The sequence below is a fragment of the Ectopseudomonas toyotomiensis genome, assembly GCF_017167985.1.
Lineage (GTDB): Bacteria > Pseudomonadota > Gammaproteobacteria > Pseudomonadales > Pseudomonadaceae > Aquipseudomonas > Aquipseudomonas toyotomiensis.
Genome location: NZ_CP070505.1, coordinates 2,148,018 through 2,263,360 on the forward strand (window position 1 = coordinate 2,148,018; position 115,343 = coordinate 2,263,360).

Annotated in this window: 100 protein-coding genes and 2 pseudogenes (2 of these 102 cut by a window edge); 36 read left to right on the forward strand and 66 right to left on the reverse strand. The window is 60.1% G+C overall.

The window, feature by feature from the left end:
- Positions 1 to 361, forward strand: partial view of a precorrin-4 C(11)-methyltransferase gene (gene cobM, locus JWV26_RS09880; protein ID WP_206418945.1) — the final stretch only. The gene continues 395 nt to the left of window position 1, outside the view; only the last 361 of its 756 coding nucleotides appear in the window; the start codon falls outside the window, past its left edge; the stop codon is at positions 359 to 361.
- Positions 362 to 582: 221 nt separating this feature from the next.
- Here cobM and JWV26_RS09885 read toward each other — a convergent pair whose 3' ends face one another.
- Positions 583 to 813, reverse strand: a complete 231-nt coding sequence (locus tag JWV26_RS09885) for a hypothetical protein (protein WP_206418946.1) — start codon at positions 811 to 813, stop codon at positions 583 to 585.
- A gap of 169 nt (positions 814 to 982) precedes the next feature.
- Between JWV26_RS09885 and JWV26_RS09890 the strand changes: the two genes are divergently transcribed.
- Complete coding sequence (locus JWV26_RS09890) at positions 983 to 1,195, forward strand: ParD-like family protein (RefSeq protein WP_206418947.1); 213 nt, start codon at positions 983 to 985, stop codon at positions 1,193 to 1,195.
- Positions 1,192 to 1,971, forward strand: a complete 780-nt coding sequence (gene map, locus JWV26_RS09895; protein ID WP_074915588.1) for a type I methionyl aminopeptidase — start codon at positions 1,192 to 1,194, stop codon at positions 1,969 to 1,971. Before JWV26_RS09890 ends, map begins: the two co-directional genes overlap by 4 nt.
- Before the next feature lie 1,287 nt (positions 1,972 to 3,258).
- Here map and JWV26_RS09900 read toward each other — a convergent pair.
- The 5 genes and pseudogenes from JWV26_RS09900 to JWV26_RS09920 all read right to left on the reverse strand — a co-directional run bounded on the left by JWV26_RS09900 (position 3,259) and on the right by JWV26_RS09920 (position 11,088).
- Positions 3,259 to 4,463: pseudogene (locus JWV26_RS09900) on the reverse strand (ISL3 family transposase).
- Between the two features lie 263 nt (positions 4,464 to 4,726).
- Positions 4,727 to 4,957, reverse strand: a complete 231-nt coding sequence (locus JWV26_RS09905; protein ID WP_003464900.1) for a BPSL0761 family protein — start codon at positions 4,955 to 4,957, stop codon at positions 4,727 to 4,729.
- 394 nt (positions 4,958 to 5,351) lie between these two features.
- Positions 5,352 to 8,492 (reverse strand): efflux RND transporter permease subunit, encoded by a 3,141-nt coding sequence (locus JWV26_RS09910; protein ID WP_206418948.1) that lies wholly within the window; start codon positions 8,490 to 8,492, stop codon positions 5,352 to 5,354.
- Between the two features lie 22 nt (positions 8,493 to 8,514).
- Positions 8,515 to 9,780: an efflux RND transporter periplasmic adaptor subunit gene (locus tag JWV26_RS09915; protein WP_003464904.1), complete on the reverse strand. Its 1,266-nt coding sequence runs from the start codon at positions 9,778 to 9,780 to the stop codon at positions 8,515 to 8,517.
- Between the two features lie 57 nt (positions 9,781 to 9,837).
- Complete coding sequence (locus JWV26_RS09920; RefSeq protein ID WP_003464906.1) at positions 9,838 to 11,088, reverse strand: TolC family protein; 1,251 nt, start codon at positions 11,086 to 11,088, stop codon at positions 9,838 to 9,840.
- A 399-nt stretch (positions 11,089 to 11,487) separates the two neighbouring features.
- On the opposite strand from JWV26_RS09920, the gene JWV26_RS09925 reads away from it, so the two are divergent.
- On the forward strand, positions 11,488 to 12,162 hold the full coding sequence (locus JWV26_RS09925) for a heavy metal response regulator transcription factor (RefSeq protein WP_003464910.1): 675 nt from the start codon (positions 11,488 to 11,490) through the stop codon (positions 12,160 to 12,162).
- Positions 12,159 to 13,592: a heavy metal sensor histidine kinase gene (locus JWV26_RS09930; RefSeq protein ID WP_012017834.1), complete on the forward strand. Its 1,434-nt coding sequence runs from the start codon at positions 12,159 to 12,161 to the stop codon at positions 13,590 to 13,592. The genes JWV26_RS09925 and JWV26_RS09930 overlap by 4 nt, the downstream gene beginning before the upstream one ends.
- A 779-nt stretch (positions 13,593 to 14,371) precedes the next feature.
- Here JWV26_RS09930 and JWV26_RS09935 read toward each other — a convergent pair.
- A complete protein-coding gene (locus JWV26_RS09935; RefSeq protein ID WP_021488260.1) occupies positions 14,372 to 14,563 on the reverse strand; it encodes a hypothetical protein in 192 nt (63 codons plus the stop codon).
- A gap of 141 nt (positions 14,564 to 14,704) precedes the next feature.
- On the reverse strand, positions 14,705 to 16,045 hold the full coding sequence (locus JWV26_RS09940) for an OprD family porin (RefSeq protein ID WP_031306429.1): 1,341 nt from the start codon (positions 16,043 to 16,045) through the stop codon (positions 14,705 to 14,707).
- A gap of 240 nt (positions 16,046 to 16,285) precedes the next feature.
- On the opposite strand from JWV26_RS09940, the gene cadR reads away from it, so the two are divergent.
- Entirely contained in the window at positions 16,286 to 16,726 is a 441-nt protein-coding gene (cadR, locus tag JWV26_RS09945; RefSeq protein WP_021488258.1) for a Cd(II)/Pb(II)-responsive transcriptional regulator, read from the forward strand.
- A gap of 48 nt (positions 16,727 to 16,774) precedes the next feature.
- Here the strand turns inward: cadR and JWV26_RS09950 are convergent, their stop codons facing one another.
- Together JWV26_RS09950 and JWV26_RS09955 are read right to left on the reverse strand one after the other, a co-directional pair.
- Positions 16,775 to 18,103 (reverse strand): OprD family porin, encoded by a 1,329-nt coding sequence (locus JWV26_RS09950; protein ID WP_012017832.1) that lies wholly within the window; start codon positions 18,101 to 18,103, stop codon positions 16,775 to 16,777.
- Positions 18,104 to 18,176: 73 nt separating this feature from the next.
- Positions 18,177 to 19,082, reverse strand: coding sequence for a LysR family transcriptional regulator (locus tag JWV26_RS09955; protein WP_037020081.1), 906 nt, complete (start codon positions 19,080 to 19,082; stop codon positions 18,177 to 18,179).
- 502 nt (positions 19,083 to 19,584) lie between these two features.
- On the opposite strand from JWV26_RS09955, the gene JWV26_RS09960 reads away from it, so the two are divergent.
- The 5 genes and pseudogenes from JWV26_RS09960 (at position 19,585) to istB (ending at position 24,119) form a co-directional block, all read left to right on the forward strand.
- On the forward strand, positions 19,585 to 20,826 hold the full coding sequence (locus JWV26_RS09960) for an OprO/OprP family phosphate-selective porin (RefSeq protein WP_232531624.1): 1,242 nt from the start codon (positions 19,585 to 19,587) through the stop codon (positions 20,824 to 20,826).
- Between the two features lie 119 nt (positions 20,827 to 20,945).
- Positions 20,946 to 21,275, forward strand: coding sequence for a DUF2790 domain-containing protein (locus tag JWV26_RS09965; RefSeq protein WP_096825049.1), 330 nt, complete (start codon positions 20,946 to 20,948; stop codon positions 21,273 to 21,275).
- An 85-nt stretch (positions 21,276 to 21,360) separates the two neighbouring features.
- Positions 21,361 to 21,708, forward strand: a pseudogene (locus JWV26_RS09970) (DDE-type integrase/transposase/recombinase); the annotation flags it as partial.
- A gap of 115 nt (positions 21,709 to 21,823) precedes the next feature.
- Positions 21,824 to 23,323, forward strand: coding sequence for an IS21-like element ISPst3 family transposase (gene istA, locus JWV26_RS09975; protein ID WP_125836939.1), 1,500 nt, complete (start codon positions 21,824 to 21,826; stop codon positions 23,321 to 23,323).
- Entirely contained in the window at positions 23,316 to 24,119 is an 804-nt protein-coding gene (gene istB, locus JWV26_RS09980) for an IS21-like element ISPst3 family helper ATPase IstB (protein WP_013983804.1), read from the forward strand. Before istA ends, istB begins: the two co-directional genes overlap by 8 nt.
- 171 nt (positions 24,120 to 24,290) lie before the next feature.
- Here istB and JWV26_RS09985 read toward each other — a convergent pair whose 3' ends face one another.
- On the reverse strand, positions 24,291 to 25,310 hold the full coding sequence (locus JWV26_RS09985) for an ATP-dependent nuclease (RefSeq protein ID WP_206418949.1): 1,020 nt from the start codon (positions 25,308 to 25,310) through the stop codon (positions 24,291 to 24,293).
- Positions 25,311 to 25,532: 222 nt separating this feature from the next.
- On the opposite strand from JWV26_RS09985, the gene JWV26_RS09990 reads away from it, so the two are divergent.
- The 3 genes from JWV26_RS09990 to JWV26_RS10000 all read left to right on the forward strand — a co-directional run bounded on the left by JWV26_RS09990 (position 25,533) and on the right by JWV26_RS10000 (position 27,798).
- A complete protein-coding gene (locus tag JWV26_RS09990) occupies positions 25,533 to 26,036 on the forward strand; it encodes a hypothetical protein (RefSeq protein WP_206418950.1) in 504 nt (167 codons plus the stop codon).
- A 302-nt stretch (positions 26,037 to 26,338) separates the two neighbouring features.
- A complete protein-coding gene (locus tag JWV26_RS09995; RefSeq protein ID WP_241201307.1) occupies positions 26,339 to 26,965 on the forward strand; it encodes a DNA adenine methylase in 627 nt (208 codons plus the stop codon).
- On the forward strand, positions 26,965 to 27,798 hold the full coding sequence (locus JWV26_RS10000) for an 8-oxoguanine DNA glycosylase (RefSeq protein WP_206418952.1): 834 nt from the start codon (positions 26,965 to 26,967) through the stop codon (positions 27,796 to 27,798). The genes JWV26_RS09995 and JWV26_RS10000 overlap by 1 nt, the downstream gene beginning before the upstream one ends.
- Here JWV26_RS10000 and JWV26_RS10005 read toward each other — a convergent pair.
- The 6 genes from JWV26_RS10005 to JWV26_RS10030 all read right to left on the reverse strand — a co-directional run bounded on the left by JWV26_RS10005 (position 27,733) and on the right by JWV26_RS10030 (position 33,410).
- Complete coding sequence (locus tag JWV26_RS10005) at positions 27,733 to 28,413, reverse strand: nitroreductase family protein (protein WP_206418953.1); 681 nt, start codon at positions 28,411 to 28,413, stop codon at positions 27,733 to 27,735. The genes JWV26_RS10000 and JWV26_RS10005 overlap by 66 nt on opposite strands.
- Complete coding sequence (locus JWV26_RS10010; RefSeq protein WP_206418954.1) at positions 28,391 to 28,996, reverse strand: 7-cyano-7-deazaguanine synthase; 606 nt, start codon at positions 28,994 to 28,996, stop codon at positions 28,391 to 28,393. Before JWV26_RS10010 ends, JWV26_RS10005 begins: the two co-directional genes overlap by 23 nt.
- A complete protein-coding gene (locus JWV26_RS10015; protein WP_206418955.1) occupies positions 28,993 to 30,204 on the reverse strand; it encodes a PfkB family carbohydrate kinase in 1,212 nt (403 codons plus the stop codon). The genes JWV26_RS10010 and JWV26_RS10015 overlap by 4 nt, the downstream gene beginning before the upstream one ends.
- Before the next feature lie 20 nt (positions 30,205 to 30,224).
- Entirely contained in the window at positions 30,225 to 30,542 is a 318-nt protein-coding gene (locus JWV26_RS10020; protein WP_206418956.1) for a hypothetical protein, read from the reverse strand.
- A 329-nt stretch (positions 30,543 to 30,871) separates the two neighbouring features.
- On the reverse strand, positions 30,872 to 32,263 hold the full coding sequence (locus JWV26_RS10025) for an IS1182 family transposase (protein ID WP_241201308.1): 1,392 nt from the start codon (positions 32,261 to 32,263) through the stop codon (positions 30,872 to 30,874).
- Between the two features lie 235 nt (positions 32,264 to 32,498).
- Positions 32,499 to 33,410 (reverse strand): LysR substrate-binding domain-containing protein, encoded by a 912-nt coding sequence (locus tag JWV26_RS10030; protein WP_206418957.1) that lies wholly within the window; start codon positions 33,408 to 33,410, stop codon positions 32,499 to 32,501.
- Positions 33,411 to 33,713: 303 nt separating this feature from the next.
- On the opposite strand from JWV26_RS10030, the gene JWV26_RS10035 reads away from it, so the two are divergent.
- Positions 33,714 to 34,976, forward strand: a complete 1,263-nt coding sequence (locus JWV26_RS10035; protein ID WP_206419196.1) for a dicarboxylate/amino acid:cation symporter — start codon at positions 33,714 to 33,716, stop codon at positions 34,974 to 34,976.
- Positions 34,977 to 35,043: 67 nt separating this feature from the next.
- Positions 35,044 to 36,522, forward strand: coding sequence for a cysteate racemase (gene cuyB / locus JWV26_RS10040; RefSeq protein WP_206418958.1), 1,479 nt, complete (start codon positions 35,044 to 35,046; stop codon positions 36,520 to 36,522).
- Positions 36,523 to 36,900: 378 nt separating this feature from the next.
- On the opposite strand, the gene JWV26_RS10045 is transcribed toward cuyB, so the two are convergent.
- Complete coding sequence (locus JWV26_RS10045; protein ID WP_206418959.1) at positions 36,901 to 37,644, reverse strand: SDR family NAD(P)-dependent oxidoreductase; 744 nt, start codon at positions 37,642 to 37,644, stop codon at positions 36,901 to 36,903.
- A gap of 17 nt (positions 37,645 to 37,661) precedes the next feature.
- A complete protein-coding gene (locus JWV26_RS10050; protein ID WP_206418960.1) occupies positions 37,662 to 38,066 on the reverse strand; it encodes a DoxX family protein in 405 nt (134 codons plus the stop codon).
- Positions 38,067 to 38,211: 145 nt separating this feature from the next.
- Here JWV26_RS10050 and JWV26_RS10055 point away from each other — a divergent pair, with 145 nt between their 5' ends.
- Positions 38,212 to 38,544, forward strand: a complete 333-nt coding sequence (locus JWV26_RS10055) for a winged helix-turn-helix transcriptional regulator (protein WP_206419197.1) — start codon at positions 38,212 to 38,214, stop codon at positions 38,542 to 38,544.
- Positions 38,545 to 38,699: 155 nt separating this feature from the next.
- Here the strand turns inward: JWV26_RS10055 and JWV26_RS10060 are convergent, their stop codons facing one another.
- The 6 genes from JWV26_RS10060 to JWV26_RS10085 form a co-directional block, all read right to left on the reverse strand.
- A complete protein-coding gene (locus JWV26_RS10060; protein WP_206418961.1) occupies positions 38,700 to 40,988 on the reverse strand; it encodes a xanthine dehydrogenase family protein molybdopterin-binding subunit in 2,289 nt (762 codons plus the stop codon).
- Positions 40,985 to 41,458 carry a (2Fe-2S)-binding protein gene (locus JWV26_RS10065; protein WP_206418962.1) on the reverse strand — a complete coding sequence of 158 codons (474 nt, stop codon included), beginning with the start codon at positions 41,456 to 41,458 and terminating at the stop codon, positions 40,985 to 40,987. The genes JWV26_RS10060 and JWV26_RS10065 overlap by 4 nt, the downstream gene beginning before the upstream one ends.
- A gap of 252 nt (positions 41,459 to 41,710) precedes the next feature.
- Positions 41,711 to 42,304, reverse strand: coding sequence for a nucleotidyltransferase family protein (locus JWV26_RS10070; protein ID WP_206418963.1), 594 nt, complete (start codon positions 42,302 to 42,304; stop codon positions 41,711 to 41,713).
- Between the two features lie 5 nt (positions 42,305 to 42,309).
- Positions 42,310 to 43,317, reverse strand: coding sequence for a GTP 3',8-cyclase MoaA (locus JWV26_RS10075; RefSeq protein WP_206419198.1), 1,008 nt, complete (start codon positions 43,315 to 43,317; stop codon positions 42,310 to 42,312).
- Positions 43,307 to 44,287 (reverse strand): XdhC family protein, encoded by a 981-nt coding sequence (locus tag JWV26_RS10080; protein WP_206419199.1) that lies wholly within the window; start codon positions 44,285 to 44,287, stop codon positions 43,307 to 43,309. Before JWV26_RS10080 ends, JWV26_RS10075 begins: the two co-directional genes overlap by 11 nt.
- Before the next feature lie 127 nt (positions 44,288 to 44,414).
- Positions 44,415 to 45,311: a LysR family transcriptional regulator gene (locus tag JWV26_RS10085; RefSeq protein WP_206418964.1), complete on the reverse strand. Its 897-nt coding sequence runs from the start codon at positions 45,309 to 45,311 to the stop codon at positions 44,415 to 44,417.
- A gap of 223 nt (positions 45,312 to 45,534) precedes the next feature.
- Between JWV26_RS10085 and JWV26_RS10090 the strand changes: the two genes are divergently transcribed.
- From JWV26_RS10090 to JWV26_RS10100, 3 genes are all read left to right on the forward strand, one after another.
- A complete protein-coding gene (locus JWV26_RS10090) occupies positions 45,535 to 46,734 on the forward strand; it encodes an MFS transporter (RefSeq protein ID WP_206418965.1) in 1,200 nt (399 codons plus the stop codon).
- Positions 46,735 to 46,859: 125 nt separating this feature from the next.
- Entirely contained in the window at positions 46,860 to 47,966 is a 1,107-nt protein-coding gene (locus JWV26_RS10095; RefSeq protein ID WP_206419200.1) for an alpha/beta hydrolase, read from the forward strand.
- A gap of 57 nt (positions 47,967 to 48,023) precedes the next feature.
- On the forward strand, positions 48,024 to 48,494 hold the full coding sequence (locus tag JWV26_RS10100; RefSeq protein WP_241201289.1) for a cyclophilin-like fold protein: 471 nt from the start codon (positions 48,024 to 48,026) through the stop codon (positions 48,492 to 48,494).
- A 372-nt stretch (positions 48,495 to 48,866) separates the two neighbouring features.
- On the opposite strand, the gene JWV26_RS10105 is transcribed toward JWV26_RS10100, so the two are convergent.
- From JWV26_RS10105 to rpmH, 27 genes are all read right to left on the reverse strand, one after another.
- Complete coding sequence (locus tag JWV26_RS10105; protein WP_206418966.1) at positions 48,867 to 50,870, reverse strand: DUF3732 domain-containing protein; 2,004 nt, start codon at positions 50,868 to 50,870, stop codon at positions 48,867 to 48,869.
- Positions 50,867 to 51,328 carry a three component ABC system middle component gene (locus JWV26_RS10110; RefSeq protein ID WP_206418967.1) on the reverse strand — a complete coding sequence of 154 codons (462 nt, stop codon included), beginning with the start codon at positions 51,326 to 51,328 and terminating at the stop codon, positions 50,867 to 50,869. Before JWV26_RS10110 ends, JWV26_RS10105 begins: the two co-directional genes overlap by 4 nt.
- Positions 51,328 to 52,548, reverse strand: coding sequence for a hypothetical protein (locus JWV26_RS10115; RefSeq protein ID WP_241201290.1), 1,221 nt, complete (start codon positions 52,546 to 52,548; stop codon positions 51,328 to 51,330). Before JWV26_RS10115 ends, JWV26_RS10110 begins: the two co-directional genes overlap by 1 nt.
- Positions 52,549 to 52,816: 268 nt before the next feature.
- Positions 52,817 to 53,395, reverse strand: coding sequence for a DUF6037 family protein (locus tag JWV26_RS10120; RefSeq protein WP_206418968.1), 579 nt, complete (start codon positions 53,393 to 53,395; stop codon positions 52,817 to 52,819).
- A gap of 930 nt (positions 53,396 to 54,325) precedes the next feature.
- Positions 54,326 to 55,441, reverse strand: coding sequence for a TniQ family protein (locus JWV26_RS24635; protein WP_206418969.1), 1,116 nt, complete (start codon positions 55,439 to 55,441; stop codon positions 54,326 to 54,328).
- A gap of 153 nt (positions 55,442 to 55,594) precedes the next feature.
- Positions 55,595 to 57,457 (reverse strand): glutamine--fructose-6-phosphate transaminase (isomerizing), encoded by a 1,863-nt coding sequence (glmS, locus tag JWV26_RS10130; RefSeq protein ID WP_206418970.1) that lies wholly within the window; start codon positions 57,455 to 57,457, stop codon positions 55,595 to 55,597.
- A gap of 10 nt (positions 57,458 to 57,467) precedes the next feature.
- Positions 57,468 to 58,238, reverse strand: a complete 771-nt coding sequence (locus tag JWV26_RS10135) for a DeoR/GlpR family DNA-binding transcription regulator (RefSeq protein ID WP_079785099.1) — start codon at positions 58,236 to 58,238, stop codon at positions 57,468 to 57,470.
- 73 nt (positions 58,239 to 58,311) lie between these two features.
- Positions 58,312 to 58,923: a LysE family transporter gene (locus JWV26_RS10140; protein ID WP_074915583.1), complete on the reverse strand. Its 612-nt coding sequence runs from the start codon at positions 58,921 to 58,923 to the stop codon at positions 58,312 to 58,314.
- A 56-nt stretch (positions 58,924 to 58,979) separates the two neighbouring features.
- Positions 58,980 to 60,338, reverse strand: coding sequence for a bifunctional UDP-N-acetylglucosamine diphosphorylase/glucosamine-1-phosphate N-acetyltransferase GlmU (glmU, locus tag JWV26_RS10145; RefSeq protein ID WP_206418971.1), 1,359 nt, complete (start codon positions 60,336 to 60,338; stop codon positions 58,980 to 58,982).
- Between the two features lie 123 nt (positions 60,339 to 60,461).
- On the reverse strand, positions 60,462 to 60,896 hold the full coding sequence (locus tag JWV26_RS10150; RefSeq protein WP_017676260.1) for a F0F1 ATP synthase subunit epsilon: 435 nt from the start codon (positions 60,894 to 60,896) through the stop codon (positions 60,462 to 60,464).
- Positions 60,897 to 60,975: 79 nt separating this feature from the next.
- Positions 60,976 to 62,352, reverse strand: a complete 1,377-nt coding sequence (atpD, locus tag JWV26_RS10155) for a F0F1 ATP synthase subunit beta (protein ID WP_064493638.1) — start codon at positions 62,350 to 62,352, stop codon at positions 60,976 to 60,978.
- A 30-nt stretch (positions 62,353 to 62,382) separates the two neighbouring features.
- The gene (atpG, locus tag JWV26_RS10160) at positions 62,383 to 63,246 is read right to left on the reverse strand and encodes a F0F1 ATP synthase subunit gamma (RefSeq protein WP_072425164.1); all 864 of its coding nucleotides are present in this window, start codon (positions 63,244 to 63,246) and stop codon (positions 62,383 to 62,385) included.
- Positions 63,247 to 63,294: 48 nt separating this feature from the next.
- Positions 63,295 to 64,839 carry a F0F1 ATP synthase subunit alpha gene (atpA, locus tag JWV26_RS10165; protein ID WP_072425163.1) on the reverse strand — a complete coding sequence of 515 codons (1,545 nt, stop codon included), beginning with the start codon at positions 64,837 to 64,839 and terminating at the stop codon, positions 63,295 to 63,297.
- Positions 64,840 to 64,854: 15 nt separating this feature from the next.
- Entirely contained in the window at positions 64,855 to 65,391 is a 537-nt protein-coding gene (locus JWV26_RS10170; RefSeq protein WP_074677173.1) for a F0F1 ATP synthase subunit delta, read from the reverse strand.
- A 12-nt stretch (positions 65,392 to 65,403) separates the two neighbouring features.
- Positions 65,404 to 65,874: a F0F1 ATP synthase subunit B gene (locus JWV26_RS10175; protein ID WP_072425161.1), complete on the reverse strand. Its 471-nt coding sequence runs from the start codon at positions 65,872 to 65,874 to the stop codon at positions 65,404 to 65,406.
- Positions 65,875 to 65,960: 86 nt separating this feature from the next.
- Complete coding sequence (gene atpE / locus JWV26_RS10180) at positions 65,961 to 66,188, reverse strand: F0F1 ATP synthase subunit C (RefSeq protein WP_003241387.1); 228 nt, start codon at positions 66,186 to 66,188, stop codon at positions 65,961 to 65,963.
- 66 nt (positions 66,189 to 66,254) lie between these two features.
- Positions 66,255 to 67,073, reverse strand: coding sequence for a F0F1 ATP synthase subunit A (gene atpB / locus JWV26_RS10185; protein ID WP_021487440.1), 819 nt, complete (start codon positions 67,071 to 67,073; stop codon positions 66,255 to 66,257).
- A 24-nt stretch (positions 67,074 to 67,097) separates the two neighbouring features.
- Positions 67,098 to 67,487, reverse strand: coding sequence for a F0F1 ATP synthase subunit I (locus JWV26_RS10190; protein WP_045733559.1), 390 nt, complete (start codon positions 67,485 to 67,487; stop codon positions 67,098 to 67,100).
- A 130-nt stretch (positions 67,488 to 67,617) separates the two neighbouring features.
- Positions 67,618 to 68,487, reverse strand: a complete 870-nt coding sequence (locus JWV26_RS10195) for a ParB/RepB/Spo0J family partition protein (protein WP_072425160.1) — start codon at positions 68,485 to 68,487, stop codon at positions 67,618 to 67,620.
- A gap of 11 nt (positions 68,488 to 68,498) precedes the next feature.
- Positions 68,499 to 69,287 (reverse strand): ParA family protein, encoded by a 789-nt coding sequence (locus tag JWV26_RS10200; protein WP_072425159.1) that lies wholly within the window; start codon positions 69,285 to 69,287, stop codon positions 68,499 to 68,501.
- Between the two features lie 11 nt (positions 69,288 to 69,298).
- Entirely contained in the window at positions 69,299 to 69,946 is a 648-nt protein-coding gene (gene rsmG / locus JWV26_RS10205) for a 16S rRNA (guanine(527)-N(7))-methyltransferase RsmG (protein ID WP_175488625.1), read from the reverse strand.
- Complete coding sequence (gene mnmG, locus JWV26_RS10210) at positions 69,943 to 71,835, reverse strand: tRNA uridine-5-carboxymethylaminomethyl(34) synthesis enzyme MnmG (protein ID WP_206418972.1); 1,893 nt, start codon at positions 71,833 to 71,835, stop codon at positions 69,943 to 69,945. Before mnmG ends, rsmG begins: the two co-directional genes overlap by 4 nt.
- 735 nt (positions 71,836 to 72,570) lie before the next feature.
- Positions 72,571 to 73,938 carry a tRNA uridine-5-carboxymethylaminomethyl(34) synthesis GTPase MnmE gene (mnmE, locus tag JWV26_RS10215; RefSeq protein WP_206418973.1) on the reverse strand — a complete coding sequence of 456 codons (1,368 nt, stop codon included), beginning with the start codon at positions 73,936 to 73,938 and terminating at the stop codon, positions 72,571 to 72,573.
- Positions 73,939 to 74,093: 155 nt separating this feature from the next.
- Complete coding sequence (gene yidC, locus JWV26_RS10220) at positions 74,094 to 75,839, reverse strand: membrane protein insertase YidC (RefSeq protein WP_206418974.1); 1,746 nt, start codon at positions 75,837 to 75,839, stop codon at positions 74,094 to 74,096.
- A gap of 2 nt (positions 75,840 to 75,841) precedes the next feature.
- Positions 75,842 to 76,087 (reverse strand): membrane protein insertion efficiency factor YidD, encoded by a 246-nt coding sequence (gene yidD, locus JWV26_RS10225; protein WP_072425154.1) that lies wholly within the window; start codon positions 76,085 to 76,087, stop codon positions 75,842 to 75,844.
- Complete coding sequence (gene rnpA, locus JWV26_RS10230) at positions 76,080 to 76,484, reverse strand: ribonuclease P protein component (RefSeq protein ID WP_036994791.1); 405 nt, start codon at positions 76,482 to 76,484, stop codon at positions 76,080 to 76,082. The genes yidD and rnpA overlap by 8 nt, the downstream gene beginning before the upstream one ends.
- A 13-nt stretch (positions 76,485 to 76,497) precedes the next feature.
- A complete protein-coding gene (rpmH, locus tag JWV26_RS10235; RefSeq protein ID WP_003246698.1) occupies positions 76,498 to 76,632 on the reverse strand; it encodes a 50S ribosomal protein L34 in 135 nt (44 codons plus the stop codon).
- A 520-nt stretch (positions 76,633 to 77,152) separates the two neighbouring features.
- Between rpmH and dnaA the strand changes: the two genes are divergently transcribed.
- From dnaA to gyrB, 4 genes are all read left to right on the forward strand, one after another.
- Positions 77,153 to 78,643 (forward strand): chromosomal replication initiator protein DnaA, encoded by a 1,491-nt coding sequence (dnaA, locus tag JWV26_RS10240; RefSeq protein WP_074915572.1) that lies wholly within the window; start codon positions 77,153 to 77,155, stop codon positions 78,641 to 78,643.
- A gap of 171 nt (positions 78,644 to 78,814) precedes the next feature.
- Positions 78,815 to 79,918 carry a DNA polymerase III subunit beta gene (gene dnaN, locus JWV26_RS10245; RefSeq protein WP_206418975.1) on the forward strand — a complete coding sequence of 368 codons (1,104 nt, stop codon included), beginning with the start codon at positions 78,815 to 78,817 and terminating at the stop codon, positions 79,916 to 79,918.
- Positions 79,918 to 81,021: a DNA replication/repair protein RecF gene (recF, locus tag JWV26_RS10250; protein WP_206418976.1), complete on the forward strand. Its 1,104-nt coding sequence runs from the start codon at positions 79,918 to 79,920 to the stop codon at positions 81,019 to 81,021. The genes dnaN and recF overlap by 1 nt, the downstream gene beginning before the upstream one ends.
- Before the next feature lie 4 nt (positions 81,022 to 81,025).
- Positions 81,026 to 83,446, forward strand: coding sequence for a DNA topoisomerase (ATP-hydrolyzing) subunit B (gene gyrB, locus JWV26_RS10255; protein WP_206418977.1), 2,421 nt, complete (start codon positions 81,026 to 81,028; stop codon positions 83,444 to 83,446).
- A gap of 108 nt (positions 83,447 to 83,554) precedes the next feature.
- Here gyrB and JWV26_RS10260 read toward each other — a convergent pair whose 3' ends face one another.
- The 14 genes from JWV26_RS10260 to tagH form a co-directional block, all read right to left on the reverse strand.
- Positions 83,555 to 83,992 carry a hypothetical protein gene (locus JWV26_RS10260; RefSeq protein ID WP_206418978.1) on the reverse strand — a complete coding sequence of 146 codons (438 nt, stop codon included), beginning with the start codon at positions 83,990 to 83,992 and terminating at the stop codon, positions 83,555 to 83,557.
- Entirely contained in the window at positions 83,989 to 84,891 is a 903-nt protein-coding gene (locus JWV26_RS10265) for an Ssp4 family T6SS effector (RefSeq protein ID WP_079785093.1), read from the reverse strand. The genes JWV26_RS10260 and JWV26_RS10265 overlap by 4 nt, the downstream gene beginning before the upstream one ends.
- Before the next feature lie 91 nt (positions 84,892 to 84,982).
- A complete protein-coding gene (gene tagQ / locus JWV26_RS10270; RefSeq protein WP_206418979.1) occupies positions 84,983 to 85,882 on the reverse strand; it encodes a type VI secretion system-associated lipoprotein TagQ in 900 nt (299 codons plus the stop codon).
- Between the two features lie 67 nt (positions 85,883 to 85,949).
- A complete protein-coding gene (locus JWV26_RS10275) occupies positions 85,950 to 87,752 on the reverse strand; it encodes a formylglycine-generating enzyme family protein (protein WP_206418980.1) in 1,803 nt (600 codons plus the stop codon).
- A complete protein-coding gene (locus JWV26_RS10280; RefSeq protein ID WP_206418981.1) occupies positions 87,745 to 88,944 on the reverse strand; it encodes an FtsX-like permease family protein in 1,200 nt (399 codons plus the stop codon). The genes JWV26_RS10275 and JWV26_RS10280 overlap by 8 nt, the downstream gene beginning before the upstream one ends.
- On the reverse strand, positions 88,944 to 89,660 hold the full coding sequence (locus JWV26_RS10285) for an ABC transporter ATP-binding protein (RefSeq protein WP_277426032.1): 717 nt from the start codon (positions 89,658 to 89,660) through the stop codon (positions 88,944 to 88,946). Before JWV26_RS10285 ends, JWV26_RS10280 begins: the two co-directional genes overlap by 1 nt.
- Entirely contained in the window at positions 89,660 to 92,674 is a 3,015-nt protein-coding gene (locus JWV26_RS10290; RefSeq protein WP_206418983.1) for a serine/threonine-protein kinase, read from the reverse strand. The genes JWV26_RS10285 and JWV26_RS10290 overlap by 1 nt, the downstream gene beginning before the upstream one ends.
- A complete protein-coding gene (locus tag JWV26_RS10295) occupies positions 92,665 to 93,402 on the reverse strand; it encodes a PP2C family protein-serine/threonine phosphatase (RefSeq protein ID WP_206418984.1) in 738 nt (245 codons plus the stop codon). Before JWV26_RS10295 ends, JWV26_RS10290 begins: the two co-directional genes overlap by 10 nt.
- The gene (gene tagF, locus JWV26_RS10300) at positions 93,399 to 94,052 is read right to left on the reverse strand and encodes a type VI secretion system-associated protein TagF (protein ID WP_206418985.1); all 654 of its coding nucleotides are present in this window, start codon (positions 94,050 to 94,052) and stop codon (positions 93,399 to 93,401) included. Before tagF ends, JWV26_RS10295 begins: the two co-directional genes overlap by 4 nt.
- Entirely contained in the window at positions 94,049 to 97,549 is a 3,501-nt protein-coding gene (gene tssM, locus JWV26_RS10305) for a type VI secretion system membrane subunit TssM (RefSeq protein ID WP_206418986.1), read from the reverse strand. Before tssM ends, tagF begins: the two co-directional genes overlap by 4 nt.
- Positions 97,546 to 98,877, reverse strand: a complete 1,332-nt coding sequence (locus tag JWV26_RS10310) for a DotU family type VI secretion system protein (protein WP_206418987.1) — start codon at positions 98,875 to 98,877, stop codon at positions 97,546 to 97,548. Before JWV26_RS10310 ends, tssM begins: the two co-directional genes overlap by 4 nt.
- Positions 98,878 to 98,880: 3 nt before the next feature.
- Positions 98,881 to 100,215, reverse strand: a complete 1,335-nt coding sequence (gene tssK / locus JWV26_RS10315) for a type VI secretion system baseplate subunit TssK (RefSeq protein ID WP_206418988.1) — start codon at positions 100,213 to 100,215, stop codon at positions 98,881 to 98,883.
- An 11-nt stretch (positions 100,216 to 100,226) separates the two neighbouring features.
- Entirely contained in the window at positions 100,227 to 100,742 is a 516-nt protein-coding gene (tssJ, locus tag JWV26_RS10320) for a type VI secretion system lipoprotein TssJ (RefSeq protein WP_241201291.1), read from the reverse strand.
- 23 nt (positions 100,743 to 100,765) lie between these two features.
- Positions 100,766 to 102,169: a type VI secretion system-associated FHA domain protein TagH gene (gene tagH / locus JWV26_RS10325; protein ID WP_206418990.1), complete on the reverse strand. Its 1,404-nt coding sequence runs from the start codon at positions 102,167 to 102,169 to the stop codon at positions 100,766 to 100,768.
- Positions 102,170 to 102,550: 381 nt separating this feature from the next.
- On the opposite strand from tagH, the gene tssA reads away from it, so the two are divergent.
- From tssA to JWV26_RS10385, 12 genes are all read left to right on the forward strand, one after another.
- A complete protein-coding gene (gene tssA / locus JWV26_RS10330) occupies positions 102,551 to 103,570 on the forward strand; it encodes a type VI secretion system protein TssA (RefSeq protein WP_206418991.1) in 1,020 nt (339 codons plus the stop codon).
- Positions 103,571 to 103,661: 91 nt separating this feature from the next.
- A complete protein-coding gene (gene tssB, locus JWV26_RS10335) occupies positions 103,662 to 104,177 on the forward strand; it encodes a type VI secretion system contractile sheath small subunit (protein WP_079785085.1) in 516 nt (171 codons plus the stop codon).
- Positions 104,178 to 104,191: 14 nt separating this feature from the next.
- Entirely contained in the window at positions 104,192 to 105,685 is a 1,494-nt protein-coding gene (gene tssC / locus JWV26_RS10340) for a type VI secretion system contractile sheath large subunit (RefSeq protein ID WP_079785084.1), read from the forward strand.
- A 123-nt stretch (positions 105,686 to 105,808) separates the two neighbouring features.
- Positions 105,809 to 106,297 carry an Hcp family type VI secretion system effector gene (locus JWV26_RS10345; RefSeq protein ID WP_013713179.1) on the forward strand — a complete coding sequence of 163 codons (489 nt, stop codon included), beginning with the start codon at positions 105,809 to 105,811 and terminating at the stop codon, positions 106,295 to 106,297.
- An 86-nt stretch (positions 106,298 to 106,383) separates the two neighbouring features.
- Positions 106,384 to 106,839 (forward strand): type VI secretion system amidase effector protein Tae4, encoded by a 456-nt coding sequence (locus JWV26_RS10350; RefSeq protein WP_206418992.1) that lies wholly within the window; start codon positions 106,384 to 106,386, stop codon positions 106,837 to 106,839.
- A complete protein-coding gene (locus JWV26_RS10355) occupies positions 106,839 to 107,276 on the forward strand; it encodes a hypothetical protein (protein WP_079785082.1) in 438 nt (145 codons plus the stop codon). Before JWV26_RS10350 ends, JWV26_RS10355 begins: the two co-directional genes overlap by 1 nt.
- Before the next feature lie 2 nt (positions 107,277 to 107,278).
- The gene (gene tssE, locus JWV26_RS10360; protein ID WP_079785081.1) at positions 107,279 to 107,782 is read left to right on the forward strand and encodes a type VI secretion system baseplate subunit TssE; all 504 of its coding nucleotides are present in this window, start codon (positions 107,279 to 107,281) and stop codon (positions 107,780 to 107,782) included.
- A complete protein-coding gene (gene tssF, locus JWV26_RS10365) occupies positions 107,779 to 109,638 on the forward strand; it encodes a type VI secretion system baseplate subunit TssF (protein ID WP_206418993.1) in 1,860 nt (619 codons plus the stop codon). The genes tssE and tssF overlap by 4 nt, the downstream gene beginning before the upstream one ends.
- Complete coding sequence (gene tssG, locus JWV26_RS10370) at positions 109,602 to 110,654, forward strand: type VI secretion system baseplate subunit TssG (protein WP_206418994.1); 1,053 nt, start codon at positions 109,602 to 109,604, stop codon at positions 110,652 to 110,654. The genes tssF and tssG overlap by 37 nt, the downstream gene beginning before the upstream one ends.
- Complete coding sequence (tssH, locus tag JWV26_RS10375) at positions 110,647 to 113,319, forward strand: type VI secretion system ATPase TssH (protein ID WP_206418995.1); 2,673 nt, start codon at positions 110,647 to 110,649, stop codon at positions 113,317 to 113,319. The genes tssG and tssH overlap by 8 nt, the downstream gene beginning before the upstream one ends.
- A 58-nt stretch (positions 113,320 to 113,377) precedes the next feature.
- Entirely contained in the window at positions 113,378 to 115,318 is a 1,941-nt protein-coding gene (locus JWV26_RS10380; RefSeq protein ID WP_206418996.1) for a type VI secretion system Vgr family protein, read from the forward strand.
- Positions 115,318 to 115,343, forward strand: the beginning of a protein-coding gene (locus JWV26_RS10385) for a DcrB-related protein (protein ID WP_206418997.1). Its footprint extends 403 nt past the window's final position; 26 of the gene's 429 nt are visible here — the first part of the coding sequence; its start codon is at positions 115,318 to 115,320; its stop codon lies beyond the right edge, outside the window. The genes JWV26_RS10380 and JWV26_RS10385 overlap by 1 nt, the downstream gene beginning before the upstream one ends.

Sequence of the window (115,343 nt, forward strand, 5' to 3'; positions counted from 1 at the left end):
GATCCTTACCCGCTATGGCACCACCTCGCCGATGCCCGAGGGTGAGCAGTTGCATGACCTGGCACGGCACCACGCAACCATGGCCATCCACCTCGGCGTACGCCATCTGCCGACCATAGTCGCAGAACTGCTGCCGCACTACGGAGCCGATTGCCCCATAGCGGTTATCCACCGAGCGAGCTGGCCGGATCAGGACTGGGTACTGGGCACCCTGGCAGATATCGAAGAGAAGGTGACCGCCAAGGACTTTCGCCGTACGGCATTGATCCTCGTTGGGCGGGTGCTCGATCCCGGTGCGTTTGTAGAGTCGGCGCTATATGACGCCACTCATAGCCATCTCTACCGCCTTGGTAACGATTGAGCCTGGCGAGAAACCGTACAGTTTGCTGAGGGCCCCGCCAAATAAGGCCTTCATATACTTATCAACAAGATAGCCAGCCTGTTATCCAAGCGCTCTGTGGATAGCAGGCATGTAAGCGAACAGTTTCTGTACAAGTCGCTGAAAGCCCCTATTTAAAAGGCCTATAGCAGGGTGTCACGAGGATATCCACAAGTTGATCCACGCCAATTGTGAGCAACTGTTCAGAGCTGTACCTCGACGCGCTTGATACTCAGAAGTCGCAGCTCCGGTATCACTTCATCCAGACTGGCAAAGGTTTCTACCTGCTCGGTTTCATCCACCAGAAAGAAGCTGCGGCCGGCCTCTTTCTTGAAAAACACGATCCACTCGGCGGTGTTGGCCGGATTAGCCATGATCTGGGTATCGAATAGAACGCCCTCGGCCGTTCTGCGTTTTACATCTGCGCGCTTCATCCGCTCTCCTGTTCCAGCCTTGCTCGGGCCCGCTTGCGCACTCCTGGCAGACGGGCAGCTCTAGTGTAAAGGATGAGAGAGTCGCATTTGTCCTGCTACTGATGCTGGTGGATCAAATCCGTCCGTGTTTATATATGCTTCATATACGAAACGTATAAAGGAAATCAGTATGGGCATCGTCAATATCGATGAAGAGTTGCATGACCAGATTCGCCGGGCGAGTAGCGTCTCGGGCCGCTCCATCAATGCCCAGGCAGGCTTCTGGATTCGCATCGGCATGCTCTGCGAGATGAACCCGACGCTGAGCTTCAATGAGGTGATGGCCGCCGAGATGCGTGCCGCCGGCGTGGCGGTTCCGCCAAGAATGGCGGACGCCTCATGAGCAAGACGCCGCAACAGATCGCCCTGATGGCGGAATCCGGCAGGTTGCTCGCGTCCGTGTTCGGCTACCTGGATCGCCTGGATCTACTCGGCATGTCGACTCTGCAGGTCAATGACCTTGTGGATAACTACATCGTGGGTGAACTCAAGGCGCGTCCGGCGAGCAAGGGGCAGTATGGTTTCGCCTACGCCATGAACACGTCGCGCAACGAAGTGGTGTGCCATGGCGTACCCAGCGCCAACGATATTCTGCGCGATGGCGATCTGGTGAATTTCGACATCACCCTGGAGAAGAACGGCTACATCGCCGATTCGAGCAAGACCTACCTGATCGGCGAGGTGTCGGACCAGGCTCGTCAGCTCGCCCAAGTGACCTATGAAGCGATGTGCAAGGGCATCGAAGCCGTCAAACCCGGCGCCCGCCTCGGCGATATCGGCCATGCCATCGAACGGCACGCTCGCGCCCATCGCTACTCGGTGGTCAAAGAGTACTGCGGCCACGGCATCGGCCGGGAAATGCACGAACCACCCGAAGTGCTGCACTGGGGCAAAGCCGGCACCGGCCTGACGCTGCGCGAAGGCATGACCTTCACCATCGAACCCATGCTCAACCGGGGAACGGAGGATGTACGCACCCTGCGCGACGGCTGGACGGTGGTGACCCGCGATGGTCAGCTCTCGGCGCAATTCGAACATACCGTGGCGGTCACCCGCGACGGCGTTCGCGTGCTTACACTGCGCCCCGAAGAGCTGCACCTGAGCAGGATTTCGGCGTGATGGAAACGCAAAAGCCCGTCCAGATGGACGGTGGTCGGCAACAACATAGATTGACACAAGCCCCCTTGAAAACACTGAGAAAAACCAAGGGCTTAGTCGCCAACTTCGGTAACATAGTTTGACACAAGGCTATGGCCGCATCGAATAAATTACCGACCTTGGAACAACATAGATTGACAATATCAGCCTACCCTCATCCCTGAGTTCCGCCTATAAATGGTGAGAGGCAACTACCGGAGCGGGGTAGCAGAACCGCAGCTCTTAACTACCAGTCCACCAGTTTCAGGACAAATCGGACGTCCAAAATAGGATTTTATAATCGCTCTATAATTAACTATAAACCCCTATAAAGCTCGTGCTAGAGCAGTCAATCCACCTAGCCCGCTAGGCTGGCAAAAGCCGTACTGAAGCGCGACTGCATTCGAGAAGGCGCTCTTGCGATCGCCCTCATGCGAAGAGCTGGGAACAAACGTCTGTAATGATATCAGGCAGCACCTTCCGCAATTCCAAGCGCCCAACAACTTCGCGGCATTCAGCAGCAACTGCATGGCCTTCAAAGGGGAAGTCTGGCCCTTTGCTCACGGAGCTCCGGTAAAAATTATCGACGACTACGTTTGCATCGACATGTGGGCCGCCTCTATGGGCTTCCTGGCTTGGCTCCAGTTCCCAAGGATTCAAGGATTCAAGGCCAGGTAGCGAACGCGCGAGCGATTAAGTTCGAGGGCCTATTTCAGGACGTCATTGACCAAACCCGCTGGGGCGGCCAGCCCACCCGAGCTCTCCGCCAGAAAACACTGGATGTTTGTGGCCGAGCTTTGACCGACATCGACGCTATCGGCGCATTCAATAGCACCCTTCTTCCGGTTTCTCCTACAAGAGCATCCCATACGCGCGCGAGTATGACCAAGGCGCCCACAACGCTATTCGTAATGCTGCTTCAACGGTGGATAGAGGCGTTGATTACTGGTCAGGCATCATCGATCAGCTTAACGCGCAGAGGGCAGGAGACAATTTCGACTTTTCGAGCTTCCCACAGATTATAGGTGTGGTCTTTACGCCTACTGTGATCTACACGAGCCATTCTAGGTTACTTGAGAAGTCTGTCGGCAGATTGCGCTGGTCGAGCTCTCTGGATGAGCCACTCGAATTCCTAACAACGTCGCCCGTACCGGATACAGACGAGTAGGTTTGCGAGTTGCAAAAGATGGCTAGCAAAATCTAGGAGCTGGTGCTAACAAGCTAGAACGGCCCATGACATAGATCTGTGGGCGAAATAATAAAGATTCTTCACGGATTACCGGGGAAGTCATTCTTGATCTTCATAAAGAAGAATTCGCTGTCCCGGTAGCCGTAAGCCATCCGTTTGATGACCTTTATCCGGTTGTTAATCCCTTCTAGCTGACCCGTGTGCATGGGCCAGCGCACTCGGCTCAGGATGCCGCGCCAGTAGCCCCTCAGTCGTTTTGCAAATTGCTTCAGTGCCGGTATCTCGCTTTCTCCAGCCAAGCGCAGCCATTGCTTCCAGGCTGATCGCCAGCTCCAGGCAGTGGTGGGCGACCAGAGCGTTTTAAGTTCGGCTTTCATCAGGTAAACCGTCATCAGCGACTGGTTAGCGGCCAGTAGGTCCTGCAGGCGTACTTGCTGCTCTTCGCGTTTGAGGTTCTCTGGATTGCGCAGCAACAGCCACCGCGCTTGCTTGATGACCTTACGTGCAGGCTTGTCATGACGCAGACGGTTGGCTTCATCCACTCGCACTCGATCAATCACTTCCCGACCGTACTTGGCGACCACATGAAACAGGTCATAGACCACCCGCGCCTGCGGGCAATGTTGGCGCACCTCTAGGTCAAACGCGGTGTTCATGTCCATCGCCACTGCTTCTATCCGAGCGCAGCCTTCCGGCCCCAGCTCTTCAAAGAACGGCCTGATGGCAGCTCGACTGCGTCCTTCGCCAATCCACAGTACCCGTCGGGTATCGGCATCCAGCACAACGCTGGCGTAGCGATGCCCTTTGAACAAGGCGAACTCATCCATCACCAAGCGCTTCGGCTGAGCTTTCGGTAGCTTCTCCAAGGCGGCTTGTAATGCTCGTCGCTCCAGCAAACGCACGCTATCCAGTGCAAGCCGAACAGCTCAGCGACGTGCAGTGTGGGCAACCGCCGGCAAGCCTGAGTCACCGCTTCGGCCAGCCGTCTGGTCATCCGCGAATAGCGGTCAAGCCAGCTAACTGACTCCATTCGCTTACCGCATGCGCCACATTCGACGCGTCGCAGCTCCACATTCAATCGTACCGAGCGGCCAAGAATGGGCAAGTCACGGATCGAGCGCTGACAGTATTCATGGATGGTGGTGCTGGGCTGATGGCAGCCGCTGCAGGTAGGAAATCTGCGGGGATTGGGGATCAGATCGATCAACAGCGCTTCGCCGTCAGGTCTGATGCCAATGACAGAAAAGCCCTCCCAAAAGGGCAGGAACGTATTAACATCGTGCACAAGAACGCCGGTTTGTAGATGTGTTTGCTCGCACGAACATCATCCATCAAACCGGCGTTCTTGTTTCTATCTTTCCCGGGATTCCGTGAAGAACCATAATAAAGGCGGCCATGAGCCGCCTTCGAAAACCAAGTTTCGTCACCGGTAATAGGGCCGGGAGAGGAAGCTCTTGGGCTGCAGACGTAGGATATCAGCCCTCAGCTTCAGTCGCCCCAAACCCGCTCAACGGCGATCCCGATGACCGGCGTGAAGTGTCCGCTGCGCTACCCAGTGAAAACTGAGCTGAATACAGGTCCCATCACGCCGATCGGCAGAGTCTCCGACTGTTCCTCTATCCTCCCAGCCAACACCACATCATCCTTCTTGGGAAAGTGGCGCAATAGAAATCGCGCTTGGTCGCGCACGCTTTCGGGCAGTTCTTTGTTCCGGCTCAGTTCGACGAGAAACTCGCGAGTCTGTACCACTGAGCGAGATCGCTCGCTGGGCATCGTCATCGCTACCTCCTGAACCTAGGAATACCCTGTCGAGCATAGACAGGGATGTTTAACCGTCGATTGCTCTGACGGCTTCCGGACAAAACTACCGATGCCAGGCGTCTCCTACTCCTCGCCTGTTTTCGGCAATACGCCTGCGCGACTGCGCCAGCCAAAGGCGCAGGGGCAAGGCTGCAGATCGGAGGCTCTCGCCTCGCAGGAAAACGTCGTCTGGTCACGGGTCATGAACACTCCTTGTGGTGGACATTATCCACCTTAAGTCAGTGTCCACTAACTCCGGGACAGACCATGTTCCATGGACTGCTCAGATGAATAGCCGCTCCAGAAGCATCCTAGAACTCTGATTTGGCTCCAGCGGAGACGTGATATGGCCACGGGACTCTGTGCGTCTACACTACATTTCTTCCTTTTCCTCTTTCCGATACGCCCAGCGATAGAGCGCAGGTAACACTAGCAAGGTCAACGCAGTAGACGAAAGAATGCCGCCGATGACAACAGTCGCTAAAGGACGTTGTACTTCAGCGCCGGTTCCGGTGGCTAAGGCCATTGGCACGAAGCCAAGCGAAGCTACCAAGGCCGTCATCAATACCGGACGTAGGCGCTGCAGGGCCCCTTCGGTAACCGCTTGCTGCAATCCCATTCCCTCTTCGCGTAGGTTACGAATGAACGAAATCATCACCAGGCCATTAAGTACCGCTACCCCCGACAGGGCAATGAAACCAACCCCAGCGGAAATTGATAGAGGAATATCGCGCAACCAAAGCGCCATCACGCCTCCTGTTAGAGCAAAAGGAATACCGGTAAACACCAGCAAGCCATCACGTACGTTGTTGAACATCATGAACAGCAGCATGAACACCAGCAGCAGGGCGACCGGCACCACCACTTGCAGCCGTTTGGCCGCCGATTGCAGCTGCTCGAATTGTCCGCCCCAGGTCGTCCAATAACCGGCAGGGAGCTTCACATCGCTGCGGATCCTCTCCTCCGCTTCTTGCACAAAGGAGCCGATGTCGCGCCCCCGCACGTTGGCACTCACCACAACCAGGCGCTTACCATTCTCACGACTGACCTGGTTTGGCCCTGGCGCCAGTTGCAGACTGGCCACTTCAGAGAGCGCGATAAAGCCGACGCTAGTGGCTGCACCCGTTGCTGGAACGGGTATCAGCAGTCGTGATAGCCCCTCAATATCGGTGCGCAGGTTCTCCGGTAGACGTACTACCAGATCGAAACGACGATCCCCCTCAAACAGCGTACCGGCCCGGCGCCCACCTACAGCCACAGCGACGGTTTCCTGGATGTCTCCGACATTCAGACCATAGCGAGCCGCCTTGTCTCGGTCGATGGCCACAGTCAGCACCGGGAGGCCCGTTGTCTGCTCGGCCTTTACCTCGGACGCCCCTTCAATACCGCTCAGGGTTCCGGCCACTTCGGCTGCTGTGCTATTGAGGACATCCATATCGTCGCCGAATATCTTCACCGCGACATCGCTGCGCACACCCGATATCAATTCGTTGAAACGCAACTGAATAGGCTGCGACAGCTCGTAGTTACTGCCCGGAACCAACTCGGCAGCGGCCTGCAGCTCGGCGATCAGAGCATCACGCGACTTTTTCGGATCGGGCCATTGATCGCGCGGTTTGAGCATCACGTAGCTGTCAGAAATGTTCGGCGGCATCGGGTCGGAGGCGATTTCCGCCGTACCGGTACGCGCGAATACTCGCTCCACTTCCGGCACCTTGGCCAGAATGGTCTCCTCCAGGCGCATCTGCATCTCCACCGACTGCGTCAGGCTGGTACCCGGTACACGCAGCGCCTGCAGCGCGAAGTCCCCCTCACTGAGGCTAGGCACGAACTCGCTGCCCATACGTGATGCCAGCAGACCGGAGAACAGAACCAGCGCCACGGCCGCACTGAAGGCCAACGTACGCCGTCGCATGACCCAGGCCAGCACTGGCTCGTAGGTGCGCCGGGCAACACGCATCAGCGCGTTTTCCTCTTCTTTCACCTTACCAGTGACGAATAGCGCGATAGCCGCCGGGACGAAGGTCACCGAAAGGATCATGGCCCCGAACAGGGCGGTCACCACGGTGAAGGCCATTGGGTGGAACATTTTGCCCTCGACCCCGGTCAGGGCGAAGATCGGCAGGTACACCACCATGATGATCAACTGACCGAAAATCAGCGCACGACGCGCTTCCTTGGATGCCGCGAAGACCTCATGCAGACGCTCACTACGGGTCAGCTCGCGGCCAAGCTTGTGCTGCGCATGAGCCAGACGGCGAATAGCGTTCTCGACGATGACCACGGCACCATCGACGATGATGCCGAAGTCGAGTGCCCCCAGACTCATCAAGTTGGCGCTGACCTTGTTGCTGAACATGCCGGTGAAGGTGAACAGCATCGACAGCGGAATGACCATGGCTGTGATCAGCGCCGCACGGATGTTACCGAGGAACAGGAAGAGGATGACGATGACCAGGATAGCCCCTTCGATCAGGTTCTTCTTGACCGTGGCGATGGCCTTGTCCACCAGATTGGTGCGGTCATAGACGGTCACCGCAACCACCCCTTCAGGCAGCGAACGGTTGATCTCCTCCAGACGTGCGGCCACGGCCTGCGACACACTGCGGCTGTTCTCGCCGATCAGCATAAACACTGTTCCCAGCACGACCTCGCGACCATTCTCGGTCGCAGCACCAGAACGTAGTTCACGGCCCAACATCACCTGCGCCACATGACTAACCCGAATGGGCGTGCCGTCCACATTGGCCACGACGATATTGGCGATATCGTCCAGCGTGCTCAGTTGCCCAGGTGCCCGAATCAGTAGTTGCTCGCCATTGCGCTCGATATAGCCAGCACCGACGTTGGCATTGTTGCGCTCCAGCGCCAGCAGCAGGTCACCCAGCGTCAGCTTGTAGGCAGCCAGGCGTTTGGGATCTGGAGCGACCTGGAACTCCTTGGCGAAGCCACCAATGGTGTTGATTTCGGCAACGCCAGGCACCGTGCGCAACTGCGGTTTGATGATCCAGTCCTGGATCACCCGCAGATCGGTTGGTGTGTAAGGCGTACCGTCCTCCTTGAGTGCCCCCTCCTCGGCCTCGACCGTCCATAGAAAGATTTCACCCAGGCCGGTGGAAATCGGCCCCATGGAGGCCTCGACACCCTCGGGCAATTGCTCCTTGGCGCTTTGCAGTCGCTCGTTGACCAACTGGCGGGCGAAATACAGATCCGTGCCATCCTCAAAAATCACGGTAACCTGCGATAGCCCCGAGCGTGACAGCGAGCGGGTCTGTTTCAAATGCGGCAGGCCGGCCATGGCCGTTTCGATCGGGAAAGTGATGCGCTGCTCGGTTTCCAGCGGCGAAAAGCCCTCGGCAGCGGTACTGATCTGTACCTGGACGTTGGTGATGTCGGGAACGGCGTCGATCGGCAGCTTCTGATAGCTGGCCACGCCCACACCGGCCATCGCCAAAACGGCCAACAGCACCAGAAAACGCTGTTCTATGGCGAATTGAATGATGCGCTCAAACATGAAAAGTACTCGTCGGTGAGGATCAGTGCGCGTGTTCGGCGCTGCCTTTGCCCAGTTCGGACTTGAGGATGAAACTGCCTGTGGCAGCTACACGTTCGCCTGACTTCAGGCCTTCGCGTACCTCGACGAAGCCATCGCTGCGGGTGCCCAATGTCACCGGACGCACTTCGAAGCCTTCAGCGGTACGCACGAAGACACTGGTCTTGTCCTCGACATCCTGAATCGATGAAGCCGGCACCACGGCCGCGGCCTCATGGCTTTCAGTCGCCAAGGCAACCGAGACGAACAGGCCGGGACGCCAAATGCCGTCGGCGTTATCCAGGTCGATGCGGCCTGTCGCCGTCCGCGTCTGCTCACCCAGCAGGCGGCTGATGTAAGCCACCTTACCCGTAGCTTCGCGCCCCAACTCTGGCGCACTGACACGTACTGACTGCCCGACTTTCACCTGTTCCAGATCACGCGGGGAAACGCTGAAGGTGACCCAGACGCGACTCAGATCAGCCACCGTGAAGGCATTACTGGTCTCACTGACGACTTCGCCAGGTACCAGGTGCTTCTCCACCACCACACCGGAAAAAGGTGCACGCAGGTTGTAACGGCTGCCATCGCCAGCCTCGCCCTGAGGGCTGATCGTCTTGCCCTTCTGTCGGGCATTGGCCAGAGCGATCTCGGCCTCCTGCAGCGTTTGCCGGGCCTGGAGATAATCCTGCTCGGCCGAAATACCGTCCTTCCACAATTGGCGTTCACGCTCGAAGGTCGTGCGGGCCAGCTCAACGCGTCGAGCGGCAGCCGCCATTTCACTACGCAACTCGGAAACCTGCTGACTGACGATAGTCGCCAGGCCATCCCCAGCAGCCACCTTCTGCCCCAGCCCGACCAGCACGCGCTCGACAACGCCAGCGCTGGGCGGCACGACATGAGCCGTGCGCTCCTCGTCGAAATTCACCTCGCCAGGTAGAGAGATGTATGTGCTCATGGCGCGCGCTTGTACGTCGACGAGTTCAATGCCCGCAGCGGCTATTTGCGCCTCACTCAGCACCAGCCCCCCCTCTTCGGCATGCCCACCCGCGGACTCACCGTGATCATCGCCAGCCTCGCCATGATCATCATCGGCATGATCGTCCCCGGCCTCACTGACCTGCCCAGCCCTGACTGCAACAACGCTGTCGCTACTGGCAAGCATGTGCCCGATTTCTGCGGCAAAGCGCCCGCTGTTATAAAACAACGCACCACCGACGAACCCCAAGGTCAGGGCCGCCGCGATGGCAACACCAAGTTTCTTCTGCATGAACAACCCCAAAAGATGATCAGTAACCGGCATCGCGCCGATCGTCGTGACAGGAAATCAGTAGTTATCGGCTTGGGCAGATAGGTCGCCGTAGATGCGCTCAAGGCGAACCCAGGCATCGAGCGCTTCGCCGAGTGCCTGCAGGTAACGGGAGCGAACGTCGATCAAGGTGCGCTGGGCATCGAGAACATCGATAAAGCCGAACTTGCCCATCTGAAATCCACGCGTCGTGCTTTCCAAAGCTGTGTCCGCGGACGCAAGCAGGCCCCCCTCGAAACCGCTAATCGCTCCCTGCGCCGTTCGCCATTGCTGATAGGCCTGCTGCACCTCACTGCGCAGGCGCAACTCGGCAGCATTTCGCAAGTCGCGCGCCTGATCAGCCCGCCGCGAGGCGGCCAGAACATTTCCCTGGTTGCGATCGAACAGAGGCAGAGGCATGGACAAACCAACAAGGTTGACGCGCTCACGATCCTCACTGCTGTATTGGCTGCCGAGGCTGACCGTCAGATCGGGAATCCGCCGGCTTTTCTCAACGGCGATTCCGGCCTCCTGCCGGTCGATCTCGACCCTGGCAAGACGCATCTGCGGAACTTTGTCCAGACGGCTCAGAAGTGCGACTTCAGAGGGTATTGCGGGCATATCGGTAACATCGCCACTGAGGCTAGGCTCACCACTGGCGGATGCCCCCCCAATCAAGGCCAGCAACTGATTCATGGCGTTGATGTACTGATCTCGAGCCCGCGCGGCCTCCAGTCGAACCTCTTCGTACTGCAGCCGGGCGCGCGATGCCTCCAGGGCAGAGGCCTTGCCAGCCTTGACGCGCGCATCAACGACCGCCACGCCGCGTTCGCTCAGGCGTTGTGACTGCTCAGCCAACTCTTGGCGCATCTTCGCCAACAAGGCTCCTTGAAAAGCCCCGACCACCTCGGCACGCAGCTCATTGCGCAGCTGCTCCTGACCGACCGCAGCACTGTCGATACCGCGTTCGGCCATTTCTATCCGGGCGCCGCGCTTGCCGCCCAGCTCGATAGGTTGGCTGATCTGTACCGTCGTGGTCCTCGTAGCACTGCGGGTGTCCTCAACCTCCCAAGACAGCTCCGGATTGGGAATCACACCGGCTTGGCGACGCTCACCTTCTGCGATGCCGACATTACGATCACCTGCCATCAGCGACGGGTTGGTCTGCAGTGCCTGCCCCCATGCGTCGCCCAGGGTGATCGGCGTTGATGCCACGGCATGATTCACTACAACTGAGCAGGCAACAGCCAGGCAAAGTGCCTCAGCAACTCTCGAATAACGCCTCGACAAGGGCCTTTCCTCCACACCTGTATAAATTCGGAGACATGTATGAAATCTCCGAGACCTTCATTCGGTGCAGAATTTAGGGAGCCTCACCTATCGTCGAGGTGACTGCAAAATTACAAATACGTAATGCCCAACTAAGCCATTTAACGCTGTATTACCATGACGCCAACGCAACGATTATTCGAGTCATGAAGTTACAACTGGACATATAAAAAACATCAGAAGAGCAACAAACGGCTTACAAAGACAGAGGCTACAGCCCCCTAAATTAGGGGCTCTGACGCTTGACCCTGTAGTTACTACAGGGATCATCATCTGCCATGAAAATGCCGATCGCTCCCAAGTCCAACAATCATCGCGACTCGATAAAAATTTCTCTCCCCCACCAAGGTCAACTACTACATGCGAATCCTGATTGTTGAGGACGAGCTTAAAACTGCCGAATATCTCCACCAGGGACTTACCGAGAGCGGCTATGTCGTCGATATTGCCACCAATGGTGTCGACGGCTTGCACATGGCGGCCCAAGCGTCCTACGAATTGATCATCCTTGATGTCGACTTACCAGAGATCGATGGCTGGGGCGTACTGGCCAGCATTCGCCGTAATAGTCGCACCCCTGTGATGATGCTGACGGCACGCGGGCGCCTGGCCGACAAGCTCAAAGGTTTCGACTCCGGTGCCGACGACTATCTGGTGAAGCCATTCGAGTTCCCCGAGCTTCTGGCCAGAGTTCGCTCGCTGCTACGAAGAGGTGAACAGGTCAGCGCGCCAGACGTGCTCAAGGTCGACGACCTTGAGCTGGATCCAGCCCGCCACCGCGCCTATCGCAATGGTCAACGAATCGATCTGACCACCAAGGAGTTCGCTCTGCTGCACCTGCTGATGCGACGCAGCGGCGAAGTACTCTCGCGCACCCAGATCATCTCGCTGGTCTGGGACATGAACTTCGACTGTGATACCAACGTCGTCGAAGTTTCCATCCGGCGCTTGCGCGCCAAGATCGACGACCCTTTCGAGAACAAACTGATCCACACCTTGCGCGGCGTCGGCTATGTACTGGAGGCTCGTCAATGAGGCCTGCCAGACTCTCAAGCCAACTCAGCCTGTCGGTCGCAATACTGGGCCTGATACTGGTTGCACTGCTGAGTGCGCTGGCTTATTTCTCGTTAAGCCGGCAGCTCAACTACATTGCAGAGCAAAGCCTCGAGGACAAGCTTCAGCAAATCCGCCATGGCATGAGAGAAATCAACACTCGCCCGGAAGTCGGTGACCAGGCCCACAACATCAGAGATTTGATCAAAGGCCACGACAGCCTCTCGCTCGCTCTTTATGACGACAGCTCGTCTCCCAAGGAAATCATGAGCGTGGGCCAGACACAGGAGGCCCTACCTTCCTTTATAGAAAACGCCAGCGAGACCATCGCCTTCGAACATTGGCGAGATGCGCAGGACAAGCAGCTCTTGACCGCCTCGCAGCTTATTCTGCGTAAGGACGGATCACGAATACGCGCCGTCCTTACACTGGAGCGCTCCGCTGACCAAGCACTGCTACACGCCTATGTCGAATCCACCTTGATTGCCCTGCCCTTCGTACTGGCTCTGATCGCGGCCGGAGCCTGGTGGATCGCTCATCGCGGCCTGAGCTCCCTGAATCAGTTCCGCAAGGTTGCAGAACTCGTCTCGACCCAGGATCTGAGCCATCGCCTGCCACTGGATAACCTACCGCAGGAGCTTCGCGAATTGGCTAACAGCATCAACTTCATGCTTCATCGCCTGGACGGTGGCGTACAACAGCTTTCGCAATTCTCTGACGACCTGGCACATGAATTACGCTCCCCCATCACCAATCTGATCGGCAAAGCGCAGGTGACGCTCTCACGGGAACGCCCGCCAGAAGAATACAAACTGGTGCTGGAGAACTGCACTGAGGAGCTCGGCCGGGTCACGCGGATCGTATCGGACATGCTGTTTCTCGCCCACGTCAGCCATCCGGCAGCACTTATCCCCTTCGAGGCAATTGCACTGCACGAAGAGGCAGAGAAAGTAGTGGAGCTTTTCAGCCTCACGGCCGAAGAAAAGGACATCAAACTCAACGTATCAGGGTACGCAACAATTAATGGCGATCGCTTGATGGTACAGAGAGCTATCTCTAACCTGCTATCCAACGCCATCCGCCATAGCCCGGAAGGCTCGAAAATCGATATTGACCTCATCACTAACGCGACGAACGCCACCCTGGCAGTGAGCAACCCAGGTGCAGGCATTCCTCCCGAGCACCTACCCAAACTGTTCGAGCGTTTCTATCGCGTGGATCGTGGGCGGTCACGTGCTGATGGCGGCACCGGGCTGGGCCTGGCCATCGTGCGTTCGATCATGAGCCTGCACCATGGCCACGTGGGCGTGAGCAGCATCGCAGATCAGACCACAGTTTTTACGCTGTACTTCCCTTTACCAAAGCCCTTGATCGAGCAGGCCCGCCAAAGCTCAACGGAAAAGACTGCTTAATCGAATTGCGCCAGGGATGGCGCCCCCTTTTTGCCCCATCTACGTCGAATACAAGCCCCTCACCAGACGACACATTTTCTCAGTTTCAGCCGCCCACTTCGTCCCCTACAGACATTCATCTCATGGTAGATGGTGTGGTTCTCCTTGCTCAGACGCCGACTCGCCATCTTTCACACCGAGGGCGACCGCTGCTGCCAGGCATAGAAACCGTTGCTTAATACCCACAGCAGCCGGCACATCAGTGCTACGGGATAGAGACCGACCAATGCCTCGACAGCGCTAAACTTGACTCCGTGGGCTGTGAGGAGATGGCGAGCGTCTTTAGAGCATCGCATTACTGTTGACCTGAGCCAGCCGCTGGCGCAGCTTCACACTTTCACAACTCACACTGCTGTTCGTTCTAGCACTTCCACTTGCCCAACAGACTTTCAGCGATACCAAGCGTCTCTCGAACATATGACGAAGCGTCGTGCCAGTAAGCACTGCTCTACCGTCTCTCTTTTGAATTATTCGGAAAACGTCGCCTGGTATGGATCATGGACACTTATTACGGCAGACACTATCCACTATCAATCAGTGCCCACTCAACTTGGGATAGAGCAAACTCAAGTGGATAGATATCGCGCCCACAAGACTAAGCAGTTCCAACCCAATTCTTTGACGAACAAAAAAAAGCGCCCCCAAAGGGGCGCCAAGGAACCATCTCTCACCAAAGGAGCGGGAGCTACCAAGAGATGGACTGGAGAGAGCGAGCAGGACGGCTGCGTTAGTTCATGCGCTCAATCGTCTTGCTCACTCTGAGCACTTTGGGACTTCTGCTGCTCAACGGCGTTGTCACCATGGATACGCTGTTGATTCTCACGGAATTGCTTGACGGCATTGAGAGAGCGCTCAGAGCCATCTTCTGCAGAGGCAACCATGCTGGCTGCCCCCAGAAACACGATAAACAGAAACTGGGAAAAAACTTTCATATGCACCTCGGACTGACTGAGCAAATATGGAAACGAATGCTTCGAAGACAGTCCCATGTTACGGATCGGCACCTAACATGAGCATGAGGTTCAAATTACAATCTTGTCAGAGAGGGGCGGCTATGCCGCCCCTGAATGTCGTTACAGCACCTGAAGCGGATACTCGACGATTACACGCACTTCATCGAGGTCGCTTTCGTAAGCAGTAGCGCGAGTGGTCATCTGACGTACACGCACGGACAGATCCTTCAGAGAACCCTCGAGGAACACGTATTTGACCTCAAGGTTGCGCTCCCAGCGCTTCTGATCGGTCAGCGGGTTACCGGCACCATCCGTGCGCATGTAAATGCTGTTGGCATTGGAGTAATCCGCATCACGTCCCAGCGCGTAACGCGCCATGAAGCTCAGCCCTGGCACACCAAAGTCAGCCATGTCCAGATCGTAGCGCACCATCCAGGAGCGTTCCTTGGGCGAGTTGAAGTCGCTGTACTGAAGGGAGTTGTCGAGGAAGATCGAGTCGGACTGACGCAGGTAGTCAAAGTCGTCATCGCCGTTGTTACGCTGGTGAGAGAGCGCTACACGGTGAGCGCCGTACTTGACACCGATGCTACCGCTATAGATGTTGTTACTGAAATCACCCAGCTGCTTCTTACCTTCGTCGGTGGCGTTGTAGTAATTCAGACCACCAAACAACGACAGATCCTCGGAAAGTGGGTAAGTCCACCACATGCCAGCGTAGTACTGATCCCAGGCATCCTTCAAACGGCTGCTGTAAAGGCTGAAGCCCAGGTTGTCGTTGAGCTCGTAGTCACCACCAAAGTAGCCGACCCAGGGAGAGTCCACCTGCCCAGCATAGAAGGTCGCGAAATCACCGCGTGAAGTGCTCTCCTGCGGTTGGCTCATGGCATGTAGACGACCGCCTTGCAGGGTCAGGCCCTCTATGCTTTCGTTGACGACCGTCACACCTTTGAAGCTCTGCGGCAGCAGACGAGAGTCCCCGTAGTGCACGACGGGCGTGGTTGGGAATACGTCACCGGCCTTGACGACCGTATCAGCGAAGCGCGCCTTTACCGCGGCCCCCACTTTCGAATACGAGTCCTCGGCACGATCATCGCTGTCGACCGGGAACATGTTGACACTACCACCGGGACCATAACGTCCATCACCGGTATCAAGCTTCAGGCCCAGTCCGGCATAGGCGTCAATGCCGAAACCAACGGTTCCCTGAGTGAAACCGGACTCGAAGTTAGCCATGATGCCGTGCCCCCAAGCCTCGGTGTAGCTGCTGCGCTCACCGCTGGGTAGTACCCTGGCCTCCCCTTTGCGAAAGTCCCGGTTGAAATACATGTTTCGGTTAAGAATATTCAGGCTACTTCCTTCGATGAAGCCTTCGGCAACCTGAGACTCGGATGCCTGAGCCATCGCGCTTGCACCGAATGCCAACGCGGAGATGATCGCCATGGTTAGAGGACTTTTTTTCATGCATTGCTCCTGATGCTTACCGGCAGTTCTGGGATTGTCATAGGCCGATTTCTTCTTGTGGATTTGGCCCCTCTATCCTTGCAACCTCCAGATAACTCGAAGATGAGCGCTGCATTACAATTTCGTAATCAAAGAACCTCTTCATTTCCAGGCTGTCACGAAGCCATCAATCTAGATGATGGCAAGCCGCTCTAACGGCTTTATCAGCCCCTCATGCTGGCGGACTCTGGAAGCATCATTATGAAAATTGGTGAACTTGCTAAGCGAACTGGCTGCCCAGTGGAGACCATTCGTTACTACGAGCATCAGGGATTACTACCCAGCCCCTCACGCAACAACAGTAACTATCGTTTATATAGTCAGCTGCACTTCGAGCGCCTGACATTCATCCGCAATTGTCGTGTACTCGATATGACATTGGAAGAAATAGGTCGCTTATTGGCAATGCATGATCGGCCGCATGCGAGTTGCGCACTCATTAGTACATTGGTGAAAGAACACATCGCTCATGTCGAGGCACGCATTCAGAATTTGCAGGCACTGCATGCGCAGTTGCGCGAATTGCTCGGGCGCTGCAAGGGAGGAAGTGAAAAAATGGCATACTGTGGCATCGTACTCCAGTTGAGCAGCCACGGTAGCGGTTCGTCTTTATCAACCGCTGAAAAAAACGAATTGAAGTGAATCATGTTGCCCCTTCTGCACAGAACAGAAGAGGCAACTTTCCATGGTTTAAAGCAGTGGCAAGCTGTACGTCACATAAAGCCGATTCTCATCGACGTCTGCCCCAACATTGCCACGCAGACTGGCATTGCGCAGAGAGAAGCCGAGTCCCTTCAGTGATCCTTCCTGCAGAACGTAATCGAGGCGCAGGTCACGCTCCCATTCGTTACGCTCACCCTGTGCGCTGTCGACGTTATCACCCGACAAATACATCACCGAGGCTTTTAGCCCCGAGATACCCAGCTTGCCAAAATCATAGGCATAGCCGGCCAACCAAGTGCGCTCGCCAGCACTGAGGAATTTACCACCACGACCGATCTGCCGATCGGTGATCAGGTAACTGGTTGCCCCGTCGCCAGCATTCAGGTACGGGAAGGCGCTATCGCCGGACACCTGCTGATAACCCGCGCTCAGCTCATGACCGCTATGGCTGTAGGTGAACAAGGCACTCCAGGTACGGTTATCTACCTCACCACGCTTGCTGTCACCGACCGTCCAGTAACCGTTGCTGCGATAGCCCTCAGCCCGGCCGCTCTCACTGCTGTTCTTGCCATCGGAGGTGCTGTAGAAGTAACGCAGGTCGGTCTTGAGATTGCCACCGCCCAGTGCGTAGTTGTGGATCAATCCCAGGAAATGTTGCTTGTAGAAATCTTCCAGATTGCCGAAGTAATACTGAGCGGTGAGATCCTTGGTGACCTTGTAGTCGCCACCCGCGAAATAGAACGTATTGACGAACTGTCCAGTGGTTGCATTGTTGGATCCGGCGATGGACAAGCCACGTGAGTCAGTCGAGCTCCGACCTTTTGCGTGCTCCAACTGACCGGCTGTCAAGGTCAGCCCTTCGATCTCGTTGGAGACGATCTGACCACCTTCGAACAACTGCGGCAACAGGCGACCATCGTTGAAAGTCACCACCGGCAACTTCGGCTGCAGAGTGCCTAGGCGCAACTCGGTCTTGGAAAGACGTGCCTTGGCCGTTACACCGGCCTTGCTATAGTCACTGACCGCAGAACCATCGCTATCCAGCGGGAACAGGGCGCCAGGGTTACGATCAATACCTGCCTTGCCCGACCGGCCACCGCCATCGAGGCGTACCCCCAGCAGGCCAATGGCATCAATCCCCAGGCCGACCGTCCCTTCGGTGAAGCCAGACTGATAGTTGAGGATGAATCCCTGCCCCCACTCCTGAGTAGATGGAATGTCGCGATCACGCACATCCTCATTGAAGTAGAGGTTGCGCATATCGAGCGTCGCCTTGCTGTCTCCGAGAAAATCGGCGGAAGCAGCCTGACTGAGTGCCGCCGCCGTGATGGCCAGTGCCAGGGTGGATCGTTTCATGCTTTATTCTCTAATTGTCATGGGTGAGGCATCGTTGTTCTTGTAACCATGTTGTCGAGTTCGCCATGTAGCTTCACTGACCGTCATCAGGCAGAAACCACTGCCACCGCTCCTCGAACGCAGCCTGGATCAACGCCACCAGCCCAACGACGTCCTCGCGCTGCGCGGACAATGGTGCGCAGGACAGCCAGATCGATTGCCTCATGGGCTGCGTGAAGAGGGTGGGTAGCGATTGCAGGTTCGCATCGAGATGAGTGATGTAGTTCGGCATCAGACCAACGCAGGCGGCATGCTTGACCAGTTCCATCGCCCACTGCTGAGAATGCACTCGCGTCACTGCGCTGCGCCTTGAGTCCACCAGAGCATTCCACGGTGAGAACAGGGCCGATGTCGGGATATCGGCCTGCTGAACCAGCATGTAGTCATTCAGATCTTCGAGGCTGGCGGGGAGGCGCCGCTCACGCGCATAGCGCTTGGCTATGCACGCCTGAAAGTCGATGCAGGCCAGACGCTGCGGTCGCGTCATGGCGAAACCTGGGTCGGGTCGAGTCTGATTCGGATCGGCCAACCAGATCATGACCTCACTCTGCATTAACGGGCCACGTTCCTGGCGGATCAGTTCCAGGTGCACACCAGCATCCCTACGCAGAAAGGCCACCAGATGCCGTCCCAGAATATCGTTGAGCACCCTGTCGGGTAACGCCAAACGAAGCTTGGGTTTTTCAAGCAACGCGGCCTCTGGCCGCAAATCTTGATACTGGGCAGCCAGCTCTGCCTGCAAAGAACGACCGCGTACCGTTAGAGCAAGGGCGCGCTCCTGATACACGAAGAGCGCCTCTCCAACAGTTTTCTCGAGCCGCTGCAACTGCCTGCGTAGCACCATGGGAGGCAGGTTCAGACTGCGAGCAGCCTGCTTAAAACTGGCACAGCGCGCAGTCGTCAGGAAGCTTCTGGCCACCTGCCGTTCGACCTCAGCCACGGCAGCCCCCATAAGCGCCGTCCGGTATTCGATTCGATGTGTGACCCAGAAGCATCATGTAAGGCAGATGAGAAGTGATTGCGTGCAAGCAAGCCTACTCACCACCACCTATCACCAGCCTTGCTGGAAAATTACTTATCTGTAATGCGGGAACGTGACCCTCACCGAGCACTCAAACTTCGGCTGGTCTAGCTGGATCGCCCTTACCTTCGGCGTAGGGGTCATCACAGCCTGCGGTTTCACCAAACGGTAATTGAAGTGAAACCACCCACGGACGATTACCGAAAAGCCCCAACACCCGCCAACTCTGGGCTGGCAGAACCAGCCTACACCCCGCAATCAAAACGTCACAAAACAGACCAATAACCGTCACCCGAACTGCAAAGCATCGCGTCGCCAACACCCAGCACTCGGCGATAAGGAGCCATGCATGTTGATCAAAAGCACCCAACTCTCCCCACTAGCACTCGGCATTCTGCTAAGCCTGCCGGCCTTCTCGGTAATGGCCGGCACGGTCACCACCGATGGTGCTGACATCGTTATCAAGACCAAAGGTGGCCTGGAGGTCGCGACGACCGACAAGGCATTCAGCTTCAAGATCGGTGGGCGTCTACAGGCCGACTATGCGATGTTCGACGACTACTACACCCGTAATGGCAACGCTGCCGATGCGGCATACTTCCGTCGCGCCTATCTGGAATTGGGTGGCACTGCTTACAAAGACTGGAAGTACCAGGTCAACTATGACCTGTCACGAAACACCGGTAACGACAGCGCAGGTTATTTCGATGAAGCCAGCGTGACCTACACTGGTTTCAGCCCCCTGAACATCAAGCTCGGGCGTTTCTACACCGACTTCGGCTTGGAAAAGGCTACCAGTTCCAAATGGACGACAGCCCTGGAACGCAACCTTTCATACGACCTGGCCGAATGGACAAATGACAACTCGGGCATGGGCGTACAGGCCAGCAGCGTACTCGCTGACAGCGTGTTCCTGTCAGGCAGCGTTTTCAGCGAGAACAATAACGATACCGACGGCGACAGCGTCAAACGCTACAACGCTCGCGGCGTTTTTGCGCCGTTGAACCAACCGGGTAACGTTCTGCATGTAGGCCTGCAGTACGCCTATCGCGACCTCAGTGGCAGTGCAGTGGATACTCGCATTCGCTCGCGTATGGGGATGCGCGGCGTCGATACCAACGGTGGCAACAGTGCCGGCGCCAACGGCAACCGTGCGCTGTTCGGTGGTAGCGCGGCCACTGCCGACCTCTGGGAAGACGATGCCGTTTGGGGCGTAGAAGGTGCATGGGCACTGAATGCCTTTTCGATTCAGGGCGAATACCTTAGCCGCACACTCAAGGCCGATCAGGCTAGCAGCGATATAGACGCCAAGGGCTACTATGTGCAGATGGCCTATACGCTCACAGGTGAGCCGCGCCTCTATAAACTCGATGGAGCCAAGTTCGACACCATCAAACCTGCCAACAAACAGTTAGGCGCATGGGAGTTATTCTACCGATTCGACTCGATCAACATAGAAGATGACAACGTGACCAGTAGTAGCGCGACGCGGCAAGTCGGCGATGCAAGCGGCAAGGCTCACACCTTGGGTGTCAACTGGTACGCCAACGACGCGGTAAAGATCAGTGCCAACTACATCAAGGCCAGTACCGACAGGGTCAGTAACTCGGTCGGTGATGATAGCGGCGACGGCGTCGTCATGCGCTTGCAGTACGCATTCTGAGTCAGTCGCTGGCAGGTGCCCTCACCTGCCAGCCCCTTTCGCGATTGTAATGTTGGCGCAATGCCTGGGTAAGGGACGAATCGCTAATGTTTGCTAAACACTAGCCAACGGGCCTACTCATGAAACTGCTCAAACGCCTCCTTCCGATCGCTCTTCTGCTGGCTGCTGGCAGCACTTACGCACAGTCCTTTCCAGAGGACAAGGTCAGGCAGATCGAACAGAAGAGTATCGCGATTGCTGAGAAGTACGCCGACAGTACCGGTAAACCAGTGCCGGAAATCCAAGACTATCGTTATGGCATGAAGCTGAACGTAGCCAAGGTCATCTACCAAAGCCCGAAAATTGAGTACTGCGGTGTGATACCTCAGATCATGGTTTTTGAAGACACAAGCGAAGAATTGCGAAGTATTCGCTACCGGGGTCTCGGCGAGTGCCGTAATCAGCGCTAACGATATTGGTCTGTCTCGGAACTGGTGGACAGGTAGTTAAGAGCTACTGCTCGCATTTCGCCGCTCAAACTCCATCGGACTGAGATACCTGGCCGCGGTGCTGGATCTGCATACACGGCGGGTGATCGGCTGGGCGTTCTCGGCCAAGCCAGATGCTGACCTTGTGATCAAGGCGCTGGACATGGCCTACGAGCAGCGCGGCAAGCCACAGCAGGTGCTGTTTCATTCGGATCAGGGCAGCCAGTACGCCAGTCGCCTGTTCCGGCAACGACTCTGGCGCTACCGGATGCAGCAGAGCATGAGCCGCCGGGGGAATTGTTGGGACAATTCGCCAATGGAGCGCCTGTTCCGCAGCCTGAAGTCGAAGTGGATCCCGTCGACGGGCTACCTGGCGGCGCAGGAGGCGCAACGGGACATCAGTCATTACCTTATGTGTTGCCGCTGACCGAAAACTGACCCAGTAGAGGCTGTTCTGCCGACTGAAAACTGACCCAGGTGTTCAACTGCTTCTGCTCAATTTTTGAGCAGGAGAACACAGGGTGATCAGTATGGAAATGATGGGCAAAATCCGCCGGATGTATTTCCGCGACAAGCTGTCGCTGCATGAGATAGCCAAGCGCACCGGGCTGGCGCGCAACACGATTCGCAAGTGGGTCAGAGCACCTGAGGCCAAGCAGCCGGTGTACCAACGCCGCGCGATCTTTAACAAACTCAGCCCTTTTCACGTCACGCTAGAGCAGGCGCTAAAAGCCGATTCGCTGCGCCCCAAGCAACAGCGGCGCAGTGCCAAGGCGCTGTTGGCGCAAATCAAAGCCGATGGTTATGACGGTGGCTACAGCCAGCTCACCGCGTTTATCCGTGCCTGGCGAGGGGGACAGGGCAAGGCGTCGCAGGCCTTTGTGCCGCTGACCTTTGCTCTTGGCGAGGCGTTTCAGTTTGACTGGAGCGAGGAAGGCTTGCTGGTCGGCGGCATTTACCGGCGTATGCAGGTGGCACATCTGAAGCTGTGTGCCAGCCGTGCGTTCTGGCTTGTGGCGTATCCGAGCCAGGGCCATGAGATGTTATTTGACGCCCATACACGCTCGTTCGGCGCCTTGGGCGGCGTGCCGCGCCGGGGCATCTACGACAACATGAAGACCGCCGTCGACAAGGTCAATAAGGGCAAAGGCCGGGCGGTGAATGCACGCTTTGCGGTGATGTGCGCGCATTACCTGTTCGATCCGGACTTCTGCAACGTCGCCGCTGGTTGGGAAAAGGGCATCGTTGAAAAGAACGTGCAAGACAGCCGCAGGCGTATCTGGCTAGACGCCCAGGACTGCCAGTTTCACTCCTTCGAGGAACTCAATGCCTGGCTGGGCCAGCGCTGCCGCGCGCTTTGGAACGAGCTGACGCACCCTCAATACAGCGGTCTGAGTGTGGCCGAAGTGCTGGAGTTGGAGCGCGCTGAACTGATGCCTGTGCCAGCGCCATTCGACGGTTACGTCGAGCGGCCTGCGCGGGTCTCCAGCACCTGCTTGGTCAGCGTCGGGCGCAACCGCTACTCGGTGCCGTGTGAGTACGCGGGTAAGTGGGTCAGCAGCCGTTTGTATCCGACGCGAATCGAGGTGGTGGCTGACGACGCGCTGATCGCCAGCCATGTCCGCTTGCTGGATCGCGACCAGGTCAGCTATGACTGGCAGCACTACCTCCCGCTGATCGAACGCAAGCCCGGTGCGCTGCGCAACGGCGCGCCCTTTGCTGATCTGCCGGCGCCGCTGCGTCAGCTTAAGCACGGTCTGGGGCGTCATGCCGGCGGTGACCGGATCATGGCGCAAGTTCTGGCTGCCGTACCGGTCGCCGGGCTCGATGCGGTGCTGGTGGCTGTTGAGCTGGTACTGGAAAGCGGCAGCCTGAGCGCCGAACACATCCTCAATGTCGTGGCGCGCCTGGCCGCGACCGAACCACCACCCAGCGTCGAAAGCCACTTGTCGCTCAAGGAAGCCCCCGTCGCTAACACGGCGCGCTACGACCGCCTGCGTGGCCAGGCCGAGGAGGTCGGTCATGCGTGATTTGATGGCGGAACTCAAGGAGCTGCGCCTGCACGGCATGGCCACGGCCTGGGCGGAGTTAACTGCACAGGGTGAGTCGAACACAGCCTCGTCCAAGTGGCTGCTCGAACACCTGCTGGAACAAGAGCACACAGATCGCGCCATGCGCTCGGTGAGCCACCAGATGAACATGGCCAAGCTGCCGATGCACCGCGATCTGGCCAGCTTCGATTTCAACGCCTCTAGCGCCGACGCACGCCTGATCAGCGAGCTGGCCAGCCTGGCCTTTACCGACACCGCGCAGAACGTGGTGCTGATCGGTGGGCCAGGCACCGGTAAAACCCACCTAGCCACCGCGCTGGCCGTGTCCGGCATCACCCGGCATGGCAAGCGCGTGCGCTTCTACTCCACGGTCGATCTAGTCAATCTGCTGGAGCGCGAAAAACACGACGGCAAAGCCGGGCGGATCGCCCAGGCACTGCTGCGCATGGATCTGGTCATCCTCGACGAACTGGGTTATCTGCCGTTCAGCCAGGCTGGCGGTGCGTTGCTGTTTCACCTGCTGTCCAAGCTGTACGAACACACCAGCGTGGTGATCACCACCAACCTGAGCTTCGCCGAATGGTCGAGCGTGTTCGGCGACGCCAAGATGACCACCGCCCTGCTGGATCGGCTGACCCACCACTGCCACATCGTCGAAACCGGTAACGAGTCCTATCGCCTGCAACACAGTAGCTTGGCGGCCCAGGCCAAGATCAAATCACGGGAGCGAAAGCGTAAGGGCGGCCAGGAACCGGAGGACGATGAGTCGTTCTGATTTCATGGTGACGACGGCCTGCTGCATGGCTGCATGTGGCAGGTCTTCAACAGCTGAACTGGGACAGCGAGGGAGTGGGTTCAAAAGCAGCTGCGCTGGTAGACTTATCCACAGTTGCTGGTAACAAAATCAGCAATCCGCCCTGGGTCAAATTTCAATCGGCAGGGTGGGTCAATTTTCCATCAGCGCCAACAGGTACTTCGCAATACGGCGCTGCGTATGCGGTGGCAGTGCTATCTCGGGCTCCTCCATCGCGAAAATGACATTGTCTTTCTTCACCTCAGCGATGAAGGACAGCAGGGCCAGCACTAGGGTATTCAGTGTGCCCGTTCCGACATGCTGGAAGGGAACTGGCTTTTGGTCCTCTGTGATAGAGAGAAAGAACGACATCGTCTTGCGCAGGTGCTCTCTAGTGAGCTGCGAAACGAATAGCTGAGTCACTTTGCCAGCCCCACCTACGGAAATGTACTGGGCAAGCCTCTCTTCAATGGAATCCAATACTGGCCGAAGGTCCGCAGCATCCGAATCAATTGGAGGATCCAGCTCTCTTAGCCTCTTAATAGACTTTTCCCACAGCCCAGTTCGAACCCCTTGCAACCGCAGGATGAGATCTAGCAGTGAGCCTCGTTCAAGACTGAGGGCACGTGAGCCTGTACGCAGGGTTCGAAGGTATAGAAACCCAAACAGCCGCTTCACAGTTTTCTTTACACGCTGAAGCTCGCCGCCCTCAAGGCTGGGGCTATATGAGAAGAACGTATCTGCCTCGAACTCATCCTCATCCGGGCTGTAGAAAGCTTGGGTTTCAATGCGTAGGCATCTAACAACATCGGGAGGGAGTGCGGCGTCAGCCTCACCAGCTGCTAGCAAACGTCGCTCTTTGACGTGCCACAACTCAGTGTGAGCAGCGCAGGTGCGCTCAACCTCGCCACTGAGATCTATCAGCATGACTTCGATTTTGATCTTTACGGGGGTGATCCCATCCTCATCAAGATACGAGGCATTGTAAAAATCAAACTCCTGAACCGGTGGGAATCGAGACAACCTATCCGGGCTGAGAACAAGGTCCAAAGCCTCGCAAATCGTGCTCTTCCCTACGTTATTTCCCCCTACCAGTAGGGTATGTCCGTCAAACGTAAGATCAGCTGATTTTACACCCCGAAAATTCTCAATCCTCAGATTGATAACGCGCATCTTCGCAAATCCCTATGCCGGTTCGACACTTCAGCTTGACTCAAACAACCTTGCCTGCCTAGTCACTCCGAACCTTAAAGCCCATTAGCCACCGCCTGCAATAGGCCAACTCCTTGCCTCGAACATTGATGACGGGAGACAGGATGAGCCCCCGCAGATAGCAGGTATCTAGGGCACAATGGCTTGATACGGCATAACCCTATGCGGCATAACGAGGTCAGCTTGAAAGTACAGATTCCACTCACTGATAAAGGCAGCTATAAGCACATGGTCGGCGAGCGGCGATCACTCGACGAAGCGGATGGGCTGGATCCGGATAGCAAAATGTCGCAACCAGTCATTGTCTTCTTTCATGGAGAGGCCGCGTATGAGTTCGTCTCTAGTCAGGGCGCGGGGTTTGGCCGGCATGAGAAATACGAGCACTACTATCGGAAATTGGTGCAGAAGACGCCGATTGAAATCACGCAAATCGGCACCCTCAGCTTAGAAGAGAGCAGGTTTCAAATCTCTGATGGCCGGCACCGCGCAGTAGTGCTTGCGCTGCGAAGCGAGATGCTTTCGCGCGAGAGCGCCAGCCCTGCAGTTGAGCCAGAGGAATATGAGAAAGCGCCCGTACCTTTCCTGACGTTTAGAGACGCTGCAGAAGTGATGAAAGCAAAAGGCTGGCTCGTCGCTCCGCCATCGGATTTCGACCTTCGAGCCTGCAGCAGTGAGGTCTATAGCTAGAAGCCTCTTATACGCCTTGAAAGTTTCTTTAGCCTGCACCGGCATATCTCCCTGCCAGGCTAATCGGCAGTATGCCGCCTGATCTATTTGACTGGGCGGCCCAACGCCCGTCGACACTGGGCCCATCAGCACTTAGCTGCCTCTATTTCGCATCTTTCCCACTCAATCAGAACGCCACTTCCATGCGCTCCTAGCCGCCCGTTCGGCCGTTCGGCGTTGACATCATCGTCACTTCTGACGATGCTGGGGGCATGAGATACCCAGGCGGAAAAGGCAAGTGCTACCAGCGCTTGATCAACCTGATGCCACCGCATCAGACATACATTGAGTCCCACCTTGGTGGTGGCGCCGTCATGCGCAACAAGAAAGCTGCGCAGCGGAACATCGGCTTAGATCTCGACGCCCAGGTCATTGAGCTTTGGCAGTCGAAGCTGTCTGGGACTTGCGAGCTCCATCAGGTCGACGCGGTGTCCTTCCTCGAAGGCTATGCATTCGAAGGTGAGGAGCTAGTGTATGTGGATCCGCCCTACGTCCCCGAAACTCGCCGGCGTGAGAAGGTCTACCGCTGCGACTACACCGAAGCTGACCACATCCGCCTACTGCGTTGCTTGGTCGAACTACCTTGCAATGTGATGCTGTCGGGCTATGACTGTGATCTCTACAACCAAGAGTTGGTCGGGTGGCGGAAAGTGAGTTTTCCAGCAAAAACCCACGTAGAGATGCGCGAGGAAGTGGTGTGGATGAACTTCTCACCCCCTAGTCGACTGCACGACACCCGATACCTGGGCGAGACCTTCCGGGATCGCCAGACCATTCAGCGCCGCCAAACCAGACTTCGCACTCGTATCGAGAACTTGGATCCCATCGAGCGGCACGAATTACTGAAGTGGATGCAAGAGCTCTACGGCAACGACGAGGAGGCCGCCTAATGCAACTTGGCGCTATTTTCATGGACCAGGTGGTCTTCAATGTCGAGCTCCCCCAAGCAGAGGCAGAGGTTCTTCCAGGCGTCCCTTGGGGTGCTATGGAAGCATTCCCGACGCCGGCCTATTGGGCGTATCAGGTTTATGCCCGCCGGCTCACCGGCAACCGAATCAACTACAAGCTCGGCGCCACGCTGAAAGAGGAAGTCGGTGCCTGTCTGCTGGGTGGCCATGGCATTCCTGCCAACGTCGGCATCGCTGCCTTCCATCACCTAAGAGAGCGTGGTGCTTTCGGCGAGAAGCCCCCAGCAGAAGAAGTCCTGCTTGAGTGGCTGCAGGAGCCCATCGCAGTTGACGGGCGCCAAGTCCGCTACCGGTTCGCCAAGCAGAAGGCGCGCTATCTCAGCGCCGCGCTTCAGAAGCTTTCTGCTGAACGGCCGCCTCTTTCCTCGGGAAAGGAACTTCGTGACTGGCTGCTGGATATCCCCGGCATCGGTTACAAGACCGCGTCATGGGTTGCCCGTAACTGGCTGGACGCCGACGACGTGGCCATCTTGGATATCCATATCCTGCGGGCAGGCCTCTTGGGTAAGTTCTTCGAGGACAACCTAACGGTCGAGCGCAACTACCTGGAGCTCGAGGAGCAGTTCATCCGATTCAGCAAAGGGCTCGGCGTGAGAGCCTCCGAGCTTGATGCGCTGATGTGGTTGGAAATGATGTCGTCCCCCTCCACGGTGCATAGCATCATGGGGATGGGTCACCATAATCCCGACTCAGCTGTTCGCGGCCGAACCAAGAAGCGCAAGACCAACCCCGACCAGCTTGCCCTGATCGGCTAAACCACTAGCCCAAGGCTCTCCCGTGATACCTAGCGGGCAGAACTTGAGCCCCTGAGCTGTAGCCGCCAGAGCCATCACTCCAACCAGTGCACCTGCATCCCGCCAGATCAGGCTGCACCCATTCTGGTACTTGCCCAGGGTCTTACCAGGCTCGGCCAGGAATAGGAAACGGATTGCCTGATCACCTGCCAGAACCTGCAGGCTGAGATCGAACAGGCCTGCGAGCTTGGCAGGCGCGTGCTTGATCTCTGCGAGCCGGTGACTCCTGGGCACGTACAACCACCAACGATCATCGCCAGGTCGCTTTACGACAACATGGATCGGGTGAATCGCACCTGCGGACGGTGCAGCTCGATGCTCCAGATCGAAACCAAGTTCCGAAGCACCCACGCCTCGCGTTCTGCAAGCCAGCCATAAAAAAGCACCGAGCTGCTGATCATCGACAAAACCGAACTCGCGATGCGACGCGCGCGCGTCTATGACCTCGTTGAACGATCGATCAGGCACACCCGAGGTGGATGGGAGCGAGCGGGTCTCGCCCAGCTCCCACTCGATCGGAGTGTAAGGCTCAGGAGCACTCCTGGGCAGAGGATCAGCCAAGTCGATCCAGGTCATAGCCGACCTCTAGGAAGACCTCCATGTACTTGTTGCAGCCGCGGCAGTTTCCGCATGCCAAGTGGGATTTGTGGCAGCTGTGGGCCCAGGCCAAAAGCCCAGCTGGAATGCCCGATTGACGCACGAGCTCAGCGGTTGAAAGCTCAATTGCAGGAGCCTCCACCACCATACCTCCTTCCTGCAGGGAGAGCAGATGGCTGATCGCAGCCATGAACTCCGGCGAACCATCTTTGTGAAAGCCATCCGACCTCACAGTCCCGAGCCATAGGTGTGTCACGCCAAACGAAATCGCCTTCATCGCCCCCAGCGTGACCAGCATCTGGTTTCGGTATGGCCACCAGTCCGAGGCTGGAGCCAGAGTGTCGGCTTGCGTTCCGGCCATGTCCCCCGATCCCAGTTGTCGGCAGTCGATCTCTATCACATGGTGAGGAATATTCAACTCGTGGCAGATCGTGCGTGAAGCCTCGATCTCAGCCTGAGCCGCCAACTGGCCATAGTTGAGGGTGAATGCAATGTCTGGCCGTTTCCACCAGGCAAGCGTCAAGGAGTCCATGCCTCCGGACAACAACAACCCTGTCTTCATAGCTCCACAGCCTCCCAGGTCATCTGATAGATAGCGCTGACGTAGTCATCAGTGATGACGCAGTCGGAGCCCTCCATCATTTTCTTATCCTGGGCGGACTCATTTTCCGCATAGAAAACGACAGGCTTGTTCAACGCTCGAGCGTAACCAATCTCGAAAATAGTGCCCGAGTCGAGGCCGTCACCAATCGCGAAAAGCACATCACAGTCGCGGACCCCTTCAAGGTCTTTCTCAACCACATCTTCAGCGGAACCCAAGCCGACATCGTGATAAGGAGAGAAGACACTTAGCCCCATAGCCTTTAGATCCCGGCGAGCCTGCCCGACCATCCACAGCTCTGCGAGCGTGAAGAACGGGCCAGCAAGATAGACCTTCGGTACGTAGCCATCGCGGTAACGCTGAGAGGGCTGCAATGCCTTCGGATTGAATGCAGCCAGCAAAGCCTTGTCGGGGAAGCCCTGGGTCTCGCAGTAGAAGGCGGTAGCGATGGACGCAATCGAGGCGGCATCCTGAGCCGACAGGCCGTTATCCAACCACCCCAGTGCAAAGTGAGCAGCGAAGGTGTCACCGGAGCCGATCTTCCATACGCGCTCGGTACGGTAGGCCGGCACCGTGGAGATCTTACCGTTGTCGTACACAAGAGCACCCAGCGGGCCCATTTTGATGACGACTACTTCTGCGCCTTCCTGCTGGGCCAATGCCGCTGCGATCTGTTGGATAGTCAGTCCACTGGAGTCAGAGAGAAGCAGGTTTGCTTCATGGCGATTCAGGACGAGCGCCAGGTGTTTGGCTGAGGACCCATTAGCACGGAAGGATTCAGGCTCATCGGCGTTCTGAGGATCGAACACCGCGAAATCGGCGTTCACTACCGCAGTTCCATCGATCATGCCGAACCGAAGCACCTTCTCTCCGCTGACCTTCAATGTCGATCTGGCATGAGTACCGCGTCGAATATCTGGGTTGGCCAGGCCATGAATGTACTCGAAGGTCACCCCAGCCTGAGCAGGTACGGCATTGAACTTGAAGCCCTCCGCAGCTGCGCGTGCATCCATAACAAGCTGGGTCGAGCTATCCGCGCTAGAATGCAATTCGACGTGCCCACCAAACCGAGCTATCGCCGCTGCTGCGCGTCCTGCTGAGCCATAGATGTCGTCCCAACCCGGGCGCATACAACGCTCACGGTAGACGCCTCCTACGATAGTGATCATGGAGCTCTCCTTGCTCGCAATTAGACGTGGTGAACCCGAACGCGTACCTGCCCACCAGTAATGCTCAGAACACGAGCCTGAAACTGTTCGCCCTGGTTCATGCAGTTACGCAGTTGGTTCAGGTGCGGATCGACTATCCCACCTGCCTCAACGCCATTCCACAGCGCAACCACGACCTGGTTGCCACCTTGCCCAAAGGCAATGTCGAGAACATCACCGACCTGCAGCCCCGCAATCACCTGAGCTTTCGGCGATGCAAGCTGAGTGTCGAACCGAAGGGTTGCACAAGAATCGCTGGGTGTATCTGGACCCAGATAGCTACCGCCTGAACCGGACATATTGCATTTCCTTCTGCTAGTCGATCGGAATTGCAGAGATATCACAGTAAGCAGGCAAAGTGCCACTGACCAAAATCAATGCCGACTCGACTAACTACCCGCGTAGGAGATAGGAGTGTCGTATGGACAATACCCATACGTCAGGGGACAGCTCACGGCCCAGACCGTGTAAAAACGCAGCAAGCGATGGCAATCAACTGCCGGGTGATTTTCTCAGCGTCCAGGAGGCCGCCGGAGACCCAATCAGGTGCATTCGGTGATTCTGGTTGCTATGGCACTTTAGGCTTCGGTGCGCCTGCTGGAGGGCGGCAGGACTCGTAAAACAGGCCTCAGGCCTTCATCGCTGCCATCAGGGCACCGCTGCCCAGCACGTTCAACACGCGTTTGAGATTGTAGGCGAGCACATGCAGGCTCATCTCGGTGCTCACCCGGTCGAGCGTTCTGGTGAGGAAATGGGTGGCACCCATCCAGATCTTCAGCGTGCCGAACGGGTGCTCGACCGTCTGACGGCGGATTCGCATCATCTCGGGCGCTTGATCCAGACGACTCTGCATCGCTTCGAGCACTGCTTCATGCTCCCAGCGGCTCACTCGGCGTGGCTGTGGACTCGGTGTGCACTGCTCTTTCAGCGCACAACCCTGGCAATGCGAACTCCAGTAACGGTGCAGCTTCAGCCCTTTCTCGACACTAGAGAAACGCCAGGTCAGGCTTTGCCCAGCCGGGCATAGGTACTCGTTCTTTACTGGGTCATAGATGAAATCACCTTTGCCGAAGCGACCAGCCGCTGTCGCTCCTGAGGTCAGCGTCTTGGGCACGAAAACGGTGATTCCGGCCTCATGGCACGCCAGGATTTCTTCGCCTTTGAAATACCCTCTGTCTGCGACCGCCGAGAGCTTCTCGACACCCATGGCCTCTCGTACTTGCTTGGCCATGGCGCTCAGTTGATCGCGATCGACCCCGTCGTTCGTGACCTCGTGCGTCACGATCAGGTGGTGCTTCGCGTCGACCGCCGCCTGCACGTTGTAGCCGACCATGCCGCTGCCCCGCGTCTTCATTGAGCGGGCATCGGGATCGGTCAGGGAGATCTGCTTATCTGGGGTTTCGTTGAGCTGAACCTCGATTTCCTTGAGCTCCTGCATCTTGGCTTTCAGCGTTGCGATCTTGTGGTGGAGGCGTTCGGCCTTGACCTGCGCCACGGCAGGTTCCTGGCGATCAGCGGTATCCAGTGCGGTCAGGTAACGGTTGATGCTGGACTCGATCTCCTCCATTCGCCGCTGAAGCTTGGCGCTGGTGAAATTGCGGTCGCGGTTGTTGACCGCCTTGAACTTGCTGCCATCGATGGCTACCAGCGCCTCAGAGAACAGGCCAAGCTGCTGGCACAGCACCACGAACTGCCGACATACGCCGCGGATTGCCTTGCCGTTGTCCTTGCGGAAGTTGGCGATGGTCTTGTAGTCCGGCATCAAGCGCCCGGTCAGCCACATCAGCTCGACGTTGCGCTGGGTCTCTCGCTCAAGGCGGCGACTGGATTGGATGCGATTGAGGTAGCCGTAGATGTAGATCTTCAGCAGGTCGGCAGGATGGTATGCGGGTCTGCCGGTTTCCGCCGGGACGACACCCTCGAAACCCAGTTGGCCAAGGTCGAGTTCATCGACGAACACATCGACCACCCGCACCGGGTTAGTGTCCGCCACGTAGTCATCCAGACTCTCGGGAAGCAGCGCGCTTTAGCCTCGATGCTCTCCCTGGATAAAACGCTTCATTGGCGCCCCCGCTGATTTCGAATCCATCAAATCACAGCAAGGTCGATGCCAACGTTTTTACACAGCCTGGGCCAGAAGCGGACACTGCTATTTACTCTGAATGCAGTGGTCTATCCCGAGCTGGCTGTAGTGGTCAACCCACTGTCCGGGATGGGTTGACCACTACAGGCTGACAAGCCAATGATAAAGGGAGCTACCCTTCGCAAAATGCAGACTGCTCCAAGGCCCGCGTCCAAATCTTCTCTACTTGCGGGCTGGAAATCTCTGCTTTGCGATATAGGGTAATCCCTAACGAGATGGTGTGCTGGTCGTCTCCAGCCAGCACCAGGGCGCCGGATGCAAGCTCATCCCTCACCACTCGTTCAGGAACCCACGCGACCCCAACGCCAGCGATGACCCCACGCTTGAGCACATCAGCCATGGAACACTCGAATCGATATTCCAAGCTATTAGCCAGGCTTTCACGCTCCACTACCGAGCGGGTCATGCGGCCCAAAAAGCTGTTGCTCGGGTAGCACAGGTAGGGAATCCGCTGCTTACCAGAAAACGAGTACAGGGCGTCTCCTGTGGGACCAGGCCCACTTACCGGGACTAAACGGTCGCTTGCCAGCAAAACTGAAGGATAGCGATCCAGTCCGATAATGTTCGCAACGCCAGAGTCGCTGTAAGCCAGCATCAGATCGCAGGTGCCCGCGATCAAGGCTTCAGCGCAGGCGGCCACATTGTCAGCCAGAACCCGAGCATTGACTCTGCCAACGCTCTGTTGCAACTCCGCATGCCAATCGGCGAAGAAGCTCACCGCAAGCGTGTGCGACGCCGAGATGGTGATCACCTCGCCACCCGCAGGCACCAGCCCCTGCATCTCCTCACGGCCATGGCGCAGTGTCTCCAGTATTTCTTGGGCTGTCCGCCTGAACGCCTCACCTGCTGGAGTCAAGGTAATGGGAAACATACTGCGATCAATGAGTGAAGCGCCTGCCCAAGCCTCTAGTATCTGGATGCGCCGGCTAAAGGCCGGTTGCGTCACATTACGCATCTCCGCAGCACGCGAGAAATTTCGCGTTACGGCGAGCGTCAAGAAATCCTCAAGCCAGTTAACTTCCATCGCCCTTACCTGCCACGTGTGTGTCCGCTCAGTTGCTCATCCCTACTCATTACTCTACGGGATCGCGACGCGCCTGAGGGCGGCATGCAAAAAAAGCATTGCTCATCGAAAAGAAGAATTGGGCGTGTCTTTGGCTCCAGCGTATAAAAATCACCTAGACGCTTTCTCCTGCCAATAAGACCGAAAGTAGCACTAAGCAGTACTTCCTAAAAAAACAATTACCGTACGCTCACAAGCCGGGAGCCAACCTTGAAAAATTCATCCAGCAAACAAGTTCGAGGCATTTTTTCACTCTGGAAAAATATGCCTCTTTGGAAACAGATATTTATTGCGCTCACTCTTGGGCTGCTTTTGGGCATCAGTCTTAATCAGAGCGGCCACGGCGAGTATGCCGCCAGCCTCAAACCTATCGGCGATCTCTTTCTCAACGGCATAAAAATGCTCATCGTGCCGCTGATCTTCATCTCACTGGTCAGCGGCGTTACCTCCTTGCGCGACATGGCCACAATGGGGCGCCTCAGTATCAAGACCTTGGCGCTCTATCTCGGTACGACTGCCGTGGCGATCACGATCGGGCTCGCACTGGCTGCGGTCTTCCAGCCGGGTGTAGGTATCGAACTGGGCTCGGCCGCAACAGTCGCGGCAACGGAATCGCCAAGCCTGGTGGCCACATTGGTGGGGTTGGTTCCAGCCAATCCGGTTGCCGCTTTTGCACAGGGTAATGTCCTGCAGATCATCGTTTTTGCCATTCTATTCGGCTTGGCAATTACCCTGGCCGGTGAAGCTGCAAGACCGGTTAAAGTCTTCATGGATTCGCTAACAGAAGTATTCTACAAGTTCACTGGAATTATTATTTCTTTCGCACCTTATGGAGTGTTCGCTCTCATTACCTGGGTTGCTGGCACTTATGGCCTGGAAATGCTCGCGCCGCTAGCGAAGGTTATTGGCGTAGTATATATGGGCTGCGTAATTCATGCGGTGATTGTTTATGCTGGGCTAGTCAAGTTTGTCGCTCGCCTTAATCCAGTACGCTACGTTCAGGGCGTCATTGAGCCCGCTATAGTTGCTTTCAGCAGCACCTCTAGTGCTGGCACGCTCCCAATCACCATGATGTCGGCGGAGCGTAATCTCGGCGTCTCTCGCGGAGTATCCAGCTTCGTGCTGCCCCTCGGCACCACTATCAATATGGATGGCACTGCACTCTACCAGGGGGTATGTGCCTTGTTCATCGCCCAGGCATACGGCATCGACCTGAGCTTCGCCCAGTACGCGACTATCGTGCTGACGGCTACCTTGGCGTCGATCGGCACGGCAGGTGTACCCGGGGCAGGTCTGATCATGTTGTCGCTGGTACTCACTTCGGTCGGCCTGCCGCTGGAAGGCGTTGCGATCATCGCCGGCATCGACCGGGTGCTCGATATGGCCCGCACCTCACTGAATGTCGTCGGCGACTGCGCTGTCGCCGTGCTGGTCGCCAAGAGCGAAGGGCAACTGAATCAGGATCTTTACGACACTGCTCACGTACTGAAGTCAACCGACCTTTCGACCCAGGCGCATCCTTCTTAATCAACACCCTTTTCCGGGCTGCTCGCGTGGCCCGGCTTTTTTCTGTTCACAAGCGGGTAAATTTTTCATGGCTGAACATTGGGTGAACCTCACTGCGATGAGGAAGTACGGAGTCGTCGGCGGGTTGGGCGCTGTGGCTGGCGTGGACACGCTACTCAAAATGATAAAGACCACACCGCAGCAGCAGTTCGACATCGCATTTGAGCAGCATCCCTTCGCCGATAAAGGGCTGGCGGCAGACGAGACCTATGATCCGACGCGGCGGAAGTTCTATGTATACGACGTGCTGAAGAACATGGAACGTAGCGGAGTAGATGTTGCCTTGGTACCTTGTTTTGTATCCCACAGTTTTCTAGCGGAACTCGCGCCCGAACTCGGCTTGTCCGTAGTGAGCCTGCCAGATGCATTACGTGCGCGCATCATGAGGGATCACCCCAACGCGCGTTCAATCGGCGTGCTCACGTCAACCTTCGTGAAGAATTCTGGGTTGTTCGAACGTATGTTCAGTGACCGTTGGGATGTCATCTACCCCGATCCCGACGTACAGACGCAAGAGCTCATGGCGGCCGTCTATGGCCCGCGCGGTATCCGCAATGGCCATCATGACCTGCTGTGTCTCGATAGCCTCGCCAAGGCCTGTGAGAATCTTGTTCAGCGCGGTGCCGAGGTGATAGTTCCCGGTCTGACGGAAATACCCGTATTCATCGAGGCATTGCGCGAGCGGGTCGCGGTGCCCGTCATCGACTCCAATCAAGCCTATGCCGAGCACGCCTTGCTCGTTGGTGCAGCGCAACCAACGCATACGTTCAAGGTCGGCGTGGTCGGTGGTGTGGGGCCGGCCGCAACTGTTGATTTCATGCGCAAGGTCGTCCAACTGACCGATGCTGCACGCGATCAGGATCATATAAAGATGCTGGTCGAGCAGAACCCTCAGATTCCCGATCGAACCGCACACCTCTTAGCGGACGGGGATGACCCAACCATTCCCTTGCTGGCAACGTGTAAAAGGCTAGAAGCGGGCGGTGCTGACGTAATCGTTATCCCCTGTAATACCGCACATGCCTTTGTCGAAAGGATCGAGCCGCACCTGACAGTACCAATCTTGAATATGCTGTCGGAGGTAAGAAAACACATCCAGAACGATCACCCTGGCATCACGCGGGTCGGCTTGCTCGCTACCTCGGGTACCGTCGCCAGCGGCGTTTACCACGAGGCTTTTGCAGACTCCGGCATCGCACTCCTGGTGCCCGATGAACCGCTGCAGAAACAGGTCATGGCAGCCATTTATGGCGATACCGGCGTCAAGGCCGGATATACCTCAGGCCGTTGCAGCGAAGATCTTGCTGCAGCCATCGCGCACATGCTGGATAAGGGCGCGCAAGCAGTGATCCTCGGTTGCACCGAATTGCCACTGATTGAACTGACTGAAGAGGCGCAGACCGGCCTACCACTGGTAGACCCTACCAGGGTGCTAGCGGCATCCTGCGTTGCTCTTGCACGGGGTGGTAAATTGGCGGCGAACAGTACGATTGCTCGACCGAGCTGAATGCCGTGGCAGTATGCAGTCCCGTCGCAGCAGATGCTGCTGGTCGTAACTGAACTGGTAAACAGCGCGGAGTGGCAGAGTCATAGTGGCGGTTTCCCCCGCTAAAAACTTCTTTTCATATCCGCGCTGCCTTTGGTTCCATCCGGCCTGTGCTTTAGCTACTTACCCAAAAACTATCTGGTGCATTTGGCACGTCAATATGCCTGCACGCTTCGAGACCGTCCCCATCTACAGTAGGTCCGTTACGCGGCCCTACCGTCAGATGGAGCAGAACGGCCCAGCAGCAGGCATCACGCCCAGCAATGCTGCGATCCCACCGTGTTGATCGAAGAGAGCCGCTTATGAGCCCCTGATCAGGGGCTCAGCCAATGATGGTTCTCAACGTGCACTGTCAATGATCTGGCCACCATCGGGTGTCAGGCTGTAGCCCGTTATGAATTGCGCATCCTTGCTGGCAAGGAACAGCACAACCGGCGCAATGTCCTCTTCTGGTGAGCCATAGCGCGCTAGGGCATTGGTTGGCGGCGGAACATCGACCCCAGCCCCCCAGGTATCCGCCACAGGCAAAACATTGTTCACCGTGATCCCCTCTGCACCCCACTCGCGTGCGGCCGAGCGAGTCAATGCACGCACAGCTTCTTTGGCCATGTTGTAGGGCGCATACCCCTGCATGCCGACGACACCGGCCAGGGAAGCGAAATTGATAACCCGTCCGTTTCCGCAAGCTTTGAGGTATGGATAGCAAGCTTGCATCGTTCGCAGATAGGACATTGGCCCCATCTCAAGGTTGCGCTGCAGTTGCTCGACCGATAGATCAAGAACCGATGAAAAGACGGCGGAGGGATCGAATGCGTTGTTCACCAGGATATCGAGTCGACCGTATGCGGCAACCACCTTGGCTACCGCTGAGCTGACTTGATCTGCATCGGCAATATCGCAGGTCACGCCGAGAGCGATGCCCCCCTCAGCCTCGATGTCGGCGACAACGCGATGCACGTTTTCAGCTGTGCGTGAAACCACTGCCACTTTCGCGCCTTCTGCCGCGAACAACTTTGCGGTCGCGCGGCCAATTCCACGGCCGGCGCCAGTGATAAATGCAACCTTTCCGTTGAGTCGGGACATGTTTGATCTCCTAACAGTTATGGGGTGCTGAGATAGGCTGCGGCGACTGGAGCGTCAGGTGAAGGCTCGTCCCGCGCGGCGTTCTGGGTTAGGAAGGAGGCGCCGAGCAGTACCAGGCCTATCACCGCAGGCACCGCATCTTTGGGCTTGTGGACCCCAATGTGTGCCAGTGCGGATAGCAGCAGGTGGTAGAAAGCGCCGGCGTAGGCGAGATCGCTGAGCACCACGTTGACACGCGAAAGAATCGCGGCCACTGCTAGCAGCTTTACTGCTATGAGAAACGGCACGAGATAGGCCGGGTAACCGAGGTCGGTGAGGGCCTGGCGCACCCAAGCGCGCTTAACGATATACAGCGTTGCGGAGGCCAGATAGAGCAGCGACAGGAGTGCCGTGCTGATCCAGTATGCGTAACTTTCGATCATGGAGGTTCTTTCCTAAACGGGCTTGTTTGCATCGGTTTCGGTAAAGATGTCGTCTAAGATAAAAAGCCACAAGTAGGATGAAAAAGAGACGCCTAGTATGGAAAATAAGACTAATGCCGTGGAACAGATCAACATGCATGAGGAAATGCGCCGCGCATTCGCGCTGCTCTCAGGCAAATGGAAACTGGAAATCATGTGGCTGCTGAATCAGCGGATCTACCGCTTCGGCGAGCTGCGCAAGGCGATCAGTGGCATCACCCAGCACATGTTGACAGCGCAACTTCGCGAGCTCGAGAAAGATGGTTTGGTGTCGCGTACCGTGTTCGCGGAAGTGCCTCCGCGCGTCGAATACGAGATCACGGAAAAAGCGCGGGCACTCGGGCCGACAATGGAGGCACTCACGACCTGGTGGAATGAGTACGGCAAAACTGTGCCAGTAAAATCGAGCCCCCGTGGGCGAAAAGCGAGAAACACTTAGGCCGGGAAGAGATACTTGTCGATCGCACCATACGGGGTAGTGTCACGCTCCTTGACGGGACCTCCAACTCAGTCACCGCACCACCAGAGGTGAAGTCAAATCCGCGGCCTGCAGCCAAGAAAACTTCACCTCTGGTGAAAAGCGAACAACGTTGGCTATGCCACTGTACGCACCGGCAGGCTGCGCACGCGCTTGCCAGTAGCGGCAAAGATGGCGTTGCACAGCGCGGGCGCTACCGGCGGTACCGGCGGCTCGCCCACCCCTCCAGGCGGCAGGTTGTGGTCGTCGTTCACCAGATGGGTACGGATCGTGCGCGGCGAAGCGTTATGGCGCAGCACTTCGTAGTCGTGGAAGTTGCTTTGGGTTACCCGCCCCTTCGCGAAAGTGATTTCGCTGCTCAGCGCCAGACTCAGGCCCATGATGGCGCCACCTTCGAGCTGCGCGCGGATCCGCTCCGGATTGATCTGCGGGCCGCAGTCCATCGCCATGTCCACGCTCACTACGCGCACCTCGCCCTTCTCGCCCACCGCCACCTCGACCACGGCGGCGGTGTAGCTCAGGAAGCTGTAGCAGAACGCCAGCCCTAGACCATGGCCTTCCGGCAACTCGCGCCCCCACCCTGCGCCCTCGCACGCAGCTTCGATCACGCCACGCAGGCGGCCGGTGTCATAGGGGTAACGCTCGGGCGACTCAGTGTAGTTCCAGGTGTCGGCCATCGTACTCGGGTCGATCCGACGTGCGGGACCGATCAGGTCGAGGGCGAACTGCCGATGGTCCTTGCCCGCTCGATGGGCCAACTCAGCGATAAAGCACTGTGCAGCAAAGGCATGTGGAATGTTGGCTACCGAACGGAACCAACCGATGCGAGCGTGTGCTGGAACCTCGGCAGTTTCCACTCGTACGTTCGGAATGCGGTAGGGCATGTTGATCGCCGACATCCCCGACTCGAACGGTTTTTGCCCCATAGCGCCCTCGGTGAACAGCGAAGCGATGGTGGGTGCCGCGCTGCGGTGCAACCAAGAGCTGACCTGCCCCTGACTATCGATCACAGCCTCCAGACGCTCGACCGAGACTGTGTGCAGGTAACCGTGCTGGATATCATCTTCCCGTGTCCATACCAGTTTGACCGGGGTGCCCTCGGGCATAGCCTGCGCGACGATCGCGGCCTCGTCGACGAAGTCGGGTTTGGACTTACGACCGAATCCGCCGCCCAACAAAAGCACATTGACCCTGACGTTCTCGGGCTTGAGCTTAAGCCGCGCCGCCACGGCCGCTCGTGCAGCCGTCGGGTTTTGGACCGAAGTCCATACCTCAGCTCCATCCTTCGTGATGCGCACGGTGGCCACCGGTGGCTCCATGGAGGCATGAGCCAGGTGCGGCACGTAATACTCCGCAATTAGACGCTCGGCGTCAGATGCGCTGTTCCACGCCTGTGCTACATCGCCCTGGTTTCGTACCACGTTGCCAACCTGGCGCGCTGCCATCTCCAGGGTCTTGCGATAAGCGCTGGAGTCATAGTCAGCATTGGCGCCATCGTCCCATTCGATCTGCAGCGCGGTACGTCCCTGGCGAGCGGCCCAAGTATTGCGCGCGACGACTGCCACGCCGCCCAGCGGCTGGAAGGCCGGAGCGCCGCTCATGGCGGGTATTTCCACCACCTTGATGACGCCAGGCACGGCAAGCGCCTTGCTGGCATCGAAGCGGCGAGCCCTGCCGCCCACTACCGGCGGGCGCGCCACTACGGCGTAGACCATGCCGGGTAGGCGCATGTCCATGCCGTAGGTGGCCTGGCCCTTGCCAATGGCCTCCAGGTCAACCAGACGTACGCGATCCTTGCCGATATAGCGAAAATCCTCCCGCGCCTTGAGCTTGAGTGCATCGGCGTTGGGAACCGGTTGTTTGGCCGCATCCGCTGCCAGCTCGCCGTAACCCAGACGCCGCCCGGTACGCTCATGTACGACCTCGTGTTGTACAGCCTTGACCTCGGAGACAGGCACGGACCAACGCACCGCAGCCGCTGCTTCGAGCATCTGCCGCGCCGCCGCGCCTACACGCCGCATGGGCATCAGGAAGTGACGCACGCTGCGCGAGCCATCCACGTTCTGATTGCCATAACGGTCTTCGTTGGCCTCGGCCTGCACGACCTTCACCTGCTCCCAGCGCGCCTCCATCTCATCGGCCACCACCATCGGTAGGCTGGTGCGTACACCGGTACCCATCTCGGCGCGATGGGCGATGATGGTGACGGTGCCGTCTTCGGCGATGGAGACGAAGATCAGTGGGTCGTCCACTGTGCCGCCGGGCATACCGTCGGCGCCATACTTCTTGCTGCCGTCGTCAGCCCAGGCGGCAGTGACCAGCCCCTTGGCCGTCACGGCCAGCGTCAGCGCAGCAATGCTGCCTTGCAGAAAGCCGCGGCGGGAGAGTCCAGATGTAATGGTCATTGCGCACCCCCTTGCGCCAGTTGGCCTGCGGCTTGCTGAATGGCGGCACGGATGCGCGGATAGGTGCCGCAGCGGCAGATATTTCCGCTCATGGCTTGGTCGATTTGCTGCTCACTGGGGTTCGGGGTGCTCTTGAGCAGGCTCACCGCGGTCATGATCTGCCCCGCCTGGCAGTAACCGCACTGGGCGACGTTGTTCTCAACCCAGGCCTGCTGGACAACCTGCCCCACACGATCAGCCTCCATGCCCTCGATGGTCGAGATTGCCCGCCCAGCGACAGCCGAGATCGGAGTGACGCATGAACGAATAGCCGCGCCATCCATGTGTACTGTGCAAGCGCCGCACATGGCCATGCCGCAGCCGAACTTGGTGCCGGTCATGCCGAGCTCATCGCGTAACGCCCACAGCAAGGGCATCTCGGCGGGGACTTCAACGTCCTTGGTTTGGCCGTTGATTTGAAGACGTGTCATGGGCGAACTCCTGTCAGTGGTAACCGCGGTTGCAAAGCCAGCAGTCGCGGAAAATGGCTACCGGAATGAGCCTAGAAACTCTACAGAAGAGTGCCGCCCATGATTCATTAGCAGCGCTTATAGAGGCATTCAGCCGAGGGCGGGAAAGCATAAGAAATACAATCAGGTAACCCATACTTCCCATGTCCCAAATTGCTCTCCCGGGGAACACGCCGCAGGCACTACAGCCCGGCTGAGACTGAGGCCCGGCCATCATTCAAGTAATTGCGGAACGTCGATATCACGCAAGATGCCTGGGTCATCCAAGGTTAAGTAGCGCACCGCCTGAGAATTTGCGCTGATCAAGGACTTGGCACCCGTATCCCCGCTCAGGCCCTGCAAAGCCGGCCAGAATCTGCGCCCAAACAATACCGGGTGTCCCGGCCGCTCCCGGTAGGTTGGCACGACGATATGCTCGGGCGAGGCCAGGGTCATCAGATGCTTCAGGCTATCGGCAGCGATCCATGGCATATCCCCAAGGAAGACAGCGATAGCGCTCGCTTTTGTCACCTGGCTAACACGCTCCATGCCGCTGGCCAGGCTGTGCCCCATGCCCAGCTCTGCGTCAGGGTTGCGTACCACCTGCACTGGTGCCAGAACGCCGAGCGCGCCGCAGTCATCTTCCGGTCGCAACACCACCCAAACCTGCTCCAAGAAAGCACAGGGCAACTCCAGGCTCGCAGCGAGCAGGGTCTGTCCATTGCTGAGGCGAGCGCAGCGCTTATCGCTACCGAAACGGCGTGAAAAACCGGCAGCGAGCACAAGCCCAGCGACTGTCGAGTCCTTGCGTTCACTGTTGGTCGGCATAACCCTCAACCACCAATCATCTTCATGATCATCACATCACCGGTAAATCGCTCGGTCTGTTTGTCCGCCAGCGCTCGCTGCGACAGCTCGCGGATTCGGGTTAGCGCCTGCTCCCTGGGCAGCTCAAGTACGTCACCTAAATAGTGACTACGGCTGGAAGACAGGCAGCCATGCAGCCAGCCAGTGGAACTCAGGCGCGCGCGTGTGCAGTTCGTGCAGAAGGGGGCGCTCTCGTTGGCGATAATGCCGAAGCTGCCGCGCCCTGGGATGGTGAAACGCTGGGCGGTGGCATCTGCAGCATTGGCCGCAGGCGTGAACGGGTAGTGCTCGGCAATGCTCGCGAGAATCTCGCGCATGCCGATGAACTGCCTGTCGAAGGCTTGACGGTCAAGCGCCAAGTGCCCCATGCGCATCAACTCGATAAAGCGCAGTTCCATACCGCGAGCTAGGCAGTAGTCGAGCATCGGCAGGATCTGCTCGTGGTTGCAGCCACGCATGGGCACCATGTTGATCTTCACCTGCAGGCCAACTGCAAGCGCCCGCTCAATCCCCTTGAGCACCTCTACCAGTTCGCCGCCACGAGCGATGCGTTGAAACGCCTGGGCATCTAGCGAATCCAGAGAAATGTTGATGCGCCTGACCCTGGCCGCCAGCAGCGCCGGCAGCTTGCGTGACAGCAGCTGGCCATTGCTGGTCAGCGACACGTCCTCGAAGTCGAATCGTTCCAGCGCCGCCATGAAGTCGTCGAACAGCGGGCTGATCAGCGGCTCACCACCGGTGATGCGCAGGGTGCGCAGATCGTTGACCTGTTTGAGGTATTCCACCGCCAGCAGCAGCTTGGTCAGCGGCAGAGCACTCTTCTCCGGATGCAGGCGCTTACCGTCGGGTACACAGTAGATGCAGGCATAGTTGCAGGCACTGGTCAGGCTCACGCGCAAGTTACGCAGGCGTCGGTCCTGAGCATCGACGATCTCACTGGACTGCAGGCTCGGTTTAGCGGCCTCAAAGTGCATCACGTGACCGACCTCGGTAGACGCGAACGATATCGGCGATTGCCGCCAGGGCGATCTCAGCCGGCGTCTTGCTCCCCAGTGCCAAGCCTACGGGCATGTGCAGGCGTGCGATATCGGCTTCGCTCAGGCCGCCGATGCGGCGTAGACGCTCGGCACGCACCGCCGAGGTACGCTGCGAACCCATGACGCCGATGTAGAAGGCCGGCGTACGCACGGCCTCGATCATGGCCAGGTCATCGATGCGCGGGTCATGGGTCAGCGCTACCACTGCGGTGGCGCGGTGACAGCCATCGGCGGCAATGAATTGTGAGGGCAACTCCTTGCGCAGCTCGACCCCTGGTACGTCGAACCCCGCATAGGCCTCCTCGCGCGGATCGCAGACGATGACCTCGAAACCCAGGGTGCGGGCGAACTCTGCACAGATCACCGAAACCGGCGAAATACCCGCGACGATCAAGCGTGCTGCTGGGCCGACGCGAATCTGTAGCGAGAGCCCGTCAGCAGCCTCAACCACCCGCGCCCCCAGGCCATCGTCTTCATGCAAATGCGTACGGCCATCGCGCAGGTCGACGCTGCGCAGCAGATGCTGCTGGCCCCGCAAGGTCGCAAGCAGACATTCCAGTTGCTCCCAGGTGGCCGCATCGGCCGGCAGGCGTTCTATCAAGACTTTGAGGATGCCGCCGCAAGGCAACGTTATCCGAGTTCCCTGCGGCCCGTCTGGGTCGCCATAGCGCAGGACGCTGGCCGCACGCTCGAATTCGCCAAGCTGCAGGCGTTCTAGAAAATCTTCCTCTACGCAGCCGCCCGATAGCGAGCCAACATGGCCGCCATCACTGCGCGCCGCCAGCAACGAACCGGGTTCGCGCGGTGAGGAGCCAAAGGTGGCGAGCACCGTGCACAGCCACACCGTTTCCCCCGTCCGCGACCAGGACAGTGCTTGCTCGATAACCTGTAGATCCAGATGCTGCATAGTCAAACGACCCATTCCTGCCCTGCGGGCATCTTCACTGGAAACGCCCGATATACCGGGCGCGCCACAAAGCGGAGGCGCGGCCATTGGCCATGCTGCCGAATCTCATCATTACTGCCGCCAACACCTATGGCCTGGTGTAGCGCAGAGCATCCACGACCAAGGTAAAGGCCCGGGATGGCTGCCTGCGGCTCGGGTAGTACAGGTAGTAGCCCGGGAACGGCGGGCACCAATCCTCCAGCACACGAATCAAGCGTCCCTCCTCGATATGCGGGGCGAACTCCTCTTCGGGTTGCCAGGCGATGCCTAGGCCTGCCAGCGCGGCATCCACGATATTGGGCGAGGTATTGAAAATGAGTTGTCCATCCACGCGGACGTTTACCTGCTTATCTTTGCGCTGGAAATCCCAGACATAGAGCCCTCCACCGGACTGCATGCGCATGTTGATGCAGTTGTGGTTCACCAAGTCGCGCGGGTTCTTGGGTTTAGGGTGCGCGGCAAAGTAGGCGGGGGCCGCCACGACGGCCATGCGCAATTGCGGTCCTATGGGCACTGCGATCATGTCCTTGTCTATGGTGTCGCCCAGACGTACGCCGGCATCGAAGCGGTCGGCCACGATGTCGCGAAAACCGTAGTTGATGTCGAACTCAACCTTGATATCTGGATACTCCAGCAGCAGCGGCGTGAGCTTGGGCAGCAACAGGGTTCGCTGGATGTGATCGCCGCAGGTAATGCGAACCGTGCCGGTTGGCTTGTCGCGCAGGGCCGACAGCTCGTCCAGTTCCGCCTCGATCTCGTCGAAGCGGTTGCCAATTGCATTCAACAGTCGCTCCCCCGCTGCGGTGGGCGAGACGCTGCGCGTGGTGCGGGTAAGCAAGCGGATCTGCAGCCGCGCCTCCAGGCCGCTTATCGCTTGACTCAGGGCAGATTGAGTCACGCCCAGCTGGGCGGCGGCACGGGTAAAGGTACCCTCGCGCGCGACGGTGACGAAGGACAGAAGATCGTTGAGATTACGTTTGATCATGGCCCAGTCTCCCACGAATCATTGATTAGTGAGGCTTATAGCCTTTTTAAGAATTGATTAGCTAGTAACAGCTTGTGGCCTGTCCGAAAATTCACCGGAATAACCGCGCCCACTCATTCTGGAAAGCGCCATCGGCGCTCACGCCCGTCATGTCGATGCATGCGCCCATCGCCACGGGCGGCACTTACGCATCATTTCCATCCGTAGATAAACCAGGCTCTTCATGACAGTCAGCACGCTCGATATCCCCAACGAAATTCCGGATCGATCGGGGTCCTGGGGTGGCGTATTGGCCATCTCGGTCTGCGCTTTCGCGCTCGTCGCCTCCGAGTTCCTGCCGGTCAGCCTGCTGACGCCCATTGCAAATGACCTGAGCATCACCGAGGGCATGGCAGGCCAGGGCATTGCCATCTCCGGCGCTTTTGCCGTTCTCACCAGCCTGCTTATTTCGTCTCTTGCCGGCAACCTGAACCGCAAGACGCTGTTGCTGGGGCTGACGGCGGCAATGGGCGTTTCTGGAGCCGTCGTCGCGCTGGCGCCAAATTACTTCGCCTACATGCTGGGCCGGGCGCTGATCGGTGTGGTGATTGGCGGCTTCTGGTCGATGTCGGCAGCTACGGCCATGCGCCTCGTACCAAGCCGCGATGTACCGCGGGCACTGGCCATCATCAATGGCGGCAACGCGTTGGCCACTGTCGTAGCCGCCCCACTGGGGGCCTGGCTCGGAACCTTCATCGGTTGGCGCGGCGCCTTTCTCTGTCTAGTGCCGATTGCCCTGATAGCGCTGGCCTGGCAATGGAAAGCGCTGCCGTCCATGGAGGCCACGGCACACCCTCCTGGCTTGGGTAATGTGTTCACCCTGCTCAAGCGCCCCGGCGTTTGCGTCGGCATGCTGGCCAGCAGCCTGTTCTTCATGGGCCAGTTCTCCCTGTTCACCTATGTGCGGCCGTTCCTGGAAACAGTCACAGGGGTGCACGCCCCCCATATTTCCCTCGTGCTACTGGTGATGGGGGCCGCCGGTTTCATCGGCACCCTGCTGATCGGTCGGGCTCTGCAGCGGCGCTTTTACCAGACACTGGTGGTCATCCCGCTGCTGATGACCCTGACCGCCCTGACCCTGGTCGCCTTCGGCGACTGGCTCGCGGTAGTCGTTGCACTGCTCGGGCTATGGGGGGTGGCGGGAACATCGGCCCCCGTAGGCTGGTGGGCCTGGGTCGCCCTGGTTTTCCCCAAGGATGCCGAGGCCGGTGGCGGCCTGTTCGTCGCTGTGGTTCAGCTGTCCATCGCGTTGGGCTCCACGCTGGGTGGCCTGCTATTCGACCACAGCGGTTATCAGGCCACCTTCTTCGCTAGCGCCGCCATCCTGCTGGTCTCGGCCTTTCTGACCATCCTCACAGCACAATCGAAAGCATCGGCGGGCTAGCGCAACCGGGAGAAAAATCTCATGAACCTGTCACCGATTCGCTCCCAGGATGCAGCTTGGCCTCGCAACGAATTCGAGATCGCCAACCTGATGTCCGTCACTCTGACCAACTGAGGGAGAGCACCATGATGATCAAGCACCGCAATCGAACCCTCTCCCGCAAGCCCCCGCTTCAGGCCGCCATCCTTGCCGGCGCGTTGGTGGCTCTCCTCGGCTGCCAGGGCAACCCGGCAGCTTCGACTTCTGTAAACAACGGAGCGAACAGCATGCAGCTGCAATTGACGCAGGAATGGGACAAGACCTTCCCTCGTAGCGAAAAGGTCGACCATCGCAAAGTCACCTTCGCCAACCGCTACGGCATCACCCTGGCAGCCGACCTGTACCTGCCTAAGAGTCGTACGGGTGACCCGTTGCCTGCAATCGTGGTCAGCGGCCCGTTCGGCGCGGTCAAGGAACAGTCTTCCGGCCTGTATGCGCAGACCATGGCCGAACGCGGTTTCGCCACACTGGCATTCGATCCGTCGTATACCGGCGAGAGCGGCGGCCAACCGCGCAATGTCGCCTCTCCTGACATCAATACCGAAGACTTCAGCGCGGCCGTGGATTTCATCGGCTTGCTGCCGGAAGTGGATCGCGAGCGCATCGGCATCATCGGCATCTGCGGCTGGGGCGGCATGGCGCTGAACGCTGCGGCCGTGGACAAGCGAATCAAGGCGGTCGTGACCAGTACCATGTACGACATGACCCGGGTCATGTCCAAGGGCTACAACGACAGCGTGACCCTCGAACAGCGCACCCAGACGCTGGAACAGCTGGGCCAGCAGCGCTGGAAGGATGCACAAAGCGGCACCCCCGGCTACCAGCCGCCCTACAACGAACTGAAAGGTGGCGAGGCGCAGTTCATGGTCGACTATCATGACTATTACATGACGCCCCGCGGCTACCACCCACGGGCGGTCAATTCAGGTAACGCCTGGACGATGACCACGCCGTTGTCATTCATGAACATGCCGATCCTCACTTACATCAGGGAGATCTCGCCGCGCTCCGTCCTGTTCATCCACGGCGAAAACGCCCATTCGCGCTACTTCAGCGAGACAGCCTACGCCGCCGCGGCTGAGCCAAAGGAGCTGGTGATCGTTCCGGGCGCCAACCATGTCGATCTGTACGACCGCCCGGACAAGATTCCTTTCGATCGGATTGCCGAGTTTTTCGACGAGCATCTGCAGTGATTGATACCCCAGCATGCCAGCAGCGTCAGACCATGCCTGGTGACAGGAACCAAGCGAGTGCTTAGTCATCTACCACAAGCCCTAGCTTTCATCGTGGCGCTGATATTCAGCGCCAACTCCTTTGCCAACGACACGGCCCTATCTCGCGCCGAGCAGGACGAAAAGCACATGTATGCCATCCGTATCGTTTTCGGTGAGCACATCGTCAGCGCCACCCTCGAAGACAACCCGTCCACCCGTGACTTCATTGCCCAGCTACCCCTGAGCCTCGACTTCGACGATTACTCGTCGACGGAGAAAATTGCCTACCTGCCTCGTAAACTCACCACCACTGGTGCTCCCCCTGGAGTCGATCCGGATGTCGGCGATATCGCCTACTACGCGCCTTGGGGCAACTTGGCCCTGTTCTACCAGGACTTCGGCTACTCCGACGGACTTATCAGACTCGGCCGTATCACTGCTGGCCTTGAACACCTCAGCTTCCCTGGCTCTAAGCAAGCCAAGATAGAGCTCGTACCTGCAGATTGACGGGGGCAGTACGGCCCCACAAATGCTTAACGGCAAAGCGAACTACCGTTTCACTATCAATAGGCATCATTGGCTAAGTGATGCCCATGTTCAGGTCTAAGTTCCTCCAGATTGAGATTAACCTCCCCATCCTAGTGGCAAGCCCCTCTCCGGCGACAACTGGTAAGTTCGAGTGGTATGGCTGGGTGGTCGAATATTGCCAACATGGACGGTAAATACGTCGAAAAGAGGCTAGCCGTTTCGGCCGATGCATAGAGACACATCGCCGGATCTTCATAGTCCGCTTTTGACCGACTCCTGCCTGTCGACAATGGCAGCAGCCGGCTAAAAGGGGACACAGGGAATAAATCCGTCCCTTTTCTGTTTGGTCAGTTAATCGGCAATCAAACCGCGCGTTCTCCAACGCGCACGGACGAAGTCCTCGAAGACATAGTTGCCCTGTAGCGGTAGGCCATCTGCGTGATCACAGACAATGATCTGCGGCTTGACGCCGGTTTCCTCGAATGTCGTGTCGCAGAATGTCGCCAGAGTAGTAAACATCTTCGATACAGCGTCTACGTCTTCATCGACCGTCTTGGTGGTCTTCCGATCCCCGCGTAGCTCATCGGCCTTGAAGGCGTCAGCATTGTCGGTGGAGGGGAAGTAGACTTGCGTCGGCTGATCCAAGAAAAGGATCGGCGGCACCTTGCACTTGGGATGCGCGGCGAACTGGTAATGCAGTGCCATGAACAGCGTCAGGTGTGAGTACAGCCAGTTTGCACCGCTGCCCATAGAGCGCAGAAACACCTTTTTTACATGTCCCCCAGCAATGGGCTTTTCATGCCAGAGATCGAAGGTATCGACGTCAAACTTTAGAGAACCATTTTTGTATGTCTCTTCGAAGTCGAAGTGCTTGCCGAACGCCTTCATTTTCTGGTTAATGTCGTTCCGCAGCGCCCAAAGCTTCGACTCGACATCGAACTGGGCCATCTGCAGGTCGTACTTTGCAACCTCCTTTTCCCAGAAGTCGACCATTCCCTTGGCTTCTGACGGTGGGTTCGCAATCCTCTTCTCAATGGCGAGCTCCAATTTGATTTTGGTCTTCTGAGCAGCACCATCCAAGGATTTCGATTTCTCAAGCCGGTCAGCTTCTTGATCAAGCGGCTTCAGTGCCTGCTCGACCAGTGCCAATTCCTTGCGAAGTTTTTTGAGTTCCGCATCGACTGCCCGACGTTCCTCCCCAAAACCTTCGCGCGCATAAGTGGACACTTTGAGCTCGTCATTCAGCCAGTGAATCGCAGCCGACAACTTGTTCGCCTCATCCTCTGCCACATCCGACTGTGACGCACAAACGGGGCAGACCGCATGTTCAAGGTTGGCGGCCTTAGGGATTGGTAGCGCGGTTACCGAGTTGGCAAAGCCTGTAGCCTGCTCAGTAGAGACTTTCAGCAGATAGCGGGTATTGAGCGCTTTTTGAATGCTGGCCATCAATTCAGCTTTGCGGTCGCGCAGTTCGTTACGTCGAGTTTCAAATGCATTGGACAGGCCATCCACTCTGACCGAAACGCCAGTGAGACGCTCCAGTGCTGGTTTAGGCTTCGTCCAGATTTCCTCAGCCGTGAGCTCCGTCAAAGGTAGACCGGCCAAAGCCTCATACTCTTTTAGCAGGGTGTCGAACTCAGTGATGTAATCACCCTTGATCTTGTCCTGCTTCGGGATCTGGGCCTTGGCACGCTTGAGTTCGTACAGGGCCTCGGTGCGCAGCTTCGCAAGGTCGAAGTAGTCCTCACCAACGATGTCCATGAAGATCTTGAAGTGATCGATGGCCTGATCGCGCTTTCGCTTTTCTTCGAAGCGATAAAAGACCGCATGCCGGTTAGCCACCAGGTTCTGATGCTGCAGCATGAAGGATGGGAAACTACGAACAGAGGGCGTTGCACTCCATTTGCCAGTCATTTCCTGCTGCAGAGGATCGGTGTCGATGTTCTCCAGGGTGACACCGAAATACCGGCCCAGGCTCTTCAGAAAATCCGCCTTTGGCTGAAAGAAATTCGAGGCAAAGAAGGTGTCCACGTCCTCAACCATAGGAAGCACGTTGTCTACCGCTGGCCCGGAAATCTCCCGCAGAAAGCACCGGTTGCTGGCCGCTGCCCGCCCTACGACAACGGCCATGGTCGCAAAGCGCAGCACGGTGAAGAAGTACTTTGCACGATCCGTGATGATGCCCTCAGGGATCGTGTCCTCCGAGCTTCCCAGGCAGTAATCGAAGATATCGAGGATGGCGCTCTTACCCTTCGAGGACTTACCGGTGATGATGTTGAGACCTGGAGCGAGGGGTACGTGGTGAACGCCATTATCCTTGTCCACGACACCGAGGTAGCTTACGTAACACTTCATAGCGATTTCAGTCCCAACATCCTGTAGATAGAAACAACGCTCTCACCAGAAAGCACCATGGCCAGCTTCTGGCTGTACTTCAGCAACGATTTGTCCGAATTGATGGATTGCGGCTTCCGGAGCGACCGCACCGACAGCTCGGGGGTGATCTCCAAACTGTTCTGAGCAGTCAGAATCAGCATGGCAGCGTTGGTGATGGGCTTAAACTCCTCCACGCGCATCGCTAGGCCGATAAGCCTCTCAGCATCTGAAGCCATGGTTCGGATTGAGCTGTCACGCCGAGCCCTGTTCAAGAAGGCATGCATTGGCTTGTAGGTGACGATGGGAAGGATCAGATAGCTGAGCAAAATATCCTTCTCAACCGACTCCCAGTGCTGGTAGAAACTCTGGACGACAGGTGCCAGCGCGAAGGGCGTTCTATGCAGGGTGTACAGGTGGTCAGAGACTTGCGTGGTCATCACCAGAGCCTCCAGTGAAACTCGTCATCTTCATCCTCAGGTTGTTCTCCTGCAAGCATGTGATAAATGCCATTACGGAACTCGGGCATCGTGTGTTCCAGGCCGCAAAACGAATCGGCGGGCAAGCCGTTGCGCATGAGGAAGAACTTCAGGGATCTGGTGCTTAGCTCGGTCGAACAGGTGACTCCAGCACAATCCACCATGGCTAGCTCACGCCCATACTGGTGTTGAGTCAGTTGATTGCTGAGGTAGAGATCCACCATAGGCTTGAACAGCACACCGTCGGTGTACAGATCGGATATCGTGGTCTGGGCGACTACCCTGTGTAGCGCCGCCCTTTTCAGCTGCTGTTCGCCGCCGATTTCCAGAATTTTCTGCGCAAATCGCATGGGCCGAATTTCCTCGATGTCGATGCTCTTCTTGAGCGCCGCCATGTCCACCGAAGGAAAGGTTTTCGGGTGTTTCATGTACCGGTGCGTTAGCTCTGACAATTTGTCAGTAAAGGCTTGGTACGTGATCTGCCATCCATTGATCACAAGATCCGGGCTGCACATAAATCCCAACAACTCGTCGATGAACGTCTTGTATTTAGACGGTCGGATTGGCTTGAGGTGACGGGTCTCATAGCCCTTCAGGCGTTGCTCCAGTGATTCTGCACCGGTCGTGATCTGCATCCGCTCCAAGACCTCCATCAATGCATCCCGGCGCTTAGGATCCATCACGTACTGTTGAAGCTTCTGAGATTTCGAGGGCTTGGCGGCATCCTCCTCTACCTCCGGCTCGTTCGATGCCTGATTGTCGGCAGTGGCCTGCGAGCCCGCAACGATACGCTCCATGATCGACAGCCGTTCTGCTGCTGAGGCCGCGTTCCATCCCTTAAGCAAGGTTTGCGCACCGAATTCCTGCGTCGTCAGCAGCACCAGGGTCTTGAAGGACGTGCGATCAAAATTCTCATGGAGCCAGTTTTTCAGGGTGTTCCAGAAATTGGCATGACTGTCAGTGAGGTTGTCAGAGTAGAGCTTGACCTCGGTCTGGGTTTTGCCGGGAACCGTGACATCGCCCATAACTTCAAGCCACAGAGATTCATCGGGCGCTAGGTCGTAGCAGTACTCTACGGCGACGAGCAGCTGGTACTGGAGCGCCTTGAATAGCAAAGTTGCGTCGAACGGCAACGGAGTGGCGCCGGGTAGCCTCGCATTCAGGGATTGCGTCGTATCCATACATATTCCAATGGTGGGAATGCTTCCACGACCAACGACTCGCTGGCAGACCGAGCACGCGCATCGCCTCGTGACACGTCAGCAAATCAACGTCGGGCACCACCCGACGTTGGTGAAGGGCACATACCGTTATTCAATAACTGTATATAAACACAGTAATCAATCAACATTCGATATATGCTAGCAGCACTTGCGTTCTGTAGTCGCGAAAAGCCATTACTCCTACCCCAAGGAGGATTAGACCTTAGCCTTCCAGTGCAGCCAGAGGCTATTTCGAAAGATCTTTAGTCCATGAGCCGCCAGTTTCTGTAGAGCTCCAACGTGATGAGGCACTCCGTTCTAGGCTATGGCGCAAGGCATCAGGGCCCAGGAGAAGTAGGGTCTTGTGCTGATTCTCAGCACTGGGTTTCTGGCCTTGCGTCCAGTACAACCAGCAATTGAAGTAAGGCTTTTCCCTATCCTCGACGATGTCCGGACGCAAGCGCACAATGTCCGCAGGCTTCGGATGGGCCTTTTCCGTGGCTTGGGTAGGAATGGCATCGTTTAGCTGGGCGAGGAACTCTTTGGGAATCAGGCGGTGCCCACTTGAGCCATCTTCCTTGAGAACCTCTAAGAGATCACCGTACATATCGCCTAGATAGTCCCGAATCCGATAGCCTGCATGGACATCGAATCGGAAGAAGCCTCGGGCCTTGCCTCGGGCCGTAAGAGTGAGCACGAAAGGTGTGTCCCGCGTGGAGAACAGGCAATCGAAGCTCGCCGAACCTGTTTTCACCAAAAACTGCTGCATGTCGCTACCGATAGCAATCATGCTGCGGTGAAGTTGCCTCAGCGAGGTCATTTCCATCTGATGAACTCTCCTTGATCAGGGCTCATGATGATGGAGGAAAAAGTGTAGAAGGGGACAGGTCTATTTGCTGGGGTCGCTGGCTGCTTCTGGCCGAAAGCAAACTGGCCAGTTGAATCCAGAACCGTAAGCATGTGTGAATCAGGCTTTCCTAAGCAAATTCTATAATCACTCTATAATTGACTATAAAGTCCTATAAAGGCGGCAGACGCCCATTCTAGAGGGGTGAGGGCACGACGCTTCCTGAGATGAACCCGATTGAGCCATAACCGAAACCGGGAAATTAGGTCTGCTTCTGCGGTAAGGCTCGGTGCTGCAAGACACGAGCACTCCAGCCTCTTGCTCCAGTTTCTGCATCTCAAAGACGAGTAAAGTCGGCTGAGTTGAGCTTCTGGTAACTGGAAGCAATCTCCACGCGACCGTCTCAACTACGATCTCACGCCCGCAATTGGCGTTGGTGTAGAGCAACAGGTTCTCCCCGGCTGAAGAGCTTTCCGGTGGCAATCTGAAGCGTACAACCTCCAATACGGTACCCTGTGGCTCAGCGCCAACAAGCAGCTCGCGACAGCTGAACTACCCCCTGATACTACGCAATGTTATCCTTTGCATGCTGCCCAAGAGCTTCCTCTCCCGGCATCCTATACCGGTAACGAAACTTGGTTTGAGGCGATCTTTCGAGATCGCCTTTTTCATTTCTGGCCTAGGTTTTTTCAGCGCCACCTAGCCGCGGATCCCAATCACCTCATCTCAGCAATTGGTGTAGCGCCGACTGAGCATCTCTCGACGCATCGCTCATTTCGGTTTTTGCGGGACTCGACCAAAGCGGGCTGCACCACGCCATTCCTTCTGATTAACCCAGTCCACTACAGCCATTAGTTTATCAGCCCCATGACGAGGCCCCGAGGTAGTCCAGTTACCTAAGTTTTAACCTCAGTACTCTGACGGATGTCTTGCAAGTATAGGAACACCCGGAGGCGCCGACCCAACACGGTCCGCCCGTAGAGGTCGAGTCTCATAGAACGATGGCGCATGGTTACAACAAGGGTACTCTACTGGTCGACCGTACCAATCACCGCGGGCATCGGATATTTCTTTTGGGGAAAAAGTGCAAGACCAGTGCCCTACACCGTGCACATAATCTTCACGTATGTACTGAACAGCAAGATATTCACCAGTCGCGTAAGTAGACCAGAGCGATTCTATTTTTCGAAGCCTGTAGTCATAGCATTTAATATGATTTAAAAAATCCTGGAATCCATCATAGAGTGTTAGTGCAAATCCATATATCGCATCATTGTATATTCCACATGCCAGATTCCAATCATCTCCAAATTCGTCTTTGAGAAGATCTATAAATTCATGCCACTGCTCCGCGGCAACTAGCTTTTCTCGAAGGTAGGGCCACCTTTCACAGGCCCTTTCTCTCAATGCTAGGCGTGCAGCCTCGATAGATATCACTGAATCGAAACTAAAGATATCTCTAAAGAATCTTGCTTTCTTAAGCTCCGTGAATTTGTAGTTTCTTCTAGAAGGGGTATGGCTTAAGTGCAATCCTTTACACCCTTTCCACATAACATCTAAGTCATGATTTTTGGAAGAAAAGGGCATTAAGCAAAATGGACATTTTGCTTCTAGATACACGTTATGTTCGGCACACACCGTGATGCCCGGATGATGCTTTCTTCGCCAATAAGAAAATCCCAAAGACGCAATGTCATCCCTTACACACTCGGGGCAGAATAGCGATGGCGTCGCAGCTAACTCGTACGTCCCCGAATGTATATACGCCAGCTCAGAATAAGATAGATCTTCGTCTTTATGAAGAAATGCTTTACTAGGATAATAGGTATGATTATGTAGCAACCGGTTAAATCCATAACAACCCAGCCACCCCATTGCCTTACCGATTTTTTTAATTTCGTAATTCGAGACTGCGAAATTAGAGTCCTTTTTAAGCTCCGCGATTAAGGGGCTGTATCTGTTTACATAGAAATTCCGCGCAATAAATGACCGCAGCGACTCTTCAGGTTGAATTCGCAAAAGCATAATTTGGTATTTAGTGAATTACGGATGAGAGAGGCAGCTGCAGCCATCTACCACATCGCAGGGGCAGTGAGCCTGGCCCTGGATGCGACAGTTTTTATTTTCCAGCGACAGTTTTTATTTTCTAAAACTACGGGCTTTTCTTCGTCAGCGGTCTTATTCGACCGTGACGCTCTTGGCCAGATTACGCGGCTGGTCGACGTCGGTGCCCTTGAGCACAGCGACGTAGTACGACAGCAGTTGCAGCGGCACGGTGTAGAGGATCGGCGCGAGCAGGTCGTGGATATGCGGCATGGCCACCACGTGGGTGCCCTCGCCGTTGCTCATGCCAGCCTGCTGGTCAGCGAATACGATCAGCTCGCCGCCACGGGCGCGCACTTCCTGCAGGTTGGACTTGAGCTTCTCCAGCAGCTCGTTGTTCGGCGCCACGGTGACCACCGGCATGTCGGCGTCAACCAGGGCCAGCGGGCCGTGCTTGAGCTCGCCGGCCGGGTAGGCCTCGGCGTGGATGTAGGAGATTTCCTTGAGTTTGAGCGCCCCTTCCATGGCCACCGGGTACTGCGCGCCACGACCAAGGAACAGGCTGTGGTGCTTCTCGGCGAACAGTTCGGCGATCTTCTCCACAGTCTTGTCCATGGCCAGGGCTTCGCCCAGGCGGGTCGGCAGGCGACGCAATTCTTCCACCAGTTCGGCGGCCAGCGTCTTGTCCAGGCTGCCGTGCACTTGGCCGAGGGCCAGGGTCAGCAGCATCAGACCGACCAGCTGGGTGGTGAAGGCCTTGGTCGAGGCCACACCGATTTCCGGGCCGGCCTGGGTCAGCAGGCACAGGTCGGATTCGCGCACCAGCGAGCTGGTGCCAACGTTGCAGATCACCAGACTGGCCAGGTAGCCGCCCTGCCCCGGTGCCTTCTCCTTGGCATTGCGCAGCGCGGCCAGGGTATCGGCGGTTTCGCCGGACTGCGAGACGCTGACGAACAGGGTGTCCGGCTGCACCACCACCTTGCGGTAGCGGAATTCGCTGGCCACTTCGACCTGGCAGGGAATCCCGGCCAGCTCTTCCAGCCAGTAACGGGCAACCATACCGGCATGGTAGCTGGTGCCACAGGCGACGATCTGCACGTTCTTCACCTTGGCGAACAGCTCGGCGGCCTGCGGGCCAAAGGCCTGCACCAGCACGTGGTCGCTGCCCAGACGGCCTTCCAGGGTGCGTTGCACCACCTTGGGCTGCTCGTGGATCTCCTTGAGCATGAAGTGGCGGTACTCGCCCTTGTCCGCTGCCTCGGCACCTTCGTGGTACTGCACGGCTTCACGCTGCACCGGATTGCCGGCGGCGTCCCAGATCTGCACGCCGTCTCGGCGGATCTCGGCGATATCGCCCTCTTCCAGGTACATGAAGCGGTCGGTGACCTGGCGCAGGGCCAACTGGTCGGAGGCGAGGAAGTTCTCGCCCAGGCCCAGACCGATCACCAGCGGGCTGCCACTGCGCGCGGCGAGCAGGCGGTCCGGCTGCTTGGCGCTGATCACCGCCAGGCCGTAGGCGCCATGCAGCTCGGGTATCGCGGCCTTGAGCGCGGCGCTGAGGTCGCCCAACTGCTGCAGCTTGTGATCGAGCAGGTGGACGATGGTTTCGGTGTCGGTGTCGGAGGTGAAGACGTAGCCCAGGCCCTTGAGGCGCTCGCGCAGCTCTTCGTGGTTCTCGATGATGCCGTTGTGCACCACGGCGAGCTCGTGCCCGGGCTCTTTACCAGAAAAATGCGGGTGGGCATTGCGCTCGCTCGGCGCACCGTGGGTGGCCCAACGGGTGTGTGCGATGCCCAGACGCCCCACCAGCGGCTCGGCTTGCAGCGCGGCCTGCAGCTCGCTGACCTTGCCAACACGGCGGCGGCGATCCAGTGCACCCTGCTCGGTCAGCAGCGCCACGCCAGCGCTGTCATAGCCGCGGTATTCCAGGCGCTTGAGGCCTTCTACCAGAACAGCGGTGATATTGCGCTCCGCGATAGCGCCTACGATTCCACACATGGTTATCTCCTCAAGTTTCCAGCGGCGCTAGGATCAGCTGGATGCCGCGCGCGCGTATTTGTTCGGCCGCCTGGGCATCCAGGCGCTCGTCGGTGATCAGGGTATTCAGGCTGCTCCAGGGCAGCTCCAGATTGGGAATGCGCCGGCCAATCTTGTCGCTCTCGACCATGACGATGACCTCGCGTGCCACTTCGGCCATCACCCTCGACAGACCGAGCAGCTCGTTGAAGGTGGTGGTGCCACGCTCCAGGTCGATGCCATCGGCGCCGATGAACAGTTGGTCGAAGTCGTAGGAACGCAGCACCTGTTCGGCCACCTGGCCCTGGAAGGATTCCGAGTGCGGATCCCAGGTACCGCCGGTCATCAGCAGCACCGGCTCGTGCTCGAGTTCGCGCAGGGCGTTGGCCACATTGAGCGAGTTGGTCATCACCACCAGACCGGGCTTGTGGCCAAGCTGCGGGATCATCGCCGCCGTGGTGGTGCCGCTGTCGATGATGATGCGTGCGTGTTCGCGGATACGCGCCACCCCGGCGCGGGCAATCGCCTGCTTGTACGGCGAAATGGGTTGGCTCGGCTCGCTGATCAGCTCCTGCGGCACCGGCACGGCGCCGCCGTAGCGACGCAGCAGCAGGCCGTTCTTTTCCAGGGCGGCGAGGTCCTTGCGAATGGTCACTTCGCTGGTGGCGAAGTGCTGCGCCAGGGCGTCCACGCTCACTTCGCCCTGCTCGGCGAGCAGGGCAAGGATGGTGTGGCGACGTTGCGGCGTGTTGCGCTTCGACATGCTTAAGTTTCGATTCGAAAGATAATGGCGCGAATCAAAACATATGATCAAAAAACCCGCAAGCGTCCGCCGATCAGTTCAACGTCAGTTTGACCCCGAAGCCGACCAGGCACAGCCCGCCCAGTTTCTCCAGTCCCCGCGCGATACGTGGGTTGGCGCGCATGCGCTCGGCGAGAAAGTGCGTCAGCAGCACGATCAGCAGGCCGTAGAGAAAGGTCAGCGCCATGATGGTCACGGCCATGAAACCGAAAGTAATCAGACCCTGATGGCGCTGCGGATCGATGAACAGCGGAAAGAACGCCATGTAGAAGATGATGGCCTTGGGGTTGAAGACGGTGATCACCAGGGTTTGCCACAGGTATTGGCGCGGCTTGATGTCCAGCGTCGGCGCCGCACCCGGCTTGGCCAGGATCATGCGCAGGCCGAGGTAGACTAGATAGGCCGCGCCAAGCCACTGCACCAGATGGAAGGCTGCCGGATAGGCCTTGAGCAACGCGGCGACGCCGGCCACCGCCAACCACAGCAGTACCTGATCGCCAAGCATGATCCCCAGGGTAGAGGCCAATCCACCGCGAATCCCGCCCTTGCCGGTGGACAGGATCAGCGCCAGGTTACCTGGGCCAGGAATGGCCAGCAGGATGATGAAGGCCACCACGAAGGCGGCGTAATCCGTCACACCGAACATACAGGACTGCCTCCGGCAGGTTATCCACAGGCCTGGTCACCCAGGCTGGATCGGGTTCACTTCTTGGTGGGGCGCTTCCAGCCTTCGATATTGCGCTGCTTGGCCCGACCCACTGCCAGCGTATCTGCCGGCACATCGCTGGTCACTACCGAACCGGCACCGGTGGTGGCGCGGTCACCCAGCGTTACCGGTGCGACCAGGGCGCTGTTGGAGCCGATGAAGACGTCCTCGCCCATTACCGTGCGGAATTTGTTGGCACCGTCGTAATTGCAGGTGATGGTGCCGGCACCGATGTTGGTTCGCGCGCCGATTTCGGCATCGCCCAGGTAGCTCAAGTGGCCGGCCTTGGCGCCTTCACCCATTACTGCATTCTTCAGCTCGACGAAGTTACCCACATGAGCCTTGGCGCCCAGTTTGGTGCCAGGACGCAGACGTGCGAACGGACCACAGTCGGCGCCCTCGCCCATCTCGGCACCGTCCAGGTGGCTGTTGGCCTTGACGATGGCACCCCTGCGCAGAACCGAGTCCTTGATCACGCAGTTCGGACCGATCTGTACATCATCCTCGATCACTACCTTGCCTTCGAGGATGACGTTGATGTCGATGGTCACGTCGCGGCCAACGCTCACCTCGCCGCGTACATCGAAGCGATGCGGATCGCGCAGGGTGACGCCCTGGGCCATCAAGCGGCGGGCCAGGCGCTGCTGGTAATGGCATTCGAGCTGAGCCAGCTGGATGCGGTCGTTGGCACCCAGCACTTCCATCTCGTCGGCGGCGCGCTCGGTGGCCACCACTAGGCCATCGGCCACGGCCATGGCAATCACGTCGGTCAGGTAGTACTCGCCCTGGGCGTTGCTGTTGGACAGACGGCCCAGCCAGTCGGCCAGGCGCTTGCCCGGTACGGCGAGGATGCCGGTGTTGCCCTCGCGGATCTGCCGCTGCGCTTCGCTGGCGTCCTTGTGCTCGACGATGGCCTGCACCACGCCATCGGCGTCACGCACGATACGGCCATAGCCCGTCGGGTCAGCAAGCTCGACGGTAAGCAGGCCCAACTGATCATCGCTGACCAGGGCCAGCAGGCGCTGCAGGGTGGCCGTTTCGATCAGCGGCACATCGCCATAGAGGATCAGCACGCGCTCGGCGCTTAACTGCGGCAGGGCCTGGGCCACGGCATGGCCGGTGCCGAGCTGCTCGGCCTGGATGACAAAATTCAGATCATCGGCGGCCAGCCGTTCGCGCACCTTGTCGGCGCCATGCCCGATCACCACCTGGATGCTCTGCGGCTGCAGGCTTCGCGCGGTGTCGATGACATGCCCGAGCATGGGCTTGTCGGCGACCGGGTGCAGCACCTTGGGCAGCGCCGAACGCATGCGCGTGCCCTGGCCAGCGGCAAGAATGACGATATCCAGACTCATAGAAAGCTCCTTGCTGGGCAAGAGTTGGCCGCGGCCAGAGAGCCGCGCGAAGAAAGCGCTATTTTGCCAGAAACGCAAAGGGGCGACCTAAGTCGCCCCTTTGCGTGATACCGCGATACGCGATCAGCGGCTGCGGCCGCCGAACTTCTTGCGCATCTCTTCGATGGTGCGCAGCTGGGCAGCAGCCTCGGCCAGGCGTGCCGAAGCACTACCGTAGTCGAACTCGGTGCCCTTTTCGCTCAGTGCCTTCTCGGCAGCCTTGCGCGCTTCGATGGCAGCGGCTTCATCCAGGTCGCCGGCACGAACAGCGGTGTCGGCAAGAACCTTCACCATGCTCGGCTGAACTTCCAGGAAGCCACCGGAGATGTAGAACACCTCCTCGGTGCCACCCTGCTTGATCACTCGCACCGGACCCGGCTTGAGATCGGTCAGCAGCGGGGTGTGGCCCGGCAGGATACCCAGATCACCGAGGTGACCGTGGGCGATGACCATTTCCACCAGCCCCGAGAACAGCTCTTCTTCCGCACTGACGATATCGCAGTGGACTGACATAGCCATAACAATGCCTCGGTTGAGAGGCCGGATCGGGCTGCTGCCCGCTCCGGCCTGGACGCCCCCTAGAGGGCGCACCCGTTACTTACAGTTTCTTGGCTTTCTCGATGGCTTCGTCGATGCCGCCTACCATGTAGAACGCTTGTTCCGGCAGGTGGTCGTAGTCGCCTTTGAGAATGCCGCTGAAGCCGGCAATGGTGTCCTTCAGGGACACGTACTTGCCCGGGGCACCGGTGAAGACTTCAGCCACGAAGAACGGCTGGGACAGGAAGCGCTGGATCTTACGAGCACGCGATACCAGCTGCTTGTCGTCTTCGGACAGTTCGTCCATACCCAGGATCGCGATGATGTCCTTCAGCTCCTTGTAGCGCTGCAGAACATACTGAACGCCACGAGCAGTCTCGTAGTGCTCCTGGCCGATCACGTTCGGGTCCAGCTGACGGCTGGTGGAGTCCAGCGGGTCAACGGCCGGGTAGATACCCAGGGAAGCGATGTCACGGGACAGAACGACGGTGGCGTCCAAGTGGGCGAAGGTGGTCGCCGGGCTCGGGTCGGTCAGGTCGTCCGCAGGTACGTATACAGCCTGGATCGAGGTGATCGAGCCTTTCTTGGTGGAGGTAATACGCTCCTGCAGAACGCCCATCTCCTCGGCCAGAGTCGGCTGGTAACCTACTGCCGACGGCATACGGCCGAGCAGTGCGGATACTTCGGTACCGGCGAGGGTGTAACGGTAGATGTTGTCGACGAACAGCAGAACGTCACGTCCTTCGTCACGGAACTTCTCGGCCATGGTCAGGCCGGTCAGTGCGACGCGCAGACGGTTGCCTGGTGGCTCGTTCATCTGACCGTAAACCAGGGCTACCTTGTCGAGAACGTTGGAGTCCTTCATCTCGTGGTAGAAGTCGTTACCCTCACGAGTACGCTCACCCACACCGGCGAACACGGAATAACCGCTGTGCTCGATGGCGATGTTACGGATCAGTTCCATCATGTTCACGGTCTTGCCGACACCGGCACCACCGAACAGACCGACCTTACCGCCCTTGGCGAACGGGCAGACCAAGTCGATAACCTTGATGCCAGTTTCCAGCAGCTCGTTGGAGCCAGCCTGCTCGGCATAGCTCGGCGCAGGGCGGTGGATTTCCCACTGCTCTTCTTCACCGATGGGGCCGGCTTCGTCGATCGGGTTGCCCAGCACGTCCATGATCCGGCCCAGGGTCGCTTTACCGACCGGTACGGAGATGGCCTTGCCAGAGCTGTTGACGTCCAGGCCACGCTTGAGGCCTTCGGTCGAACCCATCGCAATGGTACGTACCACACCGTCGCCCAGCTGCTGCTGAACTTCCAGGGTGGTTTCGGCGCCAACTACTTTCAGCGCTTCATAAACACTCGGCACCTTGTCACGCGGGAATTCCACGTCGATGACGGCGCCGATGATTTGAACGATACGTCCGCTACTCATCTTTGGTTCCTCTGAATATTTGAACCGTTCTTAAACCGCGGCAGCGCCGCCGACGATTTCCGAAATTTCCTGGGTGATCGCTGCCTGACGTGCCTTGTTGTAAACCAGCTGCAGGTCTTTGATGAGCTCACCGGCGTTGTCGGTTGCGTTCTTCATCGCGATCATCCGCGCAGCCTGTTCGCACGCGCTGTTCTCGACCACGGACTGATAGACCTGCGACTCGACGTAGCGTACCAGCAGCGCATCCAGCAATTGCTGGGCGTCCGGCTCGTACACGTAGTCCCACAGACCTTTCTGTACGCCTTGCGCATCGCTCGCGGCCAACGGCAACAACTGCTGCACTTCCGGCTTCTGCGTCATGGTGTTGACGAACTTGTTCGACACCAGATACAGACGGTCGATACGGCCCTCGGCGTAGGCATCCAGCACGACCTTGACGCTACCGATCAGGTCGTTGATGGACGGCTCTTCACCCAGCTTGCTGATGGCGGCAACCACGTTGCCCCCGTTGCTGCGGAAGAAGCTCGCGCCCTTGCTGCCCACCACGCAGAAATCAGCCTCGACCTTCTGGTCGCGCCATTCCTTCAGGCTTCTGAGCAGCGCCTTGAACAGGTTGATGTTCAAGCCACCACACAGACCACGGTCCGAGGTCACCACGATATAACCGACGCGCTTTACATCACGCTCCACCATGAACGAGTGGCGGTATTCCGGGTTCGCCTTGGCCAGGTGACCGATCACCTGACGAATACGCTCGGCGTAGGGGCGACCGGCAGCCATGCGCTGTTGAGCCTTGCGCATTTTGCTGACCGCCACTTTTTCCATGGCGCTGGTGATCTTTTGCGTGCTTTTGATGCTCGCAATCTTGCTGCGAATCTCTTTTGCGCCTGCCATTTCACACCTTTTGGTTCAAGCAGGCGGGGGCCGAAGCCCCCGCTGCGGTTACCAGGTTTGGGTGGCCTTGAACTTCTCGATACCGGCTTTCAGGCCAGCGTCGATTTCGTCGTTGAAGTCACCCTTCTCGTTGATCTTCGCCATCAGGTCGGCGTGATCACGCTTGAAGAAGGCGATCAGGGCCTGCTCGAAGCTGATGATCTTGGCGACTTCGACGTCCTGCAGGAAGCCACGCTCGGCTGCGTACAGAGACACCGACATTTCGGCAATGGACATCGGCGCATACTGCTTCTGCTTCATCAGCTCGGTTACGCGCTGACCATGCTCGAGCTGCTTGCGGGTGGCTTCGTCCAGGTCAGATGCGAACTGGGCGAAGGCCGCCAGCTCTCGGTACTGAGCCAGAGCGGTACGGATACCACCGGAGAGCTTCTTGATGATCTTGGTCTGAGCCGCGCCACCTACACGAGATACCGAGATACCGGCGTTGACGGCCGGACGGATACCCGAGTTGAACATGGCCGATTCCAGGAAGATCTGACCGTCGGTGATCGAGATCACGTTGGTCGGAACGAACGCGGAAACGTCACCGGCCTGAGTTTCGATGATCGGCAGAGCGGTCAGGGAACCGGTCTTGCCAGTCACGGCGCCATTGGTGAACTTCTCGACGTACTCTTCGGAAACGCGGGAAGCGCGCTCCAGCAGACGGCTGTGGAGATAGAACACGTCGCCTGGGTAGGCTTCACGGCCTGGCGGACGGCGCAGCAGCAGGGAGATCTGACGGTAGGCAACAGCCTGCTTGGACAGGTCGTCGTACACGATCAGGGCGTCTTCACCGCGGTCACGGAAGTATTCACCCATGGTGCAACCGGAGTACGGCGCGAGGAACTGCAGGGCAGCGGATTCGGAAGCCGAAGCTGCAACCACGATGGTGTTGGCCAGGGCGCCAGCTTCTTCCAGCTTGCGTACCACGTTGGCGATGGTCGATTGCTTCTGACCAATGGCGACGTAGACGCAACGGATGCCGCTGTCTTTCTGGTTGATGATGGCGTCGACGGCCAGAGCAGTCTTACCGATCTGACGGTCACCGATGATCAGCTCACGCTGGCCACGGCCTACCGGGATCATGGCATCGACCGACTTGTAACCGGTCTGCACCGGCTGGTCGACCGACTTACGCCAGATCACGCCCGGCGCAACCTTTTCAACGGCGTCGGTAGCGGCGGCGTTGATCGGGCCTTTGCCATCGATCGGATTGCCCAGTGCGTCAACGACGCGACCCAGCAGTTCCGGACCAACCGGAACTTCCAGGATGCGACCGGTGCACTTGGCGCTCATGCCTTCGGCGAGGGTCAGGTAACCACCCAGTACTACGGCACCTACGGAGTCTTGCTCCAGGTTCAGGGCCATGCCGTACACGCCACCAGGGAATTCGATCATCTCACCGTACATGACGTCGGCGAGGCCGTAGATGCGCACGATACCGTCGGAAACGCTGACGATGGTGCCTTCATTACGGGCTTGAGCGGATACATCAAGCGACTCAATGCGCTGCTTGATGATTTCGCTAATTTCGGAAGGATTCAATTGCTGCATGCCAGTTCCCTCAAATCAGGATTTCAACGCTTCGGCCAGCTTGTTCAGCTTGCCGCGGACCGAACCGTCGATGACCAGGTCACCTGCACGAATGACAACGCCGCCGATCAGGGCGGGATTGACCACGGGCGTGGGCTGGACGGTGCGATCGAGCCGCTTGGAAAGGGCGGCAGCCAGAGTTTGCAATTGCTCAGCACTGAGCTCGAAAGCCGACTCGACCTCGACATCGAGGGCGCGTTCGGCTTCAGCCTTCAGCACTGCGAATTGTTCGCGTACTACCGGCAACAGCGACAGTCGGTCGTTGCTGCCCAGCGAGCGCAGGAAGTTGCTGAACGAAGCGTCGATGTGACCGGCACAGAGCTGCGCCAGCACATTGACTTTCTGCTCATCGGTCAACGCCGGGTTGACCAACTGCTGAGCCATGGCCGGCGCTTGAACCGCAGCCGCGGACAGCGACAGCATGTTCAGCCAGGCATCGGCCTGCTGTGCAGCACTGGCAAACTCAAACGCAGCTTTCGCGTAGGGCCGAGCGAGCGTGTTGGTATTGATCATCGCGAGCCTCGCTTAGAGTTGAGAGGCCAGTTTTGCGACCAGATCGTTGTGCGCAGCGCCGTCCACGGAGGACTGCAGGATCTGCTCGGCGCCGGTGACAGCCAGAGCTGCTACCTGCGAACGCAGTTGATCCTTGGCACGGTTCACTTCCAGATCGATTTCGGCTTTGGCGCCAGCGATCAGCTTTTCACCTTCAGAGCGGGCCTGGGCCTTGGCTTCTTCGACGATTGCGTTGGCGGTCTTGTTCGCCCGATCGAGAATCTCGGCAGCTTGCTCTTTGGTTTCACGAAGCATCTGGGCAGCGCGTTCCTGGGCCAACTGCAGATCGCGCTCAGCGCGCCCGGCAGCATCCAGACCTTCTGCGATTTTCTTCTGGCGTTCCTGCATGGCCAGCGTCAGCGGCGGCCATACGAACTTCATGCAGAACCAGACGAAAATAGCGAAGGCAATCGTTTGACCGAACAGGGTCAGGTTAATGTTCACAGCGATTTACCTCGTGCTATCTCGTGTTCAGGGAAGAAAAGCCTGAAGAGGCAGCACTCATCATGCTGCCTCGAACTCAGGAACTCTTAACCCGCGACAACGAAGATCAGGTACATCGCGATACCAACACCGATCATCGGAACGGCGTCGAGCAGACCGGCCATCAGGAAGGTCTTGGTTTGCAGCTGCGGGCCCAGCTCAGGCTGGCGAGCGGTGGATTCCAGCAGCTTGCCGCCCAGCAGGGCGAAGCCGATACCGGTACCCAGGGCACCCAGACCGATCATGATGGCAGCGGCGATGTAGACGAGTTCCATAGTTAGCTCCAGAGTTTTTAGAGGTTAAGGTTACGAGTTAGGGGTTTTCGGGTTTTTCGATGTTGATCAGTGGTGATCTTCGTGCGCAGCACTCAGATAAACCACGGTCAGCACCATGAAAATGAACGCCTGTAGCGGAATGACCAGGATGTGGAAGATAGCCCATGGCACGTTGAGACCCCACTGAACGTAGAAGGGCAGCAGCGCGATCAGGATAAACACCACTTCACCGGCATACATGTTGCCGAACAGACGCAGGGCCAGGCTCAGCGGCTTGGTCAGCAGGCCGATGATTTCCAGGAACAGGTTGAAAGGAATCAGCGCCCAGTGATTGAAGGGGGTGAACGACAGTTCCTTGGTAAAGCCACCGATACCCTTGACCTTGATGCTGTAGAAGATGATCAGCAGGAACACGCCCAGGGAGATACCGAAGGTACCGTTAGGGTCGGCGGTGGGGACGATCTTGAAGTAGGGCAGACCCATGGCATGGGCCAGGCCAGGAATGTAGTCGACCGGGATCCACTTCAGGCTGTTCATCAAAAACACCCAGACGAAAATGGTCAGGGCCAGCGGCGCAACCAGCGGGTTCTTGCCGTGGAAGGTGTCCTTGACGATGCCCTGGACGAACTCGATGCACATCTCGGCCATGTTCTGCAGGCCGGTCGGTACGCCGGTGACGGCGCGCTTGGCGGCAATGCGGAACAAAGTGATGAAGATCAGGCCCATGAACAGGGACCAGCCCAGAGTGTCCACATGGACAGCCCAGAAGCCCATCGCTTTCACCTCTTCCGGGGTCTGGGCAATGATCCAGCCCTTATCCGGATGAGAGCCGTAGACCAGGTTCTGCAGGTGATGCTGGATATATTCTGCTGGGGTATCAGCCATAAACGCCTCAAACGGTCCAATGCTTCAGAAAACTTTCATGAGTAGGGGGGCACAGGCTGCTGCCAGAAGGCCAAGCAGATAACCGATGAACAGCTGCATCGGTGCAAGTGGTTCAACCCCTACGAACGCCAGTGCAAACAGCACCGCCGTGATAATCCATTTACCCATGGCCCCGGCCCAGATCGACTGGACGATGGCTCGGGCCGAACGCGCGCCAAAGTAACGAAAGGCCTTGAATGCGAAATACGCGTTGGCCAGCAGGGCGATCAGCCCTCCCAGCAATGCCGAATAGGCCGCAACCCATCCGCCACTGACGGCAAAAATCACTGCAATCACAGCCGTCACGATGGCCTGAAGAATCAGGATCGGAAAACCTGGCTGACGATGAAACGGGACCTTACTGGGGATGCCCATCGACCTCTCCCTGCAAGGTGCCGAAGCTCGGCCCGTAGCCGACAAAATTGCGCGGGGAGTATAGGGTTCAGCCTGCGCCCGATCAACCGTGCTGTAGTAGGAGTGAAGTAGGACTACAGACTGAATTGTTTCAACGAATGTGCGCCAGTACACCCTGCAATTCGTCGAGGGAGCTGTAGCGAATCACCAACTGCCCTTTGCCCTTGCTGCCGTGCTTGATCTGCACGGGCGAGCCCAGACGCTCTGCGAGCTTCTGCTCCAGGCGGCTGATGTCGGGGTCGGCCTTGGCTTTGGCCGGGGCAGGTTTGGCGCTCAGCCACTGGCGCACCAGGGCCTCGGTCTGACGAACGGTCAGGCCACGTGCGACAACATGTCGCGCGGCTTCGACCTGCTGTTCGAGGGGTAGACCGAGCAGCGCACGAGCATGACCCATCTCCAGATCGCCATGGGCGAGCAGGGTCTTGATCTCCTCCGGCAAGGCGATCAGGCGCAGCAGGTTGGTGATGGTGACGCGCGATTTGCCCACGGCATCGGCGACCTGTTGCTGAGTCAGCTCGAATTCCTGCTGCAGGCGCTGTAGGGCCACGGCTTCCTCGATCGGATTGAGGTCTTCGCGCTGGATGTTCTCGATCAACGCCATGGCGATGGCGGCTTCATCCGGCAGCTCACGGACCATGGCCGGAATCTTGTCCTGACCGGCCAGTTGGCTGGCACGCCAACGGCGTTCACCGGCGACGATCTCGAAACGACCACCACCGATGGGGCGCAGGACGATGGGCTGCATCACGCCCTGGGCGCGAATGGAGGCGGCGAGTTCTTCCAGAGCGGTCTGGTCCATGTCACGACGCGGCTGGTACTTGCCACGCTGGATCAGCTCCAGGGGCACGTATTGCAGTTCACGGGTGTCGACCTGGGCGGCCTCTTCCTGCAGTGCATTGACGGAGTTGCCGCCGAGCAGTGCGTCCAGACCTCGACCCAGACCTCGTTTCTTCGCAGCCATGCGGATGTTCCTTAAGCGGTAGCGGTTTTCGCGGCGGCGCGCTGACGGCGCACCAGCTCGCCGGCCAAAGCCAGGTAGGCGATGGCCCCACGGGATTGTTTGTCGTAGACCAGCGCCGGCATGCCGAAGCTCGGTGCTTCGGCCAGGCGCACGTTGCGCGGAATCACGGCGTCATACAGCTTGTCGCCGAAGTGTTCCTTGAGCTGAGCCGTGACGTCATTGGTCAGGCTGATGCGCGGGTCGTACATGGTGCGCAGCAGACCTTCGATCTGCAGCTTGGGATTGAGCAGCTGGGCGATGCGCTGGATGCTGTTGACCAGGTCGGAAAGCCCCTCGAGCGCGTAGTACTCGCACTGCATGGGGATGATCACGCCATCGGCGGCGACCAGGGCGTTGATGGTCAGCATGTTCAGCGATGGCGGGCAGTCGATGAGGATGTAGTCGTAGTTCTCGCGGATCGGCGCCAGGGCATAACGCAGGCGGCTTTCCTTCATCTTCATTTCCAGCAGGGCGACTTCCGCGGCGGTCAGGTCACGGTTGGCCGGCAGCAGCTGGTAGCCACCGTGCTCGGAGAACTGCATGGCCTGGCTCAGGTCGCATTCGCCGATCAGCACGTCGTAGATCGAGTGCTCTAGACCATGCTTGTCGACACCGCTGCCCATGGTCGCGTTGCCCTGCGGGTCGAGGTCGATCAGCAGCACGCGGCGCTTGGTCGCCACCAGAGAAGCGGCCAGGTTGATGCACGTCGTGGTTTTGCCCACGCCGCCTTTCTGATTGGCGATCGCGAATACCTTGGCCATCTTCTTTCCCCTTAGACCGAGCGACGCAGTATCAACAGATGGCGCTGGCCTTGGCAACCGGGAACCCGCAACACATGCGTGGCGCTGAGACGGAAGTCCGTCGGCAGGGCCTGCAATTCGTCATCCGGGTGCACGCCTTTCATCGCCAGCCACTGGGTGTCGACGCTGCCGAGGTGGCGCGTCCAGTTGCTGAAGTCTTCCAGGCTGCTGAACGCGCGCGAGCTGATGCCATCGAACGGCTGCTCGGGGCGATACGCTTCGACCCGGTTGTGGACAACCTCGAGGTTGGCGAGTTTCAGCTCCAGCTTCACCTGGACCAGAAAGCGGGTTTTCTTGCCGTTGGAGTCGAGCAGGGTGAAACGCCGCTCGGGGAACATGATCGCCAGCGGCACGCCGGGCATACCGCCGCCACTGCCGACGTCGAGCCAGTTATCCCCAAGCTCGGCCACGAACGGCACTACCGACAGGCTGTCGAGCAAGTGGCGCGAGACCATCTCGTCGGGATCGCGCACGGCGGTGAGGTTGTAGGCCTTGTTCCACTTGATCAGCAGGCCCAGATAGGCGAGCAGTTGTTCCTGCTGCTGCGCGCTGAGTTCGATACCCAGTTCGCGGGCACCCTGCTGCAGTTCTTCGGCGTGACGCTGAGTGACCGACATCAGGCGCTCTGCTCCAGCTTCTGTCCCGCGCTGCGTTTTTTCAGGTGAATCAGCAGCAGGGAAATAGCCGCCGGAGTGACCCCAGGGATACGTGAGGCCTGACCGAGTGTCGCCGGGCGAGTGTTGCCGAGCTTGAACTGGATCTCCTTGGACAGCCCGGAGATCGAGGCATAGTCCAGATCATCCGGCAGCTTGGTGTCCTCACTGGCCCGTAGCTTGGCGATTTCGTCCTGCTGGCGGTCGATATAGCCGGCGTACTTGGTCTTGATCTCGACCTGCTCGGCCACCTGGTTATCCACAACCGGCGCGTCGGTCAGCTCGACCAGGGTGGCGTAGTCGATCTCCGGGCGAGCCAGCAGGTTGAGCAGGTTGTATTCGTGGGCCAGCGGCGTGCCGAAACGTGCGGCGATGGCATCGCCCTGCGGCGTGCCCGGGCGCACCCAGGTGCTCTTCAGGCGCTGCTCTTCCTGCACGATGCCTTCACGCTTGGCCTCGAAAGCGGCCCAGCGCTCATCGTCGATCAGGCCCAGCTCGCGGCCTTTCTCGGTCAGGCGCAGGTCGGCGTTGTCCTCGCGCAGGATCAGCCGGTATTCGGCGCGCGAGGTGAACATGCGGTACGGCTCCTGGGTGCCTAGGGTGATCAGGTCGTCGACCAGCACGCCGATGTAGGCTTCGTCACGACGGGGGCACCAGGCTTCTTTGCCCTGCGCGCGCAGGGCAGCGTTGCAGCCCGCCAGCAGGCCTTGAGCACCGGCTTCTTCGTAGCCGGTAGTGCCATTGATCTGGCCAGCGAAGAACAGGCCGGCGATGACCTTGGTTTCCAGGCTGTACTTGAGATCGCGCGGGTCGAAGTAATCGTATTCGATGGCGTAACCGGGACGCACGATATGCGCGTTCTCCATGCCACGGATGCTACGCACGATCTCCAGCTGCACGTCGAACGGCAGCGAGGTAGAGATGCCGTTGGGATACAGCTCATGGGTGGTCAGGCCTTCCGGCTCGATGAACACCTGGTGGCTGTCCTTGTCGGCGAAGCGGTGAATCTTGTCTTCGATCGACGGGCAATAACGCGGGCCAACACCTTCGATCACTCCAGAGTACATCGGCGAGCGATCGAGGTTGGCGGCGATGATCTCGTGGGTACGCGCGTTGGTGTGGGTGATCCAGCAGCTGATCTGCTTGGGCTGATGCTCACGCTTGCCGAGGAAGGACATCAGCGGCGTGGGGGTATCACCCGGTTGCTCGGTCATCACCGAGAAATCCACCGAACGACCGTCGATGCGTGGTGGCGTACCGGTTTTCAGGCGACCGACGCGCAGTGGCAACTCACGCAGGCGATGCGCCAGAGCGATGGAGGGCGGATCACCGGCACGGCCGCCGGAGTAGTTCTGCAGACCAATGTGGATAAGTCCGCCGAGGAATGTGCCTGTGGTCAAAACCACGGAATCCGCATGGAACCTCAGGCCCATCTGGGTGACCACGCCTTTGACTGTGGCGTTTTCCACAATCAGGTCATCGGCGGCTTGTTGAAAAATCCACAGGTTGGCCTGGTTTTCCAGAATCTCGCGCACCGCAGCCTTGTACAGCACGCGGTCTGCCTGTGCGCGGGTCGCACGTACGGCTGGGCCCTTACGGCTGTTGAGGATACGGAACTGGATGCCGCCCTTGTCGGTAGCGATGGCCATGGCGCCACCCAGGGCATCGATTTCCTTGACCAGATGGCTCTTGCCGATCCCGCCAATGGCCGGGTTGCAGCTCATCTGGCCGAGGGTCTCGACATTGTGGGTGAGCAGCAGGGTCTTCACGCCCATGCGTGCCGCAGCCAGGGCTGCTTCGGTACCGGCATGACCGCCACCGATCACGATCACGTCAAAACGGGAAGGGAAATCCACCACGCACCTCGTGCCTGTTGAGAAGGGGTCTGAAAGAAAGGCGGCAAGTATAGGGACTTAAGCCTCTTGAATGAAGCCTTCTGCACAAAAAATAGCCAGCAGATTGGCTGTGTTCCTCTCTCTTCGAGCCTTTACCTGATGACCCCTTCCTGATGAAAAGTACACTCAGGCTCATAAAGAATAGAAAAGAGAGATTTTTTATAAAGCTTGTTCTTTATGTTTATGTATAGAGGGAGCCTTTTCTGTGGATAAAGCTTTACAAGCCTTGCGGCTACTGGTGTACAGCGAATAATAAGCCTGTGTCATTCCTGCTCGGTTCCGCTGGGCAAGCTGCTGAACCACTGTGGATGAAAGTGCCGGTTACCCACAGGGGTAGTTACGCCCAGCTTTGTCATAGGGTTATGGGCAGGGTTCAGGGCCTGTTTTCCACAGGGTTTATTTCGCTATGAATAACTCTTCAGAGCCCCCGGATTTCGGCTGAAAACCGGGCATTTTCACAGTGCCGTAGTGGATCTCAAGCTTATGTAAGGTGGGCTGGGCGAGCCGGTGATTGCCATCGGCGTCAGCCCGAGACGCAGCCGGTGTTTGGCCTGCAGTTCGTAGCCCGGATGACATCCGTGGAGGCAGGCAGAGGCGGACTGACAGCGCGACCTGCCCTTTTCGCGGATAAATCCGCTCCTACAGGCTAGCTGTGGATATGAGGACGGTGAGTGCAGAGCGCCTGAATATTTGCTTTCACTTGCCAATACAGAAGCTGGAGAAGATGCGCCCCAGCAGATCGTCGCTGCTGAAGGCGCCGGTGATCTCGCCCAGCGCCTGCTGGGCCATGCGTAGGTCCTCGGCCAGCAGTTCACCCGCGCCCATCAGGGTGAGCTGGTTGCGGCCGTGCTCGAGGTGCTGCTCGGCCTGATGCAACGCCTCAAGATGACGGCGGCGGGCGCTGAAGCCGCTCTCGGTGGTCTGTTGATAACCCATGCAGGCCTTCAGGTGTTCGCGCAGCAGATCGAGGCCATCGGCAGATTTGGCTGACAGGCTGAGCTTGACATGGCCATCGGCGCTGGTTTCAAGTGTTACTGCCTCGCCGGAGAGATCGGCCTTGTTACGGATCAGGGTGACGTGTGCCGGATCCGGGCGCTGCTCCAGAAACTCTGGCCACAGGGCAAAAGGATCGGCGGCTTCCGGCGCGGTGGAGTCCACTACCAACAACACGCGATCGGCTTCGCCGATGGCCTTGAGCGCGCGTTCCACGCCGATGCGTTCGACCTGGTCGTCGGTATCACGCAGGCCGGCGGTGTCGACCACATGCAGGGGCATGCCATCGATGTGGATATGTTCGCGCAGCACGTCGCGGGTGGTACCGGCGATATCGGTGACGATGGCCGCTTCGCGCCCGGCCAAGGCGTTGAGCAGGCTGGATTTGCCGGCATTGGGCCGGCCGGCGATGACCACGGTCATACCGTCACGCAGCAGGGCGCCCTGGCCCGCTTCGCGCAAGACTGTGGATAAGTCGGCGCGCACGCGGTCGAGCTGGTTCAGTACATGGCCGTCGGCGAGAAAGTCGATCTCCTCCTCGGGAAAGTCGATGGCTGCCTCGACGTAGATGCGCAGCTGGATCAACGACTCGGTCAGCGCGTGCACGCGCTTGGAGAACTCGCCCTGCAGCGAACGCAGCGCATTGCGTGCGGCCTGTTCGGAGCTGGCTTCGATCAGATCGGCGATGGCCTCGGCTTGAGCCAGGTCGAGCTTGTCATTGAGGAAGGCGCGTTCGCTGAACTCGCCGGGGCGCGCCAGGCGTGCTCCCAACGCCATGCAGCGGCGCAGCAGCAGATCGAGCACCACCGGGCCACCGTGGCCCTGCAGCTCCAGCACGTCTTCACCAGTGAAGGAGTTGGGGCCGGGAAAGTAGATGGCCAGGCCTTCGTCCAGAGTCAGATCGCTCTCGCCATAGAACGGCCCGTGATGAGCAAAGCGTGGCTTCAACTCGCGTCTGCAGATGGCCTGAGCCAATTGACCGGCCAGTGGACCGGATACCCGCACGATGCCCACACCACCACGACCCTGGGCGGTAGCGACGGCGGCAATGGTGTCTCGGGCATGGTTCATGGCGGTTTACTCGATGTTTACGGGGCTAGTAGGCGCGAGGGAGAAGCTGTGGATAACAGCGATTCGCGAGCAGAGCTCGCTCCTACGACAAATATTTGGATAGCAAAACGCCCCAATCATGGGGCGTTTGCTTGATGCTTGGAAGCCTTGGCGAATCAGGCGTTGGCCGGTTTCGCTGCCGCTTCGATCTTGCGCGTAATGTACCACTGCTGGGCGATGGACAGGCAGTTGTTGACCACCCAGTACAGCACCAGACCAGCCGGGAACCACAGGAAGAAGAAGGTGAAGATGATCGGCATCAGCTTCAGCACGCGGGCCTGCATGGGGTCCGGCGGCGTCGGGTTGAGCTGCTGCTGGATGAACATAGTCGCGCCCATGATGATCGGCAGGATGAAGAACGGATCCTTGATCGACAGGTCGGTGATCCACAGTAGCCAGGGCGCCTGACGCATCTCGACCGATTCCAGCAGCACCCAGTACAGGGCGAGGAATACTGGCATCTGCACCAGGATCGGCAGGCAGCCGCCTAGCGGGTTGATCTTCTCTTTCTTGTACAGCTCCATCATCGCCTGGGACATCTTCTGGCGATCGTCACCGTGCTGCTCTTTCAGCGCCTGCAGTTTCGGCGATACGGCACGCATGCGCGCCATGGAGCGGTAGCTGGCAGCCGACAACGGGAAGAAGATCAGCTTGATGATGATGGTCAGGACGATGATCGACCAACCCCAGTTGCCGAGCACGCCGTGGATCACTTCCAGCAGCCAGAAGATCGGTTGCGCCAGGAACCACAGGAAGCCGTAGTCGACGGTCAGCTCCAGACCCGGGGACAGGGTGCCCAGGTGCTCCTGCAGCTTGGGACCGGCATAGAGAATCGCGCCAATTTCGCCCTGCGCGCCGGCTGCGACCTGCACGGACGGGCCGGTGAAGCCGACGATGTAGTTACCCTGGCTGTCCTTGCGGGTCTGTACCAGGTTGGTGCTGTCCTTGTTCGGCACCCAGGCGGTGACGAAGTAGTGCTGCAGCCAGGCGACCCAGCCGCCCTGCACGGTTTCCTTGAAGGACTGCTTGTCGATGTCCTTCATTGACACCTTCTTGTACGGCTCGTCGGTGGTCCACAGTGCCGCGCCAAGATAGGTGGCGGTGCCGGTAGCGGTGGTCGAGGACGGGTCGCCGCTGTTGTCGCGCTTGAGCTGGGCGAACAGGTTGCCGCTCCAGGCCTGCTCGCTCTGGTTGTCGATCAGGTAACGCACGTCGACCTGATAGGCGGACGGATCGATGCAGCCAGGCTTCTTCAGCTGTTGCTCACGCGCCGAGCACTGCGGGTTGAGGCCGCGTTTGAAGCTGTAGCGCTTGATGTAGTTGATGCCGTTCTCGCTGAATGTGAGATCGACCACCAGGCTGTCCTGACCTTCGGCCAGTTCGTAGTTCTGCTTCTCGCTGCTCCACAGGGAACGACCGCTGGATTTGTCTGGCGCGTTCTGACCGATCAGGCCGCTCTGTGCCAGGTAGGTACGCTCGTTGCCGTTGTCGAACAGCTGGAACGGAACGTCCGGGCGGTCTTGACGACGCGGGTACTGCGGCAGACGCAGCTGCACGATATCGCCACCACGCGGGTCGATGGCCAGGTCCAGCACATCGGTCTTGACGCGAATCAGCTCGTCGCTGACAGCGGCGGTAGGCGCAACGGCAGCAGCAGTCGGCTCGGCCACGGCAGTGGGAATGTCGTCGCCGCCGGTGCTGGCGGTTGCAGCAGGTGTGTCGGGCAGGGCAGGCGTCGCAGCGGTCGAGGTACTAACCTCGGCTGGCAAGGCAGCCTGGCCGTAGTCCTCGTTCCATTGCAGGACCATGAGGTAGGACACGACTGCCAGGGCGACGATCAGGATCGAGCGTTGGATATCCATGATTATTCGGCCATCGAAGGGGAACGGGATTTTTTAACGGGTGGAACCGGATCGAAACCGCCGGCATTCCAGGGGTGACAGCGACCGAGACGGCGCACTGTCAGCCAGCCACCACGCAGGAAGCCATGTTGTTCGATGGCTTCGTAGGCATAGCAGGAGCAGCTGGGATAGAAGCGACAATGACTGGCCATCAGCGGACTGATGGCGTAGCGATAAACCTGAATACAGGCTAGAGCCGCTTTACGCATGGGGATTGTCGCTTGTCCCGGGGGATAAGTCTGCGTCGCGACTGGGCCGGCTTCGGGCCAAGCGTTTCCAGAGTTTGCCGAACTGCTGAGCAAGTTCGCCATTCTCCAGATCACCTAGCCCTTTACGGGCGACCACCACGATGTCCCAGCCTGTCAGGTTGTCCTGATTGAGGCGAAAGGACTCGCGGATTTGACGCTTGATGCGGTTGCGCTCGACGGCGAGCTTGACGCTCTTCTTGCCGATCACCAAACCTAGGCGGGGATGATCAAGCTGGTTATCGCGCGCTAGCAGCAGGACACTTTTGCCCGGAGCTTTACCGCTTGGGGAGTCGAAGACTGCCTTGAATTGCCGGGGAGTCAGCAGTCGCTTTTCCCGGCCGAAGCCTCGACTCACCACCTGTCAGGGTGAATTAGACAGTCAGACGCTTGCGGCCCTTGGCGCGACGACGCGACAGGACGGCACGGCCGTTCTTGGTGGCCATACGGGCACGGAAACCGTGGGTGCGAGCGCGCTTGATGGTGCTGGGTTGGAAAGTGCGTTTCATGGTGCGTTACCTGGGTGATCGACTAGGGTCGGAATGACCCTGGTTTAAAGAGACCGGCAATTCTAGAGAAAGCCGCGCGGTAGGTCAATTTCCAACCAACCTTATTCGCTAGATAGAAATAGAAAGAAGGAAAAGGGTTTAAAGCTCTTTTTCTATGTTTATGTTGAATGGTGCTGCCAGCGTCTGTGGACAACCCTTTGGCTGCAGCGCCCTGCTTGCTCATCCGGCGATGATAAGTCTGTCCAAAAGGCGTGGTTCGTCTGTGCGTCTCCTGCAGACAGCCTGAGGATAGAATGCCGTGTTACCCACAGTAGGGTTATCCGCCCGTTCATCCCCAGGCTTTTACAGAAGCTTATGGGGTGCTTATCCACAAGGCTCGTGCCGCTACTGATAAGTCTGGTGAATGGAACTAAGGCTTTGATTTTGCTTGGCCATCTAGTCCCTGCTGTGTGGATAACTCGGTCGTTGGCCGTTACAATGGCGGCTGTTTTTGCATCGCCGCCTGGATAGGGGATAGTCAGTGTCAGTGGAACTATGGCAGCAATGCGTCGAGCTTTTGCGCGACGAGTTGCCGGCCCAGCAATTCAACACCTGGATCCGTCCTCTGCAGGTCGAAGCCGAAGGCGACGAGCTGCGCGTGTATGCGCCGAATCGTTTCGTACTCGATTGGGTCAACGAGAAGTACCTGAGCCGTTTGCTCGAGTTGCTCGGTGAGCGCGCTGGCGGTCTGGTTCCTGCGCTTTCCTTATTAATAGGCAGCAAGCGTGCAGCGACTGCCCGTGTCGCGCCAACGGCCCCTTTGCCTGCTGCTGCGCGTGCCGCTCAGGTTCAGGCCGCCGCATCCGTCAGCAAGCCGGTGCCGCCGCCTGCACAGCAGGAGCCGTCGCGTGCCAGCTTCGACTCCATGGGCGGCGCCGCGCCACAACCGCCGACCCCCGCGGTGGCGCCACGCACCGAACGTACCGTACAGGTCGAAGGTGGCCTCAAGCACACCAGCTACCTCAATCGCACCTTTACCTTCGATAACTTCGTCGAGGGCAAGTCGAACCAGTTGGCGCGCGCTGCCGCCTGGCAGGTGGCGGACAATCCCAAGCACGGTTACAACCCGCTGTTCCTGTATGGCGGCGTTGGCCTGGGCAAGACTCACCTGATGCATGCTGTGGGTAATCACCTGCTGGCGAAGAATCCTAACGCCAAGGTCGTGTACCTGCACTCCGAGCGCTTCGTCGCCGATATGGTCAAGGCGTTGCAGCTCAACGCCATCAACGAATTCAAGCGCTTCTACCGTTCGGTCGATGCGCTGTTGATCGACGACATCCAGTTCTTCGCCAAGAAGGAGCGCTCCCAGGAGGAGTTCTTCCACACTTTCAACGCACTGCTCGAGGGTGGTCAGCAGGTGATTCTCACCAGCGACCGCTACCCGAAAGAGATCGAAGGTCTGGAAGAGCGCTTGAAGTCGCGCTTTGGCTGGGGCCTGACCGTAGCGGTGGAACCGCCGGAACTGGAAACCCGCGTGGCGATCCTGATGAAGAAGGCCGATCAGGCCAAGGTCGATCTGCCGCACGATGCCGCGTTCTTCATCGCCCAGCGCATTCGCTCCAACGTGCGTGAGCTGGAAGGCGCGCTGAAGCGCGTGATCGCCCACTCGCACTTCATGGGCCGCGACATCACCATCGAGCTGATCCGCGAGTCGCTCAAGGATCTGCTGGCCCTGCAGGATAAACTGGTCAGCATCGATAATATTCAGCGCACCACCGCTGAGTACTACAAGATCAAGATCACCGATCTGCTTTCCAAGCGTCGTTCGCGTTCGATCGCCCGGCCACGTCAGGTGGCCATGGCATTGTCGAAGGAACTGACCAATCACAGCCTGCCGGAAATCGGTGTGGCCTTCGGCGGCCGCGATCACACCACGGTGTTGCACGCATGCCGTAAGATTGCTGAACTTAGGGGATCCGACGCGGACATCCGCGAGGACTATAAGAACCTGCTGCGCACCCTGACTACCTGAACCAGTTAAAGTCTGCTGCGCGTCGGCTCTGCTGCGTTGAAAACAGGCTCGGAATGCTCATGTACAAAAGTACACTCCGCTTCCTCCCCTGTTTTCGCCTTGCATGGCTCTAGCTCGCGAGACTTTTTACAGGTTCTAATTACGCATATCCACGAGGCAAGGGACTAGACCATGCATTTCACTATTCAACGCGAAGCCCTGTTGAAACCCCTGCAACTGGTCGCCGGTGTCGTGGAACGACGCCAGACGCTGCCGGTTCTGTCCAACGTCCTGCTGGTGGTCGAAGGCCAGCAGCTATCGCTCACTGGTACTGACCTCGAGGTCGAGCTGGTTGGTCGCGTCACGCTCGAAGATGCCGCCGAGCCGGGTGAGATCACCGTGCCGGCTCGCAAGCTGATGGACATCTGCAAAAGCCTGCCGAGCGATGCGCTGATCGACATTCGCGTCGACGAGCAGAAGTTGCTGGTCAAGGCCGGGCGCAGCCGTTTCACCCTGTCGACTCTGCCGGCCAACGACTTCCCCACCGTCGAGGAAGGTCCGGGGTCGCTGACCTTCAACCTGCCGCAAGCCAAGCTGCGCCGTCTGATTGAACGCACCAGCTTCGCCATGGCCCAGCAGGATGTGCGCTACTACCTCAACGGCATGCTTCTGGAGGTACAGAGTGGTCTGCTGCGAGCGGTTGCTACCGACGGTCACCGTCTGGCCATGTGCTCCATGGAAGCGATCATCCAGCAGGAAGGCAAGCATCAGGTCATCGTGCCGCGCAAAGGTATTCTCGAACTGGCTCGCCTGCTCACCGAGCAGGACGCCGAAGTCGCCATCGTTCTTGGTCAGCATCACATCCGTGCCAACACCGGCGAGTTCACCTTCACCTCGAAACTGGTCGACGGCAAGTTCCCGGATTACGAGCGCGTGCTGCCGCGTGGTGGTGACAAACTGGTGCTGGCGGATCGTCAGGGCCTGCGCGAAGCCTTCAGTCGCACCGCGATTCTGTCCAACGAGAAGTACCGCGGCATTCGCCTGACCCTGGCTTCTGGTCTGCTGAAGATTCAAGCCAACAACCCTGAACAGGAAGAGGCCGAGGAAGAGATCGTTGTCGACTATTCGGGCAGCGGTTTGGAGATTGGTTTCAACGTCAGCTATCTGCTGGATGTGCTGGGCGTGATGGGCACCGAGCAGGTGCGCCTGATCCTCTCCGATTCCAACAGCAGTGCCCTGCTGCAGGAAGCCGACAACGACGATTCTGCCTACGTTGTCATGCCGATGCGTCTTTAATGTCCCTAAGCCGTATCACGGTCACCGCGGTGCGCAATTTGCACCCGGTGACCCTCTCCCCCTCCTCCCGCATCAACATCCTCCACGGCGCCAACGGCAGCGGCAAGACCAGCGTGCTTGAGGCGATCCATCTGCTTGGTCTCGCCCGTTCCTTCCGCAGCACACGCCTGCAGCCCGTTATCCATTACGAACAACCCGCCTGCACCATTTTCGGTCAGGTGCAGTTGGCCGAGGGCGGCTTGAGCAATCTGGGTATATCTCGTGATCGTCAGGGTGAGCTGCAGATTCGTATCGATGGGCAGAACGCGCGTAGTGCTGCGCAGCTAGCCGATCTGTTGCCACTACAGCTGATAAACCCCGACAGTTTTCGCCTGCTTGAAGGTGCACCGAAGATTCGCCGGCAGTTTCTCGATTGGGGCGTGTTCCACGTGGAACATCGCTTTCTTGGCGCCTGGCAACGCCTGCAGAAAGCCCTGCGGCAGCGGAACTCGTGGCTGCGCCATGGTACACTTGACGGTGCTTCGCAGGCCGCATGGGACCGTGAACTGTGCAGTGCCAGCGAGGAAATAGACACCTACCGACGCGCCTACATTCAGGCCCTGAAACCGGTGTTCGAACGGACCCTGGCCGAGCTGCTGGAGTTGGAAGGACTGACCCTGAGTTACTACCGCGGTTGGGATAAGGATCGTGAGTTGAGCGAAGTGCTCGCCACCTCCCTCCTCCGCGACCAGCAACTCGGGTATACCCAGGCCGGACCGCAGCGCGCTGATCTGCGTCTGCGACTGGCGGGGCACAACGCGGCAGAGATCCTGTCGCGAGGACAACAGAAATTGGTGGTGTGCGCTTTGCGCATCGCCCAGGGCCACTTGGTCAACGAAGCCAAGCGTGGCCAGTGTATCTATCTGGTGGACGACTTACCGTCGGAGCTGGATGAACAGCATCGTCAGGCATTGTGCCGGTTGCTGGAAGATTTGCGCTGCCAGGTGTTTATCACCTGTGTAGATCATGAATTGTTGAGGGAAGGCTGGCAGACGGATACGCCGGTTGCCATGTTCCACGTGGAACATGGCCGTATCACCCAGACCCAAGACCATCGGGAGTGAAGGCATGAGCGAGAACCAAACGTACGACTCCTCCAGCATCAAGGTGCTGAAAGGACTGGACGCCGTACGCAAACGTCCCGGGATGTACATCGGTGACACTGACGATGGTAGTGGTCTGCACCACATGGTGTTCGAGGTGGTCGACAACTCGATCGACGAAGCGCTGGCAGGCTACTGCAGCGAAATCACCATCACCATCCACCCGGATGAGTCGATCAGTGTGCGCGATAACGGCCGTGGTATCCCGGTCGACATGCACAAGGAAGAAGGCGTCTCGGCGGCCGAGGTCATCATGACCGTGCTTCACGCCGGCGGTAAGTTCGATGACAACAGCTACAAGGTGTCTGGCGGCCTGCACGGCGTGGGTGTCTCGGTAGTGAATGCCCTCTCCAAGGAGCTGGTGCTGACCATCCGCCGTAGCGGCAAGATCTGGGAACAGACCTACGTGCATGGTGTACCGCAAGCGCCTCTGGCCGCTGTGGGTGATACCGACGGTACCGGTACGCAGATCCACTTCAAGCCGTCCGAAGAAACCTTCGCCAATATCCACTTCAGCTGGGACATCCTGGCCAAACGTCTGCGCGAACTGTCCTTCCTCAACTCTGGGGTGGGCATCCTGCTGCGTGACGAGCGCACCGGCAAGGAAGAGCTGTTCAAGTACGAAGGGGGTCTGAAGGCTTTCGTTGAGTACCTGAACACCAACAAGACAGTGGTCAACCAGGTGTTCCACTTCAATGTTCAGCGCGAAGAAGACGGCGTTGGTGTCGAAGTTGCCCTGCAGTGGAACGACAGCTTCAACGAGAACCTGCTCTGCTTCACCAACAACATTCCACAGCGCGACGGTGGTACTCACCTGGCGGGCTTCCGCTCTGCCCTCACCCGCCACCTGAACAACTACATCGAGTCCGAAGGCCTGGCGAAGAAGTTCAAGGTTGCCACCACCGGTGATGACGCCCGCGAAGGCTTGACTGCGATCATCTCGGTCAAGGTGCCGGATCCGAAGTTCAGCTCGCAGACCAAGGACAAACTGGTTTCCAGCGAGGTGAAAACCGCAGTCGAACAGGAGATGGGCAAGTACTTCTCCGACTTCCTACTGGAGAACCCCAACGAAGCCAAGGCCGTGGTCGGCAAGATGATCGATGCCGCTCGCGCCCGCGAAGCGGCTCGTAAAGCGCGTGAAATGACCCGCCGTAAAGGCGCCCTGGACATCGCCGGCCTGCCCGGCAAGCTGGCCGACTGCCAGGAAAAAGACCCGGCGCTGTCCGAACTCTACATCGTGGAGGGCGACTCCGCGGGCGGTTCTGCCAAGCAGGGCCGTAACCGCAAGACCCAGGCGATCCTGCCGCTCAAGGGCAAGATCCTCAACGTCGAACGTGCGCGTTTCGATCGCATGATTTCCTCGCAGGAAGTCGGCACGCTGATTACTGCACTCGGCTGCGGTATCGGTCGTGAGGAGTACAACATCGAAAAGCTGCGCTACCACAACATCATCATCATGACCGATGCTGACGTCGACGGTTCGCACATCCGTACCCTGCTGCTGACCTTCTTCTTCCGGCAGCTACCGGAGCTGGTTGAGCGTGGTTACATCTATATCGCTCAGCCGCCGCTGTACAAGGTGAAGAAAGGCAAGCAGGAGCAGTACATCAAGGACGACGAGGCCATGGATGAATACATGACCCAGTCGGCCTTGGAGGACGCCAGCCTGCACGTCAACGAGAACGCCCCAGGTCTTTCTGGCAGCGCGTTGGAGAAACTGGTCGGTGAATACCGTGGCGTGATGAAGACCCTGGACCGCCTGTCGCGCGTCTACTCCAAGGACATCACCGAGCACTTCGTCTATCTGCCGCGCATTTCGGTGGAACAGCTCGCTGATCAGGCCTTCATGCAGAACTGGTTGGAAGGCTTCGCTGCACGTCTGAAGACGACCGAGAAGTCTGGCCAGACCTACAGTGCCAGTTTGCGTGAAGACCGCGAGCGTCACCTGTGGTTGCCGGAGGTCGAGGTCAAATCTCACGGTCTTTCCAGCTACACCACCTTCAACCGCGACTTCTTCGCCAGCAATGACTACAAGACCGTCACTACCCTGGGCGAACAGCTGAACAACTTGCTGGAAGAAGGCGCCTACGTGCAGCGTGGCGAGCGCAAGAAACCGGTCAGCACCTTCAAGGAAGCGCTGGACTGGCTGATGACCGAAAGCACCAAGCGTCATAGCATCCAGCGATACAAAGGTCTCGGTGAGATGAACCCGGATCAGCTGTGGGAGACCACCATGGACCCGGAAGTGCGCCGCATGCTCAAGGTGACCATCGAAGACGCCATCGCCGCCGACCAGATCTTCAATACCCTGATGGGCGATGCTGTGGAGCCGCGCCGCGACTTCATCGAGTCCAACGCCCTGGCGGTGTCGAATCTGGACTTCTGATGGCCTGCTAGCTGAACTGTTAGCTGGCGTGAAATAAAAAGCCCCTGCCAATGCGAATTGGCAGGGGCTTTTATTTGAGCGGAGCTTTTTGAACTAACGCTGGCGTTCTTACTTGAAGCGCTGACGCCACGCCGCCCGCTGCCCTCTTACTTCCACCATGGCCACAAGCATGGCGCGGTAGCGCTTGCTATTGAGGGTCAGCAGGGTACTCAACGGCAGCAGCAGGCCAATGGAATACAGCAGGTAAGGTGCACGCCTGCCCCAGTGTCCGATGACCAGCAACATACAGATCACCATGGCTGCGACGATCAGCCATACCGCCCAGGGACGACCTCGAATCACCAGAAGGTTTGCGCCACACAGGTACAAGGATATGCCGCAGCTGCCCAACATCATGTAGATGCCATAGTCATCCAGGCTGGGTGGATAGACCTCCAGCAGCAGAATCTGACTGATCGCCAGGGAAAACAGCGCTAGAAAAAAAGCAGCGATGAAAACCGGAAAGTGCCAGCGCAGTATCGAGAGAAAATCGAGTCCTTGCTTCACTCCAGCTCCTCGTAAAGGCCGATGGCATAGGTCTGCACCATGCTGCTACCGAGCAAGCCGATCCCGGCACCCAGCGCATCTCTGATATTGATCGCCAATGTCGACGAGATTTCACTGGTACTGAATCGTTTCGGAAGCTCGCCGCTACTCTGCAGCGCTTTGCGCAGAGCGGGAGTAAGCGCAGGATTGCGGTTTTCCAGGATCTCGTTGGTCAAACGTCGCCGTTCCTGACGGCTCAGGCCATTCAGGCTTTGGTACCAGCTGCGCCCTGTCATGGCCCTGCGCATGTTCATCACACGCAAAATCGTTGCTCCGGCCCCGGCTACGCCGCCAAGAGAAATGATATCCAGTGCTCTGGATACATCCTGATACCACTGCTGGCTGTCCAGTCTATCGAGTGCTTCCGGGTTGTTCACCTCGGTATAGACCCTCGCAGCACCTGCCACACACTGCACGGAGCTTGCCGATGCAGCCGCTACGCCCAATGTCGTGATCACCAGACTCGCCCCACCGGTAAACGGTACGATGGCCGTACCGCCGATGATCGCGATCCAGCCCAGCACCGCGCCGGCACAGGCCAGACTGGTATTAACGCTCTCGGCCACCAGCCGCGATTCACGCGGGTTGGACTGCACCTGCTGGACGAACTGCTGCGGCGATACATTGCGCTGTGCTTCACGAATGATGATGCGCTTGGGCCTGATGCTGCAGATCGGGGTGAACTCGCGCAGGGTCACCACGTTGAAATTGGCATCGATATACACCACCCCTGCACCGGAGATGGCGGGATCGGCATCAATGGCTGTGTAGAGCTTGCGCAAGTCGATCATGGCCTCGATGCGCTGCCGCGCCATGATCTGTGAAGGGGTGTTTCTCAACCCGATCAGGTAGTCGGACATTTGCCCTCCTTGGTAAAACTCCGATAACCGCCAGTCCGCCCATAAAGGGCGGACCAGCGGAGCGTGTGGTCAGTCAATCATCCGCAAGGACTCAGACGTTCGGGCAGGGAATCGGTGCCCAGTCGCCCATGTCCGGGTTGCTGCACATGCTGTTGACCTGATTGGTGCCTGCTACCGCCACCTGTTGGCTCTTGGTCTGCTTGGCTTCGGCCTGTTGCAGAACACGTTCGGTGCTGACGGCCTCGGTGGGAACCTTGGTCTGCTTGACCGGCTTGTTGGCAGGAGCCTTGGCGACGGTGGTCACTTCGGCACGTTCGACGCCGACGTTCTTCAGGTCAGCCTCGTAAGCCTGGGTGTAGTTGCTCAGGTTCTCACCGGCCTTGCCGTTGACGGCGGTGATCAGGTTGTTGGACTCGTTCAGACCGGCAATGATTTCGGCCAGACGCTTGCGCCCTTCTGTTTCGTTGATCGCCCCGGATTTACGCTGCGCCAGCAGGTTGGTGAACTCCTTCTGGTAGCAGCTCTGCGAAGCTTCGGCGTAGGCGATGCTGCGGTCGAAGGTGCTGGCACTGGCATTGATGTCAGTGGAATAGGCGCCGATGCGCTGACGGTCGTCGCTGATCTGCTGTTGTTTGGAGGTGTAGTAGGCCGCTGCGCCGCCGACCAGGGCACCGCCGGCGGCGCCGATGGCGGCGTTGCGCTTGCGGTCTTCCTTGTCGGCGGTCAACGCGCCGGTCAGGGCACCGCCGACTGCACCTAGCACGGCGCCGGTAGCGATCGAGCGAGTCATGTTGGAGTCGGTATCACGCAGGTGCTGAACGGGTTGGTAGCAACTTGGGTAATAGGTGACCTCGGTGGTTTTACCAACACGGTTGACAGCGGAGGTGGAGCAACCGCTGATCAATACGGTCATCGAGGTGAAACCGATAGCGGCGAGGGTCATAACGCGACTGCGAGACTGCGAGGTGAGGCGTGCTTTGGATAGGTACATAGCTAGGCTCTCTGCTGGGGGTGGATTGATGTGAACGTCACTTTTCGCGGGTAATAGCTGATCGCGCTCACGGTTGTGACACCGCTTGCGTTTCCAGCAATTGCTTGAGGATCTCGGCCGAGTCGGCCCGTTGTTGGGCTCGGTATAGAGCGACGTGATTGACGAACAGGGTGGCGCGGTTGACCAGGCTGTTGCCAATCACCGGCTTGCGCGCGAGTTCTTCCTTGATGCGCTGGAACTGCGCCTGGATCACCGCGTTGGTGTAACGGGTACCGCTGGCCATGTTGTCGATGTAGATGGCCACAGCGCCGTTGAGCGCCTTGGTGCCGTTCTCGATGGCGCCAGCGAAGATCTGCGCCGAGGCAGCATCATTGCTCTGCTGTGCCTGGCGTTGGCTCTGACGCAGGTTGGTCAGGCGAATGTTGTAGTTGTTGATGGTCTCCGCCACCAGGGCGGCAGACTGGATCAGGTTGCCAGCGGCCTCTTCGCGCTGGCGGGCGATCAGCGAGACATTGCGCTTGAGCTCCTCGTTGACCAATCCGAGCTCGGCCTGCAGGCGCGGGTCGGTGGCGCTGGCGATGATGCTGTCGAGGCGTTGAGTCGGGTCATCGGCAGCGTCGATGTCATCCGTCAGCTCGGCCAGGCGCCCTTGTTTCTGCCACTGGGCGAACAGCTCGTCGTAGCGCGAGCGCGGAGCGGACAAGGCGCCGATCGCCACACGAAAGCCGGTGGTTTCATTACGTTGCTCGCTGCCATCCGCGCCGAACAGCGGGTACTCGCGGCGCATGCCGGTAAACAGCGTGCCCTCGCCTTCCAGATAGTTGCCGCCCTTGACCACGAAGCCGCCATAGGTGCCCTGGCGGCGCCCGGCACTAATCAGTTGGAACGACTCCTGAACCATTTCGGCAGCGTTGCCGATCATGTCGAACAGCCCCAGCGGGTTGGCCTGCTTGGTGCCGATGGGCATCAGTCGAGGCGCCTGACCGGTGCCACCTGCGACCTGGTTGAACACGGCCCAGTTCGCCAGCGGGCCATCATCGTCGCTGCCTTCGACCGGACGTGGGAACAGCCGCGCTTCCAGCTCCTGGCGGCTGACTTCCGAGCCGCCCCGGGCGGCGAATTCCCATTCCACTTCGGTGGGCAGACGGACGAAGGCCGCGCCGCCCTCTTCCGCCTTGCCGCCTCTGCCGCTCACGGGCAGCAGATCGCGGTGATTGGCTAGCAGCCAGGCGCTATAGACCGCAGCGAAACGCTCGGCCTCGAAGCGCGACAGTTTTACCTGCGGCAGCCGCCCGGCGGCGCTGGTGACGGGCGCGCACTCCGGCGCCGGTTCACCGCTGGCCAGGGCCTGAGCTTGGGCCATGACCTGAGCGTACTGACGGGCGGTGACCTCGTACTTGCCGATGAAATACATCATCGGTTTCAGCGGGCTGCCGGCGTCGATCTTGGGCAGGCGTTCGGCGACCTGCTTTCGCCACTGCGGCGCCAGGTCCTGCAGGCTGAACTGGCCGTTGATGAAGTCGCGGCGATAACCGGATATGAAGGATTGCTTGTAGCCGGCCTCGCCCTCGCTGAACGGATAGCCCAGGCTGACTTCGCGATCATCCAGGCTGCCCTGGGTCAGCACGTAAACGTGGCGGAAGAGCATTTCTCCGCCACAGGGCAGCGGCAGGCTGACGTCACCCGACAGGGGTTTGGGGTTGTCCAGTCTGGCCAATTGTTCTGCATCCAGTTCGCGTGGAGCCTCGGCCTCGGACTGCGCAGGTGTGACGGGTGTGCTCGCTGCTGGTGGCTCATCGGCTGGCGAGCAGGCCGCCAGGGCAAGCGTGGCGAGTATCAGGGCAGAGGGAGCGAAACGACTGTCAGACATCGCGAATTCCTTGAGAGGCGTCGATCCGGGCCACGCGCCGCCCGCCCAGCGCAGCGGCAAGGGCGCTGGCCAGCAGGACGGCAGCGAGGGCCACCAGGTAATGCTCGGGCAGCAGACGGCTGGCGTGATCGCCCGGCGCCTGCACGAAAAGATGGTTGATACCGCCCTCTGCCAACAGGTACAGCAGGGCTGACAGGACGCTGGCGAATAGGCCGCTGTACAGCGCCTGAATGATCAGAAACAGCAGCAGCGCGCCGCTGCCGAAGCCCAGCAGGCGTAGCACCGCCAGCTCCCGTTGCTTGCGCTCGACGGCAGCCAGGGCGCCGGCGCTGGTGGCAGCCACGGCCCCGCCCAGCGCCAGGGTGGTGATCAGCCAGAACAACAGATCGAGGTTGCGGCTCAGTGCCTGCACTTGGGCGATCTGCGCTGCCTGGGTAACGACCTGCACCTGCTGCGCGGAGAGGTACTGGCGTAGCGGTTCGACGTCATCCAGGGTGCGCGCATACAGACGAAACCCTGGATAGATGCGTGGCGCCTGTGTCGCTGTCGCGCCCGGCCAGCCCAGTGCAGCCACCTCCAGGCCGTCGCGGTAATCCTCGACGGCCTCCAGCAGCGCCGCCTGCGCGAACAGCGCGTCGCGCTCGAAGGCGGCCAGCGGCAGCACCGCCAGCACCTGCAGGCTGGTCTGCTGCCACTGCAGGTCGCCGCCGTGCTGACGCCCGAAGCGCGCCTGCAACTGGCTACCTGGCGTAACCCCAAGCTTTTCGGCAGCGCTATGGCTGAGCACCACCTGCTGCAGCGTCTGCGGCAACGGCAGGCCTTGCAGCAGCGGATCGCCGGCCGCCGTCGGCAGCATCTCCACAGTCACCCGGATCTGCCCTGGCGCCACCTGTAATTCGCTGGTGGCGGCGATCTGTCGGGTACGGGGGATGGCGAAGGCGACGTCCTCGCGTTGGCTCAGTGCCTCGATGAACTCGGCCTGCAGGCGCGTGCCACCCAGCGGGATGATCTCGCGCACCGCAGGATCACGTTGCAGACGTTCGGTCAGGCTGCCTACCAGGCCGTACTTGAGGCCGAACAGCACCAGCAGCGGCGCAATCACCGCTACCAGGGCCAGTACGCTGCACGCAGATAGGCGCGCCTCGCGGCGGTAGTCCTGCCAGGCCAGGCCGGCGATCAGCAGCAGGCGCATCAGGCGGCCTGCTCCAGATGGGCGCTGACACCGCCGTCGGCGTCGCGCCGGCAACTCATGCGCAGGATTTGCAGGCCGGCGCGCTGCGCCAGCGCTTCGTCGTGCGTCGCCACCACGCAGGTCGCACCGGTCTCTGCGGCCTGAGTGAGCAGCAGCTGCATGACGCGTTCGGCATTGAGCGGGTCCAGCGCCGCAGTGGGTTCGTCAGCCAGCAACAACGTCGGTCCGTGCGCCAGGGCTCGAGCACAGCTGACCCGTTGGCGTTGGCCGATCGATAGCTGCGCCGGGAACTTGGCCAGCTGCTCCTGAACATCCAATGCCTGTGCCAGACGCTGCACCTGGCCGTTGTCCGGCATGCCGAGCAGTTGCCGAGGCAGAACGATATTGCCGCGTACGTCGAGAAAGCCGAGCAGCCCGCCGGCCTGCAGCACGTAACCCAGATGCCGGCTGCGTAGCTGCGCCAGCTTGCTCTGCCGGCCCTGCCGCCACAGCTCGGCGATATCGCAGGTAGTGCCGGCCAGCTCCAGAGCAAATGTCTCGGCGGAATCGGGAGCCAGCACCAGGGCCAGCAGGTCAAGCAGCGTGCTCTTGCCGCAGCCGCTGGGGCCAACCAGTGCCACTCGTGCGCCGGCCTGCAGTTGCAACTGCTCGATGGCCAGGCTGTAGCGCTGCGCGCCCTGGCCACGTTGCTTGAGGACCTGCTGCAGGCGAATCATCATGGCAGCGTCGACAGCGGTACACGGTACAGGGCGTCGCCCGGCTCGGCATTGCCGAAGCGCACCCAGTTGGCCATGTCGTTGTGGAAGGTTTCGTAGAGGCGAATCTTCGACTCCAGTTCGTCGATGAAGTCCTCCTGCTCGGCCACCGACAGCGACAGCCAGAGATCCTGGGTCATGCTCAGCGCCTTGCTGCGATACGGCAGGCCGTCGAGGTATTCGCCGAGCACGCCGCTTTGCGCCAGGTTGGCGCCCTGGCGCAGCGCCGCGGGGTCACGACTCATGTAGGCGCTGGCGCTGGCGATCTCGCTGAAGAAGTCGGCCGGCGAGGTCTTGGTCTTGCGCGCGGCGTCGACGATCAGCTTGAGCGACTGCTGCAGGTCGTTGAGTTGCAGCTTGGTCAGCATCACGCACACCTGCAGCGTCGGCAGATTCGGGTTGCTCAGATCGCGGTCGGCGGTCCAGGCGCTGACCAGTTGCGGCGCCTGGCTGGCGCTGCGGCGGCCGAGAAAATCCATGTGCATGGCGTAGCCGATGGCCTGGGATTTGGTCGCCAGGTTGGTGCCACCGGACAACTGTGGGGGCACTGGCGCTTGCTGGGCGCGAACCTGCTGCGCCAGTTCGGCGAAGGTCGAGCCGATCTCGCGCACGCGCTCGCCGAAGGCCTGGACATCGCCGCCCGGCACCGAGACGTAGAGGTCGCCAATCTGCGGGTTGCTGTCGGCCGTCAGCACCCGATACTGCTGCTCGGCCGAGGCGTGGTTGGCCTTGCCGGCGGGGGTGCGCAGGTGCAGGGCGAAGATCTTGATCTGCTTGCTCAGTGCCGCCTGGCGTACCTCGGCCTCGTTCATCAAGGTGCTACTGAAGGGATCGTTCTTGCGCAGCGCGCCAGCATCGCTGACCAGCAGAATCAGGCGGCCGCCATAACTCGACCAGTCCATGCCTTCGACGGCCTGCATGACCCCGGCGAAGGCATCTTCGTTAAATGAGTGGCTGGATACCGTGGTCGCCTGCACTTGCTCGGCGGCGCGCAGGAAACGTTGCGGATCGCTGCCTTCCTTCAGGCTGACCAGGGTCTTGCTCAGGTATTGCAGGCCCGGTGTGCGCGCCGTGCTGTTGCGATAGCCGACCAGGCCGAAGCTGACGTTGTCCAGCTCACCGCGCGCCTGCAGCTGGCTTTGCAGCTCGCTGACCACCTGGCGCACGCGGTCGATGTAGGGCTGCATCGACACCGAGGTGTCGACCACCAGGACGATACCGGTACGAAAGCCTGTGTCGCTGGCAGCGGTCGGCCGTTCGGCAGGAGACTGGGCGGCGCTGCCGGGGTCAATCGAGGCGATATTCAGCAGTTGCACCGGCTGGCCTTCGGCATCGAAGACTTCGCGGAAGTCGAAGATCGGCATCAGGTAGAACTGATCCTGCGGAACAGCGCTGCTCGTCGGCTCCAGTGCCACCACCTGCGGCACCTGCTCGGGATCGTTCTGCGCCTTGAGCAGCAGCTCTCGCGCCTGGCTGGTGCGGTCGATCAGCCGTTCGACGTCGGCGGCCTGCTGCATGAACAGCACTGGCGCTCGTCCGGAACGCTCGGTGAACTTGAGTACCAGGCTCTGCTTCCAGTCGCTGGTCTGCTCGGCGGCGATCCAGCCTTGCACCCGGCCATCGCTGGCTGCACCCACCTGCAACCAGGATTGGCCGTCCTGGCTGCGCCGGGCATACACGTAGAGCACCGAGAAGGCCGGCAATGCTTCGCCAGTGGCGGCGCCCGGAGCGCTCAGCAGCTGTGCCCCAGGCTTGGCCAGGATACGTTGGTAGAGGGTTGTCTTGCCAGGCATCAGCAGTGGATGTTCACCGGCCTCGCCCGTGTCGGCTGCCAGTGACGCGACAGCTGCGCCCTGCCCGGTGCTTTGCGGCGCGCTGTCTGCCGCCACCACAGTGGAAGGCTGGCCGAGCCACCAGTAGACGCCGCCACCCACGCCCAGCGCGGCGGCCACGGCAACTGCCAGCAGTGCCATGCGTGGCCCCTTGTTACTGGCAGCCGGTGGTGCCGCTGCGCTGCTGGCAGGGGCAGTCGGTGCGGGTGCCACGGTCGGTGCCGGGGTCGGTGCGCTGCGCGGAATCTCGATGGATACCGGTTGCAGCTCCCCCATCTCGCTAGTCGAGGGCGCGCCCAGCGTGGCCTGCTGGGTGAACGCTGGACGGATCACGGTCGCATCCGAGTCGGGGGCTGGCTGGGTATCGAGCGCGGCCAGCAGTTCCCTGGCATCGCTGAAACGCTCATCCGGGTTCTTCGCCAGCAGGCGTTGCAGCAGGGGCTGATAACGACTGTGCTGCAGCGGCAGTTCCGGCAATGGCTGAGTCAGGTGCGCCAGTGCCGTGGACAGCGCGTCGGTGCCCATGTACGGCAGCTCGCCGACCAGTATTTCGTAGAGCACCACGCCGAGGGCGTAGAGGTCGGCGCGGCCGTCGATATCCAGACCGCGCGCCTGCTCGGGGCTCATGTAGTTGGGCGTGCCAACGGCAAAACCGACCTGGGTGAACTGGGTACTGTCATCGAGCGACTTGGCGATGCCGAAGTCCGACAGCACCGCCGTGCCGTCGGCGCGAAAGAGGATGTTGGCCGGTTTCACGTCGCGGTGGATCAGCCCCTGGCTGTGGGCATAACCCAGCGCCGAGGCGATCTGGCGGATGTACTGCAAGCCCTGCTCGGGGCTCAGGCCAGCGGCGATACGCTCGCCCAGGGTACCGTTGGGCAGGTACTCCATGGCCATGTAGTAGTGCTCGCCGGCATTGCCGATGTCGTGCACGGTGACGATATGCGGATGCGCCAGGCGCGCCAGGGTTTTGCCCTCACGCAGGAAGCGCTCGCAGAACGAGGCGTCGGCGGCCAGCGCCGGGGCCATGATCTTCAAGGCCACCTTGCGCTCAAGTGAACGTTGCAGCGCCAGGTAGACGGTGGCCATGGCGCCTTCGCCAATCATCCTGTCGATGTCGAAACCGGGAATGTTCAGGTCCATGAGACGGGCTCGCTCGCCTTGATGACGATGGCGGTGATGTTGTCGGGTGCCCCACGGGTCAGGCCCAGATGGATCAGGCTGCGCACCACCTGATAGGGATCGCTGTGCGTCAGCACATCGCGGATTTCGTGGTCTTCGGCGGTGCGGGTAAGGCCGTCGCTGCACAGCAGCCAGGTATCGCCGGGGAGGACATCGAACTGGCTGCAGGCGAGCTCCAGCTGGTCCTGCACGCCAACGGCGCGGGTGACGATGTTGGCGCGCGGATGCAGGCGCGCTTCGGCCTCGCTGAGCAGGCCGCTGTCCTGCAGGTCCTGCACATAGCTGTGGTCACGGGAAACCGCCTGCAGCTCACCCGCCCTCAGCCGGTACAGGCGGCTGTCACCGGCCCACAGGCACAAACCTTGGTCGCCGCGGGTAACCAGCAGCACCACGGTGCTGCCCATCATGGTCACGCCGCGCAGGTGGGTTTGCTCGCGTACGGCGCTGTTGACCTGGCTCAGGGTGAGCCGCAGAACATGTTCGTAGTCACTCAGGTTGTCGCTCGCCTTGATGTTGCGCAGGCTGTCGACGATCAGGCTGCTGACGTAATCGCCGGCCGCGTGCCCGCCCATGCCATCGGCCACGACCCAGAGGCCCGCCTCGGGACGCTCCAGATAGGCGTCTTCGTTGATCTGGCGAACCAGGCCGACATGACTGTAGGCCGCCGACTGGTAATGCAGTGCAGTCATTGCGCGACCACCTCCGGCCCTAGCAGATAAGCCGCGAAGGACTCGGTCGGTGGCAGCCCCTGGCAGCGTCGCAATCCGGCCGCGATGCGTTGCGAGCCACGCCCCCACCACAGACTGGCACCGCTGCAGGCCTGGGCAGCGAGTGCCGCCAGACGCCCCGGGGCATCGACCACCGGCCAGTGCTGCAGACCATGCGCCTGGTCGCACGCGGGCAGTGCCGTATCCGGCAGGCTTTCCAGGCTCTGCACCGCTGTCTCGAAGTCTTCGAAGCGGGCGCCCTCCTCCAGGGTGCTCAGCAGCAGATCCTCAATCCGCTCGAACCAAGGTTCGCCCGCCTGCAAGGCTTGCAGCGGCTGCCCGCAGGGAATACGGCAGGCGACCGTTAGCGGGAAGTAGCGGCCGACGCGGTCGATGCTCGGCATCAGCACCCCGGCCATGGCCTCGCTACCGCACACGCCAGGTGCCAGGGCGAAGCGCCACAACGGGCTGGTCAGGTAGGCGTCCAGCCAGTGTTCACCGAGCTGTTGCCGGCTGGTCTGCAGGCCAGCCGACAGCCAGGCGTCCCAGCTGCGCTGGAAGTCCTTCGGCAGGTTGCGTTCGATGAAGTCGCCGCGGCTGGCGACCTTGCCGTAGAAACCCATCATCGTCATAGCCGCTCCGGCAGGGTGAAGCCGGCCACTGCGCGACTCTTGAAAGGATTGAAGGCACTGCTGGCGCGCAGTTCGTAGGCAACGCTGGAACGATCCAGGCGTATACGCAGGTTGAAGCGATCCGGCGAGGCGCCGCCAATCAGCTCGGACTGGTCGAGCAGGCGGAACCAGGCCCACGGGCCTTCCAGGGTCAACGCCGAGCGTCCGCCTTCGACCGGTGGTGATACCGTCAGGCGTACCACGCCGACGCTGCTCGGGTTCGGCCATTGCACCGCCACCGGACGGCTCGGGCCGTGGTCGAAACCGATCAGTTGGCCGTCGAGATCAAGCTGCGACTGGCTGATGGTGGCATCCATGCTCACCGGCTTGAGGTCGAAGCGCACGCTGGGCTGCAGGCCGCCGCTGCGGAAGAACTCATCGCGGATCAGCGCGGCGCGCTGGAAGGTCTGCAGCACGCTGGCGGAGATGCCCAACTTCTGCGCCGCGCCCGGCTGCCAGCGCCAGGTGCGTGCCGAGGTGTCGACGTAGGGCTGCAGGTACTTGCGGAAGTAGTTATCCATCACCCCGCCAACACCGAAGAACTGGCCGAAATCATCCAGCGTGGCGTCGCGCTGGCTGCCCGTTACCATCGGGTAACGGCCGCTCAGCGACTGCCGCCAGACATTGACCACATCGCTTTGCCAGGCGGCGTTGAGCTGGTTGCGCACCCCGCCCATCATGCTGTTGGTGCTGGCGGCGACGACCGAGCCCACCAGCCCCTGGACCAGCTTCGGCTGACGCGCTGCGGTCAGGTTGACCCGCGCGGCGGCTGCACTGGCCTGATTCTTCGCCTCGCCGAGCAGCGCCTCGCCGCTGGCGCCGACCATGCTGCTGAGTTGCACGTAAAGTTCGTTGAGATCCGCCAGCAGGCCATCGATGGCCATCGGCGCCGACGGGTCCTGGCTGACCAGGCTGTGGAGTTCGGCGAAATGCGCGCTGACCGGATCGATCTGCGTAACCGCAGCCACGGCGTTGCCGGCCTGGGTCTGGCCGAGCAGCGAGCCGAGCTTCTGCTTGAGCTGGTCGACACCCTCGTCGGCGGCCTTGGCCACACCTTCGGATTCGGGCGCCTGCTGCAGATCGGTTTCCCGCGCCACCGCGATCAGCAGTTGCTTGAGCGGTGAGGACGGCCCCGAGAGTATCCGCAGCACGTCCGCCGCCTGGGCCACGCTGGTGATGGACACGAAGTCCAGGTCGGCCAGCAACGCATCCCACTGCTGCACGTAATCGCGCAGGTACAGCTGGCGTACATCTGCGGCCAGATTCACCGCATCCTGGGTGCTGTCGAGCTGACGGCCCAGCACCCATTGTTCCTCGGCTACCACGCTGGCCTGGCCGACGCTGGCGCGGAGGAAGGCTTCGCGGTAGCCGCGGCGGGTGTAGAAGCCACTCAGCGGGTCGCTCAGCGCCTTGCCACTCTTGCGCGTGAAGATCAGCGCGGCGTCGCGCCCGGCGGCTTCGCTGATGCGAAAGTCACTGACCCCGGCCGGCAGCTTCTGCCGCTTGACCCGGTCGTACACGCGCTGCGCCAGGGGCAGACGCTGCAGCTGCATGCGCAGCTCGTCGATCAGGCGCTGATCCAGACGCGCGTCCGGTGGACGACGTTCGAACAGGGCCTGCAGATGCCCGTCGAGCGCCTGGCGCTGTTCGCCCGGCAAGTCGCGCGGCAGGCTCTGATCCCAATCCAGAGCGATCCAGGCCTTGATGAACTCGGCGTCGTAGTGCTCGCCGCCACCGAGCATCAGGTAGGCCTTGAGCCCTTCGTAGAGGTAATCGGTGCCACCGCCAGAGCGCAGCTGTTCCTCCACGCGGCTGAGCAGGCGCGGGGCGAAGGTGGCCACCAGCAGGCGGCGATAGACGCTGGCGGCCTGCTCTTCGAGCATGTCGCCCTGATACAGACCCAGTCCCTTGGCCCAGTCCGGTGGGTCACCAGCCAGGTTGCGTACGGCGCTGAGCAGTGGCAGTACCGCCAGCACATCGCGTTGCGCCGGGCTGAGGCTGCGCACCTGTTGTTCCAGCGGCACGGTGCGCGCGCCGACCTGGGCGATATGCTCGCGGTTGGCGTTGAAGCTGAGCAGCCACAGCGTACTCACCACCAGTACCAGCGCCACGCTGGCGGCCAGCGAGCCGATGGCCAGCCATCTGCGGCGGCGCTCGACCTTCTGGTCGACGCCGACCAAGCCGCGCTCGGCGAAGGCGACGCGACTGAACAGGTGCTGGAGGAAATAGCTGCGGCCGCTGCCGCTCTGCCTGGCCAGGTGCTGGCGGTCGAGGTTCATGCTCTGCGCCATGGCACCGATCAGGCGGTCGATCGGGCTGCCTTCCTGGGTGCCGCTGGTGAAGTACACACCGCGCAGCAGGGTGCGCTCCTCGTAGGCATTGGGTTTGAACACGCCGTTGAGGAACTCGCCGAGCAGGCTCTTGATCGCCGCAAATTGCTGCGGGAAGCCGTAGATCAGGTCCCGTCGTGCCGGATCGCGTTCGCGCTGCAGACGTTCGACCAGGCGCTGGTTGAGGCGCTGTTCGAGGGCGACGAACTCGCTGTCGAAATGCTCCAGCGGGCCGCCGATGCTCTTGCCGTCATCCAGGGCGAAGGTAAAGCCCCAGACCTGGGCGCGTTCCTCGCGGCTGAGGTCGTCGAAGAACTCCATGAAGCCCGGTACCAGGTCGCACTTGGTGAGCATCACGTAGACGGGGAAACGCACGCCGAGCTGGTTGTACAGCTCCTGCACCCGCGAGCGGATCGCCGCCACGTGCGCGGCGCGCTCGCTGTCGCTGCTCTGCAGCAGGTCGGAGAGGCTGATGGCGATGAAGGCACCATCGATCGGGCGGCGTGCGCGCTGGGTCTTGAGCAGGTCGAGAAAGCCGAGCCAGGCGGCCTTGTCCACCTGGGCGTGGCTGTCCTGGGTGGTATAGCGCCCGGCGGTGTCGAGCAGCACGGCTTCGTCGGTGAACCACCAGTCGCAATTGCGCGTGCCGCCCACGCCGCGAACGGCGCCGGCACCCAACTGCGCTGCGAGCGGGAAGTTCAGCCCGGAATTGACCAGCGCGGTGGTCTTGCCGGAACCCGGTGGGCCGATGATCACGTACCACGGCAACTGATACAGGTTGCGTCGCTCATCGCCGCCCAGGCGCGCCTTTTTCAGCAGCGCCAGAGCTTCGTCCATGCGCTGGCGCAGGGTCGCCAGCTCCTCGGCGGTGGCTACACTGGCGGCATCCGGTGCTGCCTGTGCCGCCAGGCCGTCGAGTACCTTGCGTTCCTGCTGGCGCTCGCGCAGCAGACAGAACAGGCGCCAGCCGAGCCACAGGGCGAACAGCAGGATGATCAGCGTCCAGCGCGTCCAGGCCGGCTGCAATGCATTGAGCAGGGGGCCGACGAACCAGATGATCAGGCTCAGGGCGATCAGCCCGAGTACCGGGATGACCCAGCGGGTGATGAATCCGAACAGCGCCTTCACTCCACACCCTCCGCCAGCACGGTGATTTCTACCCGGCGATTCTTCGCCCTTCCTTCGGCCGTGGCATTGGATGCCAGCGGTTCGGTGTCGCTCAGGCCCTCGGCGCTGAAGCGCTCGGCCTGACCGGTACGTGCCGCGAGAATCTGCAGCACCTCCTCGGCGCGGGCACGCGACAGCGCCCAGTTGGATGGGAAGCGCAACGTGGCAATCGGTTGGTTGTCGCTGTGCCCGGTGATGCGCACCTGGCCCTTGACCTTGGCAACCGCTTCGGCGATGCGCAGCAGCAATGGCTGGAAGTCATCACGGATGCTGGCGCTGCCGGAGCTGAACAGCTCGTCGCCGCGGATGGTCACCACCGAGCGGTCGACACCATCCTCGACCGCCACGCGGTTGGCGCGGATGTCATCGGCGAGGAAGGTGGCCAGGCGTGGTCGCTCGACCACGCGCGGCTTGACCACGGCTGGTTCGATGCTCTGCACCGGCACCTCGCCCAAAGCGTGAATCTGGCGGAACACCGGTTCAGCATCGGCCGCCAGCATCATCCGCAGCAGCATCAGCAGCATCAGCAACAGAGCTAGCGCTACGGCCAGCCCGACCCAGGGCGGCAGCAATCGTGACAAGCGATCCGGCGCCACGCTGACCCCGCGCCAGTGCGGCGACAGCTCGTGTTCGCGCTCGCCACGGACGCTGCGCAGGGTCGCTGCGGTACGCTCGCGCAGCGCTTCCAGCTGGCTGCGCCCGTCATGCATGACCCGATAGCGGCCCTCGAAGCCGAGGCTGGTGCAGAGGTACAGCAGCTCGAGCAGATCGAGCCGTTCGCGCGGGCTTTGCAGGCAGTGTTCGAGCAGCTGGAACACCTTCTCGCCGCCCCAGGCCTCGTTATGCACGGTGATCAGCAGGCTTTGCTTGCCCCACTCGCTGGTGCTGCCCCAGGGCGTGCTCAGCACCGCTTCGTCGAGGGCTGTGCACAGCGCATAGCGCGCCAGCAGCACGTCGTTGCGTGGCACACCGGCGGCTTCGGCGCGCTGTTCGAACTGGCGCAGGTAACCTAGCAACTGCGCACGCAGGCTGGCCGGTGCGGGATGGGCCAGGGTGCTGCGCAATCGGGTGAGCATGCTCAGCAGCGGGCCGGCGGCCTGCTCCAGTGGGTTCATGCCACGGGCCTGGCCCGCCGGCAGCGGCGCGGCCGGCATCTGCAGTGGGGCAGCCGGCGCCTCGGCGGCGGGCTGCGGACCACGACCACCCGGGCGCGGCATGAACTGGGTGCGATCGTTGTTCTGCGGTTGTGCTGCCGGCGGCTTGTTCAGCCAGTCGTCTTGATCCGTCATGGATTAACCCCGTATCGCCCAGAAGGCCAGGTTCAGGCCGGGGTATTCACCCGCCACGTGGAAAGCGAAGCCGCCGGAATGTGCCAGTTGCTTCCAGTGCTCGCTGCCACGATCCAGCTCGTAGTAGGTCGAGCCGGCGTGGAACGGAATCTGCCTTGGCGCCACCGGCAGCGGCAGCAGGTTGATCCCCGGCAACTGCAGGTTGACCAGGTCGCGGATGTGTTCCACCGAGCCGATCTTGCTCTGCTGGCCAAAGCGTCCGCGCAGGGTTTCGGCGGGCATGTCGGCGCGTACCACCAAAACGAAACTGGCGTTGTCCAGCAAGCTGCGGTCGGCCAGCATCGCCACGTGCACGCCATAGGCCTTCTCGACGATGGGAATCGGTACGGCCTTGCTGTCGATCAGCATCGACAGTGCTTCGCGCAGTGCCTGCATCACCGGGGTGAAGCTGACCTGCAGGTCGTCGTGCAGGTAGGTCGGGAACTCCGACGGGCGCCGGCCGGCGCTGGAAAAGGTGGCGAACTCACCGGCCAGGGCCAGCAATTCGCTGTACAGGCGCTCCGGGTGCAGCGGTTGCAGCTGCGCCAGGTGAGCGAACAGCGGCTGCGCACGGTTGACCAGCTGCAGCAGCATGAAGTCGGCAATCTCCGAGGCGCCGCCGGCGCTGGAGGCCACCACGCGCCCGGCGAGGGCTTCGCCGCGCTGATGCAGCAGCCCCAGCAGCTCGCCACGGAAGGCGGCCAGCGGCGCGCTGGCCGCCACGTCGAGCAGCGGCGGGATGTACTGTTCGTCCAGCACCAGGGCACGGTCGGCGCGTTTTTCCCGCACGCGCGCCACGCCCAGCACGGCGTATTCCTGCAGGCCATCGGCGGCGGTCAGCAGGCGCAGGGCGCGCTCGCCAACCATCACCGGTACGCGGCTTTCGAAGGCGGCATTGTCGTCACGCACTTCGCGTACCTGGCCGCGGTAGCGCGCGCCACCCAGCGCTTCACCCGCTTCGACGGTGTCCCGCACACCGGCTCGGCGCAGCGGCAGGGCCAGGTAGACCACTCCGTCGCGCAGGTCCTCGGGGATGTCCAGCGGTTCTGGCGCCACGTCGTCCTGCGGGATATTGAACGGCGTGCCGTCGGGTAACAGGCCACGGGCGCTGACGATGGCCAGCTTGCCTTGTGCCAGTAACCCCATATCCAGCTGCAGATCGGCGAAACCCCAGCCAGCCGCTGACAGTGGGCGGCTGCGCGCATCGATCAGCGCCTCCAGATAGCGGTCGTGCTGCTGGAAATGCTGGGTACCGATGAACATGCCTTCGGACCAGATCACACGGTTGTTCCAGGACATAGAGGCTCCTGTTAGCGAGAGTCGAGGCGGGACGGCGCGGCGAGCTCAGCAGCGCTGGCGGCGTGGGTCCCGAGGTCGATACGGTAATGGCTGAGGGTGCCCTGCTTCGGCTCCAGCACCAGACGCCACTGCGCCCGGTCGATTTCGCGGTAGCCAACCAGCAGGCCGAGGTGGCGGGTTGCCGGATCCAGCACACGGGTCAACTCACGGGTCTGGCCGGGGTGCACCAGCCATTCATCCTCAGCCACCAGTTCGTTGCCGAGGCTTGCCGCCGCACGCTCGGCAAGGCTGAAGTAATCCGTCCGACTGAACGCTGCGGCGCTACGCAGCTCCAGCACGCGTACGCGCACGGGCGCGCTGTAGCCGTCGGTGGTGGGGTTCAGGTCATCGCCAGCCTGCAGCTGCAGCATGACGGTGGTCGGCCCCTGGGCAGTGTCGGCGTTATCCACCGCGTCCTTGCTGCAGCCGCTGTTCAGCGCTGCCAGCAGCAGGCCCAACAGAACGGGCCGGAGTGTTCGTTTACGCACGTTGCTCATCCTTGCCTACGCCCTCAAGGGCGACGTTGACGGGCGATATGTTGCTCGTAGGCCCGGCCGAACTCGCGGCCGAACAGGTCCTGAAAATCATCTTCGGCTTCGCGCGACAGGGTCGCGTAGAGCTCCACGAACTGCTGCCAGCACTGCGCCTGGCGAGCGTTCGGCAACAGGCTGGCCAGCCCGCCGCCCTTGCCCATGCGCGCTTCCAGTGCCTGCGGCTCGAAGCGCGCCAGCAGATGGCGAATGGCCGACTGCACGCCCGCCATCACCGCTAGCTGATGGGCGCGCAGATCATCGAAGCTGTCCTGCACCGCCAGATCAGCCGACATGAAGGCCGAGTTGCCGCCGCGCAGCAGCAGGAGCAAGGCCTCTTCGGCGTTGGGCGCGAACTTCAACGGGTTGTTCTCCACCGGCTGCACCATGGTCTGCTGCAGGCGGAACTCGCCCTTGAGGCTGCTGCGCGCCCGCAGCACGTCGATCAAGCCATCGACCATCAGGCGGTAACTGCGTCCGATGTTCTCCATTTGTGCGGCCGCATGCTCGGTATCCAGACGCAGGTGTTCCAGCCCCGCACCGCGGAAGAAAGCCTGCAGCAGTGAATTGTCGCCCTGAGCAACCTGCGGCTGATCGACAGGCGCTGCAGCAGGTGTGGCAGGTACAGGGATCGGTGCTGGCACAGGTGCCGGCTCGGTGGATTCTGGTCGTAGGGAAAGGTCCGGCAAAGGTGCAGCTGGAGCTGCTGCCGGCACGACGTCGTCGAACAGGCTCCAGTCATCGGGGATCAGGCCCGGCGTGCTGGCGGGTTTGGGTTCGACAGGAGGGGCCTTGAATTCCGGCGGTCGGAAGTCATGCTGCTGCGCTGGAACATGATCGGCGACAGGCACCGGTGCCGATGTGCTCGGGCCGAGAAAATCGAATAGATCGGGCAATGTCTCGTGCGGCGCGACGCTCTGCAAGTGGGCGCTGGCCGAGGAGTCGAAGGGGTTTGCCGGGGGGCTGAACGGTACTGCCGGAGCGTCCTGATGGCTCTCCATCAGGGCTTCGAAACTATTTCCGGAGGGGGCGGTGGAAAACGGTGCAGAGCCTTCTGCAATGGAACTTTCCAGCGCTACCTGAATTTCGTACTCACCGATACGAATAACTTCGCCGTGAGTGAGAAGTTCGCTGTTGCCGCGTTGCATGCGTACACCAGCCTTGATCAGCTCGACACCATTGGTGCTGCTGTCGGTGATGTAGTAGCGACCATCCCTGTTTTGCACAAGGCAATGTTTCGTCGAAACAAGGCGCGCCGGGTCCGGTAATACCCAGTCATTATCAGGCCCGCGGCCAATTGCCATCGAACCATATTCAAGGGTTTTCTCGGGGCATTGACCGGGGGTGATCTTGTGATAGCTGGTGATGGTCAAACGCAGCGCCATGTGGCCTCCTTGCCCGGCTCTCGTGAAACCCGCAAAACTCATGAAAGCCTTTATTCATGCGGCTTTCAGGCCGCATACAGCTCTTATGAAAAGTCCATCAAGCGGGCTCTGGAACGCGAAAACACGCGATCTTACCTTTTGCTTCGTGGTTCCTGTATGTACCGAAGCGCGCAACTTCCCGAAACTTTGCCTTCAGTCACAAAGGTCCTGTGCGAGCATCAGTCTACCTTGACTTTATATATTTTTAAGTTAAAAAATGCACGACACCATCGAAATTGTGTAGTGGCCAATCAATATTAAAGACTGATTGGCAAAGTGCTAGCTAGGATGAAGCTACTGCACTTTTGTGACGCAGTTCAAAACGATAAGGAGATCGAACACGTGGAGACTTCGTTGTTGCTCGCCGCTATTTCAGATGATTCGCCATGTGGTGAAGATCTGGAATACGACAGCGATTTTCTCCAGCTCGAGCGTGATGCGCTGGGGCGCCCGGAACGCAGCATGGGTGATGTCATCCAGGCCGCCGAGCCGCCCGATTGGCGTCAGTTGGAACAGGCTTGTCACCTCCTGCTGCAACGCAGCAAGGATCTACGCATCACCCGTTATCTGCTGCAAAGCCGCCTGGCTTTGCGCGGTGTCGAAGGCCTTGCCGACAGCCTCGAATTGATCCTCGAACTGCTCTCGCGCTACTGGCCCGAGATTCACCCGCAGCTCGATGCCGATGACGACAACGACCCCACCGTACGCATCAACACCCTCTCCGCGCTGACCTGCGAGACCAATCTCGGCCTGCTGCGCAGTGCTGTGCTGGTCCGTTCGCGGGTATTCGGCAACATCACCCTGCGCGCTGCGCTGAATGCCGCCGGCCTGCACCTGGCCAGTAGCGAAAGCCTCAGCATCGAAGAACTCGGCGGCGCCCTGCAGGATGCCGACAGCGAAGCCTTGCAGCTTACTCATGAAGCCCTGAAACGTGCGTTGCACAGCTTGAGTGCCATTGAGCAACTGGTCAGCGAACAGGTCGGCTCAGCTCAGGGCGTGGATTTTTCTGCGTTGCAGCAGCCGCTCAAGCTTGCCCTGCAGGTGCTCGGCGACAGCCCGGTTGGGGCTGGTTCAGAGGATTGCCCGGTAGGCGGCGAAATTGCGCAAGAGCAGCTGACGCAGCACGCGTCGGCACCTGGGGTCGCACGCGCCAGTGGCGAAATCGCCAATCGCGATGATGTGCTCAGAAGCCTGGAGCGGATCCTCACCTACTACGCCCGCCACGAGCCATCCAGCCCGCTGCCGGTGCTGCTCAACCGGGCTCGAAGCCTGGTCAACGCCGACTTTGCGACCATCGTGCGCAACCTGATTCCCGATGGCATGAGCCAGTTCGAAAACCTGCGCGGCCCCGACGAGTACTAGGCCGACCGGCCCAGGTATGCGGGATCACGCTTCACCGTAGACGGCCAGTGGCCGACACGCCGCGTCGCGTCAGGCGACCAGGAGAGAAAGCATGGCGAACAGCAGTTCTCAGAAATTCATCGCGCGCAATCGCGCGCCACGGGTGCAGATCGAGTACGACGTCGAGCTCTACGGCGCCGAGAAAAAGGTCCAGCTGCCCTTCGTCATGGGCGTCATGTCCGATCTAACCGGCAAGCCGGCCGAGCCGCTGGCGCCGGTAGCCGAGCGCAAGTTCCTGGAAATCGACGTCGACAACTTCGACTCGCGCCTCAAGGCGATGAAGCCGCGTGTGGCCTTCAACGTGCCCAACGAGCTGACCGGCGAAGGCAACCTGAGCATCGACATGACCTTCCAGAGCATGGACGACTTCAGCCCGGCTGCCGTGGCACGCCAGGTCGACGCCCTCAACCAGTTGCTGGAGGCCCGTACCCAGCTGGCCAACCTGCTGACCTACATGGACGGCAAGACTGGCGCCGAGGACATCATCATGAAGGCGATCAAGGACCCTGCGCTGTTGCAGGCCCTGGCCAGCGCGCCGAAACCCCAGGACAACGAGCCTCAGGCCTGATTCGGAAGACCACCATGAGCGAACAGTTGCAACAAGACCGGGCCGCACTGGCCAGCACCGAGCAGACCAGCGAATTCGCTTCGCTGCTGATGCAGGAATTCAAACCCAAGACCGAGCGCGCCAAGGAGGCGGTGGAGACTGCCGTGCGTACCCTGGCCGAGCAGGCTCTGGCGCAGACTGATCTGATCTCCAATGATGCGATCAAATCGATCGAGTCGATCATCGCCGCCATCGACGCCAAGCTCACCGCGCAGGTCAATCAGATCATCCACCACAGCGACTTCCAGCAGGTGGAAAGCGCCTGGCGTGGCCTGCACTACCTGGTCAACAACACCGAGAGCGACGAGCAGCTGAAGATTCGCGTGCTCAACATCTCCAAACCGGAGCTGCACAAGACCCTGAAGAAATTCAAGGGCACCGCCTGGGACCAGAGCCCGGTGTTCAAGAAGCTCTACGAAGAGGAATACGGCCAGTTCGGTGGCGAGCCCTACGGCTGCCTGGTCGGCGATTACTACTTCGACCAGTCGCCGCCCGATGTCGAGCTGCTCGGCGAGCTGTCCAAGGTCTGCGCCGCAATGCATGCACCGTTCATCGCGGCTGCTTCGCCGACGGTGATGGGCATGGGCTCCTGGCAGGAGCTGTCCAACCCGCGTGACCTGACCAAGATCTTCACCACCCCGGAATACGCCGGCTGGCGCTCGCTACGCGAGTCCGAGGATTCGCGCTACATCGGCCTGACCATGCCGCGCTTCCTGGCACGCCTGCCGTATGGCGCCAAGACCGATCCGGTAGAAGCCTTCGCCTTCGAGGAAAACACCGACGGCGCCGACAGCAGCAAGTACACCTGGGCCAATGCCGCCTACGCCATGGCGGTGAACATCAACCGCTCGTTCAAGCACTACGGTTGGTGCTCGCGTATTCGTGGCGTCGAGTCCGGTGGCGAGGTGCCGAACCTGCCGGCGCATACCTTCCCCACCGACGACGGTGGCGTGGACATGAAGTGCCCGACCGAGATCGCCATCTCCGACCGCCGCGAGGCCGAGCTGGCGAAGAACGGCTTCATGCCGCTGCTGCACAAAAAGAACACCGACTTCGCCGCCTTCATCGGTGCGCAGTCGCTGCAGAAACCGGCCGAGTACGACGACCCGGACGCCACCGCCAACGCCAACCTGGCCGCGCGCCTGCCGTACCTGTTCGCCACCTGCCGTTTCGCGCATTACCTCAAGTGCATCGTTCGCGACAAGATCGGCTCGTTCAAGGAGCGCGACGAGATGCAGCTGTGGCTGCAGGACTGGATTCTCAAGTACGTCGACGGTGACCCCGCTCACTCCACCGAGACCACCAAGGCCCAGCATCCGCTCGCTGCTGCCGAAGTCGTGGTCGAGGAGGTCGAGGGCAACCCGGGTTATTACAACTCGAAGTTCTACCTGCGCCCGCACTACCAGCTCGAAGGGCTGACAGTGTCGCTGCGGCTGGTTTCCAAGCTGCCGTCGGCCAAGGGCGCCTGAGCCCCGGCAGGCAAGCCGGCCTCACACGGCGTCGCCGGGTGAGGCCTTTGCCTGATACATGGAAAGCCCCGGGCTTTTCGCAATTTCTGACCCTCGTGGCGATGACCACACCCAGGAGAAAACATGGCTGTTGATATCTTCATCAAGATCGGTGACATCAAGGGCGAGTCTCAGGACAAGACCCACAAGGACGAAATCGAAGTGCTCAACTGGAGCTGGGGCATGTCCCAGTCCGGCAACATGCACACCGGCACCGGTGGTGGTGCAGGCAAGGTAAGCATCCAGGATCTGTCGCTGACCAAGTACGTCGACAAGGCTACCCCCAACCTGATGATGCATTGCTCCAGCGGCAAGCACGTGCCCAAGGTCACCCTGACCGTGCGCAAGGCGGGCGGCGACTCCCAGGTCGAGTACCTGATCATCAACCTCGAAGAAGTGCTGATCTCCTCGCTGAGCACCGGCGGTTCGGGCAACGACGACCGCCTGATCGAGAACGTGACCCTGAACTTCGCCAAGGTCACGGTCGACTACCAGCCGCAGAAAGCCGACGGCACCAAGGAAGGCGGCCCGATCAAGTACGGCTGGAACATCCGCTCCAACGTCAAGATCTGATGCGCTCCACCTCCGGGCCTCCGCCCGGAGGTGGTTGCCCGTAAGCGGTTTCCACTCTGAAACCGTTACGCCAAAGAGACTTCGCCATGCCCAAGCCGTCGTTCATCAATCTGTGGAAAGCCTACGAGGACTTGTTGGTCGAATATCCGGACCGCAGGCCCTGTGACGGTAACTGGGCCAACCAGTGCGCCATTCGCCTGAGTCTCGCGCTGAACAACGAGCGTACGTTGCAGATCAATTCATCCACATACAGCGAGCCACGCTGCGCCCATGGTCACGCCCGTGGTGCCGAATCACTGGCCAACTGGTTGTGGAAACGGCCGCAGTTAGGCGCCCCGAAGATCTACAGCAACAGCGCAGCCGACCGCACCAGTCTGATCGGCAAGACCGGGATCATTTTCTACAAGGATTTCTATTACCAGCCCACGGACCCGGATGGCCATCCCAGCGGCGACCATATCGACCTGTGGAATCGTGGGCTGACGTTGACCGGTGATTATTTCCACCGGGCCAAGGCCGTCTGGTTCTGGGAGCTCAGCTGATGCGTACGCTGCTGTGTAACACCCTGCTGGCCAGTGCGCTGGTCAGTCTGAGCGCCTGTGCCGAGCAAGGCGTGAGGCCCTCCGTCGGTATTACCCAGGCCGAGTTTGCGGGTCAGGCCGTGCAGCTCAGCGATGCCCAGGGTCGTTGCGCCCTGACCCTGGCGGACGCGGCGCCACTGACGCTGGACATGCAGTGGCCCTGCCGTTTCAGTGAAACACCCCAGCAGCAACTGCGGGTCGAGTACTTCCGTCAGACGCCGATCATCATGGTTGAGCGTAGCGAGCCGCAACCAGCGCCGAGTAGGAGTTGTCTGACCGACCTGCAGGCCCTGCGTCTGCATCAGGGCCGGCTGGAGGCAGCGCCAGTCAGCCGCATCGCTGCTTGCGGCCCGAGCCAGTGGGATCAAAAGGCTTTCGTCGGGATGTTCGATTGGTAACCATGACCCCGCGCGAGCGCCTGCAGCCATCGCTGCTCGATCGCCTGACCGACGATGACCCGGGCAATCCGCAGGAAAGCGCGGATCGCCGCGTGCTGTCGCTGAATCAGCTCAAGGCCTCGGTGCTGCGTGACCTGACCTGGCTGTTCAACACCATCGCCTTGCTCGATGCCGATACCACACGGCACACGCCGGCCGGTACGTCGGTGATCAATTACGGCCTGCCCGCGTTGGCCGGCAGCAGTGTGTCCGGGATCGATATAGCCGCCCTGGAGAGCCTGATCCAGCGCGCCATCATCACCTTCGAGCCGCGCATCCTCGCCCATAGCGTGCGGGTGCGGGCGCATGTCGGTCACGAACAGATGAACCATAACGCCCTGAGTTTCGAGATTCAGGGTGACCTGTGGGCACAGCCGGTGGCCCTGCCCTTGCTGCTGCGCACCGAGCTGGACCTGGAGTCCGGCCATGTCCAAGTGCTGCCCGCTGCGCAGCGGAGACGATCATGAACCCCCGCCTGCTGGAGCTGTACAACCAGGAACTGCTGCACATCCGCGAAAGCGCCCAGGAGTTTGCCCGCGAATACCCGAAGATCGCCGGGCGCCTGACGCTGTCGGGAATGGAGTGCGCCGACCCCTATGTCGAACGCCTGCTCGAAGGCTTCGCTTACCTGACCGCCCGCGTGCAACTGAAGCTCGATGCCGAGTACCCGACCTTCACCCATAACCTGTTGGAAGTCGCCTACCCGCACTACCTGGCGCCGACGCCGTCGATGACCGTGGTACAGCTGCACACCGATGCCAACGATGGCGCGCTCAACGGCAGCTTCAACCTGCCGCGCGACAGCGTGTTGCGTGCGACCCTCGGCAAGGACAGCCAGACCCCCTGCGAGTACCGCACGGCTCACCCGGTGACCTTGTGGCCGCTACAGGTGGCGGAGGCCGAGTACATCAGCAACCCCGCCGCAGCGCTCGGCCGTCTCGCCGCCAGCGAGCCGCGGGCCAAGGCTGCGCTGCGCATCACCCTGCGCAGCGGCGCCGAAATACCCTTCGCCAGCCTGGATCTGGACAACCTGCCGCTGTACCTCAACGGTCTCGATGAATTGCCGTTCCGTCTCTACGAGCAACTGCTGGGCAACCGCGTCGCCGTGTTCGCCCGCCAGCCGGGGCGCGATTGGGTCGAGCGCCTGCCGGCCGACGCCTTGCGCCCCTGCGGCTTCGATGACGCCGAGGCGGCCCTGCCCGTGGTGCCGCAGGCCTTCCAGGGCTATCGCCTGCTGCAGGAATACTTCGCCCTGCCGCAGCGCTTTCTGTTCGTCGACTTCTGTGGTCTGCGCCGTGCCGTACGTCAGTGCAGCGGTGAAGAGCTGGAGCTGATCGTGCTGTTCGACCGTCTGGACAGCCACTTGCAGAATCAGGTCGACGCCAGTCAGTTTCTGCCGTTCTGTACCCCGGCGATCAACCTGTTCCCGCGGCGCCTGGATCGCATCCACCTGAGCGACAAGGTGCACGAGCACCACGCCATCGCTGACCGCACGCGCCCGATGGATTTCGAGATCCACTCGCTGCGTGGCGTCACTGGTCATGGCAGTGGCCCGGAGCAGCCCTTCCTGCCCTTCTATGCCGTGCGCGACCCCGCTCGCTATGGCCGTGATCAGGCCTACTACTGCGTGCGCCGCGAGCCGCGCGTGCTCTCGGCCGAGCAGCGCCGCAGCGGCACCCGCTCCAGCTATGTCGGCAGCGAAACCTTCATCAGCCTGGTTGACAGCCACCAGGCGCCCTATCGTCATGACCTGCGCCAGCTGGGGCTCAGTGCCTTGTGCACCAACCGCGACCTGCCGTTGTTCATGACCGTTGGCATCGGCAAGAGCGACTTCACCCTGGCCGATAGCGCGCCGGTGCAGAGCGTGCGCTGCGTCGCCGGGCCGAGCCGGCCGCGTGCCAGCGCGGCACATGACAACCAGGCCTGGCGGCTGATCAGCCAGCTGTCGCTGAACTACCTGTCACTGGCCGAGCAGGGCCAGGGCGCTGCTGCCCTGCGCGAGATGCTGCGCCTGTATGGCGACATGCAGAATCCGGCGCTGCAACTGCAGATCGAGGGCCTGCGCGAAGTCAGCGCCAAACCCTGTACGCGGCGTCTGCCGATGCCCGGCCCGATCGTCTTCGGCCGTGGCCTGGAAATCACCCTGGAGTTCGACGAGAACGCCTTTCGCGGTACCGGTGTGTTTCTCCTCGGTGCGGTGTTCGAGCGTTTCCTGGCGCGCTACGTATCCCTCAACAGCTTTACCGAGACGGTGCTACGCAGCACCGAGCGCGGCGAGATCATGCGATGGAAAGCCCGGCCCGGCCGTCGTCCGAACCTCTAGACACGCTTGTGCAGATGCAGGCGCAGCCCTGGGAGTACGACTTCTTCCAGGCGCTGCGACGCATCGAGAACGAGCACCCGCATCTGCCGCGCCTGGGCCGTTCCCGGCGCCTGGCGGACGATCCGTTACGCCTCGGGCAGCGCCAGGAAGGCACCTTCGCCCCCGCCACCCTGGCCGCCGTGACCCCCGCCAGCGACCAGCGTCCGGCGCGTCTGGAGCAGTATTTCTTCGGCCTCGGCGGGCCCAACGGGCCGCTGCCGCTGCACCTGACCGAGTACGTGCGCGAGCGCCAACGCAACCACGCGGACAGCACCAGCAAGCACTTCCTCGACCTGTTTCATCATCGCCTGCTGACCCTGTTCTATCGCGCCTGGGCCGAAGCCCGGCCGACCGTCAGCCACGATCGCCCCGAAGACGACTATTGGTCTGCGCGCCTGGCCGCCTTCAGTGGCCGCGGCATGCCCAGCCTGCGTCAGCGAGGCTTGCTGGACGATGCCGCGAAGCTGCACTTCAGCGGTCACCTGGCCGCGCAGACGCGTCACCCCGATGGTCTCAAGGCGATCCTCGCCGACTACTTCGGCGTGCCGGTGCAGATCGAAGAATACGCTGGCAGCTGGCTGAGCCTGCCTGAGCGCACGCGCCTGGGCGTGGAGTCCAGCCATCTGGGCGTGGACTTCTGCCTGGGCAGCCAGGTCTGGGATCGTCAGCACAGCTTCCGCACCTGCTTCGGGCCGCTGACGCTCGAGCAGTACAACGCCATGCTGCCCGATGGCGAGTCCTTCGCCGCGCTGGTGGCCTGGGTTGCCGAGTACCAGGGCGACGAACTCGACTGGCAACTGAATCTCGTATTGCAGCGCGAGCAAATCCCCGCGCTATGCCTCAACGGCCAGGCTCGCCTGGGCTACACCACCTGGCTTGGCCAGCCACAGCACGACGCCAGGGATCTGGTGCTGGCCCGCCATCACGCCACAGCGACCCCGCCGGCGGATCAATCAAGGAGAACTCCACATGGGTGAAATCAGTCGTACCGCGCTGTTCGGCAAGCTCAACAGCGTCGGCTACAAGGCCATCGAGGCCGCCACCGTGTTTTGCAAGCTGCGCGGCAATCCCTACGTCGAGCTGGCGCACTGGTTGCACCAGCTCCTGCAGCTGCAGGACTCGGACCTGCACCGCATCATCCGCCAGTTCAGCCTGGAGCCGGCGCGTCTGGCGCGTGACCTGACCGACGCCCTCGACCGCCTGCCACGCGGCTCGACCTCGATCACCGACCTGTCCTCGCATGTCGAAGAAGCGGTGGAGCGCGGTTGGGTGTACGGCAGCCTGATGTTCGGCGAGCACCAGGTGCGCACCAGCTACCTGGTTATCGGCATCCTCAAGACGCCGAGTCTGCGTCAGGTGTTGCTGGGCCTGTCGGGCGAGTTCGCCAAGATCAAGGTGGAGACCCTCAGCGAGCGTTTCGACGAGTACGTCGGCGATTCGCCGGAGAACAACCTGGCCGCCAGCGACGGCTTCGCCGCTGCCGCACCGGGCGAGGCCAGTGGCGCCATGGCGCCGGCGGCGATGGGCAAGCAGGAGGCGCTCAAGCGCTTCACCATCGACCTCACCGAGCAGGCGCGCAAGGGTGAGCTCGACCCCATCGTCGGCCGCGACGAGGAGATCCGCCAGCTGGCCGACATCCTCATGCGTCGCCGGCAGAACAACCCGATCCTCACTGGGGAGGCGGGCGTCGGCAAGACCGCCGTGGTCGAGGGTTTCGCCCTGCGCATCGCCGCCGGTGACGTGCCGCCCTCGCTCAAGGATGTCGAGCTGCGCAGCCTCGACGTCGGCCTGCTGCAGGCCGGCGCCAGCATGAAGGGCGAGTTCGAGCAGCGCCTGCGCCAGGTCATCGAAGATGTGCAGGCCTCGCCCAAGCCGATCATCCTGTTTATCGACGAAGCCCACACCCTGGTCGGCGCCGGTGGCGCGGCCGGTACCGGCGATGCGGCCAACCTGCTCAAGCCGGCACTGGCGCGCGGCAGCCTGCGCACCGTGGCCGCCACCACCTGGGCCGAGTACAAGAAGCACATCGAGAAGGACCCGGCGCTGACCCGCCGTTTCCAGGTGGTGCAGGTGCCCGAGCCCTCCGAGGACAAGGCGCTGCTGATGATGCGCGGCGTGGCCTCGACCATGGAGAAGCACCATCAGGTGCAGATCCTCGACGAGGCCCTGGACGCCGCGGTCAAGCTCTCGCACCGCTACATCCCGGCGCGTCAGCTGCCGGACAAGTCGGTCAGCCTGCTCGACACCGCCTGCGCCCGCGTGGCCATCAGCCTGCATGCCGTGCCGGCCGAGGTGGACGACAGCCGCCGGCGCATCGAAGCGCTGGAAACCGAACTGCAGATCATTGCCCGCGAGCATGCCATCGGCATCGACGTCAGCCTGCGTCAGGCCAACAGCGAGAGCCTGCTGGCCGCCGAACGCGAGCGCCTGGCCGAGTTGGAAAGCCGCTGGGCCGAAGAGAAGCAACTGGTCGATGAACTGCTGGCCACCCGCGCCAGCCTGCGCGAAAGCGTGGGTGTGGTCGATCAGGACAGCGGCACCGATCACCAAGCACTACGTGCCCAACTGGTCGAACTGCAGCAGCGCCTGAGCCAGCTGCAGGGCGAAGCCCCGCTGATTCTGCCGACTGTCGACTACCAGGCCGTGGCCTCGGTGGTGGCTGACTGGACCGGCATCCCGGTGGGACGCATGGCGCGCAACGAGGTCGAGACCGTGCTCAATCTCGACAGCCTGTTGGGCAAGCGCATCATCGGCCAGGACCACGCGCTGAAGATGATCGCCAAGCGCATCCAGACCTCCCGCGCCGGCCTCGACAACCCCAGCAAGCCGATTGGCGTGTTCATGCTCGCCGGCACCTCCGGCGTCGGCAAGACCGAGACCGCGCTGGCGCTGGCCGAGGCGCTGTATGGCGGTGAGCAGAACCTGATCACCATCAACATGAGCGAGTTCCAGGAGGCGCACACCGTTTCCACCCTCAAGGGTGCGCCGCCCGGCTATGTCGGCTATGGCGAGGGCGGTGTGCTGACCGAGGCCGTACGCCGCCGGCCGTACAGCGTGGTGCTGCTCGACGAGGTGGAAAAGGCCCACCCGGACGTGCACGAGATCTTCTTCCAGGTGTTCGACAAGGGCGTGATGGAAGACGGCGAAGGGCGCCTGATCGACTTCAAGAACACCCTGATCCTGCTCACCACCAACGCCGGCACCGAGCAGGTGGCGCAGCTGTGTCAGGACGCGGACAACCTGCCCGACCCGGAGGGCATCGCCCGCGACCTGCGTCAGCCGTTGCTGGAGATCTTCCCGCCCGCCCTGCTCGGCCGTCTGGTGACCATCCCCTATTACCCGCTCAGCGACGCCATGCTCAAGGCCATCACCCGCCTGCAGCTGGGGCGCATCAAGAAGCGCATCGAAAGCACCCATAAGGTGCCCTTCGACTACGACGAGGCGGTGGTCGACCTGGTGGTTTCGCGCTGCACCGAGAGCGAGAGTGGCGGCCGGCAGATCGACGCCATTCTCACCAACGGCATGCTGCCGGACATGAGCCGCGAGTTCCTCACCCGCATGATGGAAGGCAAGCCGCTGGCCGGTGTGCGCGTCAGCGTGGCCGACAACGACCTGAACTACAGCTTCGCCGACAACGCCTGAGCCCGAGCGCGGGTCGGCTAGCGCCGGCCCGCGCCATGGCAGGCTGGAACCCCGACCTATGTTCTTCGCCCAATCTTCCCGCTTTGCCCGCATTACCAGCCCGCTCGGGCCGGACGTTCTGCTGCTGCGCTCGATGCACGGCAGCGACGAGCTGGGCCGCCTGTTCGAGTACGAGCTGCAACTGGTGTCCCATGATGCCAACCTCGATCTCAACCAGTTGCTCGGCAAGCCGCTGACGCTCTCAGTGCAGCAGCATGGCGGCGGCGACCGGCATTTCCATGGCATCGTCGCTGCCTGCGGGCAGAGCGTCGACCGTGGCCAGTTCGCGGCTTATAGGGTCACCCTGCGGCCCTGGCTATGGCTGCTGAGCCGCACGTCCGACTGCCGCATCTTCCAGCACATGAGCGTGCCGCAGATCATCAAGCAGGTGTTCCGCGACCTGGGCTTCTCCGATTTCGAAGACGCACTCAGCCGCCCGTATCGCGAGTGGGAGTACTGCGTGCAGTACCGCGAAACCAGCTTCGACTTCGTCAGCCGGCTGATGGAGAAGGAGGGCATCTACTACTACTTTCGCCACGAGGCGGATCGCCACGTGCTGGTACTGGCCGATGCCTACGGCGCCCATGTGCCGGCTCCCGGTTACGCCAGCGTGCCCTACTACCCACCGGACGGGCAGCACCGCGAGCGCGACCACATCAACGACTGGCAACTGGCCCAGCACGTGCAGCCGGGCTCGATGGAACTCAACGACTACGACTTCCAGCGCCCCAGCGCGCGCATCGATGTGCGCTCGGTTATGCCGCGCCCGCACAGTGCCGGCGACTATCCGCTGTACGACTACCCCGGCGCCTACGTGCAGAGCAGTGACGGCGAGCAGTACGCGCGCAATCGTATCGAGGCGCTGCAGAGCCTGCACGAGCGCGTCGAACTCGGCGGCAGCGTGCGCGGCATCGCCTCGGGCAACCTGTTCAGCCTCACCGGCTTCGGCCGCGCCGACCAGAACCGTGAATACCTGGTGGTCTGCGCGCGTTATCACGTCCTGCAGGAGTCCCTGGAGAGTGGCAGTGGCGGCGGTGGCCAGTTCGAGTGCCAACTCACCTGCACCGACGCCCAGCAGACTTTCCGCCCGCTGTGCGGCACGCCCAAACCAATGGTGCAGGGGCCGCAGACCGCCGTGGTGGTCGGCCCCGCCGGCGAGGAGATCTGGACCGACCAGTACGGCCGGGTCAAGGTGCACTTCCACTGGGACCGCCACGACCAGTCCAACGAGAACAGCTCCTGCTGGATTCGCGTCTCGCAGTCCTGGGCCGGCAAGAACTGGGGCCATATCCAGATTCCGCGTATCGGCCAGGAAGTCATCGTCAGCTTCCTGGAGGGTGATCCCGACCAGCCGGTCATCACCGGGCGGGTCTACAACGCCGAGCAGACCGTGCCCTACGACCTGCCCGCCAACGCTACCCAGAGCGGCATCAAGAGCCGCTCCAGCAAGGGCGGCACGCCGGCCAACTTCAACGAAATCCGCATGGAGGACAAGAAGGGCGCCGAGCAGCTGTACATCCACGCCGAGCGCAACCAGGACATCGTCGTCGAGGTAGATGAAACCCACTCGGTGGGCAACAACCGGGTCAAGAGCATCGGCATGAACGAGACCGTCACCATCGGCAACAACCGCCTGCGTGCGGTGAAGCTCGACGACGTGCTGCTAGTGGGCTCGACCAAGACCGACAGCATCAGCCAGAGCTACCTCATCGAGGTCGGCCAGAACCTGCGCCTGGTCTGCGGCAAGAGCATTCTCGAACTCAACGCCAGCGGCCAGATCAACCTCAGCGGCGTGGCTATCAACTTCCACGCCAGTGGCGACGCGGAATTCAACACAGGCGGCGTGCTCAACCTGAACATCGGCGGCGGCCCTGGTGCCACGCCCGCTGGTCAGGGTGATCAGGGCAGCATCGATGCAGCCGTCAAATCCATGTTCGGGCAAGACAAAGGAAGCGTCTGATGAGCTACACCACTCAAGAACTGAG

Coding starts and splice junctions, on each gene's coding strand:
- JWV26_RS10050 (WP_206418960.1), bottom strand. CDS start 38,066: ATGATCGAAAGTTACGCATACTGGATCAGCACGGCACTCCTGTCGCTG.
- JWV26_RS10380 (WP_206418996.1), top strand. CDS start 113,378: ATGTTCTTCGCCCAATCTTCCCGCTTTGCCCGCATTACCAGCCCGCTC.
- istB (WP_013983804.1), top strand. CDS start 23,316: ATGCGTGATTTGATGGCGGAACTCAAGGAGCTGCGCCTGCACGGCATG.
- JWV26_RS24635 (WP_206418969.1), bottom strand. CDS start 55,441: ATGCTTTTGCGAATTCAACCTGAAGAGTCGCTGCGGTCATTTATTGCG.
- JWV26_RS10035 (WP_206419196.1), top strand. CDS start 33,714: ATGCCTCTTTGGAAACAGATATTTATTGCGCTCACTCTTGGGCTGCTT.
- JWV26_RS10285 (WP_277426032.1), bottom strand. CDS start 89,660: ATGATTCGCCTGCAGCAGGTCCTCAAGCAACGTGGCCAGGGCGCGCAG.
- tssF (WP_206418993.1), top strand. CDS start 107,779: ATGAACCCCCGCCTGCTGGAGCTGTACAACCAGGAACTGCTGCACATC.
- JWV26_RS10345 (WP_013713179.1), top strand. CDS start 105,809: ATGGCTGTTGATATCTTCATCAAGATCGGTGACATCAAGGGCGAGTCT.
- tssH (WP_206418995.1), top strand. CDS start 110,647: ATGGGTGAAATCAGTCGTACCGCGCTGTTCGGCAAGCTCAACAGCGTC.
- cuyB (WP_206418958.1), top strand. CDS start 35,044: ATGGCTGAACATTGGGTGAACCTCACTGCGATGAGGAAGTACGGAGTC.
- tssE (WP_079785081.1), top strand. CDS start 107,279: ATGACCCCGCGCGAGCGCCTGCAGCCATCGCTGCTCGATCGCCTGACC.
- JWV26_RS09965 (WP_096825049.1), top strand. CDS start 20,946: ATGAAACTGCTCAAACGCCTCCTTCCGATCGCTCTTCTGCTGGCTGCT.
- JWV26_RS09885 (WP_206418946.1), bottom strand. CDS start 813: ATGAAGCGCGCAGATGTAAAACGCAGAACGGCCGAGGGCGTTCTATTC.
- JWV26_RS10355 (WP_079785082.1), top strand. CDS start 106,839: ATGCGTACGCTGCTGTGTAACACCCTGCTGGCCAGTGCGCTGGTCAGT.
- atpE (WP_003241387.1), bottom strand. CDS start 66,188: ATGGAACTCGTCTACATCGCCGCTGCCATCATGATCGGTCTGGGTGCC.
- JWV26_RS10060 (WP_206418961.1), bottom strand. CDS start 40,988: ATGACCATTACATCTGGACTCTCCCGCCGCGGCTTTCTGCAAGGCAGC.
- tagF (WP_206418985.1), bottom strand. CDS start 94,052: ATGACGATGATGGGTTTCTACGGCAAGGTCGCCAGCCGCGGCGACTTC.
- JWV26_RS10085 (WP_206418964.1), bottom strand. CDS start 45,311: ATGATCAAACGTAATCTCAACGATCTTCTGTCCTTCGTCACCGTCGCG.
- JWV26_RS10140 (WP_074915583.1), bottom strand. CDS start 58,923: ATGTTCGGTGTGACGGATTACGCCGCCTTCGTGGTGGCCTTCATCATC.
- JWV26_RS10045 (WP_206418959.1), bottom strand. CDS start 37,644: ATGTCCCGACTCAACGGAAAGGTTGCATTTATCACTGGCGCCGGCCGT.
- JWV26_RS10020 (WP_206418956.1), bottom strand. CDS start 30,542: ATGTCCGGTTCAGGCGGTAGCTATCTGGGTCCAGATACACCCAGCGAT.
- tssK (WP_206418988.1), bottom strand. CDS start 100,215: ATGTCCTGGAACAACCGTGTGATCTGGTCCGAAGGCATGTTCATCGGT.
- JWV26_RS10000 (WP_206418952.1), top strand. CDS start 26,965: ATGCAACTTGGCGCTATTTTCATGGACCAGGTGGTCTTCAATGTCGAG.
- JWV26_RS10350 (WP_206418992.1), top strand. CDS start 106,384: ATGCCCAAGCCGTCGTTCATCAATCTGTGGAAAGCCTACGAGGACTTG.
- glmU (WP_206418971.1), bottom strand. CDS start 60,338: ATGAGTCTGGATATCGTCATTCTTGCCGCTGGCCAGGGCACGCGCATG.
- istA (WP_125836939.1), top strand. CDS start 21,824: ATGGAAATGATGGGCAAAATCCGCCGGATGTATTTCCGCGACAAGCTG.
- recF (WP_206418976.1), top strand. CDS start 79,918: ATGTCCCTAAGCCGTATCACGGTCACCGCGGTGCGCAATTTGCACCCG.
- JWV26_RS09950 (WP_012017832.1), bottom strand. CDS start 18,103: ATGAAACGATCCACCCTGGCACTGGCCATCACGGCGGCGGCACTCAGT.
- JWV26_RS09890 (WP_206418947.1), top strand. CDS start 983: ATGGGCATCGTCAATATCGATGAAGAGTTGCATGACCAGATTCGCCGG.
- JWV26_RS10120 (WP_206418968.1), bottom strand. CDS start 53,395: ATGGAAATGACCTCGCTGAGGCAACTTCACCGCAGCATGATTGCTATC.
- atpA (WP_072425163.1), bottom strand. CDS start 64,839: ATGCAGCAATTGAATCCTTCCGAAATTAGCGAAATCATCAAGCAGCGC.
- mnmE (WP_206418973.1), bottom strand. CDS start 73,938: ATGAACCATGCCCGAGACACCATTGCCGCCGTCGCTACCGCCCAGGGT.
- tagH (WP_206418990.1), bottom strand. CDS start 102,169: ATGGCGCTGCGTTTGACCATCACCAGCTATCACAAGATCACCCCCGGT.
- tssB (WP_079785085.1), top strand. CDS start 103,662: ATGGCGAACAGCAGTTCTCAGAAATTCATCGCGCGCAATCGCGCGCCA.
- JWV26_RS10280 (WP_206418981.1), bottom strand. CDS start 88,944: ATGCGCCTGCTGCTGATCGCCGGCCTGGCCTGGCAGGACTACCGCCGC.
- yidD (WP_072425154.1), bottom strand. CDS start 76,087: ATGCGTAAAGCGGCTCTAGCCTGTATTCAGGTTTATCGCTACGCCATC.
- gyrB (WP_206418977.1), top strand. CDS start 81,026: ATGAGCGAGAACCAAACGTACGACTCCTCCAGCATCAAGGTGCTGAAA.
- JWV26_RS10290 (WP_206418983.1), bottom strand. CDS start 92,674: ATGGACCTGAACATTCCCGGTTTCGACATCGACAGGATGATTGGCGAA.
- JWV26_RS10265 (WP_079785093.1), bottom strand. CDS start 84,891: ATGTCCGACTACCTGATCGGGTTGAGAAACACCCCTTCACAGATCATG.
- JWV26_RS10310 (WP_206418987.1), bottom strand. CDS start 98,877: ATGACGGATCAAGACGACTGGCTGAACAAGCCGCCGGCAGCACAACCG.
- JWV26_RS10065 (WP_206418962.1), bottom strand. CDS start 41,458: ATGACACGTCTTCAAATCAACGGCCAAACCAAGGACGTTGAAGTCCCC.
- JWV26_RS09910 (WP_206418948.1), bottom strand. CDS start 8,492: ATGTTTGAGCGCATCATTCAATTCGCCATAGAACAGCGTTTTCTGGTG.
- JWV26_RS10150 (WP_017676260.1), bottom strand. CDS start 60,896: ATGGCTATGTCAGTCCACTGCGATATCGTCAGTGCGGAAGAAGAGCTG.
- yidC (WP_206418974.1), bottom strand. CDS start 75,839: ATGGATATCCAACGCTCGATCCTGATCGTCGCCCTGGCAGTCGTGTCC.
- JWV26_RS09960 (WP_232531624.1), top strand. CDS start 19,585: ATGGCCGGCACGGTCACCACCGATGGTGCTGACATCGTTATCAAGACC.
- JWV26_RS09915 (WP_003464904.1), bottom strand. CDS start 9,780: ATGCAGAAGAAACTTGGTGTTGCCATCGCGGCGGCCCTGACCTTGGGG.
- JWV26_RS09985 (WP_206418949.1), bottom strand. CDS start 25,310: ATGCGCGTTATCAATCTGAGGATTGAGAATTTTCGGGGTGTAAAATCA.
- JWV26_RS10115 (WP_241201290.1), bottom strand. CDS start 52,548: ATGGATACGACGCAATCCCTGAATGCGAGGCTACCCGGCGCCACTCCG.
- atpG (WP_072425164.1), bottom strand. CDS start 63,246: ATGGCAGGCGCAAAAGAGATTCGCAGCAAGATTGCGAGCATCAAAAGC.
- JWV26_RS10105 (WP_206418966.1), bottom strand. CDS start 50,870: ATGAAGTGTTACGTAAGCTACCTCGGTGTCGTGGACAAGGATAATGGC.
- dnaN (WP_206418975.1), top strand. CDS start 78,815: ATGCATTTCACTATTCAACGCGAAGCCCTGTTGAAACCCCTGCAACTG.
- JWV26_RS09925 (WP_003464910.1), top strand. CDS start 11,488: ATGCGAATCCTGATTGTTGAGGACGAGCTTAAAACTGCCGAATATCTC.
- JWV26_RS10030 (WP_206418957.1), bottom strand. CDS start 33,410: ATGGAAGTTAACTGGCTTGAGGATTTCTTGACGCTCGCCGTAACGCGA.
- JWV26_RS10135 (WP_079785099.1), bottom strand. CDS start 58,238: ATGTCGAAGCGCAACACGCCGCAACGTCGCCACACCATCCTTGCCCTG.
- JWV26_RS09905 (WP_003464900.1), bottom strand. CDS start 4,957: ATGACGATGCCCAGCGAGCGATCTCGCTCAGTGGTACAGACTCGCGAG.
- JWV26_RS09995 (WP_241201307.1), top strand. CDS start 26,339: ATGCCACCGCATCAGACATACATTGAGTCCCACCTTGGTGGTGGCGCC.
- JWV26_RS10110 (WP_206418967.1), bottom strand. CDS start 51,328: ATGACCACGCAAGTCTCTGACCACCTGTACACCCTGCATAGAACGCCC.
- JWV26_RS10010 (WP_206418954.1), bottom strand. CDS start 28,996: ATGAAGACAGGGTTGTTGTTGTCCGGAGGCATGGACTCCTTGACGCTT.
- tagQ (WP_206418979.1), bottom strand. CDS start 85,882: ATGTACCTATCCAAAGCACGCCTCACCTCGCAGTCTCGCAGTCGCGTT.
- JWV26_RS09940 (WP_031306429.1), bottom strand. CDS start 16,045: ATGAAAAAAAGTCCTCTAACCATGGCGATCATCTCCGCGTTGGCATTC.
- JWV26_RS10055 (WP_206419197.1), top strand. CDS start 38,212: ATGCGCCGCGCATTCGCGCTGCTCTCAGGCAAATGGAAACTGGAAATC.
- JWV26_RS09930 (WP_012017834.1), top strand. CDS start 12,159: ATGAGGCCTGCCAGACTCTCAAGCCAACTCAGCCTGTCGGTCGCAATA.
- JWV26_RS10195 (WP_072425160.1), bottom strand. CDS start 68,487: ATGGCTGCGAAGAAACGAGGTCTGGGTCGAGGTCTGGACGCACTGCTC.
- tssC (WP_079785084.1), top strand. CDS start 104,192: ATGAGCGAACAGTTGCAACAAGACCGGGCCGCACTGGCCAGCACCGAG.
- JWV26_RS10070 (WP_206418963.1), bottom strand. CDS start 42,304: ATGCCGACCAACAGTGAACGCAAGGACTCGACAGTCGCTGGGCTTGTG.
- atpB (WP_021487440.1), bottom strand. CDS start 67,073: ATGGCTGATACCCCAGCAGAATATATCCAGCATCACCTGCAGAACCTG.
- JWV26_RS10200 (WP_072425159.1), bottom strand. CDS start 69,287: ATGGCCAAGGTATTCGCGATCGCCAATCAGAAAGGCGGCGTGGGCAAA.
- JWV26_RS10275 (WP_206418980.1), bottom strand. CDS start 87,752: ATGTCTGACAGTCGTTTCGCTCCCTCTGCCCTGATACTCGCCACGCTT.
- tssG (WP_206418994.1), top strand. CDS start 109,602: ATGGAAAGCCCGGCCCGGCCGTCGTCCGAACCTCTAGACACGCTTGTG.
- JWV26_RS10015 (WP_206418955.1), bottom strand. CDS start 30,204: ATGATCACTATCGTAGGAGGCGTCTACCGTGAGCGTTGTATGCGCCCG.
- glmS (WP_206418970.1), bottom strand. CDS start 57,457: ATGTGTGGAATCGTAGGCGCTATCGCGGAGCGCAATATCACCGCTGTT.
- JWV26_RS10295 (WP_206418984.1), bottom strand. CDS start 93,402: ATGACTGCACTGCATTACCAGTCGGCGGCCTACAGTCATGTCGGCCTG.
- rpmH (WP_003246698.1), bottom strand. CDS start 76,632: ATGAAACGCACTTTCCAACCCAGCACCATCAAGCGCGCTCGCACCCAC.
- atpD (WP_064493638.1), bottom strand. CDS start 62,352: ATGAGTAGCGGACGTATCGTTCAAATCATCGGCGCCGTCATCGACGTG.
- JWV26_RS10005 (WP_206418953.1), bottom strand. CDS start 28,413: ATGACCTGGATCGACTTGGCTGATCCTCTGCCCAGGAGTGCTCCTGAG.
- JWV26_RS10190 (WP_045733559.1), bottom strand. CDS start 67,487: ATGGGCATCCCCAGTAAGGTCCCGTTTCATCGTCAGCCAGGTTTTCCG.
- JWV26_RS09935 (WP_021488260.1), bottom strand. CDS start 14,563: ATGAAAGTTTTTTCCCAGTTTCTGTTTATCGTGTTTCTGGGGGCAGCC.
- JWV26_RS10090 (WP_206418965.1), top strand. CDS start 45,535: ATGACAGTCAGCACGCTCGATATCCCCAACGAAATTCCGGATCGATCG.
- JWV26_RS10095 (WP_206419200.1), top strand. CDS start 46,860: ATGATGATCAAGCACCGCAATCGAACCCTCTCCCGCAAGCCCCCGCTT.
- JWV26_RS10170 (WP_074677173.1), bottom strand. CDS start 65,391: ATGATCAATACCAACACGCTCGCTCGGCCCTACGCGAAAGCTGCGTTT.
- map (WP_074915588.1), top strand. CDS start 1,192: ATGAGCAAGACGCCGCAACAGATCGCCCTGATGGCGGAATCCGGCAGG.
- JWV26_RS10080 (WP_206419199.1), bottom strand. CDS start 44,287: ATGCAGCATCTGGATCTACAGGTTATCGAGCAAGCACTGTCCTGGTCG.
- cadR (WP_021488258.1), top strand. CDS start 16,286: ATGAAAATTGGTGAACTTGCTAAGCGAACTGGCTGCCCAGTGGAGACC.
- JWV26_RS10075 (WP_206419198.1), bottom strand. CDS start 43,317: ATGCACTTTGAGGCCGCTAAACCGAGCCTGCAGTCCAGTGAGATCGTC.